The following is a 108,680-nucleotide window of genomic DNA, read 5'->3' on the forward strand; positions in this document are numbered from 1 at the left end:
TCGTGTGGAAAACCCTCATCGAGGTGGTCATGCTGCCGCTAACCACCATCGTCATCAAGTGGGTTAAATCCCGCGAAGACTACGTTCCCAGCAACTAACCCACAAATACTCAGCCCTAGAAACCCAGCCCTAGAAACCCAGGGCTGGAACTGCAGCTTCCTGGTGAAAAGGGCGGCGTCGGCAAGCGCGAGAAAAGCCGAACAGGAGGTCTGCAGTTCCAGCCCTGGGTATTTGCGGAAAAGAGACGGCGGGCGCAGGGAGGTAGCTTACTTGCCGGCGTAGTAGCGGCCCATGAACTCGTCGCGGTAGGCCTCGTAGTAGCCGCCGTCGATGGAGGCGCGGATGTTGTCCACCAAGCGGATCATGAAGGTAAGGTTGTGCATGGTGCACAGCGTGCCGGCCAGGAATTCGTTGGCCTTGAGCAGGTGGTGGATGTACGCGCGGGAATAGTTCTCCGAGACGTAGCCGCCGAACTCCTCGTCGATGCCCGTGAAGTCGCGCTTGAAGCGCGCACCCTTGAGGTTCAAGCGGCCATCGAGCGTGTACACGCCGCCGCGGCGGCCCAGGCGGGTCGGCGCAACGCAGTCGAAGGTGTCGGCACCAGCCTCGATCGCGGTAAACAAATCATCGGGCTCGGAAATGCCCAGCAGGTGACGCGGTTTATCCTCAGGAAGCTCGTCGCAGACCCAGCCCACGATGGTGCCCAGGTTCTCCTTCTCCAGCGCGCCGCCGATACCAAAGCCGCCGAAACCGCGCTTGCCGTCCGCCTCGGCAGCCTGGGAAAGCTCCACCAGACCGCGGGTGGCTTGGCGGCGCAGGTCCTCGTACTGCGCGCCCTGGACGACGCCCCATAGGGACTGGCGCGGCTTCTGCGGGCCACGCTCCTCGGTCAGGCGGTGGTGCTCGTCGAGGCAGCGCTGCGCCCAGCGGTGCGTTCGCGCGACGGATTCCTCCTGATAGGCACGGCTATCGATGAGGGTGGTCAGCTCATCAAAGGCGAACATGATGTCAGCACCCAAACCATGCTGAATCTGCATGGAGACCTCCGGGGTAAAGCGGTGCTTCGAGCCATCGATAACAGACTTAAAGTCCACGCCATCCTCGTCGACCTGCGCCATACGCTCCTTCTTGGCCGCGCGGATGTCCTTTTCGGTCAGGTTGGCCGTGTCCATGGCCAGGACCTTCTTGAATCCCACGCCAAGCGACATCACCTGGAATCCGCCGGAGTCCGTGTAGGTGGGGCCATGCCAGTTTTCAAAGGTCGCGACGCCGCCAGCCTCATCCACGATGTCGTGGCCCGGCTGCAGATAAAGGTGATAAGCGTTGGACAAGATAGCCTGCGCGCCCGTCTGGCGGATCTGCTCCGGGGTCAGGGTCTTAACCGTGGCCTTGGTGGCCACGGGGATAAAGGCTGGGGTCTGAATATCCCCGTGCGGTGTATGAATGGTGCCGCTGCGACCATGCTTGCCAGGACCAGCCTGGTCGAGGCGCGTGCGCACGTCGAAGCTCAGGTCAGTCTCTAGCTTGGGTGCAGGAAAAGGCGGCTGTTGCTCGATCATAGAGGCTAGTTTACGTGTTGCGTCGTATCCGCAGATGCGCCGCCATGCTCACGCTCCCACTCTTCTTCCAGAGCTGTGCCTTCGATGTCGAGGGAAGGCATGACCTTATCCATCCACTTTGGCAGCCACCAGGTCGCGCGGCCCAATAGGAACATCGTGGCGGGGACGAGGGACATGCGCACAAGGAAGGCGTCGAAAAGCACGCCTGCGGCAAGGGCGAAACCGAAGATCTGGATAAACGGCAGCGGCTGGTTAATAAACGCCACGAAGACCGAAATCATAATGATGGCTGCGGCCGTGACCACACGCGCGCCTTCGGTAAAGCCCGCGATGGTGGCCTCATCCACGGCGTTGTACTTGGTGCCATTGCCGCGTGGATAACGCGCGATGTGCTCGCGCATGCGGGTAACCAGGAAGACCTGATAATCCATGGCCAAGCCGAAAGTCACGCCGATCAGGAAGATAGGCATGAAGGAAATCAGCGGACCAGGCGCCGGAACCAGGCCGAAGAGGCCGTCCTGCCACACCAGAACCGTAAGGCCGAAGGCCGCGCCCACTGAGAGCAGGAAGCCCAAGCCAGCCACCACGGGGACCAAGACCGAGCGGAAGACTAGGAAGAGCAACAGGATGGCCAAGCCCACCACGATGGCGAGGTAAGGCAGCATGGCAGCCTCCAAGCGCTCAGTAATATCCAGCTGCACGGCGGTCAGGCCAGTCATGCCGATTTCCGCGCCGGTGACCTCGCCCAAGCGCTCGTTCTCTGCACGCAGAGCCGACGCCGTGCCGACGGTCGTGGGATCCGTCGGGCCTGTGGTCGGTGCGACCATGATCTGTGCCGCGGTCTGATCAGAGTTGAGGCCAACGATCTGTGCGTGCTTCACGCCGCCGACCTGGTTAAGTTGCTGGGTCGCGTACATGAAGGAGGCGAAAGTTGCCTTCTTTTGTTGGTCTTCGCCTTCTTGACCCTGGATCAGCGGCTGGAGGGCTGGCGCATCCGGGTTGGCTTCCTCACCGTTGACGATGACCAGGAATGGACCATTGACGCCTGCGCCGAAGCCTTCGGCCAGCAGGTCCGCGGACTTGCGCTGGGTGGTATCCGGATTCGAGCTGGTATCCGCCGGCAGCGCGAGCTCCATGTCCAACACCGGGGCGCTCAACGCGCCAAGACCCAACACGACCACGGCCATGACCAGGCCCGGGGCCTTCTGCACCGCACGCACCCAGCGGTTGCCCATGGTGGCGCCCTTACGGCGATTGCCCTTCCTATTCGGGTTGCCGGCGATGCCGGGGATTCGACCGGCAAAGGCTTTATCGCCGGCCAGGCCAAGCAGCGCCGGCACCAGGGTCAGCGCGACGAGCACCGCCATGAACACGGTGCCCGCGGCAGCCAAGCCCATGGCGGTGAGGAAGCCAATCTTGGCCACGATGAGGGCGAAGAGCGCCACGAAGACCGTGGCGCCGGCGAAGACCACGGAGGAACCTGCCGTGCCCACCGCCATGCCGGCGGCTTCGGGCCCATCCATCCGCGAGCGCTCCTGGCGGTAGCGCGACATGATAAACAGCGCATAGTCGATGCCCACGGCCAGGCCAATCATGATGGCCAGGACCGGGGTCAAGTTATTGAGCTCAATCCAGTGCGTGGCAATCATGACGCCGAGCGCGCCCAGGCCCACGCCCACGACGGCCGAGATCAGCGGCATGCCCGCCGAAACCAAGGAGCCGAAGGTAAAGATAAGGACGAGGAAGGCCACGCCCAGGCCGATGATCTCCGAGGTGGAGTTGACCTTAATCTCATCGCCAAAGCCCGCGCCGCCAGCCTCGACCGTTAGCCCCTTCTCGCGGCCCAGCTCCATCGCCGCGGTGACGACGTCCTTGTCTTCTTGCTCAACGGTGTAGGAGCTTTCCGCATCGAAGTTGAAGGTGGTATAGGCGATGGTCTCGTCCTCATTAACCATCGCGAGGTTATCCGCATCCTTGCGAGCGGTCTCTTCCGGCAGGCCCATCGAGGTGAATTGTTCGATAACTTGCTGCTGCAAAGCCGGCGATACGTCGAGCGGGTTGCCCCAGCGTTGCTGGTCCTTGATGCCGAGCTCGTTGGTGATCTGATCGACCACCTGCTGCATCGCTTCCTTATTTTGCGGGTCAGAAAGCTTCTGCCCCTCGGGTGCTTGGAAAACCAGGTTCACAGAAGGCGCGCTGGCCAGGTTGCCGCTTTCCGGGAAAAGCTCGGCGGCGCGGTGGGTAGCGTCAATCGCCGGCGTGCCCTTGATGGAGTACTCCGAAGTCATGGGCTTCATCAAGGCAATCGTGGCGCCCACAGCGGCCACAAAGATCACAAGCCACGCGATGATCACTTTCCACCTGTTGAGGAAGGACCAGCGCCCAAGACGGTACAAGAGTTTTGCCACAGGAGTTACCTTCTGTCTCGTTGATTAACTTCGCCCAGTCTAGCGGCCAGCCGCTGGCAGCTAAAACAAGAAAAGCCGTGGAGCAATTACTTGCCCCACGGCTTTCGCTATGGCGGTGGCGGCGGGATTTGAACCCGCGGTTGGGGGTTACCCAACATTCGCTTTCGAGGCGAACACCTTCGGCCGCTCGGACACGCCACCGTGGTCTAGGTTACGTGTTGAAGCGCGCGGCACAAAATCCCGCCGGATTTACTTGTCCTTCAGGCCGCCAATAACCTCGTTGGCCTTGTCCTTTACGCCCTCGACAGCGTCAGAGACTTTGTCCTTAGCCTGGGAAGTAACCTGGTCTGCCTTGCCCTCGTTAGCAAGATCCTCGTTGTCGGTTGCGTTTCCCGCAGCTTCCTTTGCCTTACCTACTAGGTCGTCCTTCTTGTTTTCGAAATCACCCATGTTATTTCTCCTTTTTGTTTGCGGTGACCCCATCCTACGCAATGTCAGCGCAGCTCGCCGAAGAAGCCGGTGAGCAGTCCGGCGCATTCTTCCTCGCAAACTCCGGCGCGCACTTCGGGCACGTGCAGGGCACCGGGGGCACGCAGGACATCGACAAGCGAGCCACACGCGCCCGTCTTCGGTTCGAAAGCACCAAAGACCACGGAAGCCACGCGGGCCCCCTGGATAGCCCCGGCACACATCGCGCACGGCTCAAGGGTGACCACAAGTTCGCAGCCTTCTAAGCGCCAGCCATCGCCATGCTTGGCGACGGCCGCGCGAATCGCCTCCACTTCCGCATGTGCGGTGGGATCGCCGCGCTGCTCCCGGCGGTTGACGCCGGTGGAAAGCTCGTTGCCGGCGGCGTCGTAAAGCACCGCTCCTACCGGGATGTCTCCCGCGGGTGTCTGGCGTGCCACCTCGAGCGCGCGGCGCATGCGCGCCTCGGCGCTGGCCAAGCCTTGGGATTTAAGCAATGATCTCTTCGAGCTCGTCACCGAAGCCTAAATCGCCCGCGATGCGCAGGAGCATATCGGAGGGCCAATCTTCGTCATTGTCGATGATGTAGCCCAACTGATCTTCACTGAGCCCAAGATCAGCAAAGATATCGAAGTCGCCGTCGCCATAAGGATCTGGATCCTCGTCGTCGTCATCGATTTCGGGGAAGTCAAGGTCGCGCAGCTCTAAGAAGTCTGCGGCAAAATCATCCTCGTCGGCATATGTGGCGTCAGAGATCAGCATGCGCACATCTCCCGGCACTGGGCGTACGACAACGAAGTATTCATCCTCTACGCACAGCAGCGCGAAGGCCGCGCCCTCGGAGCGCAGCGCGCGCACCGCGCTGATGGAGGTGTTGATGTCCTCGAAGTCGTCATTAAACTCCCGAACCACCCATTGCCCCTCATTGCGGGCAACGGTAACTGCGAAGGAGATGTTGTCATCACTCATACCTCGTGAGATTAGTCGTGTTGTGCCAGAATTGTCACCGTGAGTTCTCAAGACGTTCAACGACCCGTATGCATCATCGGCCTAGGCCTTATTGGCGGTTCCCTGCTGCGCGATCTCGTGGCAAGCAAACACGCAGTATATGGCTATAATCACTCGACTTCCGGTGCCCGCAGCGCCATCAAAGCGGGCTATGACGTCACCGATGACCTGCAGGCAATTTTGACCCGCGCGGAGGCAGACAATGCACTAATCGTCATCGCTACCCCGATGAAAGCGGTCGCTTCGGTCTTGGACGAGATTCAACAGCACGCGCCGAACTGTGGCATCACGGACGTAGTTTCCGTGAAGACTGAGGTGCGTGATCTCTTCTTGGAGCGCGGCATGGAATCGCGCTACGTGGGCGGCCACCCGATGGCCGGCACTCAAAACTCAGGCTGGGACCACTCGCAGACCAAGCTCTTTAAGCGTGCAGCATGGGCAATTACCTATGACTACGCCGCCGAGTGCGAGGCCCGCGGGGAGCGCATCCCGAAGAAGTGGATTGAGACCTTCTCCGATGTGGTGCGTATGACGCAGATGGTGCACGCCGAGGCCGTCCCCGTGCGCGTGGCAAATCACGATGCCGCGGTGGCGCGCATTTCTCACCTGCCGCACGTCTTCGCTGAAACCCTCGCTGTGGTGGGCGACAACGGCGGCATCCTCGCGCAATCACTGGCCTCGAGCTCTTTCAAGGACGGCACCCGCGTGGCCGGTACCACCCCGGAGCTGGTGCGGCAGATGTGCGAGCCCAACGCACCCGCGCTTGTCGACGCCCTCGATGAAGCACTGCAGCTCCTGCAGGCCGCGCGCGACTCTCTCGCCGCTGAGCAGCCCTCTGTTGCTGAACTCGCGGAGAATGGCTTCCGCGCCCGCACCCGCATTGAGGCACGCTCCGGCGCCCGCAAGGAATCGGTCTCCCCGGTCAAGATTTCCTCGCGGCCGGTACTGCGCCTGCACCCGGGTGGCCCGAACTGGGTGGCGCAGCTGCGTCAGTCGGAGTCTTTGGGCGGGCGAATCGAGATTTTCTAGCCCCGTCTAGTCTTCTAGGCCCGTCTAGGCGCCCCGCCCCGTCTAGTCACGGAACGTATCGTCGCGCCGCTTGCGGGACTTCGATTCATCCCTGCTCACCGCAAGGATGGGAAGTCCCAGAAGGCCCAGCGCGAGCCCAATCGGGAAAAGCACCAGCATTCCCGAGGCAACCCACAGCACCACGCCGAGGATTGCGCCCGCTACCAAGCAGGGCACGAGTTTGTTGTTATTCACGCTCACCTTTCTAGTTCCCGTGGCGAAGGCAAACTTTTTACTGGTCATGAAGCTAAGCACCTAAAAATGAGGTCTCGTAAAGCGGTTCCGGTCTCATCGTACGCCGCGGCCTCTCTCGCAGCAGCTTCCGCGCCTCGCGAGCCCTTCGCACGGCACCAGGTTCTCTGCACGGCCCCTGCGGCTGCAAATCGCAAATGGTGAGGTCGACCCGCAACGGAAGTGGCTGGTGTTAACGCCCGTGACTGGGCCGGTGCGGCACATCGCAGGCTTCCTTTTGTTTTGATGTTGATGTCAACGCCGCAGATACTGCTGCGTCGTCCCCATAGACTGGGGGCTATGGATAGAAATTTGCGGTTGCTCCTTGCCCGAGTAGAACGAGCCTGCGTAATACGAAATGAAATGTGGCAAGCTGCCGCCGAACATATAAAATCCAATCCGATCGAGCGCCGGATCGAACAGCACGGACAACAGCACACCGTCTATCTGCATGCACCCTGCCCATTCCCAGACAATCTCTCCGTGATGTTTGGTGAATGGCTGTATCTCTTGCGCTCGGCCCTCGACGGGCTGATGTACGAGCTCGTCGTTCACGACACCCAGCTCGATCCTCCGCGCAACGCTCGGCGCATCTACTACCCGATCAACGCCACCGCTGATGATTTCGCTCAAAAGGCCAATACCAAGGGCCTGCGGGAGAGGACGCGCCTTGCAATCGAAGCCACGCAGCCCTACCACTCGACGGGAGGGCACACCGGCAGCGCACTCTGGTAGATCCATGAGTTGGCACGCATCGACCGACATCGGCGCGGACATACCCTTACTTGGCGCATCGTTGACATGGACTTTTATTTTTCGTCCGGCCTGATCGACCGGCACAGCGTGCGAATATGTGACCAATTCTCGGCTATCATCCGAGACGATAAGGAACTGGAAATCGTCAGCTTCTGCACCAAAGGCCTCACCAATTCCCAATCGAACGACGGCGTAGACATCCGTTGGAGAGTCGAGTTCGATGTACCCGAATGGTTGGACAAAATTCCCACTAGCTATGCCCAATAGGGCATGGACGGTCGGATGGCGAACGCAGAGCTCGTTGTCGGTAAAACCATCGAGTATTTCGATGAATTCATCTAGGGCTCCTGAACTCTCTTGTAGGTAGTCCGGACCAAGTTCTCTTGCCATAAATTCAGGCCGTTGCCGAGAATACATAGATGCAGCGTCGACGTATCTCATGTTTCCTCCTTTCTGTGTTGTTGCCCGTGCCCCTTCCCCTGGGCGCGGGCATTACTTGCCGACGACCCGGCGCGCCTAGGCAGCGGTGGACTCTCGTGTGCGGCGCGGACGAAGCTCGTCTTCGGAAACGATGAATGTTTCTTCGAAGAGCACTAGAACCTTGTCAAGAATCGCGCCAATTAATATCGGCCCGGCTTCTGCTTTGTCATTGAGCTGCCGGCTAATCGTCGATGGGTTGCAGTCGAGTTTCTTGGCAAGCTCCACCTTGTTTCCTTCGGCTTGCACGGCCACCTCGAGCCATTCTTTGCGAACTCGAACCGTGTGAATGGAAGTCATACAACCCCCTTGTTTGCTGTTTCACAGACCTGATTTGCTCTTGCGCAAACCAAATTGCAACGTTATTTGCATGTGCGCAAGTTTGTTTTTCTTGCCCCAACGGGTTGTACGTTTGCGTATGCGCAAATATGCTGTTGGTGTGAGCGAAACACGTTGGTGGAAATACATCGCCCCCGTCATCGGAAATATGACAATGCGCGATGCCGCACAAAAAGCTGGGTTCAATCAGAGTGCTTTTACACGCTGGAAGAACGGAGCGAAAGCTGACCCCGAGTTTGTTGTGAAATTTGCGCGAGCATTCGATCTAAACGTTCTACAAGCCCTCGTCGAAGCCGAGCTAATCTCACAGAACGAAGCCGATCTCCGCGAGGTTCACATCGGCGGTGTAAACCTCACCGATGCATCACCCCGCCAGCTCGCGGAAGAATTCCTACGCCGAATGAATGATGCAGAAAGCCAACTGCTCGAAAGCACCGATGCTGCGCCCAGGGCGTCGGTAAGCTCATTGCACGATCGGGACCAGCTCGTCGAGCGCATCAATGCCGGCCTAGAGCCAGTGGCCGCTCAAGAAACCACCGAACCCCTCGAAGAAAACCAGCCTTAACCTAAGGAGTTCCCCATGAGCTTTATTGAAGATCGTCTACATGCGCTGCTCGATGAGCAGGGCGTCGAGCTGGTAGAAACCGGCAGGCTCGACGCTCGATATAGCGCATGCGCCATCGCCCATGAGCTTGGCCACGCAGCCCACGGTGACAGCTGCTCGTCGCCACGCGCCGAACGCCTCGCCGATGAGTGGGCCGCGCAGCGCCTCGTTGATGGCGACCGCATTGAGAAGATCGCGGCCGATTGCGACGGCGCCCCCTCAGCCATCGCCGCGGAGCTCGGCGCCACGCCACACCTGCTCGAGGTGTGGATGCGGCTGCTCGAAGCCGGGCGCGTGATGACCATGAGCTGTGCTATCTACTAACTTCTCTTATCTCCAGAAAGGAAACCCATGACCTCGCACCGCCTCCTCATCACCACCGCACTGCTAACCGCATCGCTACTTACTGCTTGCGGAACAACCGATTCCTATGAGCAAACTCTCTCTGACTCCGCCGTAGAACAGGAAAGCAGCACCGGAGAGCTCCACAAGATGGGCGAAGCAATCGACGCTCCTGGTGCAACTGTCACCCTGCAAAAGGTCACCGAGTCTGATTCTCTTGAGGTCTACGCCGACAACTACAAGCGCGGCACAATGCCAAACGAGATTCTTACCCCCGAGAACCAGGGCGCGAAGTACATATCCGTTGAGACCACGGTGAAAAACACCAGCAAGAAATCGATGGACCTTACCTGTGGTTTCGGCTTACAGGCCACTCTCTTCAACAAAGACGAGCAGGCATACGACCCAATTGATTCGCTTTACCGCGTGCTGGATAATCCCGAATGCAATGAGAGCCTGAACCCTGGCTTTGAAAAGACAATGACCTGGGTATATGAAGTTCCATCCGATATGAAACCGTATGCCTTCGGCTTTGCCGAGCCCCAAGAGAACTACGGAAACCTCACCTACGTAGACGTTTCTGGCAGCTAAAAATAATAAATCCCTCCCTCTCGACGAGTTTGGCGACCCGCGAAAGGAAGGGCCCCAACGACAGCACCGATCTCGACATAACCCTTCGCCTCGCCCAGTCTGGCGGGACGACCAACTGAAACGGAGAATCGCTTGAACAAGAACATCGTCTCCCTCGACGCTCGCCGGAGCGAGAAAGAGCGCGTTTACGTCGAAGTAATAGGAGAGGTCGCCAATGACACCGGCACACGGCCATTTCTCTGCTCAGCCTCGGACGGCAACGAGTACTGGTGCAAGCGCTTCAACAATGACCATGGTATCGAATCCACTATAAACGAAGTCGCAGCCAGCGTCATCGGAAGGCGAATCGACGCGCATATCCGACCATGGAAGATTATCTATGTCCCAGACTCCCTTGTCGGGAAATACATCGGCAGCTCGACGCAAGGGTACCGTCTCCCAGCGCTTCCGCTTTTTGGCTCGCTCAATCTCCACACCGGATTCCTACACCAAGACCCACAAACAATTCCTTTCGTGACAGATGACGCGAACTTCAACCACGTCCCTAAGCTGGTCGCGCTCTGGGCACTATGCAACGTCCAGCAGGATCTCCAATTTCTCAGCGACTCGGCCGACGACCACTCCTTATGGTCCATTGATCACGGATTCTGGTTCGACTCACACCCCAGGCCATGGCAGTTCGCGCCACTTGAAACACTGGTCGGACGAACCCCCATCCCACTCATCCGAGAAGCAATGCCAACATCAGGATGGGACAAGGCTATCGAGTCCCTCAATCGCCTGGACAACTCATTGAAAAAGGAGATTTCCAACGAAATGCCCATAGAATGGAGAATCGACAAAGCCAACACGGACAAGCTCGTTGACTATGTGCTGTCGAGGAAGGACTACACACGCGGGCTACTCGAAGACCTCAAGCAAAAGACAAAGGAACGCTGAGCATCATGCGCTATGACTACTGGACGATTAGAGTCGTTCCGCGCCCGATGGGGATCACCACCATCGGTGTCGGGGTCGTCGTTGTCGATCCACGGACGGGCAAGGCCGCGTACGAGTTCCGCGACGATAGCAAGGCTTTCCCCGACCGCAGCGATGCAGACGTTGCACGAGTGGCGATCCGCCAACTCAAGAGGGAACTCCGGAGCTATGACAGCCGCAAGACTCCTCTCGAAATCGATGGTGCACATACAGTGTCGTCATATCTCAACTTCGCGAGCCATCACTGGCTTAACTTCCTACGCATCGACCCAGTGAAATCAATGGATGCGCCCACCATCGACTATGCCGTCAACAGGCTCTTCCGAGTACTGGTAGGCGAACCCACGTCAAGCAACCGAGGAGTGACCGTAACCCAGCTCAAGAGAGCCGTCCAAGACACCTATCGTTCAATCCCGCTGCTCGACGAGGCCACCCGAATCAGCCCAGATGCCAAGGTTGCCCGCCACGATCTGGAGCTCAACCTTGCTGTCGTCGACGACGAACACGTCCTGGAGCTCAACCAAGCATTCAATTTTCAATCGACAGGCAGCGAATCCACCCTCACCCACATCGAGGCGTGGACACTCAAGCTCGACAAATTACGGACTACCGGCGGGATCCTTGAAACTGCTCAAGGTTCCATCGAACTTAGCGAAAGCGTTCCCATAGCCGCCTTCGTCCAACCTCCCCATTCCGAAGCCCAACGCATCAACTTCAAGAAGTTCCGAACCTTCTGCAGCGACCTGGGCGTTGAAATCCTCAATCAAAACGAAGCCAAGCCCCACGCACAGAAACTAGCGGGACAACTTGCATCATAAAAAATCCCCTTCCCCCATCTGTCGCCAAACTATCCGGAGGAAGAGGATCCAATCACCAGGTGAACTCCGCCCCGCGGGGTTTCGTTCGCCCTGGCAAGGAAGAAGTCTACCAATGGCACCCCGCGATCTCTGGTTTAAGACGGAGAAGTTCACGGACCCGGTGACGGGTAAGAAAGTCACGAAGAAAACGCCCACGAAGCGTAACGGCGTGGGCAAGCGCTAGATCGTCCAATATCTCGACCTCGAGGGGGCGCGCACATCCGAGACGTTCGCGACCCTCGAGGAGGCGGAGCTCTTCGAAGCCCCAGTCAAAGTGAAGAAGGGCGACGGGACGCTCATCGCCGCGAGTAAGAAAGACGTCACGCTGGCCGAGATATGGCAACCGTGGCTCGACTCCAAACGCAACATCTCCGAGAAGTCCTACAAGGACTACATCTCCAAGTGAAATACCCATATCGAGCCGGTGTGGGGATAGAAGGAGGTTAGCGAGATACAGGAGCACCAGGTAGTCGCTTGGGTAGCCGGCCCTTCGACCATGAAAGGCGTGCCGGAGGGCGGCGCCCCGAAGCCCTTGGGAGGCTCGAGCCGGAAGAAGGTCGCCGACATGATGAAGAGCCTGCTCGACCGCGCGGTAAAGCTCAAAGTAATTAACTCCAACCCGCTCGACGGCATGCCCAAGCCCCACATCGACAAAGCGGAGCGTCGCTACCTCACCATCGAAGAGCAGGACTCGCTCCTGTGGGCCGCCAAGGAGCCAGCCGTCCACTTGCTCCTGGAGGTGCTCCTGCACACGGGCCTGCGACCGGGCGAGGCCAAAGGCCTCAAGGTGAAGGACCTCGACGTCACGCGCAAGCGGCTGATGATTCGCCGCGACGTAGACGACCTGGGCCACATCGACACAACAAAGACCGAGCAGCACCGCGACGTCCCCATCTCCCAGTTGATGACGCTTACCCTTGCCGAGCACGCCGAGGGAAAGCCCGGAGACGCGTGGCTCCTGCCGGACGAGTACGGCCACGTCTGGACGGTGGCTAGGTGGCGCTCCATCTGGGCCACCCTGCTCCTACGCGCAGGCCTCGACGGGGACCTCAAAACCTACGAGCTACGCCACACAGCCGTCTCCATGGCCATCGCGGGCGGCGCGACCCTCTACGAGGCCCAGCTCATGTGTGGCCACGCCGACCCGGCCACGACCGTGCGCTACTACGGCCACCTCTGGCACGAGAACCTCGACCGCGTCCCGGAGGCCATCGAGAAGCACATCCAGGCCGAGCGAGCACGCATCGCGTCGAAGCAAGCCCGGCGCGCCCAGGGGGATAAGGACAAGGGAGTGCGGCATCTGCGCCTAGTCCAGTAGGCGTTGGGACGAGCAAGGCCCCACCATCCATACCCGTGGATGGTGGGGCCTTCCCCTAACTCTCTCAAAAGGTGCCCGAATGCGTGGAACGATTCTCCCCATGAAGAAGCGGGCACGTTTCATTTTAGCGAGAGGTGCGGACATGATTATCAGCGAGCGCCAAAATGTTTAGAACGCCGTTATAAAGCACACACGAGTGCGTTTTTGAACGGCGTTTTTACGTCCTTGGGGGCGGAAGCGTGTTTGCAATCCGTTTGCAGGGTGTTTGCAGCGCGTTTGCACCCACCCTGGTTTACCTGGGGTTACTTGGGACTACTTTGGGGGCGTGAAAACACGAAAGAACCCGCTGGCCAATCGGTGTTTTAACCGTTTAACCAGCGGGTTTGTGCTGTGCGCCCGGAGGGATTCGAACCCCCAACCTTCTGATCCGTAGTCAGATGCTCTATCCGTTGAGCTACGGGCGCTAACCACTACTGCGTTTGATTGCTGTGCAATCTCTCGCTGCAACGTGGATTAACTATAGTGCCGTTCTTTAAAGGCGGCAAATCGCCAGGCCAACACACGTTTTTACGCGTTGTTAACCTGTCGATAACTGCACTTAAACACCAGCCTTTAAAGCACCAGCCCAAAGACCGGCACGGCCAGCAGGTAGACCGTGAGAGTAATAAGCACGCAGCCAATGAGGTTGAGGCCGACGCCGCCCTTGATCATGTCGCCAATCTTCACGTAACCCGAACCGTATGCGATGGCATTCGGCGGGGTTGCCACCGGCAGCATGAACGCGCAGGTTGCCGCGAGCGCCACTGGAATGGTCAGCAGCAGAATGTTGATCTCGCCGCCCTCGGTCAAGCCAATGCCAACCGCTACGCCGCCCATGATGGGCAGGAAGGTCGCCGCCGTTGCGGTGTTGGAGGTGATCTCGGTCAGGAAAAGAACCAGCAGCGCAACTGCTGCGATGAGCAGCACCGTGGGCAGGCCGCCGAGTCCCTTAGCCATCTCGCCGATCCACAGAGATAGGCCCGAGTTGTTAAACATCGCGGACAGAGACAGGCCGCCACCAAAGAGAAGCAGGACGTCCCACGGCATCTCATTCGCGGTCTTCCAGTCCAGCAGGCGCACGCCGGTCTTGGCGTCGGCAGGGATAGCGAATAGCAGCAGGCCGGCAGCAATACCGACGATGGCATCGTCGTAGTTGGAGTCCTCGCCAACCAAGAAAGGAACGGCCACCCAGGCGATAGCTGCGCCTAGGAAGATGATGCCGGTGAGAATCTGCGGAGCAGTCCACGGACCAAGAGCCGCGATTTCCTTGTCGATGAGCTCCTTACCACCAGGAATACGGTCCATCTCCGGCTTGAAGATGGTCACCAACAACAGCCATGCGATAAACAGGAAGATAACTGCCAGCGGCATTCCCACGATCATCCACTTGCCAAAGCCGAGGACGATGTCGTGAGATTCCTTCATATATCCGGCCAACAGAGCGTTCGGCGGAGTACCGATCAGCGTGCCCAGGGAGCCAATGGACGCGGAATACGCAATGCCCAGCATCAGCGCCGTTGCAAACTTCTTCTGCTTGGCCATGCCGCCCACGGTGTCTGCGGTCAGTGCCAGCACGGAGGTACCGATAGGCAGCATGACTACCGCGGTCGCCGTATTTGAGACCCACATGGACAAAAAGCCGGTTGCCAGCATAAAGCCCAGCACAATGCGCTTTGGCGAGGTGCCAACCACCTTCACCACCGCCAGGGCCATGCGGCGGTGCAAGTTCCAACGCTGCAACGCGAGCGCAATGAGGAAGCCGCCCATAAACAAGAAGATCGTCGCCGAAGCATAAGGCGAGCCAACTTCCTTAATGGTGCCCACGCCGGCCAGCGGAAAGATAACCAAAGGCAAAAGCGCCGTAGCTGCCAGCGGAATTGCTTCGGTCATCCACCACACGCCCATCAGGATGGTCACCGCCGCAACCGCGCGAATCGCGCCATAAGTATAGGTTTCCTCCGGGTCCGCGCCCGAGGATTGCAGCACGGTATCCACCGCATTCGACGGAAAAATAAACCACACCAGGGCGGCCAGCGCCAAGCCTAGGAACACGCCTATAAGCATGCGGCGCCATTCGCGCTTGTCGACGCCGTGATCTTCTTCGCCTTCTACGTGTGCTGTTGATTCATGTGTTTGCGGGGTCGTCATTCAGTTCTCCTTGCCAAACCTTCTAGCACGCGGGGATAAGCAAAATGTGAACCATGCAATACCCACGTTTGCGAACACCATACAACTTTGAACCAAAGAAAAAATCGGTTTTTAAACGCGGTTACCCCCACCAAGGCCCACCAGAGCCAGCACTGCCAGCAACATCACGGCCACGGCTAGGCCCGCCAGCGCCGCGGCACCGGGGAGGGCGCCGCCGGTGTGAAGGGCGGCGTCGTAAAGCGCGTTACGGCGGCGCACCCGCCAACCCAGCCAAGCGCAGGCACCCGCGCCGCCCACGAAGGCGATGAGCTCCGCAATGTTCCACGGCAGCTCACTGCGCAAAACCACCAGAACCACCAGCACGAACGCCAAAAGGCTGCGCTGCCACGACAGCCGGGTGCGCTCCGGCTGCAGCCCTGGGTCATACATTTATGCCCCCGCGCCCACGAGCTGACCTACCAGGATCAGCACGCCAATAAGCAGCACCACCAACACGAGCAGAGGCATCGCGACATTCGGCGGCAGGGGCTTTTGTTCACGCATCGCGCTTTCCGACGCCGCCCAATGCGTCCACGCCACCGCCGGCAAGACGATGGCGACCACCAGCATGATCACGGAGATGATGAGGGTCAGCGTGCCGTGAATCGGGAGGTCGAAAGCCTGCAGTGCAACGCCGCCTGCGATGAAAGCGAGCGAGGTACGAATCCATGCCAAGAACGTGCGCTCGTTGGCCATGCTGAAACGCGGATCGGGCTCTGTGCCCTTTTCATAGACAAAGCGTGGGAACCGGCCATTAGATTTATCCATTGCGTCTTATACTTCCTTAACGCACTGCCTCTTGCCACCCGGCAGGGCGCTGCGCCTTAGGCAGCTTTTGCACCACCGCGGCATAGGATTCCTGGACGAGCTCCCGAACTAACTTGGGGTTTATTGAATCCCCGGGATACACGGTGTACCAGTGCCGCTTATTCATGTGATACGCAGGGCCGATGTCGGCATAACCAGCCTGCAAAGCGGTGACATCCTCCGGCGGAGCTTTGAGAATGATGGCTTTCTTTCCACCGAAGGGCTTATTCGCAGGCATGGTGGTGGCCAGCATGAACCACTTTCCGCGCACCCGCCAGGCTCGCCAGCCTTCGACGAAGGGATAGGACTCGGCGTCAATGAGTTCTGCTGCAGCATCGCTCGCAATAGAAATAAGCTCTTTTTCGTTCATACGCCGACCTAAAATCCATCGAATTGAAAACGACAATTCCCCAGCTTAATGCGTAGGACTATCGGACGTCCAAGGCGTGGGCTAAGGTGACTGCTACAGACCTAAGCTAAGCAAAAATAAAGGGCCAGTCATGAACAAGATTTTCTTTCTGCTCGCCGTGGTTTTGTTAATCGCGGCTATCTACATGTTCTTTAAATCGCGCCAAGCCAAGGCGGCTAGCACGCAGGAGACGGGCGATACCTTCTCCAAGGATTACTTCGCCGAGGCCAAAGGCCAAAACGAGTTCAATCCAGAAAATCTTGGTCCGGGTGCAATCATCCGTTACGGCGCCACCGACTACGTCGTCCGCGGCACCCTGACCTTAAATGAGGGCCCTTATTACTGGTACGAGTACCTGCTCGACGGTGGAGATAACTCCTCCTGGCTGGGAGTCGAGGTCGATGAAGGCCAGCTCAATCTCACCTGGTGGACCTCCCGCAAGGGCGCCGGCGCCACGCCAGATCGCGGCACCGTGGAATTCGAGGGAGTTACATATAGTGAGGACGAGCGCGGCCATGCGCGCTACACCTCCACCGGCACCACCGGCCTGCCAGAGTCCGGCGAGATGCGCTACGTAGATTATTCCGCGGGTGAAAAGCTGCTGGGCTTTGAGGGCTGGGCCAACAATGACAGCTGGGAGGTATCCACCGGCCGCACCATGCTGCCGGGTGAGTTCACCGTGTACCCAGCTCCGAAGGCATAGGCCGCAGTGGAGGTTCTAGATTGCCCCAGCGCGGACGTCAGTGCCGCTGACTTGGGGCTGCGCTTAAACGGCCCGCGCCCGCAGGCGTTAAGCACGACCATGCTTCACGGTTCCGACAGCCTGCGGCTTGAGCTGGATATCATCGGCGCTTCGCATACTGCCAGCGTTTATCGCGGCAAGACGCTACTCTTCCGCGAGGAGATCTCCTGCCACTGTGAGGGTCCGCTGCCGCAGACCTACGGTGAGATGACGGGCTACGAGCTGAAGACGGACGTCGCCAAGCATTGCGCGGATGGCTTCGCCGCAGAATTTCAACGGGTATCGGGCACGGATTGGCTCTCGGCGCAATTTCCCGGGCAGGGCGAATACCACGTCACCGCCCTCAAGGGCACCGCACTCGAAGACTGCGCAGGCTTCGAGTGGGAAACGGTGCATATGTACCCTGCAGAAGAAATAATCGTGAAGACTACAAGTAGGTGGATTCCATGAACTATGACAAAGGCTGGAAATGGTCACTGGTCTTCGCCGTACTATTCGCAGTAATTGGCGGTCTGACTTCACCCGGCGTTACTGGCGCTCCCATCAGGTCAGGCACCTGTCAAGCAAACAATGTTCAGGCAGAGGCCAACCGCCTTGCAGCAGAGCACAAGCCGAAGGCGCGCCAATTCGATCCCGCAACGGGCACGGAGTACCTGCGCTACCGCAAGCAGATTGTCAAGGTCGAGCCCACTGGCCCGCAGAACTGTTCAGTGCGCGTGGAAAATCTCGATCACTTCCACGACGGCACCTATATCTTCTTAGGTCCCGGTTTTAGTCCCTCCTCCCCTTCCCGTTCTTCCGGCGGCTCCTCCGGGTCTTCCGGCGGCGTGAAATAGAAAGGCTTTAGTTCATGCTCGATTCAATCCTGGCCACCTTTGCTTATTTCGGTGTTGCAGCGGTACTGCTACTTGCCGGCTTCGTAGTTCTGGATCTGCTCACCCCGGGCAAGCTTTACCGCGCTGTCTTCGTTGATCATCACGTCAACGCTGCGGTCATCGCTTCCGCCCAGCAGATTGCCCTGGGAGCGGTGCTGGTTACCGCCATCGTGCACTCTTTTGACCTGCTAGAAACCGCTGTCTACGGCCTAGTCGGCATCGTGCTGCAGGCACTAGCGTTGGTCATTTTGGAGGCGCTTATCCCCGGCCGTTTCCGGGATCTGGTGGAAGATACCAAGCCCCGCGCGGGCACCTTTTGCGCGAGCGTCATCCTCATCGTCATCGGCGCAATTAATGCCGCATGTCTGACCTAAACGCTTCCCCCACCGCAGATTCCCTGGTCCGCTCTCGCGCCTGGCGGGTAGCTCTGCTTATCTCCGTCTGTATCTGCGCAGCTTCGGGCTTGGTCTACGAGCTGGCCTTGCTGACGCTGTCCACGAGCCTCAACGGCGGCGGCATCGTAGAGACCTCACTGATCGTGGCAGGCTACGTCGCCTCCTTGGGCCTGGGCGCGTTGATAGCCAAGCCATTCTTGTCGTGGCCGGCGAGTTCTTTCCTCATCGTCGAAACCTTGCTCGGCCTGTGCGGCGGCGTGAGCGCCGTGGTGCTCTACATGGTCTTCGCGCTTGTGGGCCAGTCCACCCTCATTTTGGTCGTAGCGACGCTGCTCATTGGCATTTTGGTGGGTATGGAAGTGCCACTGCTTATGACGCTGATTCAGCGCGGGCGTACCTCGAATGCTGAGGATTCCGGCTCGGTGGTGGCCAACCTCAACTTCGCGGATTACGTCGGCGGCCTGCTGGGCGGTTTGGCATGGCCATTTATCTTGCTGCCGTGGCTGGGCATGATTCGTGGCACCGCTGCGGCCGGCTTGGTCAACCTCATCGCCGCACTCGTGGTTGCGCTGCTTCTACTGCGCACGGTGCTCTCCGGCAAGCAGCTTCTAATGCATGTCCTCGCGCTGCTGGGCGCTATCGCCTTGCTGCTCACTCTCATCATCCGCAGCGAATCCATAGTGGTAACCGCCCGGCAATCGCTCTACGATGATCCTGTCATTTACGCCCATACCTCGGATTACCAGGACATCGTGGTGACCAAACGCGGCAAGGATTCGCGCCTCTATCTCAACGGCGGCCTGCAATATTCCTCCCGCGATGAGTATCGCTACACCGAGTCCCTGGTCTATCCCGTGCTGCCTGCCGAGCCGGGCGGGCGAGTGCTCGTCATTGGCGGCGGCGATGGCTTAGCCGCGCGCGAGCTTCTCAAGATGGACTTTAAAGTCACCCAGGTCGAGCTCGATCCCGAGGTGGTGAACGTGGCCAACACGGTCCTGCGCGAGAACAACGGGGGCGCCATGGAAGATCCACGCGTGCGGATCCTCAACGAGGACGCGTTTACCTGGTTGCGATCGGGTGGTGATCACACGCTTTACGACGCCGTCCTCATCGATCTACCCGACCCCGACTCCGCCGCCATGGCCCGCCTTTACTCGGAAGAGTTCTACTCCATGGCGCACAAGATGCTCGCTCCCGGCGGCAAGATGGTCGTGCAGGCAACCAGTGCCTTTAGTACTCCCGATGTGTTCTGGCGTATCGATTCCACACTGCGTTCCGCCGGCTGCCCCACCGTGCCTTATCACGTGCACGTGCCCACCTTTGGTGACTGGGGCTTTGTGGCCTGCGCGGAGGAAATCTCCGTGCCCAACTACGCTCCCCCGCTGCGCTACCTCGATGATGCGACTCTTGAGGCCGCGCAATCATTCGGCTTAGATAACCAGCCGCGCAACCTGCCGGCCTCCACGCTCGATCATCCTTATGTGGTCGATGACCTGCGCCGCGGATACCGCCAGGCAGGGGACTAAGAATACTAAGACCCAGCCTCGGAGAACTTCTCCAAGGCGACGGGGCTGCCGGCAATCACGATAAGATCCGTCGGGTTCAATTTCTGGCCTTTCTCAACAGGCATCCAGTGGCCATAGTCCTTGCGCACTGAGACCAGCTGCACGCGATGTTTTTCCCACGTTTTCTGCGGATCTAGTGGGGTTTGAACCAAGTGCGCGGGCGGGGTGAGCTTGGTAACGCCATAGTCCTCAGCGATTTCGGCGAAATCTTCGAACTTGCCGCCGAGCAAGTGTGCAATGCGGCGACCAGTGTCGCGTTCTGGGCGGATGACGTGGTGTACGCCCAGCTGCAGCAGGATGCGTGCATGCGCGTCGGAGTCCGCCTTCGCCCAAATGTCCTTTACGCCGAGTTCTACCAAATTTGAGGCGGTCAAAATGGAGTCCTCTAGGTGCGAGCCGATGGCCAGCACCACGCGGTCCACCTCGTCGATGCCCAGCTGGTGCAAGACCTCGGCGTCGGTTGTATCAGCTTGTACTGCCTCGGTGAGAACCGGCGAATAATCACGCACGAACTTCTCGCAATTGTCGATGCCGAGCACCTCAACGCCATGATCCATAAGTTCACATGCCAGGGAAAAACCGAAGCGCCCCAAGCCGATGACCACCACTGCGGGGATGTCGATGGATTGATTTTCGCGGCGCAGCGCGCCGAAGATGTTAGCCAATGAACGGCCTTTCTACTGGGTAGCGATAGTGACGAGTTACCGTGCGCGCGGCCAAAGCGGCCACCAACGTGGTCGGCCCAACGCGGCCAAGGTACATGATGAAGCACAAAATAATCTGGGAAGGCGCGGTCAGGCTGGCCGTAATTCCTGTGGACAGACCAACGGTGGCGAAAGCCGAGAGCACCTCGAAGGCGATCTGATCGGTGGAGAATTGCGGGTTCAAAACCACCAGGCTTCCAACTCCGAACATCACCACCGCCGCACCGGCCACAGTCAGGGCGAGCGCCTGGCGCGTAATCGAATACGGCAAACGGCGCTTACCGATGGTGGTGTCCTCACGGCCCAGGAACTCCGCCGCCATCGCCGCAACGAGCACGCAGGTGGTGGTCACCTTCACGCCGCCGGCCGTACCGGCGGAGCCGCCGCCGATGAACATCAAGATGTCCGAGGCCATCAAGGTAATGGAATGTACATGCCCGTAGTCGATGGCATTAAAGCCCGCTGTACGCGGCGAAGCACTCATGAAGAAGCTATTGAGCAGCTTGGTGCCAAACGGCATATCTGCCAGCACGCCGGACCACTCGGCCACCAAGAAAAACGTCATGCCGCCGAAGAGCAAAATGGCAGTTCCCACCAGCGTCATCCGCGCGGTAATGGACATGTGGTGCACGCGCGGCGCACGCCCTCGCAGGGCGAGCTTGATCCGGCCGCGGATACGGCGCACTATCTCCGCCAACATGGGATAGCCTAAGCCACCCACGATGAGCGCAAAGGCCACCGGCAGCAGAATCCACGCATCGGTATTAAAACCAATCATATTGTCCGAGTACGTACTAAAACCCGCGTTGTTAAATGCCGAAATCGCGTGGAAGACACCCTCCCACATCGCACGCAGCACCGGGACGCCATGCGCGAAATGCAGGCGTAGGGCCAAGAGGACAGCAACTGCAGCCTCACAAACGAGGGTGACGAGAAAGGTAAGCAAGAGGGTACGGCGAATGCCGCCGGCTACGGGGCGGCCCTCGGCGGCCGTCGAGCGCCGCGCCTTCAAGCTGATGCGTCCGGTTAAAAGCATGCCGGACAAGGAAGCAAGCGACATGATTCCCAAGCCGCCGAGCTGGATGAGGGTGATAATTACCACTTGGCCGAAGGGAGTCCAGTACGTGCCGGTGTCTTCCACGATGAGACCAGTCAGAGAGACAGCGGAAGTCGCTGTAAAGAAAGCGTGTAAAGGAGGAGTCCACTGCGTGCCTTCGGTAGAAAATGGCAGCATCAGCAGGAATGCCCCCAGCATGATGAGCAGAAAAAAGCCCAAAGCTGTCACGCGTGCAGGGCCAAAGATGCGGCTTCGGTTCTGCAAAGATCTTCGTTTCACAAATAGGGATGATAGACCTGTTAGGACGATTTACCATTTTTATAAGTGACTAATTTTTCTTGAAGGCTCGGCGCATCGCGGGTACACAGGGGACATGAGTACTTTTGCACTTGAGAACCCAAACACTGGCGTCTCCGAGGAGACCTTCGACCGCATCAATGACTCTGACCGTGACGCGATCCTGGACCGCTCCACGGAAGCCTTCAAGAGCTGGTCCCGCACCTCAATCGAGGAGCGTGCAGCCATCCTCTTCCGCACTGCAGAACTCTATGAAGAAAATGCAGACAAGCTAGCCGAGCACATCGGCCGTGAGATGGGTAAGCTCACGCGCTGGGCAAAGGGCGAGATTCAAATCGTCGCTGACATCTACCGCTGGTACGCCGAGCACGCTCACGAGCTGCTCGCGCCCGAGTACTTGGCGGCCCAGGGCGCGCAAAAGACTGTTGTTCAAAAGGAGCCGCTCGGCCCGCTGCTGGGCGTTATGCCATGGAACTTCCCGTACTACCAGGTTGCCCGCTTCGCGGCGCCGAACCTTTTGCTGGGTAACACCATCGTGCTCAAGCACGCTTCCATCTGCCCGCTGTCTTCCCAGGCCTGCCAGGATCTCCTGGAAGAGGCAGGTCTGCCGAAGGACGCTTTCATCAACATCTACGCTTCCGGCTCCCAGATGGATGCCTTCGTGGCGGACAAGCGCATCAAGGGCGTTTCCCTCACCGGCTCTGAAGCAGCCGGCGCTGCGGTGGCAAAGACCGCGGGTGAGAACTACAAGAAGTCCGTGCTGGAGCTCGGCGGCAACGACCCATTCATCATCATCGATGACAAGAAGCTCGAGTGGACCCTCGATCAGTTCGTACCTATCCGCATGTACAACACCGGTCAGGCCTGCAACGCCCCAAAGCGCCTGATTGTGTTGGAGGATTTCTACGATCGCACCCTCGATTACCTGGTGGAGAAGATCGGCAACCTCAAGGTCGGCCCATACGACGACGAGAATGCCGACATCGGCCCACTGTCCTCCATCGGTGCCCGCGACGAAATCATCGAGCGCCTCGACAAGGCTGTTGCCGATGGCACCGCCACCGTCCGTGTGGGTGGCAAGAAGGTAGACCGCGACGGCGCCTACATGGAGCCAACGCTGCTTAGCGACGTCGATTCTTCCGCCGAGATCGCCTGCAACGAGATCTTCGGCCCAGTCGCAGTCATCTACAAGGCAAAGGACATCGACGAGGCCATCGCGATTGCCAACAACTCTGACTATGGCCTCTCCAGTTCCGTGTGGGGTTCCGACCTCGACAAGGCCTTCGAAGTGGCGCAGCAGCTTAACGACGGCATGACCTTCGTCAACGAAGCTTCCGTCACCGCTGCCGGCCTCCCGTTCGGCGGCATTAACCGCTCCGGCTACGGCCGCGAGCTCGAGCGCTGGGGCGTGGGCGAGTTCGTCAACGAGCACCTCTACCGCGTCAGCGGCCAGGACGACGCGGGCCTCTCCCCGGCGATGTAAGTACACGAGCCCGCTCTTCCGGAGCCGCACCCCCGTCCTGCCAGATCATCACTGGTGGGGCGGGGCTTCGTCTTTTACTGTGTCCACACATGGTGAGGTCACCATCTAGCAGCAACCACGGTGCAGCACACGGACGCCCCTAAGACCGATAAAGAGTCCAAGCGCAGCATTCACACAAAACATGCAAACGCTCCCGGAGGCCGTGCGGTTGAACTAGCCTGCGGGAGCGTTTGAAGGTTTTAGAAGCTTTTACTTCTGCAGACCTTCAGCGATTGCCTCGAAGATGCCGCCGAGGATTTCGAGAACGGTGGATGCGATTTCCATGATGGAGTCCTAACTGTAAAAGGGTCATTAACAAGTGGATTTGGGCTGTGCCTGAATCCAGTTAGGACCATACTTCCGTTAGCGTAGGTTAGCTAGCCCTAACCGCGCTTGGACCACCGGAAATGGCCCAAATTTAGCTTTATATTCAGGCGAAATATACTTTAGTATCCTCCTTCGCGCGTGCCCAATGCACGAGGTTTTAATTGAGCTCAATGATGGTACAAATAAAGTGTGCATAAATAAGAGTTTTAACTATGAAAGTAGATACCTATGGCTATTTTCCAGGTCGGCGATCCAGCATCGATGAGCACCGCTGACACCGATAGCCGCATTGCGACGTTGATCGTTGATGACGATCCCCTCGTACGCTCATCGCTGAAGACCTACTTCTCATACACTGCCGACATTCACGTCGTCGCCGAGGCCAGCACCGGCGTCGAAGCCCTTTCGCTTCTCGACCAAATCGACATCGATGTCATCATCGCCGATATTCACATGCCCGAGATGGACGGAATAACGCTCTTGCGCGAGGCCAAAAAGCGGCCCGCCCCACCAGCATTCGTAGCAATCACCGCTTTAGACACTGACAAAACAATGATCGAGGTCTTAACCAACGGAGGGGCCGGCTACGTTGTAAAAAGCAGCAAGCCGGCCACAATGTATGCCGCTGTGCGCGAGGCGGTAAACGGTGGCACAGCCGTATCACCGCACGCGCTAACCCGCCTGGTTGACTACCTTCCCCAATCCGATTCCCATGCAGAGGGCGATAACGACAAAGAATCCAGCGTTATCGAGTTCAATGAGAAGTACGCCTTACTCACCGATACTGAGAAGCAAATCTTGAGCTACATCTGCGAAGGGCGCTCAAACGCAGAGATTGCCAAGTCGATGCACTACGCACAATCGACCGTTAAGAAGCAGGTTTCCCATCTCATGTCCGTCTTCGCGGTGAGCTCCAGGCTCAGCTTGGCAATAACCGCACTGCCCCACATCGGGGTCTAAGTAAAAAGTCTCGAGACAGCGGGTAAACGATGTCTCGAGACTTCTCAAGTGGCGGAGACGAGAGGATTTGAACCTCCGGACCTGCGCAAGCAAGTCAACTCCTTAGCAGGGAGCCCCATTCGGCCGCTCTGGCACGTCTCCAGCGATTCGCAATGAATCTTCGCTTACTTTACCCGAGCCCCTCCACGCGCGCCAAACAGCCCCCTCACTACCGTCTAACTGCTTAAGTTATAACGGCGATTAAGCGCCGCATGCAGCTTCAATGCCACATACAAAGCGGCACAGCGCCAGCCATCTTCGAGGGCAGCCGAGCCCAGAATCTCACGGACGCGGTCTAGGCGATAATGCAAAGTAGCACGGTGAATATACAGCGCGGCGGCTGTGTCATTGACGTTGCGGGAATGCTCGAAATAACAAAGCAGACTTTCCCAGTAGCTTTTGCGCTCGGCGTCTAAAAGCAGTGCGGCATCGGGGCTCAGCGCACGCACGGTAGCCGGACTCAGATCCCATCCCAACAGCGCGCGCCAGGCGCCAGCCGCAGCCCAGTCCATCGCAGGTTGCCCGGTTAGCCGCGCAACGTCGGCCATGAAACGAGCCCGACGCGCAGTGGGCGCACTGCCCCGCGCACCAATTTGCGTCCCCGCCGTGAGGGCCGCGGAAGCAACCTCCTCAATCAGCGTTTTCGTGTCTTGTTCGTCGCGCGGGGATTCCACGATGATGAGCGAATCATGCAAGTCCAGGGCCAGAAACGGACGCCGCCGCAGCGGACGGGCGAGCTCCATCGTCAGCTGAACTAAATCACCGTCTACGTCAATACGGTGAATGAGCACTTCCCCATCACGCGGCAAAAGGTCGCGCTCGCGGGCTATAGCCAGCGCACTTTCATCACCCGCAACGATGTCACGGGTTAAGTCGCCAAGCTGCTGCGCACGGGTGGCCAGATAAGCATCGCGCTCGTCTACCAACTTGGTCAGCGTGCTCAGTTGCGGGGAAACGGAGGCAAGAGCGGCGTCGGAAAGCGCGTGCTCATCAATAATCCACACGTGCCCTACCAGGTCAGGGCCGTGGCGCAACGGAATAACCACGCGCGGGAGCATGTCATATTCCGCATTCGCCGGCAGGCGCACCGGGGCAGAAGATTCCTGAATGCCATAACTGAGCATCCACGGGATCGGCTCCGGCGGCGGGGTACGCTCCAGAATCGAGGCCACGCGGTGACTATCCACGGCGCCCAACTGCGCGCTTGCCGCAATCACGTTGATAGAAGGAGTGGTTACCTCCACGGAGCATTGCAACTGCCGCGCGATGTCATCGGCTAGCTCTTGAATCCGTGCCAGGTTCGGCGCCGTCAGTTTCGACATATGTCAAAGATAGTTCTCTATTTTGACTAATGACAACAAAAATGTGACCTACGATAATCGGAAAAGCACGTTTTATCGTTAACAAAAGAAAGGACTCGCAATGCAGACGACTGTCGGCGAATTCATCCTTGATCGCTTGAAGGCCATCGGCATCACCGAAATCATCGGTGTCCCGGGCGATTTCAACTTGAGCTTCCTCGAGCAGATCGACGAAGACAAGGACATCCGTTTCGTCGGCGCCTGCAACGAGCTGAACGCGGCCTATGCCGCTGATGGCTACGCCCGCCAGCGCGGCGTCGGCTGTCTGCTCACCACCTACGGCGTGGGCGAGCTTTCTGCGCTCAACGGCATCGCGGGTGCTCGCGCAGAGCACGTTCCGATGGTCTCCATCGCTGGCGCTCCGCCGCAGTACGCCACCGAGTTCGGTTGGAACCTGCACCACTCGCTTGCCGACGGCGACTTTGCCAACATGCTCGACGCCATCGCACCGTTTACCGAGGTAGCCACCCGCGTTTCCCCGATGAACGTGGTCGAGGAATTCGACCGCGCCCTGCACACCTGCCTGCGCGAGAAGCGCCCGGTGCACATCCAAATCCCTTCCGATATCACGCACCTGACCATCGAGGTCCCGGATACCCCGTTCAGCACCGAGCTGGCTACCTCCGACCAGGAGCGCCTCAACGCCGCCGCCGATCGCGTGATCGAGGCGCTGGCTGCTGCCAAGGATCCCATCTTCCTGATCGACCAAGACACCGATCGCCACGGTTTTACCGAGAAGTTCCGCGCCATCATCGACAAGGCCCAGCTGCCGTACTCCCAGCTTTCTTCCGGCAAGGCCATCCTGTCCGAGCGCGACCCGCTGTTCATCGGCACCTACAACGGCGCCGCTTCCGCCCCGGGCGTGCAGGAGCGCATCGAAAACTCCGACTTCCTGGTCACCACCAACCCACGCTTCATCGAGGTCAACTCCGGTTCCTTCACCCACAATCTGGATAAGGCGCACGTTTTCAACTTCGGCGATCAGCATCTCAATGCTGACGGCGAGTACTTCGTGGGTATCAATACGCTTGAGCTTCTCGACGTCCTCGTCGAGCGCATCCCAGCCAAGGAAGCCGCCGCGGGCGAGAAGTTTGAGCTGCCGACCTTCGAACCAGACGAGTCAGCGCCGCTGACCCAGGAGCGCATCTGGAACCAGATGGTTCACTTCCTCAAGGAAGACGACGTGGTCATCGCCGAGGCGGGTACTTCCAACATCGGCCTGGGCCCGCTGCGTATGCCGGAGGGCGTGCAGTACATCAACTCCACTATCTGGGGCTCCATCGGCTTTACCCTGCCTGCCGTGCTGGGCTCCCAACTGGCTAACCCGGAGCGCCGCCACGTGCTCTTCATTGGCGATGGTTCCTTCCAGCTGACCGCTCAGGAGCTTTCTACCATCCTGCGCCAGGAGCTCAAGCCAATCATCGTTCTGGTCAACAACGATGGCTACACCATTGAGCGCTACATCCTGGGCATGGAGCAGGAGTACAACGCCATCCAGAACTGGAGCTACAACGAGCTGCCGAAGGTCTTCAAGGCAGATACCACCATGGAGTCCTACGCAGCGAAGACCGAGGGCGAGCTGGCTAAGGCGCTCGCGGACATTTCTGAGCACCCGGAGCGCGGCGCCTTCCTTGAGGTCCAGCTCGACGCTTTTGATGCGCCGAAGGGACTGCAGGCATTCGGCCCGCTCACGGCGGAGTTTGACTACGGCCCTCGCGGTCCGCGCAACCCGGAAACCTCTTCCCAGGGCTAAGGTGGTTGCCATGATTCGATCCGATCTTTCCTCCCTGCCTGTCTATGTTCCCGGTGCCCGCAACGAGACTGCTTTGAAGCTGTCTTCCAATGAAGCCACCCAGCCTCCGCTTCCGGAGGCGCTCAAGGCCATGGAGGCCGCGGCTGGCGACGCCAATCGTTACCCCGACATGGGCGTCGTCGAGCTGCGCACTGCACTCGCAGAGCACCTTGGCCTGACGCTCGATGAGGTGGCCGTGGGAACGGGTTCTTCTGCCATCTGCCAGCAACTGGTACAAATCACCTGCCAGCCTGGCGATGAAGTGGTTTTCCCGTGGCGTTCCTTCGAGGCCTACCCGATCTTCGCCCACGTGGTTGGCGCGACGCCGGTTCCGGTCCCGCTGAACGAGGAGCACCGCGTGGACTTGCCGGCGATGGCCAAGGCCGTGACAGAAAAGACCAAGGTTATCTTCGTGTGCAATCCGAATAACCCCACCGGTTCGATTATCACTCGCGAAGAATTCGACGAGTTCCTAGCGGCCGTGCCGGATGACATCATCGTGGCATTGGACGAGGCTTACATCGAGTACAACCGCAACGACTCCCTGCCGCTGGCCACCGAGTACGTCAAGACGCACCGCAACGTCGTGGGCCTGCGCACTTTCTCCAAGGCCTACGGCCTAGCCGGAGTGCGCGTGGGATATGCCTTCGGCGACAAAGAGATCATTGAGGCGTTGAACAAGGTAGCCATCCCGTTCTCCGTGAACACGGTGGCTCAGGTAGGCGCCCTACATTCGCTGGCAGCGCAGGATTCCCTGCGTGAGCGCACCGATGAGACGGTTCGCCAGCGCGAGCGCGTCACCGAATACTTTGCCAAGTTCGGCGTCCCTGCTTCCGAGACCAACCACATCTGGTTCCCGGCAGCAAACATCACCGAGCTGGGCACCCCACAAGAAGTCGCTGCCAAGCTCGCTGAAAACGGCGTGCTGGTCCGAGCCTTCGACGAGGGCGTGCGCATCTCCATCACCACCGCCGAGGAGACCGATGTACTCCTCAAGGCGTGGGAGGCTGCTTTCGGCGCCTAAAACGACAACGCGGGTAAAAGATCACCAAAAAGGGGTTGCTACCAAGGCGGCAACCCCCTTTTTTTAGAATAAGCATCATGTTGCTGCGTGCGTTGTTGACGCCTATTCCTCGTCGTATTCGTAAGGCATCTTGTGCTTATCCGGATGCGGAACAACCATAAGCGCCATCAGTAGGCCAGCTCGGTCTTTTTCAAGGATGAATCGGCTCAATGCTGCTGCGTCCACGTCCCGAGGCAGTGGATTGCCACCAAAATTTGTTCCAATTTCACTTGATGAAGGGCTTGCAGCGTCATATATAACAAGGTCATCAAAGCTCATGACTTTTTCAATGACATCCTGAAGCTGCTCACTAGTCAATGCGTCGTCATCGTAGCCGGTATCTTGGACGACGTAGACGAGATTGACCCAATCATCATCGGCTTTAAACCAATCAATGACAGCGTCGTAGACTTCATCGGCAGTGAGAATCTTGCGCGGTTTATCGGGCAACATGGACTTTATAATTTTCGGCTCCCGAAGACACTTCAAACGGGACTCATTGATGAATGAAACACGTAAACTTAGCGTTCTTCATTTCACTATCTGTGCTAAGCGTGTTTTTCCCCTTCGCTTCTCTTTTTCACAGGTATAGCAACCGAAAGAGCGATGCCTAGCAAGGCTATGGGAACCCCAAGATTGGTAAGCTTATTTTCCCAATATAGGCCCGCTACGCACAACAAAACCCCTGCAATGAGAACGACAAGGGTAAAAACTTTAAGCAATTTCATTTCCGCATCGTCCTTACAATTTTCGTCATCAACTGAACTTAAGAATCGCCCTTTAGACTAACAATTCTTTTCCCACCAATGAGTCCTGTTTCTAAATCGGATACTTTCGTATACTCTTCTCGGATTTTGTGGTTTGACTAGATCATGTAGGTGAAAATGGGCGTGTTCCATTAGCCAGCATTGTGGAACTCGTCTATCAACCAGAAAGGTTCACTTCCATGAAATCTTTGCGCAATCCAGGAGTCCTCTTGTCGACTGTGATGCTCGGTCTTGCAATTGGCGCAACACCATTGGCACAGGCAGACACTGCTCCCGCTACTGAAGCAACGCATAATCAAACAACGAAAGCATCCACATCGAAATTGCCAGTGGAAGAGTCCGATAAAACCTATGTCGAATACCGATCTGAAGCAGATCGTGAAGCTTTCGAGAAGCTCGGCCAATATATCAAGTATGACGAAAAAGGACTCGCCACTGCGGTTATCCCCGCGGATGTTCGCTCAGCAAATAAAGACGGCGCTACCAGGATCGATGAATTTATTCAACAGAATAATTCAGCCGTCGACCCGGCTGGACACCCTACTTTTACCACATACGGAAATGAAACAAAGGTGTCCCACTGGGGGCCAGTCGTAAAAGTTTATCTGAGTCACAATGTGGTTTCTAAAGCTACTAAAATTTTCACTGCCGGAGGCGCCGCTGGCGCGGTGACAAAAGAAATCATTGCAGAAGGACTCGCAGCTTCAGTTGCTGGATGGGTTGCAGTAGGACTAGGGGCCCTTGTTGCAGCAGGAGCTTTATGCGACTGGAATGACCAGGGAATCATCCTTTGGCAAAATCCTGTCCCAGGAATGAACCCCCCTTATGTTTGCACACCACAGAAGTAAGTAAACTGCTCCCCCTAGTTGTACTGAAACAGACACCCTCACAATGCAATACCGGAATCAGCTCCTTGAAGTGCTAAACGCCTAGGAACAGACCAGACCAACTTTGTTGGAGGCTAGTTGATACTCGGCAGAGTTTGTTGTCGGACGTAAATGCCCTGAGGGCCGATACAGGACACTAGACCAGCAGCCCTACCCGCCTGCAAAAGGCGGCAACACGTCAACACGCGTCGCACCCGTGAGGGTGGCGGCGCGTTCGGCGTTTTTGCCATCCACCAGGAAGGTGCAGCGGTCTAGCACCTCGCCCAAGTTCATGCCGGCCTCGGTGGTGCCACTGTGCTCTGCGGCCACGGTGTCCAGCAGCTCGCCTAGCGTTGCAGGAGCTGCAATCTGTTCGTGGCTTACACCTGCCGCTGCGCGGGCGGCGGCGAAATAGTGAATTTCAACCATGTCTGCCACTATGCCAGTTTTTGCATTGAAAGTGCCGTTAAAATTGGGGAGGTTAACCAGACACATAAGGAGAGGCACGCCAGCATGCGTAGTTACGAAGAACACCTAGCAGCTATCCGTGGGGCACTACCTGCACCGACGGTGGTGACGCGCTCACTGCTGGAGGTCGATGGCTTGATCCTCGCGCGCACCATCGCCGCGGCTTATGACATGCCGCGCTTTAATAACTCGCAGATGGACGGCTACGCCATCACCACGACGGAAGGCGGCACCTTCACCGTCGGCCAGACGGTAGCTGCCGGTGCTATGCCCAGCGCGGCACAGGATGGCATCGCGACCCCAATCATGACTGGCGCCAAGGTGCCAGAGAACACCGTGACCATCGTCCCGGTGGAGCAATGCGAGCCACCGCAGTTCCCGCGCGAGGGGGAAAAAGTCACCATTCCGGCGGCTCCGGCGGGCCAGTTCATCCGCGAGGCCGGATCCGACATCGCGGCTGGCAAGGTGCTGGTGGAGGAAGGCACGCGGCTGACCCCGGCCATCATCGGCACGTTGGCCTCCCAAGGCATCACTGAAGTCGAGGTCTATGCCCCGGCACGCATCGTGGTCGCCACGGGTGGCGCGGAGATCGGCGGCCAAGGTGCGGCCAGCATCCCCGATGCGAATGCACCGATGATCGCTGCTCTCTGCCGCGAGTACGGCATTGAGGTCGTCGCCTTTGTACGCACCAACGATGACCCAGGCATCCTGCGCTCCGATCTGGAAGGCGTGGTTCGCGTTTACCAGCCCGACGCCATCGTCACCTCCGGCGGCGTATCCCACGGCAAGTTCGAAGTCGTGCGCCAGGTCTTCGAAGAAGACGGCTGGTTCGGCCACGTGGCACAGCAGCCCGGCGGACCGCAGGGACTGTCCAAGCTCGGCAGCGTCCCGGTTATCTGCCTGCCCGGCAACCCCGTCTCCACGCTGGTCAGCTTCCGCATCTACGTAGGCCCCACACTGGGTCGCGCCAGGGCCGCACACACCGCGCAGGTCACCGTTCCAGTCACCGGCTTGGAAGGCCGCGACCAGTTCCGTCGCGGCATCATCGACTATGAAAACGGTATCGCCACGGCCGAGCTCTTCGCCGGCACTGGTTCGCACCTGATTTCGCAGGCCATGAGCGCCAACGCCCTCATCCGCATCCCGGCCGGCGCACAGCTGCAGCCGGGCGATGTCGTTGAGGTCATCCCGTTCTAATGGCGCGACGTGCAGTAGTAGTGGTTGCCTCCACCCGCGTGGCGGCGGGCATCTACGAAGATCGTTCCGGGCCCATCGCGGTGGATTTTCTGCGGCGGATGGGCTTTGATACCCCGGATGCGCTCGTGGTACCCGATGCCGAAATCGCCGAGGCCCTCGATAAGGTCTTCGCCGCCCAGCCCAGCGTCATTTTAACTTCCGGCGGCACGGGCATTTCGCCTGACGACGCCACGGTGGAGGCCGTCTCCGCGCATCTGGCACGGGAGCTGCCGGGGATAGCGCACGCTTTTTACGCGGCGTCGGCAAGCGTGCCCACTGCCGCGCTCTCGCGTACCGTCGCCGGCGTCAACGCGCACACCTTCGCCATGGCGCTGCCCGGTTCCACGGGCGGAGTGAAGGATGGTTGTAAGGTTTTGGAACCTTTGCTGCCGCACATCGTCGATCAATTGGAAGGAAGGCATGAGCACTGATCCCGCCTTTGTTAGCGCCGATACCGGAAAGGTGATCGGGGCGATGATGACGAGCTCGCCCATTGAAAAGCCCGATATTTCCACCCCGGCGATGGGTGCCGTGGTCACCTTCGACGGCATCGTGCGCAACCATGATGGCGGGCGCGGCGGCGTGGAGCTCTTGCGCTATACCGCGCACCCCACTGCCGAATCCGAGATCTCCCGCGTGGCGCAAGAAGTCATCGCCGCGCATCCGAATACCCGCCTGTGGTGCGCACACCGCACCGGTGATCTGCGCGTGGGCGAGGCAGCATTCGTGGTGATCGCTGCCGCGGCCCACCGCGGGGACGCTTTCGCGGCTGCGGAAGAGTGCGCCAACCGCGTGAAGGCAGAGGTGCCGATTTGGAAAGAACAGCGTTACGCGGATGGTTTTAGCAATTGGGTGGGCTTGGAATGAGTAGGCGCTACGCACGCCAAGAGGCCCTGTGGGGTACAGAGGGCCAGGCCAAGCTAGCTAATGCAACGGTGGCGGTCATCGGTGCCGGCGGGCTTGGCTCGCCTGCCCTGCTCTACCTCGCGGGTGCAGGTGTGGGGCGCATCCTACTTTTCGACGACGACGTGGTCTCCCTATCCAATCTGCAACGCCAAGTCATCCACGGGATGGACGATATTGGTGGGCCGAAGACTGCGTCGGCCGCGGAGACGATCCATCAGCTCAACCCGGAGGTACAGGTACTGCAGTACCCGCGCCTAAGCTCCGCCACGGCGCTTGCGCACTTGGCTGAAGCCGACGTTCTCTTGGACGGCACCGATAATTTTGAAGCCCGCTACCTGTGCTCTTGGGCGTGCCACGAGCTGGGTATTCCGCACGTGTGGGCGTCGATTTTGGGATTCGATGCGCAGCTTTCCGTCTTCTGGTCTGGGCACGGTCCGGTCTACGAGGACGTCTTTCCCACGGCACCTGCCCCTGGCTCGGTGCCTTCGTGTTCCCAAGCCGGCGTGCTGGGCCCCGTGGTGGGCACGGTAGGTTCTGCCATGGCATTGGAGGCACTCAAGTACCTCACGGGTACGGGCACGCTGCTGACCGGAAAGATTGGATACTTCGATGCGCTGACCTGCACTTGGGAGTACATTCCGGTGGTTGCCGGCGGCGCAACGCCCACGCAGCCTGCCGACGCCCCCGAAGTACGCACCGTCCCCTCCGGCTACCGCATCATCGATGTGCGCACCGAGGAAGAACGCGCGGAGCATTCCATTCCCGGCTCCGAGCACTTCCTTTTGGACCGCATCCTGGCGGGTGAGAATCCCCGGCTCGGCCACGACGAACCCACCGTGATCCACTGCGCCGGCGGCATCCGCTCCGCCCAAGCCGTAGCCGCACTGCGCGAGCGCGGTTACACGCAGGTCTACTCCCTGCGCGGCGGCATCAACGCATGGCTGGAGCAGAATACCGCGTAGGCGCCCCATATTAAGGACACCGAAGACAGTCCACGGCGTATGTACCTCTGTGTGTATATAGCGTGCCTGAATCACCAGGTTTCTGGCCGCTATTTACATATATCGGTACATGAAACCACGCCTGGCAATGCGAAGGGCGTTTGAAGGAAACAAAAATCTCGAGACACCATCCAAAGGAACGATGTCTCGAGACTTCACACGGCGGAGACGGCGGGATTTGAACCCGCGGTGGTTTGACCCACGCTGGTTTTCAAGACCAGTGCATTCGGCCGCTCTGCCACGTCTCCTTGTCTTGCGACCCACTAAGCCTACTAAACCTAGCGATGCAGATCATATTCGGCCTCGGAGTTTTCGTTAAGCTGGGTGGGCATGAAAGCTATCGTGCAGACCAACCCTGAAGATCCCGGCGCGCTGGAGCTAGGTGCCGTCGAAAAGCCGCTGCTCCACCCCGGAGAAGTTCTAGTAAAGGTCCATGCCGCGGGTGTAAACCGCGCCGACCTCTTGCAAGCGCGCGGACACTATCCGCCACCAGCAGGCGCTTCCGAGACCATCGGCCTAGAGGTGGCCGGTGAAATCGTGGATGCAAATGGCACCGAGTGCAAAGAAGGCACCCAGGTTGGCGCGCTGCTTGCCGGCGGTGGTTACGCCGAATATGTCGCGGTACCAGCGGGCCAGCTGCTGCCCATTCCGAAGGGCTTTTCGCTTACCGATACCGCCTCAGTCATCGAGGTGGCCTGCACCGTATGGTCCAACCTCGCCATGGAAGCGAACCTGCATGCTGGGCAAACCATTCTCATTCATGGAGGTGCGGGCGGCATCGGCTTGTTCGCCATCCAGGTAGCCAAGGCGCTGGGCGCTACTGTTGCGGTGACGGCCGGCTCCGCGGAAAAGCTGAAGACCTGCAAGAGCTACGGCGCAGACATCCTTATTAATTACAAGGAACAAGACTTCGCCGAAGAGCTAAAGAACCAATGCGATGTCATCCTCGACATCATTGGCGCGAAGTATCTCAAACAGAACCTGAAGGCACTGGCTACCGACGGCCACATGGTCACCATCGGCTTGCAAGGCGGCACGAAGGAAGAGCTCAACATGGGCATCGTCCTAGCAAAGCGCCTCACCTTGCAGGGCACGACGCTGCGCTCCCGCAGCATTGAGGACAAAGCCGCAATCGTGGCAGACACCGTCGCCAACGTGTGGCCATGGCTGGAAGATGGCACGGTCAAGCACCATCTCCACGGCACTTACCCGCTGGCCGAGGCCGCCGCTGCGCACGAGGCACTAAACTCCGGCGCCGTCACCGGCAAGTTGGTGCTGACGGTGTCTTAAACGTCTTGTGTCTAAGCTACCGGCTTAGGCCAAAGACGCCACCACGCGCGTGAGGTGTTCAATATCGTGGCGGGTGTTGAACGGGCCCAAGGCCACGGTAACGGCGCCGCCGATTTCGTCGGCGCCCATCTCCGTAAGAAGCGGGGTGCGCAGCGCCAACGTGGTGACCAGGCCGTTGTCGATGAGGCGGCGGTGCACTGTTTCTGCCGGTACGTTCTGCACCGCGAAGGTAAGCCGCGGCAGGCGGTCCTTTGAAGCGCCGGCGGCGGCCTCACCCGTCACGCCCAAGATGTGGACGGCCGGCAAGGTCTCCAAGTAGGCGTACATGTCATTGGTCAGATCGCCCAAGTACTCATTCAACGCCTCCATTGACTTGTGCACGCGCACACGGCGCGAACCAGCTTCACCGCCAGCCAACGCTGCCAAGTGATCAACTAGAGGGCCAACGCCACCGGCCAGGCCGGTAGATACCGGGGTCTCTAGTTTTTCCGCAGAATTAGAAGCCTTCACCGGGCTATGCGCATCGACGCGGCGGAACATCGCTTCATCACGGAATACTAGGGCCGCTAACTGCGGGCCGCCGAGCATTCCGATATCAATGCCGATGATGTCCGCGCCGAGTTCATCAAAGTCCAGGGGACGATAAGGCGCGAGCGCGGAGACGTCGACAAGCGTCCACGCGCGCGAGCGCGAACGAATCTTCTCAATAATCTCCGCCGTGGGTGTTACCGTGCCCAAAAGCTCATGCGCTGCGGAGAAGGAGACCAGGCGTGTCGAGCCGTCGACAAGCTCGGCGTACTGGAAAGCCGGCAGCTCACCCGTGCCCAGATCCGGCTGTGCCCAACGCACTTCCGCATCAAGCTCCGACAACGCGGAGTACAGCGCCGGTGGATCCAACTTGGACAGAACCACCGAAGAATTATGACGCAACATCGGGCGCAGGCTGCGCGCCAAGGTCTGGTACAAAGCCGGCAGCGAAGGGCCTAAGACCACGCGGCTGGCCTTCGAGCCAACAAGATCCGCAATCGCCATGCGCGCGGCGTCGTAATGCGCAGAGCCCTCCAACCGGCCCGGCGCGCTATTCGCGGAGTGCGCGCCCGTGGCATCTTCCTGCGGGGCCACTGCTGGGGACATACGGAACGAGCGAGCCACGCCGGCCGCTACTCGTTCAGAGATCTGCGGCGCAGCATTCGCGTTGAGGTAGGTCCACCCGTCCGATAGGCCAGTGTAAAGACCTCGCACACTGGCGACGTCATACCGTGCTGGCAAGCCTAATGGCATGTATAAAACCTTCCTCTACGCCTTTCATTGGTACCCAAACGCAACGTTTGTAGGGGCCGCTGTGGGGCAGTCGACTCCCTACTCTATACGGCTTTGGGTTTGGTTTCCTAAAAAGGAATTTTTGCAGGTTACAGCCATTCCCCCAGTACAGACGGCGTGTAGATACCCGTTTGTCCAGCACGCGCGCTAGGGTGTTTTGACGTGCAAGATAACAACCAACTGCGCGCCGACATCGCCCGCATGACCTCCACCCCGGAGGAAAGCGCGATACCGGCCTCCCAGTCCATGACCATGAAGGCGGCTTTTGCCGATCTTATCCAAGGCGCCAAACAGCGCGAATTGTGGTTCATGCTGGGCATTCAGGACATCAAGCAACGCTACCGCCGCTCGGTTCTAGGACCTTTCTGGATCACCATCGCCACCGGTGTGATGGCAGCAGCACTGGGCCTTTTGTACTCCATGCTCTTCCAGATCCCAGTCGCGGAGTTCCTGCCTCACGTCACCGTGGGCCTTATCATGTGGAACTTCATCTCGGGCGCAATCAAGGAAGGCTCCACCGTCTTCATTGACAACGAGGGCCTCATCAAACAGCTCCCGGCTCCCCTATCGGTGCACGTCTACCGCCTGGTGTGGCGCCAAACGCTATTCTTGGGCCACAACCTCATCATCTGGTTGCTGCTCATCCTTATCTTCCCACGTCACCTGGGTTGGGAGTTCTTCCTCTTCATCCCGGCACTTGGCCTCCTACTGGTCAACGGCGTGTGGGTAGCAATGTTCTTCGGCATCGTGGCAACCCGCTATCGCGACATTGCGCCACTGCTCGAGGCACTCACGCAGCTGCTGTTCTACGTCACGCCGATTGTCTGGATGACCAACACTTTGAAGGAGCAAGGCGGTGCCGTGGGCAACCGCGCTCGCATCGCAGAGATCAACCCGCTGTATCACTACATGGAGATCGTGCGTGCCCCCATGATCGGTGAGCCCGTCGCGGGCTACCACTGGCTTATCGTCATCGCGTGTACCGTCGTGGGCCTCCTCGTCGCCGGCCTGGCCATGCGCCAATGGCGTTTCCGCGTGAGCTACTGGGTGTAGCGCAAGCTGCACGAAAGGATCTTAAACAATGGTTTCTATCGATACTTATAACGCTTGCGTGGACTTTCCCATCTTTGATGCCAAGTCCCGCTCCTTAAAGAAGGCTGTACTTTCCTCAGCCGGCGGTGCGATTGGCCAAAACTCCGACAAAACCGTCGTGGTTGAGGCCCTCAAAGACATCAACCTTCACCTCCGCGAAGGTGACCGCGTAGGTCTCGTGGGCCACAACGGCGCCGGCAAGTCCACGCTGCTGCGTCTGCTTTCTGGCATCTACGAGCCCACGCGCGGCACTGCCGACGTTCGCGGCCGCGTCGCCCCCGTCTTCGACTTGGGCGTGGGCATGGACCCAGAGGTCTCCGGCTACGACAACATCATCATCCGCGGCCTATTCTTGGGCCAGACCATCAAGCAGATGAAAAACAAGATGGATGAGATCGCCGAGTTCTCTGAACTGGGTGACTACCTCGCCATGCCGCTGCGCACCTACTCCACCGGTATGCGCGTACGCTTGGCGCTCGGCGTGGTTACCTCCATCGAACCGGAAATCCTGCTGCTCGATGAGGGCATCGGCGCAGTCGACGCCGCCTTCATGGCCAAGGCCCGCGTGCGCCTGCAGGAGCTGGTTAAGCGCTCCGGCATCCTCGTTTTTGCTTCCCACTCCAATGACTTCCTGGCCCAGCTGTGCAACACCGCGCTGTGGATTGACCACGGCACCGTCCGCTCTGCCGGCGAGGTCTCTGAGGTCGTGGGCCAATACGAAGGCCCCGAGGTAGGCGAATACGTCAAGGACTTGCGCCGCCGCTTCGACAACGAAGACGACTAAGCCCCAAGCATCTTCTTTAACTCACCGGTTACGCCTTCTACTTCGATGGTGTAGCCGGTGTCGTCGTAAAGCCACTGGCATCAATCCGCACAGCAAACGGCGGCCACATCTGTTCTAACTCCATGTCCAAAACCTATACACGGCGCCACGGGTGGCAGAATAGAGCCCATGACTGCCACCTTGAACGCCGCCGGTTCGACGGCCGCCGTAATCGTCACCCACCAGCGCGTGGAACTGCTTCGCGCCTCATTGGAGCAGGTAGCGCACCAAACCCACCCTGTGCAGTGGATCATCGTGGTGGACAATGGGGCCGAGACCGCAGTCGAGGAATTGGTCAATGAGATTGCCGGCGACCGCGCCGTCTACGTTCCTTCCCAGACAAACCTGGGCGGCGCGGGCGGCTTCGCCTTTGGCTTCCTCACGGCTCTTTCGTTGGGCGCCGACGCCGTGTGGTGCGCCGACGACGATGGCCGCCCCGCCGATAAAAACGTGCTCGCAGAGCTCTACCGCGTGGCAGAAGCCAACGGCTTGCACGAGGTCTCCCCTGCCGTGTGCAACATCAACGAACCAGCCCGTCTGGCCTTCCCGCTGCGCCAGGGCCTCGTGTGGCGCCGCTACATGAGCGAGCTCGAGGGAGACTTCCTGCCAGGCATTGCATCGCTTTTCAACGGCGCGCTGATTTCGGCGGAAGCCATGCAGATAATCGGTGTACCAGATTATCGCCTCTTCATCCGTGGCGATGAGGTGGAATACCACCGCCGCCTAGCAGGCTCGGGCCTCAAGTTCGGCACCGCGCTGACCACCAGCTACCTACACCCGGATGGCTCCGACGAGTTCAAGCCGATTCTTGGCGGCAAGATGCACACCCAGTACCCAGACGGCGAGTTCAAGAGGTTCTTTACCTACCGCAACCGCGGCTATCTGCTCTGGCAGCGCGGCATGCGCAAGCTCCTGCCCCAAGAATTCGCGCGCTTTGGTTGGTTCTTCCTCGTCCAAAAACGCGATCCACAAGGCTTTATAGAGTGGCTTCGCCTGCATAACCAGGGCCGCAAGGAAGACTTCCGCCGCCCCTAACTAATCCTCCACCACGAAGGATTTCCGGGTGCGGCGGAAGATCACCCAGCGCTGCACGAAGAAGTTGATGATGGTGGCCGTGCCCTGCGCAAGGACATACGCCGCGACCAGCGCCAACGTGGATGACCAAGCCAGGTCCTCGTCAAAGAAGTTAAAAGCCCGGCGGTAGATCACCATGTTGACCAAATAAGTCAGGGCGTACGTCGCCGCCACTGCCACAAGGCGGCGTTTGGAGGCTTTGGCGTTGAACGTCCAACGGCGATTGAGCAAGTACGCCACGAGCGTGCCAAAGATAAAGCCAACGGTGCGGGCGCCATCTTTATCAAGCAGCCCCAAGCCCAGCTGCAGAAGCCACGTTAGGCCAGCATCAACGATCGCAGAGATTACGCCCGTAATAACAAACTTGGTTCCCTGCGCCTGCAGGGAATTCGAGCGTGAGAGTTTCTCTGCGCTGGTCACCATTAATCTCCCTTAAAGATGAAGATGCGCTGAATGGCAAAGTTGGTTACTGTAGCCACACCCTGCGCGATGACAAACGCGATGGTGTCTTTGACTGCTCCCTCAAAGCCCATAGAAATCAGCGGCTCGTTGAGCACCCAGTACAGAAAGTTCTGTACCGCAAAGGTCGAGGCATACAACGCCGCCACGGCACCCGCAGTACGGCCGGAGACCTGCGCGCCGAAAGTCCAACGCGCATTGGCAACGTACGCAGCGATGGTGCCAAAGACCCAACCGATTGCCTTTGCCGCAGAACGGTGCAGGCCAAAATGGGTCAGCAACAAAGTAAGCCCGTAGTCAATTGCCGCTGTGAACACGCCCACGAATACGAAACGGAAAAGCTGCGTCGCCAGCGAGGTGCGGCGCACCTCGACGTCGCGGGGCGCCGCGTCAGAAGGATTTTTATCAGTCACGGCTAAAAAGCCTACCTGCGCAGTAGGGCACGGTAAATGTCAAGACGATCCACCGGTGCTAGTGCCTCATCCCCATAGGCGCCCACGCTTGCAAGCACAGAAAGCGAAGCGCTACACAACTCGCGTATTTCTTCGCCTGTTAAGAGCTTGCCTTCATCAGAGACCCAACCCAAGGCATCCATCGTGGACTCTGCCACGGAATTGCTAAGCTCCCGCCCGCCCATGCAGGTCAGCGCTAAGACCATGGACCAAAACGAGTCCTGGCCTTCTGCGGTAACTTCCCGCGGCAAAGAATCTAGGACTGATAAAGGCGCGTTTGAATCACTGCGCTCTAAATCGAGCGCCTGCAGCAGCGGCACGAAATCAAAAAGCTTGCTGCGCTGGATGAGCGCACGCACCGGCGGGGTCACGATGTTGAGCACTTCATCGATGGTCTCTTGGCCAGTTAATTGCGCATTGATGGCAGTAAGATCGAAAGGCTGCGTGAAGGCGCCCGATCCGCCTACACACAATGATTCAGGGGTACCGGAATCGCGCGGGTAAATGTCAACCACAACCAGGCTAAAGTCCCACAACCCCCAGGCATAGTCCAGCTGCACGCCCTCACGCCACAAAAACTCGGAGACTTGATGCTTGGGATCGATGCGGGCCCCGCGGGCTTCATGGTGTTCAAAGAAGTGCCACGGCGAATCTTCATCGGGAAGCCCGAAGCAGACTTCGAGCACGTGGTGGAGTTGCTCAAAGGTAAGGGCGTCAGAAAACCCGATTTGGCGGTGGACTTCGACGTCCGCGCTCACGTTGGAAACCTGGCAGATGACGGTGAGGGGCTCGCGGCGCAGGGTCACGATAGAGTTGTCACGCTTGGCGCGTGCCGTACTCAAATCTGTGACCCCGAGGCTCATGGGCCCCACCATACGCAAAGTTGCGGGTCAAAGTTGTGGAGGTAAGCGCGTGAGGCTACGCCGCGCGCTTGGCGATGTCGCGTGCTTCCAGCTCGCTCACCACAAAAAGCAGGCCCGCGCCGATGGCCCCCAGAGTGGTCCATGGCTTCTGCACACCGCGCTTGCGCAGGGGCTTGACCATGGCCTGCGCAACCTTGACGTTGATGAAACCACCGGCGATGAGAACCAGTACCACGGCAACAAATGCTGCCCAGGCCTTCACGTCCATCTCTTGTTCTTGTGCCTGCACCGGCTGCTGTTCTTCCTGCTCGCGCTGTGCATTGGTCACCGCAACCAGCGCGCCGAAGCCCAGAAACGAGCCGATATAAGCGGCGACGAGTGCCTTCTTATTCTTGATCCAATCTGGATAGGAGGTCATAAGGCCCAAAGCCAGCGATTGCGTTATGCGGCCAGACAGGGTGTCATCGAGTGCGTAGCGGTCGACGCGCTCGGTTTCTTGTGCGGAGTCTTGCTCAGTCATGGGGATTACTTTATGCGGCACTAAGCTAAAGCGCATGTACTCCTCAAAGAAAGAGCACCTAACCCCTGCCCAGCGCGCAGCCCAAGACGAACGCGCTGAAGACGACAAGTACAACGGCCACTTCCTGGCCACCGAGCACACCAATCTCCCGCTCGATGGGTTTATGACGCGCCTGATGGCTGAGGAGCTGCCTATCCTCGATTCCACTTCGCGCCGTCGGGTCTATGAGATTCTGCGTTCCTACAAGGGCCCGGAGATTACCTCCCAGGAGCAGCTCCCAGCAGAAATCCGCGAGCTCATGGATCTGTATTAGATCTGTTTTAGAAGGCCAAATCAACACATTCGGGCACGGCCGATGCCCGAACATGTTCCAAATATCACTAACGTCACACACGTCACGTGTCCGTGTTGGTGAGTAGGCTAGGAACGACATATCACGTCGAGTAAAGAGTAAGAGATGGAACTACATACCACCGAAAAGTCCCTGCACGGCTGGGGCCGCACCGCGCCGACGACTGCCCACGTACTGTCCACCGAAGACGTCGAGGTCATCAAGAAGGCCGTCGCCCAGGTTGCAGAAGATAACTCCGACAAACCAGCACACCTGCGCCGCGGCGTCATCGCCCGCGGCATGGGCCGTTCCTACGGTGACCCTGCCCAAAACGGCGGCGGCCTGGTCATCGACATGCAGCCGCTGAACAAGATCCACTCCATCGATCCGGAAACCGCAATCGTCGACGTAGACGGTGGCGTAACCCTGGATCAGCTGATGAAGGCCGCCCTGCCATACGGCCTGTGGGTCCCGGTTCTGCCAGGCACCCGCCAGGTCACCATCGGCGGCGCAATCGGCCCGGATATCCACGGCAAGAACCACCACTCCGCCGGTTCCTTTGGCAACCACGTCACCTCCATGGAGCTGCTCGTGGCAGACGGCCGCGTACTCCACTTGGAACCTAACGGTTCCAAGGATGATCCAGACGGAGAGCTCTTCTGGGCCACCGTCGGCGGCATGGGCCTGACCGGCATCATCCTGCGCGCGCAGATCCGCATGACCAAGACCGAGACCGCCTACTTCATCGCGGACACTGACCGCACCGAGAACCTGGATGAGACCGTAGCCTTCCACTCGGATGGCTCCGAGCACAACTACACCTACTCCTCTGCTTGGTTCGACGTCATCTCCCCAGAGCCAAAGCTCGGCCGCTCCACCATCTCCCGCGGCAGCCTGGCCACCCTGGCGCAGCTCGAAGAGCTCGCACCAAAGCTGGCGAAGGATCCGCTGAAGTTCAACGCTCCACAGCTGATGACGGTGCCGGATATCTTCCCGAACTTCACCATGAACAAGCTCTCCCTGATGGCCATCGGCGAGGCTTACTACCTCATGGGCGCGCCGGCTCGTAACAAGATCAAGAACCTGACGCAGTTCTACCAGCCGCTAGATCTCATCGGCGAGTGGAACCGCGGCTACGGTTCCAACGGCTTCCTGCAGTACCAGTTCGTGGTACCGACCGAGGCGGTTGAGCCTTTCAAGGAGATCATCCGTGACATGCAAAAGTCCGGCCACTACTCCGCACTGAACGTGTTCAAGCTCTTCGGCCCAGGCAACAAGGCACCACTGTCCTACCCAATGCCGGGCTGGAACGTCTGCGTGGACTTCCCAATCAAGCCAGGCCTCGGCGCCTTCCTTGATGATCTGGACAAGCGCGTCATGGAATTCGGCGGCCGCCTCTACCTGGCCAAGGAATCCCGTACCTCTGCGGAGAACTTCCACAAGATGTACCCGGGCATGGAGGGCTGGCTTGCCACCCGCAACGCCATCGACCCAACCGGCGTCTTCGCATCCGATATGTCCCGCCGCCTCGAGCTGCGCTAAACGTCCGCACCGAACACAACGCAGAAGATCTTTTAAGGAATAACCCACATGCTCAATGCAGTAGGCCAAGCACAACACATCCTTCTCCTTGGCGGCACCTCCGAAATCGGCCTCGGCATCGTCGAGGAATTCTTGGAGCGTGGCCCGGCCAAGGTCACCCTCGCTGCCCGCGCACAGTCCCCGCGCATCGCCGATGCCACCGCCGCTTTGACCTCCCGCGGTGCTGACGTCGAGGTCATCGACTTTGACGCAACTGACTTCGAGGCCCACCCGGACGTCGTCAAGCAGGCATGGAACCGCGGCGACGTCGACGTTGCCATCGTCGCCTTCGGCACCCTGGGTGACCAGGAAGAACTCTGGCAGGACCAGGCCAAGGCCGTCGCTTCCGCACAGACCAACTTCACCGCCCCGGTCTCCCTGGGCGTGCTGTTGGGCCAGAAGTTCAAGGAGCAGGGCCACGGCACCATCGTCGCCATGTCCTCCGTGGCGGGTATGCGCGTGCGCCGCTCCAACTTTGTCTACGGCGCTTCCAAGGCCGGCGTGGATGGCTTCTTCATCAACCTGGGTGAGGCACTGCGCGGCTCCGGCGCCAACGTCCTCGTGGTTCGTCCGGGCCAGGTGCGCACCAAGATGTCCGCAAACGCTGGCGAGGCACCGCTGACCGTCAACGTTGACGATGTTGCCAAGGCCACCGTCAAGGCAATTTTGAACGGCACGCAGTCCATCTACGTGCACCCACTGTTCGAGTACGTCTCCTTGGCCTTCAAGTTCATCCCACAATCCATCTTCCGAAAGCTGCCTTTCTAATTCCAGCAATCCTCCCGAATGTGGGAAACTAGTGTGCATGACTAGCCCAGCAACCATGCACTCCATGCACACTGAACACACCCGTGCCACGGATTACAACGCCGACGAGCTTTCAACTAAGTCGGCTCTGCTGGGCATAGCGGCGGCTGCCCTTGGCGGGGCGGTCGTCGCTCTCCTCGGTTTTTATGCCTTCAAGACGGTCTCCCTGCCAGCTTTTAGTACCTCCATGGTCACCCGTGCACTGTGCACGGTCGGCATTGTTTTGACCCTCTTGCTGGTCGGCGTGCTCTGCGTGAAGTGGATTTATGACACCCACCGTCCTGCTTTCACACGGCCTAAGTGGCGCACGTGGCTGACCTACGCGGCGTGCTATCTCTCGCCTGCCTTGCTAGTGCTTTCTGCCATCGGTCTGCCGCTTTCCGCCTCCAAGCTGTGGCTGGACGGAGTGCAGGTGGACCAGGTCTTCCGCACCCAGTTCCTGACCCGCACCACGGATCAGATGGGCTACGCCGACATGAACTACGAGGGCCTTCCCACCTTCTATCCCATGGGCTGGTTCTGGCTCGGCGGCCGCGTGGCCAACCTTTTGCACATGCCTGGTTGGGAGGTCTTCCAGCCGTGGGCGCTGATTTCTATCTCGATGTGTGGCTGCCTGCTCGTTCCGCTCTGGCAGCGCTTGGTGGGCTCGCTTCCAGTTGCCACCGCAATCGCGCTCGTGACCACCGCCGTCACGCTCACGGTCAACGCTGAGGAGCCTTATTCCGCGGTCATCGCCATGGGCGTTCCGGCAGTAGCTGTGCTGGCTGCCCGCGCCTTCAACGGCTCCTGGCTTTCTACCTTGGGCGTGGCCCTGTACCTGGGTTTCTCCGCCTGCTTCTACACCTTGTTCACCGGCGCCATCGCACTGACCGTGGTCTCGTTGGTTGCTATCGCCACCGCAATCTACGAGCGCTCCCTGCGCCCCCTCATGCACCTGGTGGTCATCGGCGTCGGCTCGCTGGCCATCGCCGCCATTGCCTGGACGCCTTATCTGCTCGCCACCTTCCGCGCAGAGGCGCCACTGGAGTCCGCCGCTCAGCATTACCTGCCGGAGGAAGGAACCCAAATTCCGGTGCCTTTCCTCTCCTTCAGCATCATCGGCGCGCTCTGCCTCATCGGCCTTATCTACATGGCCATGCGCCTGGAAGACGCCGCAGTACGCGCCCTCGTCATCGCCACCTTGGGTACCTACCTCTGGGTCGTGATGTCCATGGTGGTCACCCTGGCCGGCTCCACCCTGCTGGGCTTCCGCCTGGAGAGCATCATCGTGCTGCTTTTCGCCACCGCCGGCGTTCTTTGTCTGGCAGAAATCCGCCTGCTGGGCATTCCCACGTTGTACCCGGCGCGCTTTAGTGAGACCACCAACAAGCGCATCACCGCGGTGTTCGCCATCTTCTTGGTATTCGGCGGAATCTACTACGCGCAGCACATCCCGGAAGCCAACGAGGATGCCCTCGACCACGCTTATACCGATACCGACGGCAACGGCGAGCGCGCCGACCGCTTTGCCAGTGATTCCTCTCAGGACTACCTGAAGATCCGTGAGTTCATCGACTCGCACGGCTACGCGCCGAATGCGACCACGGTCATGACGGACGAGAAGCTGTTTATGGCTTATCACCCATACTGGGGTTTCAACGCCTTTACCAGCCACTACGCCAACCCACTGGGTGAGTTCAGCGCCCGCAACGCGCAGATCGAAGCCTGGGGCAAGGACTCCTGGGAGCAAACGCCGGCCGAGTTCCAGAAGGCGATCGATTCCGCGAAGTGGAATGGTCCCGATGTTGTCATCTTCCGCGGCAGCCTCGAAGAGCCGGGCGATGGCTTCAAGATCCACCTGGCTGAGGATATCTATCCCAATCAGCCCAACGTGCGTTACCGTGCGGTCTTCTTCAACCCAGATGTCTTCGAGGAAGGCTGGGATACCAAGCAGGTTGGCCCATTCGTGGTGGCGGTGCGTTCTCACTAACTCTAGGGGCCGTGCCGTAAACTGATCGCCGTGTCAGTTAGCCTTCCTAGTACCGAAAATACCCGCTTAGCCATAGCGGACGCCCCGCGTTCGCTGCGGCTAACCGCCATTATTGCCGGCCTGATTGGCTTCATTTGTTTTGTAGCGACCCCGCTACTTCCGGTGAACCAAACCCAGTCCTCTTTTGATTGGCCGCAGAATAATTCGCTGCAGTCCATAAACGCCCCGCTGATTTCGGTGGCGCCGGAGGACATCAAGGCCGAGATCCCGCTGAGCGCCGCAGACCAGCTCCATAATGATCAGGACCTGCTCTACGGCACCATCCCGCCGGAATCCACCAAGGCCTCCAACCGCGGCATGTTCGTCCGCGTGAGCGACCAAGGCCTTTCCGTCGTCTCCTTGGACGAGGTGCTGCTTGCCCTTACCCCCAAGGAAGTAGCCGCACTGCCTGACGACGCCGTGCTCAAGATCGACTCCTCCGGCTCCGGCACCACGGTCAGCGTGGATAAGCATTCCGAGACCACGAAGGACGACGTTCGTCCGCAGGTCACCGGCGTCTACACCGAGCTAGAAGATAAGGATGCCGCAAAGCTTGTCGACGAAGGGCTAAACGTCCACGTCGATATCAATTCGCGCTTTACCTCCTCGCCTTCTTTGCTAAAGAAGATTGCGATGTGGCTGGGCGTAGCCATGACCATCCTGAGCCTTATCTGCCTGTGGCGCATTGACCGTCTAGACGGGCGCAAGCTGGGCTTTATGCCTGCCACCTGGAAGCAGATCCGCCCGCTCGACGGCGTGGTTGCTGCCGTCCTCGTCTTCTGGCATATCTTCGGCGCAAATACCTCGGATGACGGCTTCATCCTGACGATGGGCCGCGTTTCCGGTCACGCCTCCTATATGGCGAACTACTACCGCTGGTACGGCGTTCCCGAGGCCCCGTTCGGCTCCCCGTACTACGACCTCGTGGCCTTCTTGTCGGAGATTTCCAGTACGTCAATGTTCGTGCGTCTGCCTGCGCTCATCTCCGCATTCATCGTCTGGTTCATTCTCTCGCGCGAGATTCTGCCGCGCTTTGGTGACCTAGTTAATGGCCGCCGCGTGGCGCACTGGACCGCCGCCTTTATGTTCTTGGCATTCTGGCTGCCATATAACAACGGCATCCGCCCAGAGCCGATCGTGGCTCTCGGTGTCATGGTGACCTGGGCTTCCTTCGAACGCTCTATTGCCGCCCGCCGCCTGCTGCCAGCAGCCGTGGGCACCATCGCCGCAACCTTGACGCTGGGCGCTGGTCCTACCGGACTCTTCGCCGTCGGCGTGTTCTTGGTATCACTGCCGAAGCTATTTGCCTTCATGGCCGAGCGCGCCCCGCACGTGGGCTGGCTCGCCATGATTGCACCTTTCCTCGCTTCCGGCACCGCCATCATGGTCGCAGCCTTTGGTGATCAGACGCTGGCTTCGGTCATGGAGTCCACCCGCGTGCGCTCTGAGGTCGGCCCTTCGCTGCCGTGGTACTCGGAGTACGTGCGCTACACCACGCTCTTCCAGCAGTCCGTGGACGGCTCGATGACCCGCCGCTTCGCCATGTTCACCATGATCTTCTGCTTGGCGCTGATCATCTATGCCTTCATCAAGGATCGCCGCATCGTCGGCGCAGCGGTCGGCCCAACCCAGCGCCTGCTGCTCATCATTGGGCTTAGCACCTTCTTCTTGATGTTCACCCCAACCAAGTGGACCCACCACTTCGGTATCTACGCCGGCGTCGCGGGCGTGATTGCGGCATTGGGCGCGGTTGTCCTCTCCCAGATCGCGATGCGCTCGCCACGCGCGCGCACCTTCGCCCTCGCATCGGTCATCTTCCTGCTGGCTATCTCCATGGCTGGCTGGAATGCCTGGTGGTACGTCTCCTCCTTCGGCATCCCGTGGTGGGATCGCACGGTTCAGCTCAAGGCCATTGAGGCCAACACCGTGCTGCTGTTTATTGGCTTGGTGGTCCTTGCCGTCGGCGTCGTCCAGGCGATGTTCCACAGTTACCGCAAGGCCCAAGCAGAAGAGGAAGGCCGCCTCGAGGAGTTCAAGGCACAGGCCGCCGCCAAAGTTTCGCGCTGGGCAGGCATCATGTCCGCGCCGCTGGCTTTGGCCTGCGCGCTGATTGTGGCCTTCTCGTGTGCATCCTTCGCTAAGGCTTATGCTTCGCAGCAGAATTCCTACTCCGTGGGCAAGGGCAACTTGGCCTCGCTGAAGGGCAACCAGTGCTCGCTTGCCGACGCCACGATGGTAGAGACCAACACCAACGACTCCTTCCTCAGCCCGGTTGAAGGCGAGCTCAAGGACTCGCTGGAGGACCCAAGCGAAGATTCCTTCGGCTTTGGCCCCGATAACATCCCGGAATCCATCGAGCCGGAGAATCTGAACTCGGCGTCGGTTGGCGCAATTGCGAATACCTCAACCGAGAAGGCAGAAAATGCTGACTCTGCCGATGCCGCGCAGTCGGAGGAAAGCAGCGAAAAGTCTGCCAATGAGCAAAGCGGCGGCGTGCGTGGGACCAAGGGCGTAAACGGCTCGACCCGTCACTTGCCTTTCAACCTGGATTACAACAAGGTACCGGTTTTGGGCTCCTACGATGAAAAGCAGCGTTCTACCTCTACCGTAACGACCCAGTGGTACAACCTGCCTGAGGCCAAGGAAAACGCCCCGATTCTGGCTGTTTCTGCGGCGGGCAACATCTACCACCACGATGTCAACGGCATCGAGCAGGACGGCATGGAGCTCAAGCTGGAGTACGCCACCTACAAGGACGGCAAGGCCACCAACAAGGGCGAAGCAGAGCTTTCCGACGTCGGCGCTACCCCGAAGTGGCGCAACCTACGCATCCCGTTGGACAAGCTGCCAGCTGAGGCCAACGTGGTCCGCCTGGTGGCCGTGGATGATTCCACTGACGAGGACGAATGGCTCGCCTTCACTCCGCCGCGCGTGCCGGAGCTTGCGACCATCAACTCGCAGTTCGATTCACAGACCCCGGCGCTGATGGACTGGTCTGTGGCTCTGCAGTTCCCATGCCAGCGCACTTTCGACCACTATGCGGGCGTGACGGAGATTCCGGAATACCGCATCCTGCCGGATGCAGCGGCGCAGACGTCCTTGACTGACTTCCAGTCCTTCTCGGGCGGTGGCGCGATGGCCACGGCTGAGGCAGTCAACTACTCCTACGAGATCCCGAGCTACCTCAACAATGATTGGGCTCGAGACTGGGGCGCAATCGAAAAGTACGAGCTGCGCACCAACTCCAAGGGCGAGGCACCTGCCGAGGCGAACATCGATCATGAGATCGTTTCGCGCTCCGGACTCTGGAAGGAATCTGAGATGAAGATTCGCCCGGAGGGCTCTGAGGAGAAATAACGCTGGGTGCTATCGCACCCAGCGTGAAAAAGCACCCAGCGAGAAGTAGGACCCAGCGAGTACGAGAGAGGGAGGACCAGGTGGTCCTCCCTCTCGTTACTTTATGGCAATCGTCCTAGACAGGTTGCTTGATGCTTTCCCCTTCTTGGGTTTCGCGTGGCTCGGTCTGTTTCGCCTTCTTAGCGCGCTGCACTGCCCAATCCACAAGGAAGAACAGCACCAGGGATGCGCCGAAGAGCGGAGCGATGATGGAATACAGCACCGCGCCCACGACCAGCGCTGGCGAGAGCTTCAGGTGCTGGAGCGAGCGCTTCGGGCGACTAAACCACATCCACAGGCCCATGACGCTGACCGCCAACAGGCCTAGCGCGAGAAGCGCGAGCGCAACCTGGTTGTAGATTCCGAACAAGGTGCCCATATGCAGCTGGATGAGCCATGGGACCGCCTTGGCCATGAGCGGCCAGTCCTTAAAGTCCACGCGGTCCACCACTTCGCCAGTGTGCGGGTCGACAGCGATGGCATCGTAGCTCAGCTTGTAGTCTTGGCGTGCCTCAGTGACGGTCCACGCTGGCGTCTCCGCGGAAGGCGGCGTCATGTCGAGGATGCCGGTCAACCCTGCCGAACGCGCGGCCGCCAACGCGTCTGCGCCGCCCATCACGTTCATGTCCCCCGTCATGTCCATATGGTGATGCTCGGCATGCGGGTCCGCGGCGGCAGTTGCTGCGGGCTTGGGCTGCATCCAGTCCATCTTCTCGCGCAGGGTAGAGATGTTTTCACCAGCAACCAAGGACCAGGTCAGGCCAGTGATGGTGAGGAACACGAAGCCGGGCAGCAGCCACGCGCCGATCTTGGAGTGCAGGGTGAGCATCTTGCCCGCTTTCCGACGCCGCTTGAACCACAGGTAGATGCCCATGATCGCCAGTGCGCCCAGCCATGAGGCGGCGAGCTCGGAGTAGATGCGGCCGGCGTCGCCAAGCCAGAGGCGGCGGTGCCCCTCGGAGAGCCAGCTGCGCAACGGCAACGCGCGAGAGGAACCATACTGCACGAGGTCACCCTTGATTTCGAGCGTGGCGGGGTCCACGAACACTGCGTGGGCGTAGCTGGAGGATTTCAGTGCGTCATCCGCGAAGAGCACGCGGGTGTTCTTCTCGCTGTCGTCGAAGGCCTGCACCTTGCTTACTGCGAGATCCGGATAGACCTTCTGGGCTGCTGCGATCTGCTCATCGAGGCTGTGTGCTTCACCGCTTCCTGACGCCACGATCTCATTCTTGTACACCACCGACTCGATGCTGGGGGCCAAGGCGTAGAAGAACCCGCTCAGCGCTGCAACGATGAGGAACGGCGCTATGAGAACACCGGCTGTCTTGTGTAAGCGCGACATCGCACCATGATTGGAAATACTCATGGGTGAATAGTCGCGACGCTATTAGCAATAGTTCCCGATAAAGTTTTCTTGTGATCCTTTCGAATCGCGGGAACTTTTGCCGGCAGTGGTCAGGTTGCCCTCAATTCGGTTTGGTTTCCCTGGTTGGGTCCCCCTCTAATGGTCCCTTTACGAGTAGCGAAGCCGTGCGGGATGCCCCATTGGGTAGCTTTACCCCCAAGGGGATCCAACCAATGGGACCAAACCGCTAAACGCTAAAACCAGGCGGCTTAGACGGAGCGCAGGAAGTCCGCGGTGTCCATGATGCGCTGGCGGGCCACTGCCGGAGTTGAGATGCGGTGAGTGGAGACGTAATCGGCGGTCTCGGCGGCAGGGATGGTGACTCGCTCGGCGATTTCGTCTTGCACCGCAGTCTGGACGAGTGTGCGCGGGTACTCGTTTGGCAGCTCGTAGCCGGCGCGCAGCTCCTCGGGGAGATTGGAAAGCGCAGCGAAGTCAGGGAAAGTAAGGATGAGTGCATCGGCGGGCGCGAGTGCAGCCAAGGCGCCGCCCGAGGAGTAGCCCCACACGGTCACGGAAGCCGCACCTTGTTCGCAGGCATAAGCGATGGCCTTGTTGACGGATTCCACCATGTCCGCCACGGTGTGCTCAGGCGCTAGCGGGTAGTCCACGTCGATGATGGTGGTGCCGGACAACTGTGCTGCGGCGGCGACTTCGGGGCGCCACTGCATCTCCAGCGCGTTGCCGTCACCGCGCCACCAGCCGCCGGAGTGGAGGGAAACTGCCCACTTGCCATTCGGCGCAGTGGGCTCGAAGATGGCGCCAACCTCATGGTCACGCTGCGTGATTCCATCAGTGAACTTGGTGCCCGGCAGCGCGTGGTCAACCGCCGTGCCCAAGACCATCATGGAAGCCTGCGTGATGCGATCCGGCAAAAGCGCGCAGTAGCGGTCAGCATCCGGCGAGCCGCCGCCAGCCCACGGCGGACGGAAATCCGGCAGTGGGTAGTGGACCTGCATGTAGGAATAGAGCTGTTCCAGCTGCTCTTCCTCGCTCAACTGGCGGTCCTGGCCACCAATCTGCCACTGCTCAATCGAAGTCATGCATTCGAGGTTACCGCTACCATGGCTGCCATGACGAAGGTAGCCAAACTCCACCCCACCGCCGAACTATCCCCCACTAAAGCCGAAATCGCAGCTAAGTACGCCCACATCGACGAGATCATTGGAAGCTACCGCGCAGTAGATCCTGATGACGAAGTTGGCATCGAGGTCCTCCTCGGCCACGATTACGCCGGCAACATCGTCCAATTCCCCGTCACCTACCGCGCCGCCGACAATGCCACCGACAAACCACTGTGCGCCATGGACCACTCCGTGCTCGGAAAGCGCTCGGTAGCCCGCGCCAAAGACGACCCAGTCGCCATCACGCAATGGGTCCATCTTGTACAAAACGAGGAAACCTCCGCCGCATACTCCACCGGCCCACAGCGCTTCCACGCCTATGGCACCGGCGGACTACCTGGCGAAATCGAGTTCTTGCCCACCCTTACCGTCACCCCACCGGAGGCTGGGCAACTACGAGTAGTCGACTCCGAGACCGGAACCGACTACCTCGCGGCGCGTCTTACCAGATTGTGACGCGGTCTTCCTCGGCCAGGTAGAACGGAGAATCCTTCTCTACCTCGAAGGCCTCGTAGAACTCCGCCACATTCGCCGCGATGAGGTTGCAACGGAACTCCGCCGGGGAGTGCGGATCGATGGCCAAGTACTGGGTGGCCATCTCCGGGCGGATTGCGGTGCGCCAAACGCGCGCCCAGGACAGGAAGAGGCGCTGCAGGCCGTTGTACTCGGCGTCGTAAAGCGCAGGAGATGCGTCCTCCACCTCGAAAGGGGCCACTTGGCCAGCGACGTCGAGGCCGTTGTCCGCGCAGTAGTTCTTGTAAGCCACCACTGCGATGCCCAGTCCACCCAGGTCACCGATGTTCTCACCCAGGGTGAAGCTGCCGTTAACGCCCGCGGAATCAGTACCTTCCAGAACGGAAGGCACGCGGCCGTTGAACTGCTCCACCAACTTCGCGGTGAGCTTTTCAAATGCCGTGCGGTCCTCTTCGGTCCACCAGGAGTTCAGGTTGCCCTGGCCATCGTACTGCGAGCCCTGGTCATCGAAACCGTGGCCGATCTCGTGGCCGATGACCGCGCCGATTGCGCCGAAGTTCTCTGCAACGTCGCCGCCTTCAGCAGAAGGCACGAAGAACGGCGCGCGCAGGATGGCGGCTGGGAAAGTGATGTCATTGACCACCGGGTTGTAGAAAGCGTTGACCGTCTGCGGGGTGGAGAACCATTCGTCACGGTCCGCCGGCTTGCCGATCTTGCGCAGCTCGAAGTCGTGTGCCCACGCGTTGCCAGCGCGCACGTTCGCAATCAGGTCCTTGCCCGACGCACTGAAGGAAAGATCGGAGTAGTCGCGCCACTTATCCGGGTAGCCAATCTTGGCCTTGAACTGGGCAAGCTTCTCCAAGGCACGCCCGCGGGTAGCGGGCGTCATCCACTCGAGCTGGGAGATGCGCTCGCGGTAGGCAGCGGTTAAGTAATCAACTAGGGTGTCCATCTCCGCCTTAGATGCCGGCGGGAAGTGCTGGTCTACAAAGACCTTGCCAATCTCCTGGCCCACCAGGGACTCCGCTAGGCCCACGGCGCGCTTCCAGCGGTCACGCTGAGTGGTAGCACCTGAAAGGCGGGTGCCGTAGAACTCGAAGTTCTTCGCGCCGACTTCCTCCGGCAGGTACGGCGCGCGGGAAAGCAGGATGTGCCAGGTGGCCCACAGCTGCCAATCTGCCATGCGGTCCGCGGTGAAAAGCGTCTCGAAGTGCTCGAGGTAGGAAGGCATCATGTTCACAACGCGCTGTGCTTCCAGGCCGCCACCTGAAAGGATGGCGCGTGCCAACTCCGGCAGCTCCTCGAAAGGCATCGGGTTATAAGTCTTCACGGCATCGCGCGTGGAAACGACATCCCAATGACCGGCAGCCAGCTCCTTCTCCAAACCCACGATGCGCGTGGCGGCAACGTCGGCGCCCAAGCCGAACAGGCGGGCAGGATCGAGGAAGCCCAGCATCTGCGCCACGTGCTTTTCATATGCAGCCAGCGTCTCCGCATGCGCTTCCTCGCGGTAATAAGCCTCGTCCGGCAGGCCCAGGCCAGACTGGATGACGTAGGCCACGGCTTCCTCGGAGCCGGAATCCTTTTCCACCCAGAAGGTCACCGGGGCGCCGACTCCCTCGCGCTCGAGTTCGCCGAGGCGCTGCGCCAGCTCTTGAGGGTCGGCTGCGGTGAGGTGGTCGAGGTCGGCGTCGATTGGCGCCATGCCTGCACCATTAACGCCCTCGGTATCAAGGTGCGATGCGTAGAGCGCTCCTGGGCGCCCAGTGTCATTTTTAACAATCTCGTGCACGAGCTCTTCCGCCTCGTCACGCAGGTTGTGGAAGGTGCCATCAACGCCACGATCATCGGGGATGACGTGGGATTGTAGCCAAGGTCCATTGACAAATTGGTAGAGATCTTTCATGCCAGCCACTCTATGTCAATCGCGGTCTATAAGGTGTGGGTTATGCCAACTTATCGTTTTCCTCCTGCGCAGCTGCGCGGGCATTTCTTTCTCGCCGCAGGTGGCGTGCTCTTGGCGCTAGGCTTGCCTGCCATCTTGGCCGCGATTATTCCCACTCCTGGGCCGGAGGCGGAAGAAGTAGTGCTCAGCCCGCCGGGCTTTGACTGGGAAATCCCCGTGCCGGATTTGTACTGCACCCCGAATGCAGACGCGATGGCGATGCAAGCCTGGGACTGCGGCCAGGTGCTGGTCCAGCTCACGGCGCTCGAGGATCTCAGCGACAGCGAGGAGGACACCGCCGCCCGGCGCGCCGTGCGCGGCTACAGCATGGGCGATACTTCCGAGGCGGAAATCTTCCATGAAGGCGATGCACTCGCGCTTTACGACGACCCCTCCGGCACACTTGTCCTCTCCCGCGACGGGGAGGGCGCGGACGCAAAGGTGGATTACATGGTTATCTTGAGCAGCAGCTCACCGGCGCAAACCTTTGCCACAGGCGAGCGCATTTGGCACGCATTCGGCCACGCGAACCTGCCTTGGCACGAGAAAATGGTGGTGGGCTCATGAACAAGCTTTTCCGCAATACCATGTGGGTGATGATTGCCCTTGGCATCCTTGCGCTGCTTTTTAATCTCTTAAGCTTGGGGCTCATCGCACCGACATTGTTGCTTTCCAGCATCGCGATTGGCGCTGTGGTTGCCGCCCTTTTTCTCTTCTTGCTACGGCTTAGCCCCATGTGGCCGGGCGCTGGCCGCCGCTGGGTTCCGCCCGCTTTGCTCTGGGGCGGCGGTACCGCGCTGGGGCTTGTGATGCTTAGCGCTTCCCCGCTTACTGACCTTGCGCTTTCCCTTGGGTGGAAGGCCGCCGCATTATCGTGGACCGGCGCCTATCCGGAGGAGATCTCCAAGGCCACAGGTGTGCTTTTTATTCTGCTTTCCTACCGAGAGCTCAACCGACCTTGGCATGGCTGGATAGTCGGCGCCTGCGTGGGCCTTGGATTCGAGATGGTAGAAAACGTCATGTACAGCATCATGGGCGGTATCGTTCATCCGCTCAATGACTGGTCAGGCATGCTGCAAATGTGGGGCCTGCGCCTAGTGGCAGGCCCTGGCCTGCACGTGTTACTCACCGCCATGGCCGGCTGGGGCATCGGCTGGGCTATCTTTGCGGCGAAAAAGTCGCGCGGTTGGCGCTTAGGCGTTCTCTGCGGATTTTTGGCATGCTCCTTTAGTTTCCACTTCTGCTGGAACTACATGCATGACAACGAGATCTTCACGATCATCCAATACATCGTCGTGGCTTTGGTGCTCTACCCGTTAAGCATCTTCCTCATCCTGCGCGGCAACAAGCTGGCCAAGCAGGATGACACCTATTACGTCACCCCAACCGCTTGAGGTCCGCGGCGTCTAGCCCGTGGCGGCGCATGTCCACGCGAGCACCCGAGTGGCTGATTTCCTCTTCCTCCCAATAGGGGATGGAAAGCTCCGGCGCATGGGAAGAGCCGTCAGCGCGGACCACGCGCCACCAGGGCAAGCCAGGGACCTTCTTCATCACCCAGCCCACGTAGCGGGCATGGCAGCCCGCCGCTTTAGCCACTTCCCCGTAGGTAGAGACGTTGCCGGCCGGAATGCGCCGAACGACCTCCGCTACTTCCTCTACCCTGTTTTTCATCTAAAAGTCGAGGTTGAGCACGTCATCTGACTCGCGCGGCTCTTCCTCCGGCGCGTCCTCGACCTCGGCCAGAGTGACCGTAGCGCCGGTGGAATCAGCCAGCAGGCACAGGCGCCCGAAAGGCGAATCCCACGGCTCGCGGATTACCTCACCGCCAAGCTCTACTGCCTTGGCAGCAGCCGCCTCGAGATCACGCACGCCGAGGTAGGTCTGCCAGAAGCTTGGCACCTGCGGCGGGAACTGGCCTTCGGCGTTCCAGAAGCCGGCGAAAGGCGCGCCATCTTCCTCCGCTGTGGCATAAGCATCGCCGCCACGGACCTCCCAGTTAAACAGCTCGCCGTAGAAGTCCAAGGCCTGCTGGTAGCTGGTAGTGGCAGTCAGTTCGTGCCAGACCGGCGTGCCCGGTTCGCCGCCGGCCACGAACTGGTCCGCGCCCGCCGGTTGAATGAGGCCAAACATGCCACCTGCGACGTCGACAAGCAGCGCCATATGGCCCAGCTGCACCTGCGTTGCCGGCGCCAACACCCGGCCGCCAAGCTGCTCCGCACGCGCACAATCGCCGTCGATGTCCTTGCTTAAAAAGTAGGTCACCCACGTATCCGGTATGGAAGCCTGCTCTGGCTGCGGAATGAAGCCGGCAATCGGCAGGCCCTGCACGCGGCCCACGCGGTACTCGTTACCGGAATCTACTTCCCAGCCCAGCACCTGCTCGTAGAAGTTCACGGACTTGCGTGGCTCGGAGGTGGTCAGGTCGATCCAGTAGGGCATGCCTACTTCTGCTTCGAAAGCGGGCATTACATGTTCCTCCACTTCTCCGGATCAAAGTCATCGTCTGCTGTGGCCTCATCGAAGTAATCGTCCTCGTCCTCATCTGCTGCGGCCACGCGGGCACTGGTGCCAGCGATGCTCACCTCGTCGCCGGGGTGCAGGGTGGCGCCGCGCTGGGTCACCACTTCCCCATTGACCTGAACCTCGCCTTGCGCGATGAGCTCCTTTGCTTCACCGCCCGTGGCAACGAGGGAGGCCAGCTTGATGAACTGGCCGAGCTTAATGGAATCGCCCTTGATTGAGACTTCTAACATGCGGCATAGCTTACCGAGAAGGCACCTTGCCGGGATACTCAACCTTGAAGAAGTCCAAAATGGAGTTGGTTGCCCAATCGTGCGGGACAAGCCCGCTGCGATCCGTTACGCCACCGTTCCAGGTGTGCGTGCCGCCTTTAATTTTGTAATTCACGGTGGGCACCGCGCAGGAACCCCACGTAAAGCGGGTGACTGCGTCTTCCCGGTGCTCGGCGGGGAAAGGATCGCAGGCATTGTCCTCGGCGATTTCCGCCATGGTCTCCTCCACACCGCGGTAGTGGCCACCGTGGGCGGTGCCGCCTCCGTAATTAATAACGACGTCGGCAGTGCCGTGCACCGCAAAATAAGGGGTGGGCTTTCCTTCACAGTTTTCATCCACGGCGTCGTAGTTCGCCGCGGAAACCGTGGCGGCGCCGTCCAACTGCCGGTTGCAGGCTAGGGCGCGCACGAAACCGCCGCCATTGGAAAAGCCTGCGGCAAAGACGCGGCCATCGGTGTTGTAATTCTGTTTAACCCAGGCCAAGGTGTCATCGACCAAAGCGAAGTCTTCCCCCAAGGAAGTCTGCGCATAAGGTGCAGGCGCCCAAGCCTCCCCAATACCCGCCGGAAAAAGCGTGATGGCGTTGGCCTCATAGAGCTCAGTGTCCTGGAAGATGGTCGCGGGATCGCTGTTATATCCATGAAAGACCATGACCACCGGCGCGGGCTGCGCTGCGTCATAGTTATCGGGTACGTGCGCGATGAAGCTTCTGCCGCTGGGCAGCTCGATCGTGCGATAGTGGCCGGTCTGCGTTGCGCCTTGGGAAGGAAGCTCGGCCTTTTCCGAGGCCGTTTCCATGTCCGCGGGATAATCATAAGGGCCGTGCCCCGGCTCATCGACGTGCGAACACGCGCTCAAGCCTAGGCTAAGCGCTATTAAAAGATACTTGCGCACCTATCTAGAGAGCGCGCAGCTTTACTGCTGTGCCGGTGGCGGTGACCATCAGCATGTCGTTGGCCTGGCCCATAGGCGAGTAATCAAAGCTGATGCCCACGACGGCGTCGGCGCCCAGCTCCTGGCCGCGGTTCCACAGCTCGTTAAGCGCTGCCTCGCGGGCCTTGACTGCCTCTTCCTCATAGCCAGCGGAGCGGCCGCCAGTGAAGCTGCGGAAGGAAGCGCCTAAGTCCTTGAGGAAGTTAATACCAGTCACCGTCTCACCCGCAATGACGCGAATGTACTCGGTGATTTCGTGACCATCGACGTTGTTGGTAGTGGTGAAAATCATAAGCCCTAGACTACCTGCGTTCTGGGGGAAGATCAGCGACGCTGAAGTACACGCCCGGTGTGCCGTCGGCGCGGGTGAACTCGACCTTCAAGTCGTCTTTCTTGCCAAAGCCCACGAGGTGGCGGGCCACAACGTGCTCGACGGACTCGATGCTTTCTGAGTCTGCCTCGACGTTGAGGAGGAGGATGTTGGGCTCAACAGCAAGGTCGAGGGTGCCGCGGGTGTTTTTGCGCTCGAAGACGCAGCGGCCGGTTTCGGTTTCTGGGTCCCAGTGGGCGTCAATCTTGGCAGAGAAATGCGATGCCAGCTGCTTGCCGTAGCGTGTCGGGCGATCGGTTGAAACGCGTGCGGTGGAATTGCTCATGCCGGACACTGTACGCGATTTAGGTTTACCTAACCAGCGCGAGGATTCCCTCATAAATCATCACGCAGCCCAAGGCGCCGAAGATAAGGCCCGAGCCGATATCCAGATAGGCCGAATACTTCGTGAGGAAACGCGCCGCCGCGCGGACGATGAGCGCGAAGGTAGAAAACCACACCACGGAGACCACAGTCAGGATGATGGCGATGAACACGGTCCATTCAAGCCCCATGTCAGGGCGAATGAACTGGGCAAAGACGGCGCCGAAGAAGACAAGCGCCTTCGGGTTGGAAAGGTTGGTGAGCAGGCCCAGCTTGTAGGCGCGGCCAGCGGTGATGTCCTCGACGTCGCCAGTGCTCACTGCCTGCTCGATGTGCTCCTCGTCGAAGCTTCCCGCTCTTTCCGCCGAGTCCTGTGAAGTACTGCGGGCAAAGTTAAGGGCAGAGCGCCGTTGCGCCAGGCCCGAGCGGATGGAGCCATAGGCCATCCAGAGAAGGAAGCCGCCGCCCACCAGCTGCAGCAAGCCAAGCAGACTGGGGCGAGCGGCGATAAGAGCAGATAGTCCTGCCAGGGAGGCGGTGAGCCAGACGACGATGCCGGTGCAGATGCCCAGCGCACACATGATTCCGGCACGCATGGACCGCGGGGCGACGCGGATGACCTGCACTACATCAGGGCCGGGAGCGACGATCATCGCCACCCACACTCCTAGCAGCGAAACTAATGCAGCTAAAGTCATCCGACCCTTCTCTTGGCTCTTCTAGTAAGCACCCTTTACGGCCTGCTTGTGATCGCGCACTGCCTCGCCTGGGGCGTACAGCGGCATTTCCTCGCCAGCCTTGTACCAGGTTACGTCGTTAAGCGGTGCCAAAGGCTTCTTTCCGGCAATCAGATCGGCGGCCTTCTCGCCCACCATCATCGTTGGCGAGTAGATGTTGCCGTTGGTCACGGACGGGAAGACGCCAGCATCAGCGATGTAGAGGCCCTCAATGCCCCAGACCTGCATGGTTTCTGGGTCCACAACCGCCATAGGGTCATCCTTGGAGCCCATCTTGGTGGTGCACGACGGGTGCAGTGCGGTCTCACCGTCGTTACGTACCCATTCGAGGATCTCCTCGTCGGTCTGCACGTCAGGGCCCGGGCTGAACTCGCGGGCGCCCACCTCAGCCATGGCTTCGGTGTCCAGCAGAGAACGCGCAACGCGCACTGCCTCGACCCACTCGCGGCGATCCTGGTCGGTCTTCAGGTAGTTGAAGAGAATCTCCGGCTTTTCGTGGATATCGGCGCTCTTGATGCGGACATGGCCCTTGGTATCGGAGAACATCGGGCCAACGTGCCACTGGAAGCCGTGCTTGACGTCGGCCTTCTGACCGTCGTAGCGCACTGCCATCGGCAGGAAGTGGAACATCAGGTTCGGGTATTCCTCGTTCTCGTTGGAACGAACGAATCCGCCACCCTCGAAGTGGGAGGTTGCGACCGGGCCCTTCTTGGTGAGAATCCACTGCAGGCCCATAAATGGCCAGCGCCACTTGTCCAGGTAAGGCTGGGAAGAAGCGGTGGACTTGGTGGTCTCGTACTGGATGTAGACCTCGAGGTGATCCTGCAGGTTCTCGCCGACGCCCGGCAGGTGCTTGACGACGTCGATTCCGTGCTTGCGCAGCAGTTCCTCATCACCGACACCGGAGACCTGCAGCAGCTGCGGGGTGTTGATGGCGCCAGCGGAAAGGACGATCTTGTCAGCGAATACGCGGTGAACGCCGCCCTTCCACTCGTATTCCACGCCGATGGCCTTCTGGCCTTCGAAGAGGACCTTGGTGGTAAACGCGCGAGTACGAACCTCGAGGTTCTCGCGGTCTAGGTTCGGATGTAGGTATGCACGCGCGGCGGACCAACGCTTGCCGTGCTTGATGTTGCGGTCGAAAGGAGCAAAGCCTTCCTGGCGGTAACCGTTAACGTCGTTGGTCAGGTGGTAGCCGGCCTGCTGCACGGACTTGAACAGGGCCTGGAAGAGCTCGCTGGTTGCAGGACCGCGGGAAAGGTAGAGCGGGCCGTCGTGGCCGCGGCGCGGATCGTTATCTTCTGCCGCGGCGGCGTTTTCCATGCGGTTGAAATAAGGCAGGCAGTGCGCGAAGTCCCAGTTTTCCATGCCCGGGTTCTTGGCCCACTTCTCGTAGTCCATGGGGTTGCCACGCTGGTAAATCATGCCGTTGACGGAAGAAGAGCCACCCAGCAGCTTGCCACGGGCGTGGTAGATGCGGCGGCCATTCATCTCTGGCTCCGGCTCGGATTCGTACATCCAGTCGTAGTTCTTTGCACCAATCGGGAAAGAGAATGCGGAAGGCATGTGGACGAAGAGATCCCACAGGGAATCGTTGCGTCCGGCCTCAAGGACCAGCACACGAGTGTTCTTGTCTTCGGTCAGGCGTTCGGCGATGACGGAGCCTGCGGAGCCACCGCCAACGACGACTACGTCGCTTACTTCATCGGTGACCTTCTTAGCGGAACGCTTCTTGGTCAGCTTGTCCATAAAACCCATAAATCCCCTTCTTTCTGTGAAATATTTCACACGTCAAGATTGTCCCACCGGAAGTGAAAACATTGTAATTTATACAAAAGTCTGTATTTATTCACATCGCCTCATGTGCGGGCACTACCTTCAGAGTACACATCCTTCTAGAAGTTTGCCCATCTTAATGTATATTTACCTTGTCCGGATGGATGTCTCTGGAGATGAAATCCGAAGTCTTTGCACATAGGTTGCCCGAATATGATTCATTTCACTCACCTTTCTCTCCCTGCGATCTTGTGAGCATTTTGGGGCACCCGTGCGAAAGATTCGGCCCAAACCAACCAACATTAGGAGAAGTAGATGGCTAACTTTGACCCTCACGATCCTGAGGAGTCTCACACTTCAAGTAAAGTCCCCCAAGAAGGGGGTAAAAACACCTCTCTCGCAACCCCATCTGGAGAGCCCAAGAAGCGCAGCCCACGCTACCAAGTTCGTGCCCTCGTCGGCAGCTACAAGGCTGAAACCGGCGATGCCGTAGGCGCGGATCAGGTCCCTGCTCCCAAGACAAACTGGCCGGTATTTATCATCTCCGGCGTCCTCATTATTGCCATGGCGCTCTATGCCGGGCTCGGCCGCGATTCCGCGGCGGAAACCCTCGCCAGCGTCACCGGCTGGATCGGCCACAACCTCGGCTGGTTCTATGTCCTCACCGCCACCATCGCCGTGGTCTTCGTGCTCTATATTGCCTTTTCCAATGCCGGCAATATCCGCCTCGGCCCGGACCACTCGCGGCCGAAATTCAACACCTTCTCTTGGGCGTCCATGCTCTTTGCCGCCGGCATCGGCGTGGACCTCATGTTCTTCGCTGTCGCAGAACCCGTGACCATGTACGTCACCCCACCGGTCGGGGAAGGCGAAAACATGGAGGCCGCCAAGGAGGCCGTGGTGTGGGCGATGTTCCACTACGGCATCACCGGTTGGGCGCTTTATGCACTGATGGGCATGGCCTTCGGTTACTTCGCCTACCGCCTCAATATGCCGCTGGCTATCCGCTCCGCGCTGTATCCGCTCATCGGCAAGCGCGTACACGGCCCAGTTGGTGATGCAGTCGATATCGCTGCCATGCTGGGCACCGTCTTCGGTGTGACCGCCTCCCTGGGCATCGGTGTGGTGCAGCTGTCCTACGGCTTCCACCTCATCTTCGGCATCGAGCAGGGCCTTGGTCTGCAGTCCGCTCTCATCATTATTGCGGTGGCCATTGCCACACTGTCGGCTGTATCCGGTGTGGATAAGGGCATTCGCTTCCTCTCCGAGCTGAACGTCTATTTGGCCATCGCGCTGATGGTCTACGTCGTGGTCTTTGGCAAGACCGCCTACCTCTTCGATGCCATCGTGACCAATATCGGTGACTACGTCTCGAAGTTCCCATCCTGGACCATGGAGACCTTCGCCTTCGCCGAAGACCAAGCCAACGTAGACACTTGGATGCAGTCCTGGACCCTCTTCTTCTGGGCATGGTGGATTGCCTGGGCTACCTTCGTCGGCCTGTTCCTCGCCCGTATTTCCCGCGGCCGCACCCTGCGGCAGTTCATCTTCGGCGTGCTGACCTTCCCCTTCCTGTTCATCCTGATGTGGATGTCCTTCTTCGGCAACACCGCTTTGGACATGGTTCGTTCCGGCGAATACCCCGACTTTGCCGAAGCCGCAATCAATACACCGGAGCAAGGCTTCTACGACATGCTGGCCGAGTTCCCCGGCGCATCCATCGTCATCTTCTTGACCACGTTCATCGGTCTGCTGCTCTACATCACCTCAGCCGACTCTGGTGCGCTGGTGATGTCCAACTTCACCTCGAAGATTACGGATAGCCGCCAGGACGGCCCGAAGTGGATGCGCATCTTCTGGTCCGTCACCGTGGGCGCACTAACCCTGGCGCTTTTGCAGATCGATGGCATCACCACAGTCCAGTCCGCCACCGTGGTCATGGGCCTGCCTTTCGCCTTCGTGGTCTACCTCATTATGTTCTCCCTGTGGAAGTCCCTGCGCCTAGAAAACGTGCAGCGCGAAGCCCGCACCACCGCTATGCACGGAGTGATTTCCTCCCGTACCGAGCGCGAACCGGCCAATGCCGACCTCTGGAAGAACCGCCTCGACCGGGCCAATACCTTCCCCTCTAAGCAGGAGATGGATACCTATTTGCGCGAAACCGCCACCTACGCCCTCCAGCAGGTGGCAACGCACATGCGTACCCGCGGCTACGACGCCATCTTGCTCACCAGTGAGCTTCCCGACGTCGAACTGCCCCAACTCGACCTAGAAGTAAAGCTGCACAATGAGCGCATGTTCCGCTACCAGCTTTTCCCGGTAGCGGCCGAGCGCCCCGATTTCAGCGCGGGCGAAGGCGACGAGTACTACCGCCTCGAGGTCTACGATATGACCGGTTCGCTGGGCTATGACGTCTACGGCTATTCCGAGAACCAAATCATCAATAACGTGCTGGACCTCTACGAGCGCCACCTGGCCTTCCTCTACATGCAGCAGACCCAGCCGGGTGACTCCGATGTCTCTGATGGCGCCGAGCCCGAGCGCACCTGGCGCGAAGATAGCTAAGCTGGCCACTACAACTACCTCTATGAGAGAAAGGTTGCTTTTCACTTGAGCACCCAGAACACTTTGTTCGACCCCACCCAGACCGACCTGCTGAAGGGCGTGCATGCTGATGGCGCCCCGAAGTCCCTGTTCATCAACGGTAAGTGGGAAGCCGCCCAAAGCGGCGACACCCGCACCATCATTTGCCCGGCCGATGGTTCCACCGTCGGTTTAGTCTCCGAGGCATCCGACGAGGACACCGAGCGCGCCATCAAGGTTGCCCGTGAAAGCTTTGATAACGGCGAGTGGGCTAATACCCCGGCCGCCGAGCGCGGCAAGCTGGTCATCCGCGTGGCCGATTTCATCCGCGAGCACAAGGAACTTTTCGCTTCCGCCGAGTCCGCTGATACCGGCAAGCGCTATGAGGAGTCCTTGGGCGATATGGATGACATCGCCAACGCCTTTGAGTACTTCGGCACCCTGGCCCAGCACCAGGCCGGCCGCGTAGTCGACCCGCAGGATCCCAACCTGCGATCGCGCATCGACGCCGAGCCCGTTGGCGTCTGCGGACTGATTACCCCGTGGAACTACCCGCTTCTGCAGGTCTCCTGGAAGGTCGGCCCGGCCCTGGCCGCCGGCAATACCTTCGTCCTCAAGCAGGCGGAACTCACTCCGCACACCGCGATGCTGCTCATGGCCGCCCTCAAGGAATGCGGATTGCCAGACGGTGTGGGCAACCTCATCACCGGCGCCGGTGCCAACTGCGGCAACCCACTGTCCCAGCATCCTGACGTCGATATGGTCTCCTTCACCGGCGGCCTGGTCACCGGCAAGATCATCGCAAAGAACGCTGCGGAGACCGTCAAGCGCACCGCGCTGGAGCTCGGTGGCAAGAACCCGAACGTCATCTTCGCCGACGCGGACTTCGACGTCGCTGTAGATAACGCCCTCAACGGCGCTTTCTTCCACTCCGGCCAGGTCTGCTCCGCGGGTTCCCGCATCATCGTGGAAGAATCCCTGCACGATAAGTTCATCGAGGCACTGGTGGCGCGCACCAACAACATCAAGATCGGCGGTCCGACCGACGATAAGGCGGAGACCGGCCCGCTCATCTCCGCCGATCACCGCGAGAAGGTCGCCGCTTACGTGGACAAGGCCCGCGAGCAGGGCGCCAAGATCCTCACCGGCGGCCGTGCCGCTACCAGTGAGGACACCAATGGCCAGCACGGTACCGGCAACACGGACCTGGGCAAGGGCGTGTACTACCTGCCGACCATCATCGATGGCGCCACCAAGGACATGGAGTGTGTCCACGACGAGGCCTTCGGCCCTACCGTGACCATCGAGACCTTCACCACCGAGGAGGAGGCCATCGCCATCGCGAATGACACCGAGTACGGCCTGGCTGGCGCCGTCTACACTTCCGACGCCGGCCGCGCCGAGCGCGTTGCCCGCGCCCTGCGCCATGGCACCATCTGGATCAACGACTTCCACCCGTACCTGCCGCAGGCAGAGTGGGGCGGCTTCAAGCAGTCCGGCAATGGCCGCGAGCTTGGCCCCACCGGCTTGGCCGAGTACCAGGAGCACAAGCACGTGTACCAGAACCTGGCCCCTGCGGCTTGGGACCAGTTCGGTTTGCAGTAATTAACTCTGCGTGCGTGGCTTGATGGTCATCGTGTCGATGTTGACGTGCGCTGGAAGCGAAGCCACCCAGCGCACCGTCGAGCACGCAGGCTTCCCGCGAGATAGTGACCGCGGAAGGATCGGTTTCTAGCTCGCGATGGAATCCTCAAGCTCAGCCAGCATGTTGTCAACGAGGCCAATCTTGAAGTCAGCTGGCGCGAAGGCGCCCTCGTTCATGTCGGTGATGAGGTTGACCTCTACCTGAGTGCGCAGCTGCTTCATGGAGAAGTTAGCCACTGCCAGGCGCCATGCCTCAACTGCGCGAATGCCGCCGGAGAAGCTGTACCCCACGAAAGCGATGGACTTGTTTACCCACTCGGCGCCCAAGGAATCGAAGGCGTTCTTGAACGGACCCGGCACGGAGTGGTTGTACTCAGGGGTGACAAAGACGTAGCCATCGCAAGAATCGATGGCATCGGACCAAGCCTGAACGTTGGCGTCGTCATAGCTCTTGTTCGCCGCCATCGGGATGACGGAGGTGGTCATGATCGGAACGTTGAATGCCTTGAGATCAATTACTTCGTATTCAACGCCGGTGTTGCGGCCTTTAGCCAAGTCACCAACCCAGTTTGCGATTGCCTCGCCTGCACGATCGTCGCGAGTAGAGCCGAGAACGATGCCAATCTTTGCCATGGGAATAACCCTCTTTCGTTTTGTTGATTAGTCAACAAGAAAGACTAGCACGCGCGTCAACTTGGCGAATAGTGATATTGATTCGCCCTTCCCGCAGACCACATCCTTCTGGCAACGTTGCGTCATTAACCCGCACCACACCGTGATAGGCCAGCCGCTTCGGTCCGCCAAAGACAATCAGATCCCCTGAACCAAGCAGAACGTCATCCCAGGGCTTATTGCGGTTTTCCGTATTGCCCATCCGAAACAGCGCTTCATCACCAATGGATAGAGAAATTACCGGCGCCAAGGATTCCTCAAAATCGTCGACGTGCATGCCCATCCCCGAGCCCGGTGGATAGTAATTCACCAACGCCATCTCAGGAACAAAGCTCTCAGCCCATGGCGCTAACTCGGGCGCGACCTCGGCAGCCGCGCGCAGTGCCGGAGACGCCAGCTCCCGCAACGATTCCAGCATCGGCGGCACTCGAGTCCCCTCAATATTGTCCACGTAACGATAGGTCTCGTAATGCCAGAACCTGCCCAAATGCAGCTGATGCACGCTCATCTGCCCCGACTTCAAACGTGGGCGATACATCGCCATCGGCGTGCCCGCATAAGCCCGCGCCACCTCACGAACAGCAGAAACCAACGCTTCTTGGCTGCTCACGGACAACCATCCTGGCAGATGCGCCACGCCCGGCGCGACCTGGACGGCGGGGCGAGAGACGTCGAAAAGCATGGCCCAAGAGTACATGTCCGTCCGCAGCACACAAGACGTCCCTTTCACGCGACTAGACTAAATCCCCATGAACCTCGAGCAATTCGGCACCTGGGAAAAAATGTCCGGCGGGCACTGGCACCTGCCGGGGCAGACGGAACAAGTACGCGCGGAGCACGCCCGTACTTTCCGCTTGATCAAGCAGTTCAACGAGTTAGGTAGCACCGATCAAGACAAAGCACGGGAAATTCTGCGGGAGCTGCTTCCGGAGGAATCCCATGTGCCGGGCTGGTTCGGGCCGGCCAACGTGGAGTTCGGTTGCAACCTCATCATAGGTGAGCATGTCTTCATCAATTTTAATGCCACCATCTTGGCCCAGGCCAAGGTCACGCTGGGGGATCGCGTGATGATTGGGCCCAATTGCTCCTTTATCACCGTGAGCCATCCGGTCAATGACCACGAGATGCGCGAGGGAGGTTGGGAGATTGCCAAACCGATCACCGTGGGCCGCAACACCTGGTTCGGAGCCAACGTCACCGTCATGCCCGGTGTCACCATTGGCGAGGATTGCGTCATTGGTGCGGGCACGCTCGTCACCCGCGATATCCCGAATAAGTCGCTGGTACTGGGCACTCCCGGCCGCGTGGTGCGCAAGCTCAATGGAGACAACCTCGAGCGCGAAGATCTCGAAGGCCCAGTGGAAGGCTTCGGGCTGACGTAGATGTTCGATCTCGCACGCATCGGCGCGGGCCTGCCCGTTGCCGAAACCATCGATAGCCTGCCCAAGACCGGAAACATAGTGGTGCAGGCCCCGCCTGGCACCGGCAAGACCACGCTAGTTCCGCCGGCCTTGGCAAACATGGATGGCAAAGTCATCGTCACTGCCCCACGCCGCGTCGCAGTCCGCGCGGCAGCCAACCGCCTCCAAGCGCTGTCCGGCCAGCAGATCGGCTACGCGGTGCGCGGTGATTCCCGCAAAGGTCAGGACGTAGAGTTCGTCACCCCGGGCGTGCTGCTGCGCCGCCTCCTTAAAGATCCCGAGCTCACCGGCGTTGCCGCAGTAGCCATCGACGAGGTTCACGAACGCCAGCTCGACACGGACTTGGTCCTTGGCATGTGTCTCGAATTGGCGCAGCTGCGCGACGATTTCCGCGTCGTCGCCATGTCCGCGACCGTTGATGCGCAGCGTTTCTCGCAGCTTATGGACGCCCCGGTTCATGTCACCGAGGCGGTCACTCATCCCCTCGATATTCACTATCGCCCAGCGCCTGGACGTGCTTCCGGCGACCGCGATTTTTATGCTCACGTAGCCCGCCAAGCCATGGGGCATACAGGTTCCACACTGGTCTTTGTCCCCGGCGTGCGCGAGGTGGAGCTGGTCTGCAAGATGCTGCCGGAGGCCTATCCGCTCCACGGTAGGCAGAGCACGGCTGAGCAGGATGCTGCGTTGTACACGGATGCCGATCGCATCGTTGTCGCGACATCCATCGCGGAATCCTCCCTGACGGTGCCCGGCGTGCGCACCGTGGTCGACGCTGGTCTCTCGCGCACCCCGCGCCGCGACGCCCAGCGCGGAATGTCCGGTCTGGTTACCGTATCCACCTCCAAGTCGAGCGCGGATCAGCGCGCCGGACGTGCAGGCCGTGAGGCCCCGGGTACCGTCATCCGCTGCTATTCCCAAGAGGATTACCAGCACTTTGCCCCGCACATCACCCCGGAGATCTTGAGCGCCGACCTCACTCAAGCCGCGCTATTCCTGGATTGCTGGGGCGCCGGTCCGGATTTCCCGTTGCTGGATCAGCCACCTGCACGCGCGCTTGCCGACGCCCACCGTACCCTCACCGCGATTGGCGCCACCCCGGAGCTCGCGACCATGCCTACCGACCCACGCCTCGGGGCTGCACTTTTGAAATACGGCTCCCAAGCTGCCCCAGCCGTGGCGGCGCTGAGCGATTCCCCGCGCGGGGATATCACCCGCATCGCTCCGGCCAAACGCGAGGTCCAGCGCCTCGCGCGCCTCGTGCCGGATAAGGGCAGCGTCGATCCCAGCCGCGTTGTGGCCGCCGCATTCCCCGATCAGGTGGCAAAGAGAATGGGCGATGACTACCTTCTGGCCAGCGGTACCCGCGCCCGATTATTAGAGGACAATGGTGCCGCATGGCTGGCCGTAGCGGAAGTGTCTCTTTCTAACGCTGGCAACGCCATCATCCGCGCCTTTACCCGCATCGACGAAGAGGCAGCGCTTGCAGCCATCGGCACCACTGAAGAAGTAACTGCGACCTTAAAGGATGGGAAAATCCGCGGGCGCAAAGTAACCCGCGCCGGCGCGATCGAGCTAAGTTCTACCCCCATCAAGGTCACCGGTGCCGCCGCCGAAGAAGCCCTTGCTGCCGGCATCCGCGAGCAGGGCCTAGGTCTTTTCTCTTTCAGCGAGAAAGCCCAGATCCTGCGCGATCGCCTTCGTCACCTCTACCGCAACTACGGCGCGCCTTGGCCAGACGTGGAGCAGGCGGATCCTGCCGAGTGGCTCGGCCCCGAGCTGCACCAGATTGCAGAAGGCACGCCTGCCTCCGCTATCGACGTCTACCCTGCTCTACAGCGACTTCTGCCCTGGCCGGAGGCAAGCAAGCTCGACGAACTCGCACCTGAGCGCCTACCCGTTCCTTCCGGCAGGGATGCAAAGATCGACTGGAGTGGCGAGCGTCCCGTGGTCTCCATCAAGCTGCAAGAGTGCTTTGGCTTGGCCGAATCCCCCGTATATTGCGGCCACCGCGTGCAATTCCACCTGCTCTCGCCTGCCGGCCGGCCGCTTGCCGTCACCGATGATCTGGCCAGCTTCTGGGCCGGGCCCTACCAGGGCGTGCGCGCCGATATGCGCGGGCGCTACCCCAAGCACCCGTGGCCCGAGGACCCGTGGACCGCACCTGCCACCGCCAAGACTAAGAAGCGGATGTAGGCCCCCACTGCTGGATGCCCAGGTAGATGCTCATCACCACCACGAGGGTAAGCAGAGCATAACGAATCAGCTTGGTGCCGCCGCCTAGGACCGTGCGGGCACCGAGCTGCGCGCCAATGACGTTAGCCACGGCCAAGACTAGGGCCAGCGCCCAAATGACGTGCCCTCCCAAGATGAACACGCAGAGCGCGCCGACGTTCGTGCAGGTGTTGACCACCTTCGCCATCGCCGCTGACTTGAGGAAGTTCTGGGAGAAGATGCCCGTAAACGCCATGATGAGAAACATGCCGGTGCCGGGGCCAAAGATGCCGTCATAGAAAGCGATGCAGGCCACCGCTGCCAACGCAGCCCACGTGCGCCATCCGCCACGGATGCCTTCGCTTTCATTCGTGCCAAAGCTGGGGCGAAAGGCCACGAAGGCACCGGCGCAGACCATCAACACGATAATCAGCGGGCGCATCACGTCCTTATCAATCATCGCCGCAGCGCCCGCGCCGATGCCGGAGCACACCAGCGCTACCAGGCTTAAGCGGACAAGCTCCCCCGCCGGTGGCCGAACCTTGCGCACCATCGTCACTGCAGCCGAGGCCGTGCCCGAGACTGCCGCAACTTTATTCGTGGCCAGCGCCGTCGCCGGCGCCAGTTGCGGTGCCACCGCCATGATGAGCGGAATTAATACGAGTCCCCCGCCGCCAATGACGGCATCGATCCATCCCGCTACCGCAGCTCCTGACGTCAAAATTGCCCAACCGCTAAATCCCAGGTCCAACAACTCCATGCGTGTTATTAAACTCGACGCTATGTCTGTTCGTGCACAGTGGGCCATCATTGCGCCAGGGTCTGTGGCCCTCGGCGCGCTTTTTACTTACCTGCACGTGCCCGCCGCCTGGATCCTGGCAGCCATCGTGGTCTCCGGCGCGATGGCGCTTATCACCGGGCAAGAACTCACCGTCAACAAGCACTTCTACGCCGTGGCCCGCGGCTTCATCGGCATCATGGCGGCCATCCCCCTCACGCTGGTACCGGCCTCGCTACTTCTTGGCTTTCTTCCCGCCGCCATCACGATGTCCCTCATCACCGTCGTCGTCGGCATGGCAGGCGGAATGTTGCTGCACCGCTCGCAGCCCAAAGAGATCTCCTGGGAGACCGGCATTTTATCCATGCTGCCCGGCGGCGCCTCCCTTATGCCGGCGCTTGCCAGCGAGCTCGGCGCCGACTACCGCTATGTGGCGCTGACCCAATACCTCCGCCTGCTCGCGGTTTCGGTCTCCCTGCCTTTTATGGTCAGCTTCATGACCACTGAATCCGGTGGCACGGATGCATCCGTCCACGTCGATAGCGCCTGGTGGGTCATTGCGCTGACCGTAGCTATTGCGATCCTCGGCGAGCGCCTAGGCAAGCTCGCGCACCTGCCCGCCTCAGCCGTCTTGGGCCCGCTCATCCTCACCGTCATCGTCGCGCAATTCCTGCCCGCCGGGCACACACTGGAGCCGCACTCCATCTTCAAGATCATGGCATTCATGTCCATCGGTTGGGTCTGCGGCGGCGGGCTGTCCATCCCCGCGCTGCGTTCCTTTGCCAAGCAGCTCCCGGCCACAATCGCCTTCATCATTATCGTCATCGGCGTCTGCGCGCTTACCGCCTGGCCGCTGACGGCCTGGCTGGATATCTCCTATTTCGAGGCCTACCTCGCCACCTCGCCCGGCGCTCTCGAGACAGTTCTTGCGCTATCTTCCGAAGGCGGCGCGGGACCTGCAGTGGTCGCGGTGCAGATCGTCCGCCTCATCATCGTGCTCGTTATCGCAGGCTATTTGCCCCAAATTTTGCGCCTTATAACCAAAAAGTAAGTGACCATCAAGCGCTCCGCTGCTATCAAATGGCTAAGACTGAAAACTCAGGCTTTAGTTCAAGATGGTCTGCCGCAGAATCGACATAGGAACAGATCCTAGCGCCAAGGCCTCGGAGTGGAAGTCCCGTACGCTCATTCCCTGCTCCACGGCCTCCTGCCTGGTCTGCTGCCATAGGCGCTCGCCCAAGGCATAGGAAGGCGCCTGCCCCGGCCAGCCCAGGTAGCGGTTGACCTCAAAGTTGAGGTTCGCGTCATCCATCGCGGTGTTTTCGCGCATGAAGGTCTTCACGTGGGCCTTATCCCACTTGCCAGAGTTGCTGCAGTCCGGCAGCTTCTTGCCCAAGTGCAATCCGATGTCCACCACAACGCGGGCGGCGCGGAAACGCTGGGCGTCGAGAAGCCCCATGCGGAATCCCGGATCCTCCATATAACCCAGCTCCGCCATGAGCGCCTCAGCGTAAAGCGCCCAGCCTTCGCCGTGGCCCGAGTTCCAGGTCACCGCACGGCGCCACAGGTTGAGATCATCTTGGACCAGCGCAGAACCCAGCTGCAGATGATGGCCCGGCACGCCCTCGTGGTGAACCGTGGTCAGCTCTTGCCAGGTGTGGAAACGCTCCTGGCCAGCCGGAACTGACCACCACATGCGGCCGGGACGCGAGAAATCATCTGAAGGCGGGGTATAAAAGATGCCGCCTGTACCGGCAGGATCGATGCAGCATTCGATATCGCGGATCTGCTCCGGAATGTCGAACTCGGTGCCATCCAAATCCTTGATGACTTTCTCCGCCGTGCCCTGCATCCATTCCACGAGCGCATCGGTGCCCTCCAGCACGTAGCGCTCCTCTTGGTTGAGGTTGCGCATCGCGGCCTTCACGGTGCACTCAGAGCCATACAACTCGTGCGCGATCTTTTCTTGCTCAGCGCGGATTTCTTGGACACGCTCCAGGCCCCACTCGTAGGCCTCATCAAGATCGACGGTATCGCCGACGAAAAGCTTGGAAAACCGCTCATAGCGGTCGCGGCCCACCGCATCCTCGGTGGAAGCCTGCGGCTGTAGTTCATTGGAGAGCCAATCAGCGAACTGCCCAAAAGCGCTCTTTGCCGCCTCGACCTCAGTACCCTCGACGCCAAGGCCCTCCAGCATGGAACCGGCGTCGGCAAGCCGCTCACACTGGACGAAGACTTCGTTGATCTGGCGATGCGGCGGAATCAGGCCATGTGCCGCCGACTCCTGCAAGGAATCCTTGTATCCGCTTAGTGCGCCACCGACCTTGGACAGGCGCGAGCGAATGGCATCAAGCTGCTCAGGGGTATCCTGCGGCATCAGCAGCAAAGTATCGCGAATGGTCTGCACCGGGGAGGCGATGTTGTTGAGGTTGCGCATATCCTCGCCGTGGTGGTGCAAGTCCAGCTCCAGGCAAAGGCGATCGCGCAAGACGGCTGCGGTCACATAATCCACATCGTCGAAGTCATCTTCGTCATCGGACTCGTCAGTGGTGTCATCCAGAGCATCGACGTCAGCGACCATGTCACGGGTGCGGTCAGCAATAGCCGCGTAGTACTCCGGCGAGAAATCCTGCAGCTCGCCTTCGAATCCCGGGATGCCCCACGCCGTTGCTTCGGTAGGGCTTAGCTCCGCAAGATCGTGCACAAAGTTATCGCAGGCCGCGTCCAAGAGGGAAGGATGGCGGCTCTGGTTTGGCTCTGAACTCATGAGGGTGAAGTCTATCCTTTACCTGGAGCCTAGGGCCAACCTAGGCGCCAAACGTTGTCAGCTTGTTAGCTACTTGTTATCCCACTTCATCCCGGGATTAGTCCAACCCGCAAAGGCATCCAGAACCTGCGCTGGCGTTGGCTCAAGCACGATCGCATCCACAAAGCGGCGCTGCACGAAGCCCGCCTCTGACATGCCCGCGTACATGTCCACGAAAGGACGCCAGAATCCGGCGACGTCCACCAAGCCAACGGGGCCGTCGACGTGGCCTAGTTGCTGCATGGTCAGCACCTCCGCGAGCTCTTCGAGGGTGCCCACGCCGCCCGGCAGACACACGTAGCCATCTGCCAAGTCCTCCATGCGGGTCTTGCGCTGCGCCATGGTCTCCACCACTTCAAGTGAGGTCAGGCCAGGATGTGAAAGCTCTAAGTCCACCAGCTGCTCGGGAATCACGCCGGTAACCGTTCCACCTCCTGCCAGACATGCATCCGCTACCACGCCCATGAGCCCCACGTTACCGCCGCCGTAGACCAAGTTGATTCCACGATCTGCCAGCTGCCCGCCCAGCTGACGGGCTGCTTCGATATATGCTTCCGAGTTACCGGTGGCCGAGCCGCAATAAACCGCAATTGAATCCATGGACACCACACTATAGAAAGAAGTCCTTAGACAATGTTGTCTAATCTTGCGAATACCTGCTAGACAATACGGTCTAGAAAATCTATACTTCTAATTATGCTCAAACCTGGCCCCGTGTTCACTCGCCCGCGCACCCCAGCGGCTAAGTGCCTTCACCTCGTGCGTTTAAGCCCCATCATCACGCGCATTGAGCTCGTCGAGACAACAGGACTTTCCCAGCCCACCATCACCCGCGCCACCGCAGCACTGCTCCAAGCGGGCCTCATCCAGGAAAGAAACGATCTCACCCGTTCCCGCGGCCGCGGGCGCCCCACGGTTCCGCTCGAAGTTGCCGAAAACGACTGGATCCTGGCCGGAATCGCCGTGGGTACCTCGCAGACCCACATCGGCTTCTACGACACGCTCGGGCGCACCATCCGCGAAGATGACGTACCTACCCCCGTCGCGCAGCTGAGCGAGGAGGACTTCATCGAGCACATCATGGCCGGCGTTCATCGTCTAAGCGCAGGCCTCGACCGCAAACTGGTCTCCGTGGGCATTACCACCTCCGGCACTGTCGACGCCGCGGGCCGCGTCACCGCCGCAAACCTGGGCTGGGTCGACGTCGACATCGCAGAGCGCCTGCGCTATCAGTTCAGCGTGCCCGTTGTGGTTTCCTCCGCCGTGCCCGCAATCTTGGGCTCCGAAACCCAAGCCGCGGAACTTGGAAATACCGATCCGGTTCTAGTGCTTTTTGCGGATGACTCGATCGGCGCCGCGCTTTCCACTGGCGACGAAGTCTCCCAGATCATCCCCCTGCCTTCCATCGCAGAGGTGCCCCACCCAGAGGAAACCTTAACTACCGCCGCCGTGCAGAAAAAGCTAGACAACGTCGATACCTCCGCGCACCGCGAAATCCTCGATGAACGCGCTCGCCATCTAGGCCTTGTCGCGGCACAACTCATCAAGGAACATGAGCCCACCACCGTTGTGCTCGCCGGTGGAGCATTCCTTGATGACCCTGCTGCGCCGAAACGTTTCGCGGCAGTCGTACGAGAAAAAGCCGGAAAGTCCGCCCAGCTACGTCTCATCCCCTCGCATCAGGAGATCGTGGGGGCGATTACCCGCGCAATTGCGCTCGATCCCCTGCTGCGCGTGCCGCTCGAGCTAAAGGCTTAGCCGCGGGAGGAAAGCTCTGCGTCGATGCGCAGGAGGCCAGAGCCATCGTTGCCCACGAGCTTGATCTGGTCGACGATCTCGCTGACGGTGGACTCCTCCTCGATCTGCTCCTCCAGGAACCAGTTGATCATGGAGCGGGAATCCAGATCGCCGGCCGCATCAGCGGTGCGCGCGATCTCGCGAATCTGCTCAGAGACCTTCTGCTCGTGCGCGAAAGCCGCCTCGAAAGCATCCAGCGGGGTAGCTGCCTTGATGGAAGGAACTGAGATGTCAGAAAGCTCAACGCGGTAGCCGCGGTCCAGCAGGTGCTGCGCGAACTTCTGCGCGTGCGCGCGCTCCTCTTCTGCCTGCGCGTAGAACCAGTCGCGCATACCTGGGAAGGAGAGGTTATCCATCTCGTATGCCAGCTGGGTGTAAATAAGAGCAGCGCCGTGCTCGTTGTTGACCTGATTGTTCAGGAGGGTTTGCAGCTTCTCGTCCATGTCAGGAACCTTTCTCTAAGACACCCCGGAAAGTACAATTGCCTATCAAACCGGGGCGATTCATTAAGTGCAACACCAACAATACAGATTTATTTCCGTCGCGCTAGGAAGGTTTGCTTTAGCAAACATGCCGGTCAAGGCAACTTTTTGGGTTGGATCTCCTAACTTTGCTCAGGATATCCACCACTGCATTCCCCCTTAGGACAACCGCGACACAACCAAGCCACGCTTGACGACGCCGCCCTTGCCTAGAACAGCTTCGGCAGTTTCAGGCCCGGAATCGCACCAGAGAAGGCAGCACCGACTGCAGCCAGAATCGCAACAATCGCGGCTACAATGCCGCCGATTGCACCCGCGGAAGAACCCGCGTCAGGCTTTGGATCTGGTTTCGACTCTGGCTTCGGCTCTGGCTTCACTTCTGGCTCAGCAGCCGCCTTGCCATAGGTGACAGTGAGGTCAGTGTTTCCGTCCTCTAGCGGTCCTGGCTTGTAGGTGCCCAGCATCACGTCGCTGCCAACCTGGGTGATGGACGTCTGTGCACCTTTGGTGGTGTAGGTCTTCTCTGCTGCCGGAACAATTGCCTCGCTCAACTTAAAAGTGGAGATTTTTGCGTCATCCAGGTTGGTCTCAAGTGCCTCCTTGCTGCTTGGCCCCTTGGTGCCGGTGGCCTTCACGTCCGCCGTGATGGTGGCATCAGTGCCGGAAACCACTACCTTGATGTCGCTGAACGTCATATCGAGACCAAAGCTGCCATTTGGGCCCAGGCCCGGGTGCGCTTGGAAGTGCAGCGAGCCATTAGTGTCGATGGTTCCGTTACCCTTTGCGTCAACCTTGGATGCGGAAGCATTCACTGGAAGCTTGAAAGTTTTGCCAGCGAGGACGGCACCATCAGTGGCCTCAATCTTACCTTTCGCAAAAGGCTTTTGTACGTAGGAAATGAAGGACTCCTTGATGGGCCAGTTGAGCTCACCGGAAGCGAGGGCAGGAATTTGGGCAGCGGTAGCAGTAGGTACCGCGAGAGCACCGGCCACGAGAGTGGTGGCGGTGAGTACAGAGATTGGCTTCATTTAGTTCTCCGAATCAGAAAGAGTGTAGATGAGAGTATGCAAACTGAGCTTTGCTATACCTAACAGAGGTTAGGCAAGGCTAAGCTTAAAGTCAAGACCTGTTTTAGTGTCGCCGATCTAACTCAGCAAAGATGCCCGAATTAAACGCAAAGGCCGCCTGGGCCTCAGAGATAAGCGCCGCCCGCTCTGCTTCTGCCAATCGCATCTCATCAATACGCTGTCGGTAACCATTGCGGTAAGGAGGAATCTTCCCGATCGCGGTGAAGTCGTAGAAGTTAAGCGCATCCGGATCAATCCCATACAGTGCACCCAACCGCGCCGCAATAACCTGGCCGCCGGAAATGTCACCGAGGTAGCGCACATAGTGATGCGCCACAACCTCAACTGCATGCTCAGGTGTAGCCAACTGCTCAAGGCGGGCCACATAAGCCGCGGTAGCCGGCAAGATGCGAACCTTATCACGCCAATCCCCTCCCAGCTGCTGAGTCAGATCGACCTCGAGAGCATCGCGGCGCTCCAAACGCGGATCGGCCACAGCGCCCGCGGTGGCCGTTTCCGCCACAGCACGCACTGTTCGCTCCAATGTCTCATACACAAACCACAGCTGACCGGTCAGATCGGCGACAGCTTTGGCATCTAGCTCTCCCGCCATGAGCCGCTGCATAAAGCTCGATCCCTCCGCCGCCTCGTGGGCACGCGCAGTCTCCTCGCGCAAAGCCAGCGATAACGGTCGATCCAGCGCAATGGTCATAAATTCTCCTTAGAAAAGTAATGCTTACCTAACTTACCGAAACCAACTTAAAGTTAGGGTTACCTAAAAATCAATATTTAAGGAGAAAATCAACCAAAAGAACTACCTGTCTAACTTGCCGCTCAGACGCTCCAAGCGCTGCAAGCTCGCACCATCCAAGCCCCGGAATTCCACCTCGACCCCGCGGTCGGCATACTTTTCCTGCACCGAATCCAGCGTCGCCACCGTGGAGGCATCCCAAATTTCGGCGCCATTTAGGTCAATAACCACGTGCTCTTCCGGCAACGTGTAGTCGAAGGCATAAACCAGATCGTTCGAGGAAGCGAAGAAAAGCTGCCCACGCACAAAGTAGGTGTTTCCTTCCAAGTCCACCGACACGAAATGCGCCACGCGGCGAGCAAAAGCCACCGACGCCGCCAGCACGCCGGCGACCACACCCACTGCCAAGTTGTGGGTAAGCAAGGTGCCCACCACGGTTACCAGCATGACCACTGTTTCCGAAAGCGGCATAAGCCGCAGCGTGCGCGGGTTAATCGAATGCCAATCCACGGTCGTACCAGCGACAATAATCATCACCGCTACCAACGCCGCCATAGGAATGCGGCCGACGGTCTCCCCCAAGACCACGACGAGGATGAGCAGGAAGACGCCGACGAGGACCGTCGACAAGCGCGTGCGTGCCTGCGCGCCCTTCACATTGATCATGGTCTGGCCAATCATCGCGCACACACCCATTCCACCAATCAGTGCGGACAAGATGTTTCCCACGCCTTGGCCTAAGGACTCGCGCGTCTTATCGGAGTGCGTGTCCGTAATGTCGTCGACGAGCTTCGCCGTCAGCAGCGATTCCATCAGTCCCACCAGAGCCACGCCAACCACGTAAGGAGCGATGAGCTCGAGCGTCTCCAGATTCAGCGGCACGTTCGGAATAAACAATCCCGGCAGGCTCGTAGGCAGCTCACCTTGGTCGGCCACGTCCGGGACCTTCCACCCGAAAGCAATAGCCAACACCGTGACCACCAGGATGGTCACCAAAGGCGCAGGGATCACCGTGGTCAGCCGCGGCAGCACCAGCATGATCACCAGCCCCATTGCCACCAGCACGTATACCATCCACGGCACATGCTTAAGATGCGGCAGCTGCGCGGTAAACATCATGATGCCCAAAGCGTTGACGAATCCGGTCATCACCGAGCGCGGGATGAAACGCATAAGCTTGGCGACGCCCAGCATCGCCAAGATGATCTGCAAGATGCCGGCCAGCATGATGGTGGCCACCACATAGTCAAGGCCGTGACTGTGCGACAACGGCGCAATAACCAAGGCCACCGCGCCCGCCGCCGCAGAAACCATCGCGGGGCGTCCGCCGGTGAACGCGATGGAGATTGCCATGATCACCGAGGCAAACAAACCCACGCGCGGATCGAGCCCCGCCAAGATGGAAAAACTGAGAACCTCAGGAATCAGCGCCAGCGCTACCGCGAGGCCGCCGAAGACCTCCATACGAAAGCGCGCTGGCGAAGAAAATGCATATTTAAAACTGCCGAGAACAGAAGTAGGTGCGGGTTGTTGAGACACCGCACATACTCTAGCGGCCCCTAGGCCCCTTCCCTAAAAGAACCGTCAACAGTGATAACAGGCAGAACCGACCACGCAAAATTGATCCAGGCATCTGTCTTCTTCCACGAGAAATCCGGCTCAAAGATGGTCGTGGGCTTGGTGTAAATAACGGCTGACTTCACCTCAGCGGCCGTTTCCGCCAGCAGGTTGACCACGAGATCGAGGGTCTTTCCAGAATCGGCCACGTCATCGACCACCAGAACCTTCTTGCCCTGCAAGGATTCGATATCCAGCTGCGGGTTAAGCAGAACTGGCTCGGGCAAGGTCGCACCGATGTCGGTGTAGAACTCCACGTTGATTGCGCCCATTTCTTTGACGCCGATTGCATAGCCGATGGCGCCTGCTGGGATGAGGCCGCCGCGGGCCACGCCCACGATGAGATCAGGGAACCACCCAGAATCAATGACTTGTTGGGAGAGCGCTCGACTTGCCTCGCCGAATGTTTCCCACGTGAGGTTCTCGCGTTCTGAGTTAAACCATTCTGGGACGCTCATGCGGCTTACCTGCTCCTTCGACCGACGAATCTTTTCGTATAGTCTATCGGAAAGGAACCTCGCCCAAAGTTCTTCTGAGCTTTCTTGTGTGCAAACGGGAGGGATTTCCTGCTAGCTGCTCCACTGCGCGCACCGCGCACATCACGTGCGCTTCCTTAGAGTTCGAGTAAAAGGCCTGCGCTTGTGCAGGCAGCTTGGGGACGGCATGCAAAGGCAAATCGGAGACGGACAGGAGCGTGCCATAAGGAACGCGGTAGCGGTAACCGTTTCCCGCCAGCGTGCAGGACTCCATATCCACCGCCACAGCGGTGGAGTGCTGTAGCCACTCCCACAGGTCGCGGGAGGTGCGCCATTCCCAGTTGCGGTCGTCGGTCGAGAGCACCGTGCCGGTACGCATCAAAGGATTATCGTCACCGTAGACCTCCCGCACGGAGGCCTCCAGCATGCGCTGCACTTCAGGTATAGCGGGAATCGGATTCCCCGCGCCCACCTTGCGGTCGAGAATGTGGTCCTCGCGCTGATAGGCATTACCCAGGATGAGGTCGCCGATACGCATGCGGCCGTCCAGTCCAGCGCAGTGCCCGATCATGATCCACGCCTCGGGGCGCAGGACAGCAAGGCAGTCCGTGATTGTCTTGGCGTTGGATGGGCCAACGCCAATGTTGATCATCGTGATTCCGTCCCCGCTGGCCGTGATGAGGTCAAAACGTGGCATCTGATAGCGGGAGGTTAGGGTGAGCTCGCCGACGTCGAGAAGCACGGCGTCATTCGAGTGGATCGTCTCCCCAGTAGGCAACACCAGCGCCGTGTAGCGGGAATCCTCTTTGGTGAGCTCGCGCAGGCCGAACTTCACAAACTCCGTGGTGTGCATGGCGTAGTTGGTGAACAGGATGTACTTCTGCACCGTGTCGACCTCGATGCCGGTGTAGTGCTCGATGCGCGCGCACGCGATGTCAAAGCGCTGCGGGCCAAAGTGGAAAAGCGGCTTTTCCTTGCCGTGGAAGGCCTTCCACTCTCCGTCGATGATGGCATCGTTGACCTCGTCCAGAGTGGGGCGCGGTATCTCACCGCGGTTCTCGGGCACTGGACCGGCGTCACGGATGTACTCCGGTGGGATGAGCTCATTCGACTGGCCTACGTAAATGTCACAGGGATAGTTCTCTGTCAGCCTTGATAGCTGCTCCGTGAGGTAATCACGCAGGAGCTGAGGTTTGGAAATGACGGCAGAAAAGCGGCCAGCCTGGTCCACGTATCCAAAGGGTTCGGAACGGTCGATGGGCTGCCATTCGCGCACGTGCACAGTGATTTTGGGATAGACCACGTGCCTATAACGATCGAAATCCCCCGTCGCGAGGGATTTACGCGCGACGGAGCACGAGCTGTCATAGAGCTCGATGAGACGGCATACTGCCTCTTCAACAAAGTGGGCATGCTGCAGGTCAGTCATGCCAGCGAGTGTAATTCGGGTACACCATTTCGGCAGCTTCAACGGTGCCGGGAAACCGTCGAGGGACCGCTAGACTGCCCCAAGGCTATTGAATTAACGAGGGCCCGCCAGCTGCGCACTGGCGGGCCCTCTCCCCATGACTAATCTTCGGCACCTGGTAAAGAAGTGGAGCGCATCTTCCCAAGTAACCGCCCGTGATTAGGCAAGCCTTAGTTTATAAAACTTTTGGATGATGGTCAAGCGTTTTCCAAAATTTTTAAACTGCTTCATAAAACTGCCCATGACGTGCATAAATGGATCAAGGGTACAATTTTGACACATGGCACCAGATCCGATCGTTGAATTGCGAAACTCAATCTCCGCGCAACTCGGGAGGTTTTGGCGCCCCAGTGAAGACTCACCGCGCTATGGAATCGCAACCCCTGCAACCGCAATCGCGTTGCGCGAGGACGTCTCCCAAGAAATCGCCTCGCGCCTCCACGCACGCCCCGACTCCACGCCCGGAGAAAAGATCCTAGAAGCGGACACCGCAGCCACCCTCCCCCTCGGCGCACGCATCAAACCCCGCGGCATCTTCGAGGACGATTGGTCCGCCCGCCCAACGCCGGAGCGGCCCTGGCCAGTAATCCTCATTCACGGCACCTGCGACACTAAAGGCATCTGGCAGCTGCTCGGCACCCAACTCCGCGAGGACGGATGGGCAGTTTTTGCCCCTGACTACGGCAACCGAGCAACCCAGCCCATCCCTGAGTCTTCTCAACAACTGGGCTCCTACATTGATGCAGTCCTCAACGTTACCGGCGTAGAAAAAGCTATCCTCGTCGGTCACTCTCAGGGTGGGCTGTTAGCCCGTTACTGGATGCGCATCGATGGCGGCGCCGAAAAGGTCCGCCATCTCATCTGCCTAAGCTCCCCCAACCACGGCACGACGCAGGGCGGAATCGTCAGCCGACTTGTGCGCAGCGGACGCCAAGAAGCGGTGATGCGCTCCATCATTGATGGTTGGTTCGGACCAGCCGGCATGCAGCAAATCGTCGGAAGTAAGATCCTCCTCGATACAAACGTCGACGGCGACCTCGAGCCCGGCGTGACCTACACGTGCATCGCCACGAAGAACGACGCCGTGGTGGTTCCTCCCGAGACGTGCTTCCTAGACGGCAGCAAGGTCAAGGACGGCACCGTGCGCAACATCTACGTTCAGGACTTCGACAAACGCGCCGTCGTCATGCACGAGGACATGCCACTGGACAAGCGTGTGCACGCCATCGTACGCACGCTCCTTAAGCTCATTAACTAGATGCTCGGCAGCGCTGGCATTGCGGGAAGTAGCCCCGATTTCATGATCGCATGACCGATGATGGCAAACATTCCACCGAGCGCGGTCAAACCCAAGATGTAATTCCATGCTTCAGCGAAGCTGGAGGTCTGTTGCGGTGCTGGTTCCGCACAGGTTTGGGTGGGGTCGCATGTTTGCTCGGCGCTCGCCTGCGGTGCCAAGAGAAGGGAGCTGGAGAGCGTAACAACAAGGGCTAGTTTTCGCATGATTTTTCCTTAGACAAAGTGTTGAGATTTGAGTATTGATCGATTTAAATGTTGGACAATTTGTATGTGGAGATAAGTGAGTCGATGCCCGTGGGCGGACAGCGCTGCGGCAACACGCACAGCCGGCCATCGATCTCAGCTACCGTGATGTCCCATCCATAAACCTCGGACAAGGCCGCATCGGCGTAGACCTCCGGCACGGTTCCGTGGGCCACCACCTTCCCGTCCGCCATGCACACGATGTGATCGCAATACGCGGCAGCAGCGTTGAGGTCATGCAGCACCACAAGGACTGCAATTCCGCCTTGCTTAGCCAGTGCTTGGGCCAAGGAAAGTACCTGCTCCTGATGGTGGATATCCAGGGCAGCGGTGGGTTCATCGAGCAAGATAACCGGGGTTTGCTGCGCGAGCACACGGGCCAAAGCAACCCGTGCCCGCTCACCGCCCGACAGCGTAACGACGTCACGGCCGGCCAGATGCGCGACGTCGGCAGCAGCTAAGGCCGCGGCGACGATCTCTTCATCCTCAGCCTCAGATGAAGTGCCCGCCCACGGACTTCGGCCCATCGCAACCACGTCGCGCACTAAGAACTCGAAGGACACTCCAACATCCTGCAGCATCACTGCCCGCAGACGGGCCAGTTCGTTTGGGGAAAGCCCCGTGGGGTCAAGCCCAGCCAGCTGTACGCTTCCGGAGTATTCAAGGTCTCCCGCGACCGCGGCCAATACCGTCGATTTGCCGGCGCCATTCGGCCCGATGAGACCCGTAACCTCGCCAGGTTGCGCGTCGAAAGAAACGGCGTCGACAAGCTTGCGGTGCCCAATTTCAACAGTAAGTCCCCGCACCGAAATCATGAGTGCATCCCCTTTCGCATCATCCGCCGCAACAACACAAAGAAACAGGGGCCACCCACTAGCGCGGTGAAGATTCCGATGGGCAAGTCCGCAAAGGGAATCAGCGTACGTGCAGCAACGTCGGCAAACCCGATGAGTACCGCGCCAGCAAGAGCCGAGGCTGGTAACAAGATTTTGTTCGCAGGCCCCACGATGGTGCGCAACAGGTGCGGCACGATGAGTCCCACGAAACCGATGAGGCCAGCAAAGGACACTGCGCCCGCGGTCAGCACCGCAGAAGCAACGATCGCGGCGATACGCAACCTTTGGACGTTGATGCCGATATGCCCCGCCGCGCGTTCGCCCAAGGCTAAGGCGTCGAGCTGCTCACCCAAGCGGAAAGCCACGAACGCTCCTAATGCAGCCACTGGCAGCACCACCCAGACGTGCTTCCACTGCGCGCCGTTGAGGGATCCCATTTGCCAGAAAATGATCTGCTCCCGGTTGGCGGTGGGCGCCAGATAAACCATGAAGGAGATGACCGCATTGCACACTGCGTTAATAGCGATGCCGGTCAGGATCAGGTTGACAACGGCCACGCGTCCGCCATGGCGAGCGAGTTGATAGATCAACGCGGTAACGGCAAGTGCCGTGAGAAAAGCTGCGGCAGGCACGATGAAGGTGCCCAGCAAGGAGACGTTGAAGACGATGACCACGGCAGCGCCCACGCCAGCGCCGGAGGTCACGCCGATGATGGAGGGCTCTGCCAAGGGGTTGGCAAAGACGGCCTGCATCAAGGTGCCAGCCACGCCAAGCGACGCCCCGACCAAAAAGCCCAGTGCGATTCGTGGAAGGCGAATCTCCCACACCACATTGGCGGACAAGGCCTCTTGGTGCGGACCGCCGGCAAGGATTGGAAACAGATCCTGCACAGGCACGTAGTACTGGCCCAACACGATGGAGACCAGCGCAGCGGCACACAGCAGCACCGCCAGGACGATGAAGACCCACGTTCTTTTGCGCTGGCGCTTCTCAAAAACGTCAGGCTGTGCGTTCAGCGTTGTATTAAGCGTCTGGAGCATAAACTGCCTTCGCCAATTTGATGAGCGTCTGCCCCGTCATCGGCCCGAAAGCCAAGGATTGCCCATCCGGGATGGTGACGATTCTCTGCTTCTTTCCGGCAGTGGTCTGTGCGACACCTGGGCGCTGCATGAGGCCGTCGATTCCGCCGGTCGACTCCAAGCCGTTGGTCATCATGATGATCACCTCGGGGTCGATCTTGGCCAAGGCCTCGGCGTTTGCTGGTTCGGCGTAGGACAGATGGTTTTCGGTTCCGAGATCCACGCCACCGACTCCCTCGATGAGGTCGCGGGCGCCCGTGCCCTCTCCCATGATGAAGAAGACACCACCGTTGCCACGCGCGTAGAGGAATGCCATGCGCATGGGCTCGTCTGGCACCAGCTCGGCGATGGCGGCCTTCGCCTCATCGATTTCCTTAATTGACCTCTCCCCCAGCTCCTTTGCTTCTTCGGGCAGGCCGACGACCCCGCCAAGCTTCGCAATGTCCTCGCCAACCGAATCGATGGTGCGCTGCGGTTCCATGACCACAGTGGTCACGCCAGCGGCGCGAATCTGATCGATTGCGTCGCGCGGCCCGATGGAGTGATCGACAATCACCAGCGTGGGCTCGAGCGAGAGAACAGCCTCAACATTGATATTGTGTCCGCCTTCGGTAACCACCGGCAGATCCTGTAGGTTGGGTTCGGTTGAGGAAACAGTGCGACCGACGATGTTGTCCGCTAGGCCTAAGCCAGTCAGCGATTTGGTGTAGGTGCCATAGATGTCGAGAGCCAAGATGCGCGAGACGTCATTGACGGTCACATCGTTGCCGTCAGCGTCCGTGAGTTCTACTGGCAGCTGCGGTTCCACGGAATCCGCCACTGGTTCGATGTCTTTGAAGTCGCTGACGTTACTTAGTCCGGTAAAGGAACGAGGGTCGCTCACGCTATCTGCTGCGGGCAGTTCACTCGTTAGGTCCTCATACCCGCCTTGGACGCCACACGCGCCGAGAGTCAGCGCGCACACCAGCGTCAGAAAAATAGAGGAGAACTTTTTCATGTTTTAGGTCTTTTCTCTTTTTAAGCTGGTTAAGCCGGGTTCTGCATGACCAAGCGGCTAGTAGAGCCGCCCGCGATCACGAGTCCGGCGATGAGCAGCAGCAGGTAGGTGCGGGAGTCGCCCCACTCAAAGCCCTTGTCCTGCGCTGCGGCAGACTTGATCTTGAAGTTGCCAGATCCGTCCTGGTAGCCCTGCGACTCGCCGCCTGTCAGCGATGCTGCGTCTGCGTTCTTGCCTGCCGCGCCAGCACCAGTAGATCCGGATTTAGATCCGCCGGAGGTGCCCGCGGCGCCAGAGCCACCGCCTGTGACGGCAGCGCAATCTGCGCTGCCTCCTAGGTCTGCACTGATGGAGAGCGGATCCAGCTGTGTGCCTGGCTCATAGAAACCAGCAAAAGCCTCGGAGCCGGTCTCGCTCAGGGCCACGCTCGCCTCACCTTGTAGGGAGTTTTCTCCCACGTCGAGGGAGCTGAAGCTGAGATCACCGATTACGGTTCGGCCAAAGTCCTTCTTTTCGCCTTCCATGTTGGAAGAGCTGACGTCACCAATCAGCTGCCCGGAGTTGCCGTTGAAGGTGACCGCGAGATTGGAGATATTAAGATCGAGTTTGCCGTGGTGACCGCTAAAGTGCATCGAGCCGGAGTACTGAATGCTGCCTGCGTTCCCGTTTACAGCGCCGGAGTTGCCGTTAAAGGTGAAGCGCTCATTTTCGTAACCCACTGCGTTAAGGTCCCAGCGGCCCTGCGCAATCGAGCCAGTGATGTAGGACTGGAAGGACTTCTTTACACCCCATGCAGCGCTAGCTTGGGTAACGCCAGTGGCCTCGCACTTCTCGTCCCCGTTGCCAGCGCTTCCTGCAGCCGCAGCTCCTGCAGCCTGCGTTCCCGTTTCGGCCTTGGTTCCTGCGGACTGGCTTCCGTTTCCGGAAGCTGTAGACGCACCCGTACTCTTGGTGTCACCACCTTTTTGCGCTGCGCTGTGCGATGCCCCGTTGGAGCCGCCTGCCGCAGTACCACCGGAATTACCAGCGGAATCGCCATAAAAGGACTTGAGCTGGCTCAAGAATTTCTCGGTGTTACCCATGAACGTGGTGATGCCATTCATGGTGTCGTTAGTCTCGGACAGGATTGCCATGGCCTCTTTGTTGAAGCCGGTAAATTTACCAGTGATCGACGTTGGGACATCGCCGGTGCCTTTGCCTGCCGCGCAACTACCATCAAGGCCCACGGTTCCCGAGGAAGGATCCAAGGCTTCGCCGGGCTCGTAGAAGCCGGTGAAGAGGCGATTTCCGCCCTGCGTCAAAGTGGTGGAGCCGGTGAGGTTGACCGAGCCGCTCTCGGGTTTGACCGGATTCTGCAGGTCAATAATCGCAATGACTTCATTGTCACCCCGGATTTCCTGGCCTCGGGCCATGGCGGATCTATCGAGCTCGTAAGAGACGTAGTCCACCGAGATCTCTGCGCGGTTTCCCGAGGCGTGGACTTGGAAGTCGGACAAGTTCATGTCAAGGACGCCGTTGTGCCCCTTGAAACTGAGGTTTCCGTTGAAGGGGATCACCACCGAGTCCCCTTCCACACTGGCCTTTGTCGGCGTGAAGGTAAACGCACCCTGACCGCGTTCATCACCTGTGAAACCAATGCCATTTGCGCCCCACGAACCATGTGCAATGTTGCCTTTGATGTAGTTGCGGAATGATTGCTTAATTCCCCAGTTCCAGGTGCAGTTTTCTGCCGCATGGGCTGTTTGGGGTGTCAGCGCAGCGGCCGGACCTGCAACCAAGAACGCGGAGGCAAGGCATGCAAGAAGGGTTCTTTTCATGAGAGTGAGTCACCTTAACGAAGAGATTTAGATAGGCTAGGCTTACTTAATGCATGTTATACTTACCTAACTTAAAAGGCAGGCGTCAACCGTGTACCCCTCTTTGACCACAGAAAACACCCCCTCCGTGGACGCTTTCCGCAACATTTACCCCGATGTAGATCCAGCAGTCGGCCTACCGCTCACGGTAGGCGAACGCATCGCCATCGCCGTGGCCGTAGCCACTCTCGTATTCGGCGGAGCAACCGGGAACCTCATCGTTGGGGCCGCTGGGCTCGCATTTGTCCTTTTCTGCGCCGTGGCTCAAACGCACAAACCGCAGCGCCGCATCCGCGCGGAAGCACGCGGGCGCTTCCCCAACCTCAATTGGTATGAAAACACCACCGTGGCATCCGGCTACGTCATCCCCTCCCTGTGGTTGTTGATCATCGCGGGCACGCTGGCGGCGTGGTGGTTCACGCCGGTCAAGTACTTACTTCACGTAGGTGTACTCAGTGCACTCGTTGCGGCACTCATCATTTGGTTTATGCCGGGACTGAACCCTATATGGACAGCTCGTCGAGCAGCTCGTCAAAAGCCGGACCAACCTGCGTCCGCCACAGCGTATCCACACGATTATCCCCACGCCCCGGACCACCGTTAATCACGGATACCCGCTTACCCGCTTTCTTGGCGTCGAGCACAAAACGGAAACCGCTCATCACGGCCAGCGAGGAGCCCACCACCAGCAGGGAGCGCGATCCAGCCAGAATCTCATAGGCCGCATCCTTCTTCGCGGCCGGAACCGGTTCCCCAAAGTAGACCACGTCCGGCTTGAGGAGCAGTGAGCCGCACACAACGCAGGGCGGCATCACAAACTCATCGACGGCCTCCTGCGAAAGCGCCACGTCACCGTCCGGGTTGACCTGGTCCTCGCTGACCCCCCAGCGCGCTAAAAAGCCCGGGTTGAGGGTCTCCGCGCGGACGTCGAAAAGCTCGCGCTCTTCCACGTTCCCGCAGTTCAGGCAAACCACGTGCTTCATGTCACCGTGCAAGGCAACGACATTTTTCTGCCCCGCCTCCTTGTGGAGGCCATCGACGTTCTGCGTGACAAGCCCACTGAGCAGCCCGGCGCGCTCGAGCTCCACCAAGGCGTAGTGCGTGCGATTCGGGCGCGCAGCATCCATCACGCGCCAGCCCACAAAGGCACGCGCCCAGTAGCGGTGCGAGGCCGCGGGATCGTACCGAAACTCCTGGTAAGTCATGGGTCGATGCCCGCTCAACGAACCTTTCGGGCCGCGATAATCCGGCACGCCCGACTCCGTGGACACCCCCGCCCCCGTGAGCACCATGACGCCACCTGCACGCAGTTGCTTGGCGACGTCGCTAAGCGCAAGCCCTGGCTCGTCGGTTCCGCGGTCTCCGTGACGACGCGCTCAATAGAACGCAACGCGGGCTTGTGGGCTAATTCAACGGCGGGATCCATGCCTCCAATTTAGGACAACTCGGGCCAAGCTAGGGAAGCGTCTCCACGTAGAGCCAATCCGAATCCAACTCTCCGTGGCGCGAACACTTCGTGCTCCATCCATCGGGTCGGACCTGCGCTACCATGCGGCGGCCACAGATCTGGCAAAAACGCGGCACGTCCAAGCCGGCGGCCGCCGCTGGATGCAGGTGCGCGTCTTTAAACGGCTCGCCGGTATTCGGATGGAAGATTGGCTCCTCCCCTGCCAATACGGCAGCAGCCAACTCATCCATTACAGAGCCTTGATCGGAAGATCGATGCGGCCCAGCATGTCGACGTCCTTTTCAATCTGACGGCCAAGCGTGGTCAGGTAGTTGCCCGCAATGATCGCGTTGATGCCGCCGAGCAGACCCTTCTCCGTGCCGTCGTCGCCAAGCGAAAGCTCGCGGCCGCCTGCAAAGCGCAAGGTCACAGCCGGCATCGCCAAGCGGAAAGCGGCAACGGCGCGCAGCGCTTCACCCAGCGGAACCAGCGGGTAATCCGCGAATGGGGTGCCGGGGCGCGGGTCGAGGAAGTTCATCGGAACCTCGCATGGGTTTAGCTGCGCAAGCTGGTACGCGAACTCGGCGCGATCCTCCAGGGACTCGCCCATACCGATGATGCCGCCGGAGCATACTTCCATGCCCACCGCGCGCACGTTCTCCAGGGTCTCCTTGCGTTCATCCCAGGTATGCGTAGTCACCACGTTGGGGAAGAAGGAACGAGAGGTCTCCAAATTGTGGTTATAGCGCTGGGCACCCATGTCCTTCAGGCGCTGCGCCTGTTCGCGAGTCAGTGTGCCAAGGGAACAAGAAATCTCGATATCGACTTCATCCAAAATCGCCGGGATTGCCTCCGCGACCTGGGAAAGCAGGTTCTCATCCGGCGATTTTACAGCGGCAACGATGCAAAACTCCGTCGCACCAGTCTTGGCGGTCTTCTTGGCGGCCTCCACCAACTCCGGAATGTTCAGGCGGGCCGCACGCACCGGGGACTCAAAAAGACCGGACTGCGAGCAGAAATGGCAATCCTCCGGGCAACCACCGGTCTTAATCGAGATGATTCCCTCCACGGAAACATCCGGGCCACACCACTTCAGGCGAGTCTGGTGCGCAATGTCTGCAATTTCCTCGAGCTGCTTATCCGGAACCTGCAGCACTTCCAGCAATTCTTCTTGGCTGAGACCAATTCCCTGGCCTAGGGCTTTATCACGGGCGATATCGATAATGCTCATGGAGAGCAGCGTACTTGAACGGCGTTCAATTTTTGCTAAAAGCACCCAATTTTATCGCACCGACTACCCTCAAACGCATGACGCTTTACGACGACACCCTGGAACTACTGCAAGAACTCATCCGCAATGCCTGCGTCAATGACCTCACGCCGGACTCCGGCAACGAGGTGCGCAACGCCGACACCTTGGAGAAGTTCTTTGCAGGCACCGACGTCTCCATCGCGCGTTATGAATCCCACCCCTCGCGAGTAAGCATCGTTGTCACCGTCCCAGGCGATCCAGAAAAGGAGCCGCTTACCCTCATGGGACACACGGATGTGGTTCCCGTTGACGAGCCAAAGTGGACTAAGCCGCCTTTCGACGCCCTCATTGAAGACGGCAAGCTCTACGGCCGCGGCGCCGTCGACATGCTCTTTATCACCGCCTCCATGGCGGCGGTCACCCGCAAGATTGCCCAGGAGGGCAACCCGGGCGGCACCCTTGCATTCGTAGGCATGGCCGACGAAGAAGCCCGCGGCGGGCTCGGCGTGAAGTTCATGTCGGAGCAGCACCCGGATGCGTTTTCGTGGAAGAACTGCCTGTCCGAGACCGGCGGCAGCCACCTACCCGACGCGGTGGGCTTTAATGTGGGCGAAAAGGGCGCCGGCCAGCGCCGCATCCACGTGCATGGCGACGCCGGCCACGGATCCACGCCCTATGGCAAGGACTTTGCAATTTTGAAAATCGGCGAGGTCGCACGCCGCATCGCCGCTGCTGAACCGCCGGTTGCTTCGAATGAGCTCTGGGAGGGATTCGTCAAGACCTTCAAGTTCGATCCAGAAACAGAGGCGGCACTAATTGCAGGTACCGGCGATTACTCGAAGTTCGGCGATCTTGCCGCCTACGCTCACGCGTTTAGCCACACCACCATCGCCGAGACCGTCCTGCGTGCTGGCGGCGCAATCAACGTGCTGCCTTCCCACGCCTACCTGGAGATGGATATCCGCCCCTTCCCAGGCCAGACCCAGGATGAGCTCGATGACTTCCTGCGCGAGGCACTAGGAGATCTTGCTGACGAGGTAGAAATCGAGCACCTGATTACGGAAGACGCCACGCAATCTTCCACCGATACGAAGCTCTGGCACGCGATTGAGGCAACCTCCAAAGAGTTCTTCCCCGATAAAGATGTGGTTCCAGTCCATGCCACGGGTGGTTCCGATCTGCGTTTCGCGCGCCGTATGGGCGGCAACGCCTATGGCTTTGCCATGCATGCCGAAGCCCGCGATATGGCGAGCGCCAACTCCCAGCTACACAGCCACGACGAGCACCTTTATCTCGAGGATTTGGAGCTTACAGTGCGCGCTTATGACTCACTTGTAACGCGGTTCCTTTCTTCCGAAAAGTAAGGCACTACCTGGGAAAAGTCGGCGTCGGCAAGCCGTGTCCGGGGCATGTTTTAAAGTGTTATTCGTAAGTTAGTTCGAAACACTTTAGCAGTGAGGAACCTCTTGCTATGAAAGTGCCCTACCACTCTCACACCAACCCCGAAGACGAAATAGCCCAAGCCGCCGCACAAATCCGGCATGCAGAGCTGCGCTTCTGGCGCGAGCATCTGCCGGAATTCGATAACGAAATTGAGCTCGCGGTGCAGAGAATGTTTTCTGCCACCGGCGTTAGCCCTACGCGCATATCCAAAATTTTCATGGCTTTAGATCGCCTCGAATCCATGCCAGAACTACATGCTCTCCAAGAGCGCTACCTCCACCTAGATTTAGATCGGCTTATCGCCATCAACGAGTCCTTAGACAAGCTTGGGGAGCCACTTGCCGGCGCCCTTGCACGCATCGACGCAGGCATCACCAAGTACCTCACTCCAAAGCGTGCGAACCAAGTCCCGCCCACGCAAGCAAATATCAAGCGCAAACTCAATGAGCTCATTAGCACCGAAGATGACACGATTGCCCTGCAAGATACGCGCCGCCGTGGTCGATACAGCACCGACCCATTCTCCGTAACGCTGGAAGCAGATCCAGAAACCATCGCGAGCGTCGACCAGGCGGTACGCGCCTTCGCCGAGGCCGAGCGGATTCCACTCGCCCAGGCCATGACGCGCCTCATCCTCGGCGAGGCCCAACCAAAGGTCATCCTGCACACCTACCAAGCAACTGACATCCCCGGCGCGCCAACCTTCATCCAAGGCCACGGTTGGTCCCGTACTCCCGTTTCCCCTTCGGAGGTCCACGAGGTCGACCCATACGCCGAAAGCAAGAACTACATCACTCCGGCGAACATTCGAAAGTATGTTGAGGGCCGCGACGGCACCTGCCGCTACCCGGGCTGCAACCATCCGGCCCATAAGTGCCAGACGGACCACCGCATCAACTTCGCCGACGGTGGCCCAACAACCCCCGCAAACCTTGCTTGCTTGTGCCAACACCACCACAACATCAAGACGGATGGCACAGCGTTCTACATCATGGACCCATACACTGGGGATATCTTCTGGCTCTTCGAAGATGGGACGTGGAAATCCACCGAGCCTACCGGGCCCATCGCTGAGAAGAACTGGGCGCAGACTTTCGCGCAGGCCATCGCAAGTAGGCGTCGCCGGGCCCATGAGCAGGCCGTTGCTTTAAAGGAGGAGATAAAGAGCTAGTCACAACCATGACCCGCACACCGCTTTGATTGCTGCCGCGGGGCCTATCTTTAGCCTGCTCAGCGGTATCATCTGCTCGCTGCTACAACCGAGACGCCTGGTGTGGATCTGGTTCAGCTTTGCTTCCATCATGGAAGGCGTGTGTTATTTCGTCATCACGCCCGCTGGCGCTGGTGACACAGCAACGGTTGTGGATGCACTCGGTTGGCCCGCATGGGTGCAATTAGTCATGTGCGCGGTGGGTGTGGCAGGCATGTTCGCCACCGCTTGGCACTTTGCGCCCTACATCAAGCGCTTTGCCGGCGATGATCGCAAAGCCCAGTGGGCAATGGCATTCTGGCCGTGGCTCATTGGTGCCGCAGCGATGTGCGCGCTGCAGCTACTTTATGTTGCTGTCAGTGACGTATCGCTGAGTATCGGCGAAAAAATCCTCGTCGGCATTTCCGATTTCGGCGTGCTCACCTTCGCCCCGATGGGTTTCATCTTCCGCGGCCGGTGGAGCGAGGTTGAACAAGAACCGCTGCGAACAAACCTCATTGGTGGAATCATCGTGCTTGTTGCCTTGATTACAGTGAATATTTGGATCTCTACTTAAAACAAAAATTCCATTTATAATTTTTGCATGAAAAAGATCTCTTTTATTCTTATCGCCGCACTTCTTTCTGGTTGCTCCCAGCAAGAACCCGCAGCACCAAAGCCGCCAGTTTCCGCCCACGATCACATTCTCGCTGCAGAAGATGCGCCAGAAGGATACGAGTATTCAAACATCAACGAGCTAATGAGCACCGAAGACCAAGCTCTCACCGAGGACCTCGTCTCCAGCGACTCCGAAAAGACCACGACCCCCGAGCAATGCGCACCGCTTGCCACCTCAGCGATGGATTTCATCGCCAAGATTTACAAGAATCCGGATACATTCTCCGCCGCCGATTTCAGCGCCGGGGACGTAAATGCCACGGTCTCTCTCAGCACGAACCCAGAGACGCTCCCCTTCCCCGCTGACCTCGCGGAGTGCGCTTCCTTTTCCAATGACGTCAGCGGAATCGTCAGCGATTACTCCACTACACCGCTCGACATGCAAATCGAAGGCGCCGAAAACCTGCAGGCCGCAAAGGTAACCATCGAAAGCGCCGGGAATCCACTAGTCGGCGAGCCCGGGGAGAGCGAATTCGTGGCGCACGCGCTTGTCGACGGCGCCGTCGTCAGCGTCAGCTCGCACGATGAACAAGCACTCCGCCAGCTCATGGAAAAGCAAGTAAATAAGGTGGCAAACCGCTAAGACAACGGCGAGAATTCATCCAAGGAAAAAACGGATTCCACCGGCACTCCAAAATACTGCGCAATACGCAAAGCAAGATGCAACGACGGTGCAGACTCGCCGCGCTCTAGGTAACCAATCGTCTGATAGTGAATGCCTAGGGCCTCGGCGAGTTCACGTCGGCTGATTCGCCGGTCAGTACGCATCACAGCGATGCGGTTGTGAACTATGTCTTCAGTCATTTCTAAATTCCGATTTGGGCCCGAGTCTTGGATTGGATATTGGCGAGGGAGCCAAAAGTCTCTTTGCGGAAGCTATAGCGTAGCAAGGCAATAACAACTATAAATCCAACGATGATCCAAGTAAGAAGAACCCCCACAGCTAGCACAGGTGTGAATTCTCCGCCGTACTCCCACTGCGCAGGATTATCCGAGATCCGCCGCGATAGGTGTCCGGACCAGTAGAAGGGCAGGATGAGCTGCGGAATCTGTATCCAGCGAGGAACGTCAGCCAAGGAGATAAAGCTGCCGCTGGTAGAAAACAGCGCTATGACGATGGCATAACCGACAAGCTGTGAATATGTCCCACGCATGAACGCACCAAGCACCAGCCCTAAAGGTGCTGCGGCTAGATTCGAGAGCAAAGCGATGCCCAGCATGGGAACAATACGACCCCATGAAATTTCTAGGTTCGGCAAGATAAAAAGTGCGGCAAAGAGCAGTACTGCCTGCATGATGAATACGACGCTTACACAAGAGATTGTCTTGCCGATTGCCCACACCCACGAGCCATTAGGCAACATTCGCGCGCGCACTAAGGCGCCGCCTAATCTGTCGCTATAGAACTCGGCAGCAATCTGCATTATCACGAACGTCGAAAAGCTGCCGACCAAACCGGCGAGAATTACCGACGAAGTCGAAGTTTGCTCAATCATCTCCTGCGAGCTTTGGCGAACCATCACCACGATAAACAGAACGGGCGCGAACACCATGAACGCTCCGACGCCTACAAGCTGCGGCCGAATGTCACTTGCCGCCTGGCGGAGGGCTGCTTTGAAGATTTTCATTACTGTTCCCCATTCTTTTTCACGATGGAAAGGTAGGCATCCTCTAGCGTCGGACGCGTCACGGTTAATTCAGAGATGGAATCGAGTGGCAGCCCCTGCAGAAACTTCTCTGGCGTTTCCGTGGAATGAACGTTGCGCACCCCATCTGCAACCCACGAGACCTCCGCAGTTCCCAAATGCGCTGACCGCAGCTGCATAGGGCTGCCGTTTGCTAGGACTTTTCCCTCACCCAAGATGATGATTCTGCTGGCGAGCTTTTCTGCTTCTGCAAGGTCATGGGTGGTCATAAGGACCGTGGTGGAACGATCCACGTGGTCCATAATCACGTCGTGCATTTGTGTCTTCGAGACCGGATCGAGCCCCGTCGTGGGCTCATCTAGGAGTAACAACTCAGGCCCACCGATGAGCGCTGCCGCAAAATCTAGGCGACGCCGCTCGCCACCGGACAGGCTCGAAATCTTCTGATTTTCCTTATCCCCTAAAGACACCAACTCAAGCGCCTGCTCAACCCCCATTGCTGCCGGTGAGTGGGTTTCATGGATGCCCGCAACCCATGCCAACTGGTCTTTAACGCGCCACTTGGGGTGGTCGGACCAATTCTGCTGAACCAAACCCACACGAGACCAGAACCCGGCCTTTACCCTGCGAGGGTCCTGCCCGAAAACACGAACCCTGCCAGCAGTTGGAGTCAATGTGCCCACAATGTTTTCCAGCAGCGTGGTCTTTCCCACACCGTTTGGGCCAAGCAAGCACACCACCTCGCCGGGGTCAACATGCAAGTCCACTCCGCCCAGAACTTTCTTCGCACCATAGGAGAAAGCCAGGCCGTCGATTTCAATTACTCGAGTCATTACACTCCCTTCGGTTCAATCCTCACTAAAGCAGATAGCACATGTACTACATATTGGAAGGGGGTTACTTCATGTCCTGATAAGCTCGTCTCCATGCCAACACAAGAAATTCACGTAAGCGCTGTCATTTTCCACAACTCAGAAGGCCATGTCCTTTGCGTGCGAAAGAAAAACACCACCGCGTTTCAGTTTCCGGGTGGTAAACCAGACCCCGACGAAACGCCCCTCCAAGCTGCAGTGCGCGAGGTAGGAGAGGAAATTGGCGTCACGCTTGATGGTGCCCTACTTAGCCCACGCGGCACCTTCCGCGCAGCCGCCGCCAACGAGGAAAATCATGAGGTCATTGCAGATGTCTTCAGCTATCCATCCCCTGTCATCCCAAACATTGCAGCGGAGATTGCCGAGTACGCATGGGTAGATTTGGCCGAACCTCACGTTGAACTCGCACCGCTTCTGAAAACCCCTGCACTACGCGAGAAGCATTGTTAGATTGCGGTCATGAGCAGCACAGAGCGATATGTTGAAGATGCTGTCCTTGGCCGAGTAAACCTTCCACTTACTGCACTTTCATGGCACAATGGCCTGCATGAGCAAAGTACGTAAGTCCGCACTGTTGACTGCAGCCACCGCAATCACCGTTTCCCTTGCCACCCCAGCCGCCTCCGCCGACATGGTGGATGACTACCTCGCGAAGGTTCCTGCGGGCCAGATCTCCTGCGATCAGGCAAGCCGCTATTACACCAACGCTTCCGACTACAACTCCAAGAAGTCCCAGGCGCTCGCCGCTGCTAATTTCCACCCGCGTGGTGGCGAAATCCGCGATGCCATCGCGCGCGCGGATGAGGCAATCGCGCGTTGTGGTCTAAATGGTGGCGCTCCGGCCCCGGCCCCGGCTCCAGCTCCAAAACCAGCCCCAGCTCCAAAACCAGCACCTGCCTCAGCAAACGTGATTTCGGTTGGTGTGGTTCCGGGTCAGCCTACGGTTGATGTGCCGGTTGGCCCGCAGGTCTTCCGCATTCCGGACATCAACAAGATCATCCAGGATCTCTTCTCCCAGGCACAGTCCCAGGTTTCGCAGCTTTCTTCCTTCTAGGAGGGCAGAAAGTACTCGTCCGCGTGCAGCGCACATGATGGCCTGCTCATCGCGGGGCATAGGACCCGAACCACTCGCAGCAGGTAGCGCATTTGTTTGCCACGACGTCGACAAGCGAGTGCCCCATGAATCATTAGCGGGTAAGACCCCACATAACCTGATCGAGCGCGCAAGAATCGTGCGGCAGATCTGGATGCGCTGCTGGGGCCTCACAGACGTCGCCCAAGCTGACGTTTTCAACGTCGGCGCCTGGTACCGCAGTAAGCTTCGAGGTTTCGTTCGGCGTGACGGTGGTATCCGCCGGGCTATAGATCGAGGTGTACTTAACCCCCGGCGCGGTATCGGGCAGTTTGTTCATTTTCTCAATAAAGTCCGAGCCCTGCAGCTGCTGAATGCCGGCCGTAGTGCCCAAGAAGGCAGCCAGCTTCGGCATAACCTTGGCAATATCACTCAACGCAGGTCCCATACCGCTCAGCGTAGTGCCGTGATAGTTGCCACCGATTGCGACAACACGGGAGACCTCCTCTGGGGAACCGTAGAGCTGCGTGAAAGTCTTGGTGTGCAGCCCGCCCTGGGAATGGCCCACGAGGTTGACCTTGTCAGAGCCAGTAGCGGACCGAACATACTCGATTTGCTCTGCAATCTCGCGAGCAGAAGCATCAAGATCCCCAATCGCCTTCATGGCCGGGATAGCATTCTGCAACGTGACATCGTCCGCGCCGTAGTCGAATGCCCACACGCACATGTTTTGCTCCTGCAGCCGCGGAATCAGATCCGTCCAGGCCGAGGAATTATCGCTGGTGCCATGAATGAGAACCACTGGCTCAACATCAGAAACGCAGCTCGGATCGTTGATGCCATAGCTCTCTGGCACTGAGGTCTCAAAAGTGGCAGCTTGAGCAGGTGCGATGGACACGGTAGCGGCTAGAAAAGAAGCCGTGAGGAAGGTGGTAATTCGACGCATGCCCCACAGAATAGACCCTGCTCACGGATTTTATTCAAGATAGGGTAGCCGGGTGTGTACGTTCGGACAATACTCAAAGTGTCAGAAACTCGAGGCACCACCAGCGCCGGAGAACCCCGAGCTAAAGTTGCTGCTCACGTTGGGTGAAGAAGCTACGGAAGCGCTGTTCCATGAGCTGATCGCCATAAAGGGTACGAATCCGTGATAACCCACTCCCGGATAGAAGGAAGACTCGTCAATACGCGGGCGCGCCGCCATTTCATCCGCTTCGTTTTCCTTTTGTAACTGCGTTTGGATCTGCCCAAAGAGCGTGGCTGCGCGCTCCACTAGCTCGAGGTAACGATCCATAAATTCAGGCGCGGCCGCATCGATCTCCTCGGAAACGGCAATCAGTCGGGATGCTTCTTCCGCGACCCCGCCCGTGGATTCCGTGCGCGCCTCAATCAGGTCCTTGCGTAGCTCATAGAGTTCCTTGCGGCGCGCGTTAACGTCAGCATGCTCGACGGCATACAGACGGTCGATGTTGTGTTCTGCGGTATCTACGCGGTCACAAATGGATTTCGCTTCCTCGATTCCACTCGCCGCCTGTTCGAATTCCTCGTCGGAAGACTGCTCGTTCAGGCTGGCAAAAGGGCTAACTTTATCGTCGAGATTGAGGAACTCGTCGCGCAATTGCTCCCATTCCTCGCGCATCCGGGCGTCGACAAGCGCTGATTGCAAAGAGTGCGCACGCACGTCGATGGCATTCAAGCGTTGAGCGATATCCCCATAAGCCCGTGAAACGTATTTCCAATCCTCACGGGCGGTCGCAATACGCTGCGCTTTCCGACGCCGCGTAGCGCCCACCGCAGCCACGATTCCTCCGGCAGCCGCACCTGCGCCGAAACCACCAAAGCCAATACCGAGACCGCGGTTAGCCTTAGCATCGGAATAAAGCTCCTCACTGACCTTGTCTGCATCGGCAGCATAGTCAGCGCCAGCGAAAAGACCTGCCGGGATATTTCCTGCCTTCACGCCCGGTTTGATCTCTTCGATTGCGTCTTCCAAATGACCATCTTCTAGTTCCAGGGACAGGTCCTTCCCCACATCGTTGCCCGCGAAGATGAAAGCCTGACGTGGATCGAGGCCCACGCCAACGAAGAGCTGGCCATCGGTGAAATGGTCATCGCCAATGAGGTCTGGGTGATTATCGCGTAGATACTCTTCGACGGAATCTTCTACCTCGTCCTTGTTCTTTTTGAAGACAAGGTAGTTCAGCTGCTTGACCGGAGCCGCGAAGTGGATTCGCTCAACGTCACGACGCATGCGTGCTTCGTCATCGGGGTTTAAGACATCTTCGGGATCCATGATCTCGACCCTGACGTCTGCGGACCGCTCGACGGAATAATCTGCTTGCTCCGGAGATTCCACAAGCGTAGCAGCGCCGAAAGCAGTGCCGCCGCCAACCAAAAGCGCTGCTGCTGCAGATGCCGCCAGAATCTTTTTCATTCCAATCTCCATTCTCGCTTGGTGCGCAGCCATGCCAGGACTGCCTTGACGCGGCGGTTTTCGTCTTCGGGGCTGAACCCGAGCTTCGTGAAAACATTCGCCACGTGCTTGCTTACTGCACCGGCAGTGAGCACGAGCTTGCCTTCGATCTCGCGATTGCTGGCGCCTTGTGCCATCAAGGCTAGTACCTCGCGTTCTCGGGGCGTTAGCTTATCGACGCCCATCTTCCGGGAGGAGAGCAAAGTGCTCACGACTTCCGGATCTACCACGGTGCCACCTGCAGAGACCGTATCCAGTGCATGGATGAACTCATCCACATCGGCGATTCTTTCCTTGAGAAGATAGCCGAATCCGCCGTGTTCGATGAGCCCGTCCAGGTAGCTGGCGGCGACGTATTGGCTCAACACCACGACGGGCTGCTCGGGCGTACGTTTGCGAATCTCATTGACTGCTCGCAGGCCGTCGTCCTGCAAAAGCGGCGGCATCCTGACGTCGGTGACAATGATGTCGAATCCTTCTGCCGCAGCACGCAATTGATCAGCATCTTCGACCGTGGTGACCTCATGGCCCAAGGAACGCAGGAGTTGTTCGATTGCCGCACGCAGCAGGGCGGAGTCTTCAGCAAGCAAAATTTTCATGGCAGTTTCATCCTTAACCGTGCGCCCTGATCAGTGTCTTCTAGTTTCACGCTTCCGCCCAGGGCTATGGCGCGCTCTTCCAGGCCGGCGATGCCGGTTCCCTCGCCTGCGGTTAACCCGTGCCCGTTATCGGTGATGGAAATCTTTATCCCTTCTCGGTAGTCCAGCTTCACAGTTGCTGCGGTGGCCTCACCGTGCTTTACGGCGTTGGTTAGTCCCTCTGCCACGCAGTGATATGCCAACAAGGCGCTGGTTTCATCAAGGGAGCGTTCTTCGCCTTTGCATTCGAGGGTGGTCTCCAGCCCGGAATGGACGAGGAGTTCTTCGAGAGCCGCAATCAGGCCATTATCGAAGAGGACCTGCGGTGCGATGCCACGGACCGTGTCGCGCAAGGCAGAGAGAGCAAGGCTGGCGTTGTGGTCGGCGGCGTCGAGAGCCGCGGTGTCTCCCCTTTTCGCCGCGGCTAGGTTGAGCTTGAGCGCGGTGAGGTACTGCTGCGGGCCGTCGTGTAGCTCCCGTTCGATGCGGCGGCGCTCGCCGGAGAAGGCGTCGATAAGCGTGGCTCGCGCATCGCTCTCCAACGCCAGGCGAGTGGTGCTCACGGAAAGAAAGGTCAAAAACTTCGCGCCAAAGATAAGGACCAGCAAGCACAGGCAGCCAAACGTCCAGCTCACCACGATAGCCAGGGCTCGATTTTCAATGACGAGGCTACCGATGTTGAACCTATCCGTGAAGAAAGGAGCGATGAAGAATACCACCGTCATAACCCCCACGAACAGCCACAACGCCATGCTCAAAATCGAGAGCAAAAGCTGAATCAGAAGGTGATAGAACTGCTGCCAATCAAACCAGCGATGTGGGGTGCGGTAGCGAATCTTCACGCCCAACCACCGTGCGCCGCCGCGGGTAATGACGGCCATGAGGGACGCAACGAGCGGAATCCACGGCAGCATGACAACGGAAACCACAGCAGCGGGAATACACAGCAGCGCTAGCACTAGATTCCACGCCACGGATTTGAAAGTTGCCATAGAGTACAACCCTAATCCGCACTTCGGACACACGCAGTGGAGCTAGCTCCCCTAAATTTCTGGGAGTCTCCCCCATCGGAATACTGCGCCTTTCAACGTGAAATCGAAAGCATGACACTCATCGCAAAAAATCTCACGAAGAAATACGGCAAGAATCTAGTGCTAGACCACCTCTCGCTGCGCATTGAACCGGGCGAGTTCGTGGCCATCATGGGCCCTTCCGGAAGCGGCAAGTCAACGCTCCTCGGCCTGCTTTCTGGCCTCGACAAACCTACAACCGGCAAGGTCAATGCACCGGGGCGCAAGCACCGCGCTTTCGTGTTCCAAGACTATAACCTCCTGGAATCGCTTAACGCCCAGCAGAACGCGGAGCTTACGGCGAAGTTCTCCGGCCGTAAATGCAGCCCGGCGAAGCTGCACCAGACCTTTGAGAGCTTGGGCATCGGCGGGCTGGAAAAGCGCTTACCGGCACAGCTTTCGGGCGGACAGCAACAACGCGTCGCGGTGGCGCGAGCATTGCTTGCCGACGCCCCCTTCATCTTCGCCGACGAGCCCACCGGTGCGTTGGACGACGACACGGCGGACGTGGTCATGGATCATCTCGTCCGCGTACCCAGCACGGTGGTAATGGTCACCCACTCGCACGCGGCCGCCGCGAAGGCCGATCGCATCTACAAGCTGGAGGAACACCATGTCCGTATGGCTTAAGGATCTACACAGCAATTGGCCTTCCTGGCTGGCGGTGGCGCTGACGTGTTTTATCTCCGGAATGGGATTCTCGCTCGCCGTAGCGCTTATTAACGCAACCGGTGATGACACAACTTCTCTGGGCGGAACCATCCTCGGGCTGGCTATCTGCTCCAATATTCTCGTCATTTTCTCGCAGATGAAGCTCATCATCGACGAGCACATCCACATCTACCGCAGCTGGCGCATGGTGGGCATGCCCAATTGGCTCATCTTTGTACTCGTGCTGGGTCAGATTGCGGCGGTCTCTACATGCGGTGCGGTTCCTGGCGCCTGTTGCGCTACATTTCTCACGGACTTCGCACTCGATGCTTTCCACCGCGACAACATTCGAGTGGACGGTATCTCCGTGACGATGGGCGGTGTTGTGCTTGCTAGTGCGGTGTGCGTACTTGCCGCAGTACTCGGTGGATTCTTGTCATTGCGGCGTATCTACCGTTCAGGGATGCCACGGTGGACAGCTGCCAAGTGTGCGCTCGCTTTAATCCTTGGTGCCGGGATCTTGTTTGCCTGCACCTTGATCGAAGATCCTATAGATACAATGTCCGCTTGCCTCGGCCTTATCCCCTTGTTCGCATTCCTGGTTCCATGGATGTTGCCACTGCTTATGCAGTGGACCCGACCTCTCGGCATCGCTGGCGCGAACGTGCGCGTACGCAGCAACTTCACCGCACCACATATCATGCCGTGGATCTTGTTCGGCGGCCTCATCATCGCCGTGGGCTCAGGTCTCCGCGCCATGTTGAGCATGGAGGAGGAGTTTACGATGTCGCCGTGGCAGGTGTTCGTAGTGGTACTCGGGCCGACGATCGCGCCGAGCGTGATGGCGGCGTTTACTACTTCGCTGTTAATGCGCAAGCGGATCGCTCACGACGCAGGGGCGCTAACTTTGGCGGGTGCTGCCAGGAACAGCATTTTCCGGGTACAAATCGGTGAAGCCTTCGCGCTGACAGCAACCACGACGGGATTACTGTCCGCGCTCACGCTCTTCATCGTCTTGCTCATGAACCACGGGATGACAGGAGAATACGCGCTCACCGGCTTCTGGTGGCAGGCGTTAATAATGCAAGCCGGTGTGATGTTTATGGGTCTTTCCGGCTTCAAATGCGGGTTGGCCACAAACTTTAGGGACGCAGCTGCACGTTTCCGCCCGTAAAGGACTTGTACTGCTCAATGTCTCCGCCAACTGGGACTAATTGACCATCTTCAACATCTAGGCGCACGCGTGCGGTTTCGGTAATTCCCTCTGCGGTAGAACGGCCGCGATGGCCCACGGTGAGCTCAATTTCATCGTCTCCCACCATGGAAACTTCTTCCACGGAAGCGGCGGTAATACCGTGGCCGCCGACCAATTCGCCCTCGGACCAAATGAGGATTCCGTCTGCGATTGATGCACCCGTTCCGGCAGGACCGTTTTCGTCACCTAAGGCACCATCCAGTACGGCGTAGCTAAGCTCCGCGCACGGATCATAGGCGCCGTCACTGACCGTGTAGTGGAACTTAAAATTATCTTTATCCGTGTTGAGGACGCCCTTTGCGCCGTTGGCGAACCGCTTCTGCAAATCCGAGCCGCCGTCCGCGCACTTTTCCTCTTCATCCTCTTTATTTTCCGCAGTTACCGTTTCGGTCACTACCGGCTGCGGATCTGCTTGCTGCTGGGTCGTATCTGTGGACTCAGTTTGCTCGGTGGACTCAGTTTGTTGTTCGGCGGTCGCACGGAAGACCGGCTTCGAAGATTCGCTTTCGGATTCCGATGAACAACCGGCAACGCTCAACGCAACTACAGCTACAGCACTCGAAACAGCAACGAATTTCCTCATGATTTCAAGATACTTGACTGCTTGCTAGAGAAGTTCCGATAGCCAAGGAAAGAAAGAACAGCGCGGGAGCTACACCCGGCCTTGAACGTTGTTCAATTACAGTCTTAAAAGAGATTATTGCTGTGGTAGAGATAATTCCATGCCTTTTTTGAACAGTGTTCAAGTCGCTGCGATCGACTCCACCCATATCTGGCACCCCTATGCCGCGCCCGGCGCGCCAGCCTTGCAGGTATTGCGCACCGATGGTGCCTATTTAGAACTCGCAAATGGCCAACGCGTCATCGACGGCATGAGCTCCTGGTGGGCGGCATGCCACGGCCATTCGCACCCGCGGCTGGTGGCGGCGGCGAAGGATCAGATCGATAGGTTCAGCCACGTCATGTTCGGCGGGCTCACTCACGAACCGGCGGCGCGGCTTACCGCAAACCTCCTGGAGTTGACCAAGCACCAGTACGCGCAGGTCTTCTACTCCGATTCCGGATCCGTCGCGGTGGAAGTGGCGGTAAAGATGGCGCTGCAGTGTTCGCCACCCGGCCGCACCAAGCTTTTGACCTGGCGCTCGGGCTATCACGGCGATACCTTCACTGCGATGAGCGTATGTGATCCGGAAGGCGGCATGCACTCTATGTGGAAGGGCATCCTTGCCGAGCAGATCTTTGCCCCAGCTCCGCCCACGGAAGGCGCCTCGTCTAAGCAGCGGGCGGAATACTTGCATAAGTTCGAGTCCTTTATCACCGAAGAAGTCGCCACGGTCATCATCGAACCCGGCGTGCAGGGCGCAGGCGGAATGCGCTTCCACGACCTAGAGCTAGTCGCAGGCGTGCGGGAGCTATGCGATAAGCACGGAATCTTGCTCATCGCGGATGAAATCGCCACCGGGTTTGGTCGCGCAGGTGAGCTCTTCATGACGCAGGCGGCAGGAATCACGCCCGACATCATGTGCGTGGGCAAGGCGCTAACGGGTGGGTTTGTCTCGTTGGCAGCAACCCTGGCCACGCAAAAGGTGGCGAAGACGATGCAGCCACGCGCATTGATGCATGGGCCGACGTTCATGGCCAATCCCCTGACCTGCGCGGTGGCAGCCGAGTCCACCGCCATGATTGCGGAAGGCACCTGGCGCGCGGACGTCGCACGCATTGAGCAAGGTTTACGCGCAGGGCTTAGCGACGCCCCCGGCATCACCCGCGTGCGCGGCGCCATCGGCGTACTGGAAATGGCCCATGACGTGGACATGGAAGCGACCACCGCGGCGGCCCTTGAAGAAGGCGTATGGCTGCGCCCATTCGGCAGGCTCATCTACACAATGCCGCCATATATCTGTACCGATGAGGAAGTAGCGCGCATTTGCCGCGCCGTCGTTGCCGCCGGGGAGGTCGCATGATCTATTGCATCACCGGAACCAATACGGATGTGGGAAAGACCATTGCCACAGCGGCCCTGGCCGCGCAGTACCAAGCGGCGGGCAAGCATGTGGTGGTGGCGAAACCGCTGCAAACAGGAGATACGAGCGATTGCGCCACGGTCACACGTCTTACCGGCGTGGAATCCCGGCAATTCAAGCACTATCCGGAGCCTCTAGCGCCGAACCTTTCTGCCCGGCGCGCGGGATTAGCGCAGGCCGAAAAAGAGGAGGTGCTGGCGTGGATTCGCAGCATCGATGCAGACGTCGTACTCGTGGAGGGCGCGGGCGGCCTGCTGGTTCGGCTCGCGGATAGCTTCACGCTTGCCGACGTCGCCCGTGACCTCGGCGCCGAGCTTTTCATAGTCACTAGCTTGATGTTAGGCAGCCTCAACGCCGCTGAGCTCACCGTGGAAGCTGCCCGCGCCCGCGGCATTCGCGTCAAAGGGCTGGTTGGCGGCATGCTGCCACAAGAGCCGGACCTCGCCACTCGCCTCAACATCGCGGAGCTTCCCAAGGTCACCGGCGTGCCACTGCTCGGCTGTATTCCTACCGGCGCAGGCTCGTTAAGCAAGGAGGAATTCTGCGCCCAAGCAGCGCAGTGGGATCTCTTAGGTGGTCTCTAGATTGGCCCACGCAACCGGAAAGGGTCTTTCATGACTCGGCCTCCTCATCCCCTGGAACAATCTTGCCGTCTATGGCACTCAAGATGCAGCCAGCCAAAATGTAACCACTCGCCTGCATATGGGTGGCCCAGTTGCCTCCGCCTCCGGCCACAACCAAAAAGAGCATGAAACCCACAGCAATGAGACAATAAACAATGAATCGGCCATGCGCACCGAGCCGATATCTCCGCGCAGAAATGACGTTGATGACCCAGCTGAGCCCTAGGAGAATTGCATAGACTAGCCCTCCGGCCAACGCACCCGGAACCATGTACAGCATTCGTTATCCCTTCCAGCAATCATCTGCGGGGCCTTGGAAGCACTTTCTAAAAGGTAAAACGAAAAGTCTTGAGACTTCACAAGCGTGTGCAGGTCACAAATGCAGGTCAACATACCTTTCTGAAGATTTCTTCCCGGCCACACTAACAAAATCTCCCAAGGATTATTACCCCCTTGCCCCCCATTAAAAAATCCTAGTTTAACTGCAAAACATCAGGCCTAGATGCCGTTGAGACGAGACACCGTGACCAGTGGGCTACTTTTAACCGTCGTTAACACGATAGCCCGACGGAACAAAAACACTCGACAAGGCCTTGTCGGCAAGAAACACACGTACTTTCTATGTTGCGACACAACCTAGGTAGGTTTACAATCTAGGTTGTGTCCATGCATAGATCTTTCCCAAGCCACTGGTTACGAGCCGTACTACCTCTCGCAGTCATGCATGTCTTAGCTAAAGAGGCGACTTATGGCTACGAGATAGCTGCGTCACTCAAGGAGTCAGGGTTTGGCGACATTAAAGGTGGCACTCTTTATCCGCTACTTGCGCGATTAGAGCGAGATGAATTGGTTTCACCACAATGGCGCGCAGGGGAATCAGGACCAGGTCGGAAATATTACGAACTAACCGAACAGGGAAGAGCGCAACTAGACGAACAAACACAGCAGTGGCGCGAGTTTTCACAGATCGTCACAGCTCATTTTGCACACAACAAGGAGAAGCCGGCATGACACAATACGCAACCGAAAAAAGCTTAGCGCCTGACATCGATCCACGTTGGGCGGAAGAATTTATCCTCACCGCACGTCTCGAAGAAATTCCAGGAGACGTCATCGGAGATACGTTAGGCGAAGTAAACGATCACTGCCGTTCGGCCAATGAAAGCGCACTTGAAGCCTTCGGCCCTGCACGAGACTACGTAGAACAGATCGCAGCCGACGTGAAAAAAGTTAAAAGCCCAAGCATTTTAATACTTTTAGGGCCTGCTTTTTTACAAATCGTAGGCGTGGTTTTGTGCCTGCAAGGAGTCTACGGCCTTGCCTCAGGAACGTCGCATCCCCTCGATTGGGCGACAATAGCAGTCTTTGGGATTGTAGGAGTACTACTGCTGTGTGCTGAAAAGCCTTTAGCATTCGTACTGCGACTGATAGTCCAAAAGCCAGTACTCGGCGCCGCTACCTTCGGATTACTTGCCCTGCTGTGCTGTGTACTGTTTTCTATTCCAATGTGGTGGTCAACCCCCGCCGTACCGATTCACAGCTCGATTGTGCTGTGCATTGGAATCGCTGCCATACTAATTGGAACCATTCTTGAAATCGGATTCGATAGTTTCGGAGGCTTTGACGATCCCCTCATCGTGGCCGGGCAGAAAGATAAGACGCCCGAAAAGAAGTCAAAACTCTCATGGCTATCCAGCGGGTACGCCATTATTTGCGCGATTATTGGCTCGATAATCATCATGATATTTGCCTAATTTCTGAGTTAGGCATCCGCTGAGAGTGTCTGATGGTTTGTGTGTGGGATTCCATCCCGCATAAGGAGATAAGCCAGAATGACTACTGTGGCACGACGAGACCCGGCTGATAAGGCCAAGATTGACGCGATTGAGAAGAAGCTTCTTGCTAACCCTGAAATCGCGAAGCTAATTGACGAACTAGGCACGTTGAAACCAAGCCCCACACACAAACAACTTGA

Annotated in this window: 115 protein-coding genes, 4 tRNA genes and 1 pseudogene (1 of these 120 only partly in view); 55 read left to right on the forward strand and 65 right to left on the reverse strand. The window is 59.1% G+C overall.

Features of this window, described 5'->3' with window-relative positions; genetic code table 11:
- Positions 1 to 98, forward strand: the 3' end of a protein-coding gene (locus tag HMPREF2888_RS04015; protein WP_061920064.1) for a queuosine precursor transporter. 601 nt of this gene lie to the left of the window's left edge; the window shows 98 of its 699 coding nt (coding positions 602-699); the start codon falls outside the window, past its left edge; it ends in the stop codon at positions 96 to 98.
- A 168-nt stretch (positions 99 to 266) separates the two neighbouring features.
- Here HMPREF2888_RS04015 and tgt read toward each other — a convergent pair whose 3' ends face one another.
- From tgt to HMPREF2888_RS04045, 6 genes are all read right to left on the reverse strand, one after another.
- A complete protein-coding gene (gene tgt / locus HMPREF2888_RS04020; protein WP_061920062.1) occupies positions 267 to 1,559 on the reverse strand; it encodes a tRNA guanosine(34) transglycosylase Tgt in 1,293 nt (430 codons plus the stop codon).
- Between the two features lie 5 nt (positions 1,560 to 1,564).
- The gene (locus HMPREF2888_RS04025) at positions 1,565 to 3,967 is read right to left on the reverse strand and encodes an MMPL family transporter (protein ID WP_061920060.1); all 2,403 of its coding nucleotides are present in this window, start codon (positions 3,965 to 3,967) and stop codon (positions 1,565 to 1,567) included.
- A 110-nt stretch (positions 3,968 to 4,077) separates the two neighbouring features.
- A tRNA-Ser gene (locus HMPREF2888_RS04030) sits at positions 4,078 to 4,168 on the reverse strand.
- A 48-nt stretch (positions 4,169 to 4,216) separates the two neighbouring features.
- Complete coding sequence (locus HMPREF2888_RS04035; protein ID WP_061920058.1) at positions 4,217 to 4,417, reverse strand: CsbD family protein; 201 nt, start codon at positions 4,415 to 4,417, stop codon at positions 4,217 to 4,219.
- Positions 4,418 to 4,461: 44 nt separating this feature from the next.
- Positions 4,462 to 4,893 carry a nucleoside deaminase gene (locus tag HMPREF2888_RS04040; RefSeq protein WP_046645837.1) on the reverse strand — a complete coding sequence of 144 codons (432 nt, stop codon included), beginning with the start codon at positions 4,891 to 4,893 and terminating at the stop codon, positions 4,462 to 4,464.
- Positions 4,894 to 4,924: 31 nt separating this feature from the next.
- Positions 4,925 to 5,404 carry a tRNA adenosine deaminase-associated protein gene (locus HMPREF2888_RS04045; protein WP_062042667.1) on the reverse strand — a complete coding sequence of 160 codons (480 nt, stop codon included), beginning with the start codon at positions 5,402 to 5,404 and terminating at the stop codon, positions 4,925 to 4,927.
- Between the two features lie 39 nt (positions 5,405 to 5,443).
- Between HMPREF2888_RS04045 and HMPREF2888_RS04050 the strand changes: the two genes are divergently transcribed.
- Entirely contained in the window at positions 5,444 to 6,472 is a 1,029-nt protein-coding gene (locus HMPREF2888_RS04050) for a prephenate dehydrogenase (protein ID WP_062042670.1), read from the forward strand.
- Between the two features lie 42 nt (positions 6,473 to 6,514).
- On the opposite strand, the gene HMPREF2888_RS04055 is transcribed toward HMPREF2888_RS04050, so the two are convergent.
- The 3 genes from HMPREF2888_RS04055 to HMPREF2888_RS04065 all read right to left on the reverse strand — a co-directional run bounded on the left by HMPREF2888_RS04055 (position 6,515) and on the right by HMPREF2888_RS04065 (position 8,275).
- Positions 6,515 to 6,706: a hypothetical protein gene (locus HMPREF2888_RS04055; protein WP_235590976.1), complete on the reverse strand. Its 192-nt coding sequence runs from the start codon at positions 6,704 to 6,706 to the stop codon at positions 6,515 to 6,517.
- 291 nt (positions 6,707 to 6,997) lie between these two features.
- Complete coding sequence (locus HMPREF2888_RS04060; protein ID WP_070518303.1) at positions 6,998 to 7,939, reverse strand: hypothetical protein; 942 nt, start codon at positions 7,937 to 7,939, stop codon at positions 6,998 to 7,000.
- Positions 7,940 to 8,014: 75 nt separating this feature from the next.
- Positions 8,015 to 8,275: a hypothetical protein gene (locus HMPREF2888_RS04065; RefSeq protein WP_062042680.1), complete on the reverse strand. Its 261-nt coding sequence runs from the start codon at positions 8,273 to 8,275 to the stop codon at positions 8,015 to 8,017.
- Between the two features lie 139 nt (positions 8,276 to 8,414).
- Here HMPREF2888_RS04065 and HMPREF2888_RS04070 point away from each other — a divergent pair, with 139 nt between their 5' ends.
- The 7 genes from HMPREF2888_RS04070 (at position 8,415) to HMPREF2888_RS04095 (ending at position 13,004) form a co-directional block, all read left to right on the forward strand.
- On the forward strand, positions 8,415 to 8,879 hold the full coding sequence (locus HMPREF2888_RS04070) for a helix-turn-helix domain-containing protein (protein WP_141744819.1): 465 nt from the start codon (positions 8,415 to 8,417) through the stop codon (positions 8,877 to 8,879).
- 15 nt (positions 8,880 to 8,894) lie between these two features.
- Positions 8,895 to 9,242: an ImmA/IrrE family metallo-endopeptidase gene (locus HMPREF2888_RS04075; RefSeq protein ID WP_062042685.1), complete on the forward strand. Its 348-nt coding sequence runs from the start codon at positions 8,895 to 8,897 to the stop codon at positions 9,240 to 9,242.
- 27 nt (positions 9,243 to 9,269) lie between these two features.
- Positions 9,270 to 9,851 carry a DUF4352 domain-containing protein gene (locus HMPREF2888_RS04080; protein ID WP_062042688.1) on the forward strand — a complete coding sequence of 194 codons (582 nt, stop codon included), beginning with the start codon at positions 9,270 to 9,272 and terminating at the stop codon, positions 9,849 to 9,851.
- Positions 9,852 to 9,983: 132 nt separating this feature from the next.
- On the forward strand, positions 9,984 to 10,790 hold the full coding sequence (locus tag HMPREF2888_RS04085; RefSeq protein ID WP_070518307.1) for a HipA family kinase: 807 nt from the start codon (positions 9,984 to 9,986) through the stop codon (positions 10,788 to 10,790).
- A 5-nt stretch (positions 10,791 to 10,795) separates the two neighbouring features.
- The gene (locus HMPREF2888_RS04090; RefSeq protein ID WP_062042694.1) at positions 10,796 to 11,647 is read left to right on the forward strand and encodes a DUF3037 domain-containing protein; all 852 of its coding nucleotides are present in this window, start codon (positions 10,796 to 10,798) and stop codon (positions 11,645 to 11,647) included.
- A gap of 313 nt (positions 11,648 to 11,960) precedes the next feature.
- Complete coding sequence (locus HMPREF2888_RS13180) at positions 11,961 to 12,092, forward strand: hypothetical protein (RefSeq protein WP_256365587.1); 132 nt, start codon at positions 11,961 to 11,963, stop codon at positions 12,090 to 12,092.
- A gap of 159 nt (positions 12,093 to 12,251) precedes the next feature.
- On the forward strand, positions 12,252 to 13,004 hold the full coding sequence (locus HMPREF2888_RS04095) for a tyrosine-type recombinase/integrase (RefSeq protein ID WP_235597002.1): 753 nt from the start codon (positions 12,252 to 12,254) through the stop codon (positions 13,002 to 13,004).
- A gap of 391 nt (positions 13,005 to 13,395) precedes the next feature.
- Here the strand turns inward: HMPREF2888_RS04095 and HMPREF2888_RS04100 are convergent.
- The 5 genes from HMPREF2888_RS04100 to HMPREF2888_RS04120 all read right to left on the reverse strand — a co-directional run bounded on the left by HMPREF2888_RS04100 (position 13,396) and on the right by HMPREF2888_RS04120 (position 16,407).
- Positions 13,396 to 13,468 (reverse strand) — tRNA-Arg (locus HMPREF2888_RS04100).
- A 148-nt stretch (positions 13,469 to 13,616) separates the two neighbouring features.
- Complete coding sequence (locus HMPREF2888_RS04105; protein ID WP_062042699.1) at positions 13,617 to 15,191, reverse strand: SLC13 family permease; 1,575 nt, start codon at positions 15,189 to 15,191, stop codon at positions 13,617 to 13,619.
- A gap of 111 nt (positions 15,192 to 15,302) precedes the next feature.
- Positions 15,303 to 15,620: a DUF202 domain-containing protein gene (locus tag HMPREF2888_RS04110; RefSeq protein ID WP_062042702.1), complete on the reverse strand. Its 318-nt coding sequence runs from the start codon at positions 15,618 to 15,620 to the stop codon at positions 15,303 to 15,305.
- The gene (locus HMPREF2888_RS04115) at positions 15,621 to 15,998 is read right to left on the reverse strand and encodes a YidH family protein (protein ID WP_062042705.1); all 378 of its coding nucleotides are present in this window, start codon (positions 15,996 to 15,998) and stop codon (positions 15,621 to 15,623) included. It abuts the gene before it with no gap.
- Between the two features lie 16 nt (positions 15,999 to 16,014).
- Entirely contained in the window at positions 16,015 to 16,407 is a 393-nt protein-coding gene (locus tag HMPREF2888_RS04120) for an MmcQ/YjbR family DNA-binding protein (RefSeq protein WP_062042708.1), read from the reverse strand.
- A 130-nt stretch (positions 16,408 to 16,537) separates the two neighbouring features.
- Between HMPREF2888_RS04120 and HMPREF2888_RS04125 the strand changes: the two genes are divergently transcribed.
- Genes HMPREF2888_RS04125 through HMPREF2888_RS04145 form a run of 5 tightly spaced genes read left to right on the forward strand, consistent with a single transcriptional unit; the run spans position 16,538 to position 19,984 of the window.
- Positions 16,538 to 17,149, forward strand: a complete 612-nt coding sequence (locus tag HMPREF2888_RS04125) for a DUF4178 domain-containing protein (protein WP_062042711.1) — start codon at positions 16,538 to 16,540, stop codon at positions 17,147 to 17,149.
- Between the two features lie 6 nt (positions 17,150 to 17,155).
- Positions 17,156 to 17,638, forward strand: coding sequence for a DUF2617 family protein (locus HMPREF2888_RS04130; RefSeq protein WP_062042714.1), 483 nt, complete (start codon positions 17,156 to 17,158; stop codon positions 17,636 to 17,638).
- Positions 17,635 to 18,024 carry a DUF4247 domain-containing protein gene (locus HMPREF2888_RS04135; RefSeq protein ID WP_061920038.1) on the forward strand — a complete coding sequence of 130 codons (390 nt, stop codon included), beginning with the start codon at positions 17,635 to 17,637 and terminating at the stop codon, positions 18,022 to 18,024. Before HMPREF2888_RS04130 ends, HMPREF2888_RS04135 begins: the two co-directional genes overlap by 4 nt.
- Positions 18,025 to 18,038: 14 nt before the next feature.
- Complete coding sequence (locus HMPREF2888_RS04140; protein WP_061920035.1) at positions 18,039 to 18,437, forward strand: DUF350 domain-containing protein; 399 nt, start codon at positions 18,039 to 18,041, stop codon at positions 18,435 to 18,437.
- On the forward strand, positions 18,425 to 19,984 hold the full coding sequence (locus HMPREF2888_RS04145; protein WP_062042722.1) for a polyamine aminopropyltransferase: 1,560 nt from the start codon (positions 18,425 to 18,427) through the stop codon (positions 19,982 to 19,984). The genes HMPREF2888_RS04140 and HMPREF2888_RS04145 overlap by 13 nt, the downstream gene beginning before the upstream one ends.
- A 5-nt stretch (positions 19,985 to 19,989) precedes the next feature.
- Here HMPREF2888_RS04145 and HMPREF2888_RS04150 read toward each other — a convergent pair whose 3' ends face one another.
- Both HMPREF2888_RS04150 and HMPREF2888_RS04155 read right to left on the reverse strand, forming a co-directional pair.
- Positions 19,990 to 20,688, reverse strand: coding sequence for a potassium channel family protein (locus tag HMPREF2888_RS04150; RefSeq protein ID WP_201054665.1), 699 nt, complete (start codon positions 20,686 to 20,688; stop codon positions 19,990 to 19,992).
- Positions 20,681 to 21,982, reverse strand: a complete 1,302-nt coding sequence (locus HMPREF2888_RS04155; RefSeq protein WP_235597100.1) for a TrkH family potassium uptake protein — start codon at positions 21,980 to 21,982, stop codon at positions 20,681 to 20,683. Before HMPREF2888_RS04155 ends, HMPREF2888_RS04150 begins: the two co-directional genes overlap by 8 nt.
- 175 nt (positions 21,983 to 22,157) lie before the next feature.
- Between HMPREF2888_RS04155 and HMPREF2888_RS04160 the strand changes: the two genes are divergently transcribed.
- Together HMPREF2888_RS04160 and HMPREF2888_RS04165 are read left to right on the forward strand one after the other, a co-directional pair.
- Positions 22,158 to 23,564: an NAD-dependent succinate-semialdehyde dehydrogenase gene (locus HMPREF2888_RS04160; RefSeq protein WP_070518309.1), complete on the forward strand. Its 1,407-nt coding sequence runs from the start codon at positions 22,158 to 22,160 to the stop codon at positions 23,562 to 23,564.
- Between the two features lie 594 nt (positions 23,565 to 24,158).
- Positions 24,159 to 24,890 (forward strand): response regulator, encoded by a 732-nt coding sequence (locus HMPREF2888_RS04165; RefSeq protein ID WP_246815033.1) that lies wholly within the window; start codon positions 24,159 to 24,161, stop codon positions 24,888 to 24,890.
- Positions 24,891 to 24,939: 49 nt separating this feature from the next.
- Here the strand turns inward: HMPREF2888_RS04165 and HMPREF2888_RS04170 are convergent.
- Both HMPREF2888_RS04170 and HMPREF2888_RS04175 read right to left on the reverse strand, forming a co-directional pair.
- Positions 24,940 to 25,031, reverse strand: a tRNA-Ser gene (locus HMPREF2888_RS04170).
- Between the two features lie 74 nt (positions 25,032 to 25,105).
- The gene (locus HMPREF2888_RS04175) at positions 25,106 to 26,251 is read right to left on the reverse strand and encodes a PucR family transcriptional regulator (RefSeq protein ID WP_070518310.1); all 1,146 of its coding nucleotides are present in this window, start codon (positions 26,249 to 26,251) and stop codon (positions 25,106 to 25,108) included.
- A gap of 100 nt (positions 26,252 to 26,351) precedes the next feature.
- Here HMPREF2888_RS04175 and HMPREF2888_RS04180 point away from each other — a divergent pair, with 100 nt between their 5' ends.
- Together HMPREF2888_RS04180 and hisC are read left to right on the forward strand one after the other, a co-directional pair.
- Positions 26,352 to 28,043, forward strand: coding sequence for an alpha-keto acid decarboxylase family protein (locus tag HMPREF2888_RS04180; protein WP_070518311.1), 1,692 nt, complete (start codon positions 26,352 to 26,354; stop codon positions 28,041 to 28,043).
- A gap of 10 nt (positions 28,044 to 28,053) precedes the next feature.
- Positions 28,054 to 29,106 carry a histidinol-phosphate transaminase gene (gene hisC, locus HMPREF2888_RS04185; RefSeq protein ID WP_070518313.1) on the forward strand — a complete coding sequence of 351 codons (1,053 nt, stop codon included), beginning with the start codon at positions 28,054 to 28,056 and terminating at the stop codon, positions 29,104 to 29,106.
- Positions 29,107 to 29,208: 102 nt separating this feature from the next.
- Here the strand turns inward: hisC and HMPREF2888_RS04190 are convergent, their stop codons facing one another.
- Both HMPREF2888_RS04190 and HMPREF2888_RS04195 read right to left on the reverse strand, forming a co-directional pair.
- A complete protein-coding gene (locus HMPREF2888_RS04190; RefSeq protein WP_062042731.1) occupies positions 29,209 to 29,598 on the reverse strand; it encodes a hypothetical protein in 390 nt (129 codons plus the stop codon).
- Between the two features lie 95 nt (positions 29,599 to 29,693).
- Positions 29,694 to 29,873, reverse strand: coding sequence for a hypothetical protein (locus tag HMPREF2888_RS04195; protein ID WP_061920021.1), 180 nt, complete (start codon positions 29,871 to 29,873; stop codon positions 29,694 to 29,696).
- A gap of 218 nt (positions 29,874 to 30,091) precedes the next feature.
- Here HMPREF2888_RS04195 and HMPREF2888_RS04200 point away from each other — a divergent pair, with 218 nt between their 5' ends.
- A complete protein-coding gene (locus tag HMPREF2888_RS04200) occupies positions 30,092 to 30,760 on the forward strand; it encodes a hypothetical protein (RefSeq protein WP_141744820.1) in 669 nt (222 codons plus the stop codon).
- A gap of 189 nt (positions 30,761 to 30,949) precedes the next feature.
- Here HMPREF2888_RS04200 and HMPREF2888_RS04205 read toward each other — a convergent pair whose 3' ends face one another.
- Positions 30,950 to 31,207, reverse strand: a complete 258-nt coding sequence (locus HMPREF2888_RS04205) for a MoaD/ThiS family protein (protein ID WP_070518435.1) — start codon at positions 31,205 to 31,207, stop codon at positions 30,950 to 30,952.
- An 84-nt stretch (positions 31,208 to 31,291) separates the two neighbouring features.
- On the opposite strand from HMPREF2888_RS04205, the gene HMPREF2888_RS04210 reads away from it, so the two are divergent.
- From HMPREF2888_RS04210 to HMPREF2888_RS04225, 4 genes are read left to right on the forward strand one after another with little or no spacing between them, the layout of a single operon-like run.
- Positions 31,292 to 32,443, forward strand: a complete 1,152-nt coding sequence (locus HMPREF2888_RS04210) for a molybdopterin molybdotransferase MoeA (RefSeq protein ID WP_070518315.1) — start codon at positions 31,292 to 31,294, stop codon at positions 32,441 to 32,443.
- A complete protein-coding gene (locus HMPREF2888_RS04215; protein ID WP_070518317.1) occupies positions 32,443 to 32,913 on the forward strand; it encodes a MogA/MoaB family molybdenum cofactor biosynthesis protein in 471 nt (156 codons plus the stop codon). Before HMPREF2888_RS04210 ends, HMPREF2888_RS04215 begins: the two co-directional genes overlap by 1 nt.
- Positions 32,903 to 33,349: a molybdenum cofactor biosynthesis protein MoaE gene (locus HMPREF2888_RS04220; protein WP_070497511.1), complete on the forward strand. Its 447-nt coding sequence runs from the start codon at positions 32,903 to 32,905 to the stop codon at positions 33,347 to 33,349. Before HMPREF2888_RS04215 ends, HMPREF2888_RS04220 begins: the two co-directional genes overlap by 11 nt.
- A complete protein-coding gene (locus HMPREF2888_RS04225; protein WP_070518318.1) occupies positions 33,346 to 34,350 on the forward strand; it encodes a ThiF family adenylyltransferase in 1,005 nt (334 codons plus the stop codon). The genes HMPREF2888_RS04220 and HMPREF2888_RS04225 overlap by 4 nt, the downstream gene beginning before the upstream one ends.
- A 202-nt stretch (positions 34,351 to 34,552) precedes the next feature.
- Here the strand turns inward: HMPREF2888_RS04225 and HMPREF2888_RS04230 are convergent.
- Positions 34,553 to 34,637, reverse strand: a tRNA-Ser gene (locus HMPREF2888_RS04230).
- Between the two features lie 82 nt (positions 34,638 to 34,719).
- Here HMPREF2888_RS04230 and HMPREF2888_RS04235 point away from each other — a divergent pair.
- Positions 34,720 to 35,679: an NAD(P)H-quinone oxidoreductase gene (locus HMPREF2888_RS04235; protein WP_070518320.1), complete on the forward strand. Its 960-nt coding sequence runs from the start codon at positions 34,720 to 34,722 to the stop codon at positions 35,677 to 35,679.
- 24 nt (positions 35,680 to 35,703) lie between these two features.
- Here HMPREF2888_RS04235 and HMPREF2888_RS04240 read toward each other — a convergent pair whose 3' ends face one another.
- On the reverse strand, positions 35,704 to 36,960 hold the full coding sequence (locus HMPREF2888_RS04240; protein ID WP_062036274.1) for an aminotransferase class V-fold PLP-dependent enzyme: 1,257 nt from the start codon (positions 36,958 to 36,960) through the stop codon (positions 35,704 to 35,706).
- 240 nt (positions 36,961 to 37,200) lie between these two features.
- On the opposite strand from HMPREF2888_RS04240, the gene HMPREF2888_RS04245 reads away from it, so the two are divergent.
- The 3 genes from HMPREF2888_RS04245 (at position 37,201) to HMPREF2888_RS04255 (ending at position 39,949) form a co-directional block, all read left to right on the forward strand.
- On the forward strand, positions 37,201 to 38,052 hold the full coding sequence (locus tag HMPREF2888_RS04245; protein WP_070518436.1) for a galactan export ABC transporter permease subunit Wzm/RfbD: 852 nt from the start codon (positions 37,201 to 37,203) through the stop codon (positions 38,050 to 38,052).
- Positions 38,053 to 38,080: 28 nt separating this feature from the next.
- Complete coding sequence (locus tag HMPREF2888_RS04250; RefSeq protein WP_061920004.1) at positions 38,081 to 38,875, forward strand: galactan export ABC transporter ATP-binding subunit Wzt/RfbE; 795 nt, start codon at positions 38,081 to 38,083, stop codon at positions 38,873 to 38,875.
- Positions 38,876 to 39,043: 168 nt separating this feature from the next.
- Positions 39,044 to 39,949 carry a galactofuranosyltransferase GlfT1 gene (locus HMPREF2888_RS04255; protein ID WP_062042741.1) on the forward strand — a complete coding sequence of 302 codons (906 nt, stop codon included), beginning with the start codon at positions 39,044 to 39,046 and terminating at the stop codon, positions 39,947 to 39,949.
- Here the strand turns inward: HMPREF2888_RS04255 and HMPREF2888_RS04260 are convergent, their stop codons facing one another.
- The 4 genes from HMPREF2888_RS04260 to HMPREF2888_RS04275 all read right to left on the reverse strand — a co-directional run bounded on the left by HMPREF2888_RS04260 (position 39,950) and on the right by HMPREF2888_RS04275 (position 42,282).
- Positions 39,950 to 40,411, reverse strand: a complete 462-nt coding sequence (locus HMPREF2888_RS04260) for a GtrA family protein (protein ID WP_061920000.1) — start codon at positions 40,409 to 40,411, stop codon at positions 39,950 to 39,952.
- Positions 40,411 to 40,800, reverse strand: a complete 390-nt coding sequence (locus tag HMPREF2888_RS04265; protein WP_061920154.1) for a GtrA family protein — start codon at positions 40,798 to 40,800, stop codon at positions 40,411 to 40,413. The genes HMPREF2888_RS04260 and HMPREF2888_RS04265 overlap by 1 nt, the downstream gene beginning before the upstream one ends.
- Before the next feature lie 71 nt (positions 40,801 to 40,871).
- Positions 40,872 to 41,762, reverse strand: a complete 891-nt coding sequence (locus tag HMPREF2888_RS04270) for a plasmid pRiA4b ORF-3 family protein (RefSeq protein WP_061919998.1) — start codon at positions 41,760 to 41,762, stop codon at positions 40,872 to 40,874.
- A gap of 55 nt (positions 41,763 to 41,817) precedes the next feature.
- A complete protein-coding gene (locus tag HMPREF2888_RS04275; RefSeq protein WP_061919995.1) occupies positions 41,818 to 42,282 on the reverse strand; it encodes a hypothetical protein in 465 nt (154 codons plus the stop codon).
- Between the two features lie 34 nt (positions 42,283 to 42,316).
- Between HMPREF2888_RS04275 and HMPREF2888_RS04280 the strand changes: the two genes are divergently transcribed.
- From HMPREF2888_RS04280 to HMPREF2888_RS04300, 5 genes are all read left to right on the forward strand, one after another.
- Entirely contained in the window at positions 42,317 to 42,595 is a 279-nt protein-coding gene (locus tag HMPREF2888_RS04280; protein ID WP_061919993.1) for a hypothetical protein, read from the forward strand.
- A gap of 144 nt (positions 42,596 to 42,739) precedes the next feature.
- The gene (locus HMPREF2888_RS04285) at positions 42,740 to 44,155 is read left to right on the forward strand and encodes a decaprenylphosphoryl-beta-D-ribose oxidase (RefSeq protein ID WP_061919991.1); all 1,416 of its coding nucleotides are present in this window, start codon (positions 42,740 to 42,742) and stop codon (positions 44,153 to 44,155) included.
- Between the two features lie 48 nt (positions 44,156 to 44,203).
- Complete coding sequence (locus HMPREF2888_RS04290) at positions 44,204 to 44,962, forward strand: decaprenylphospho-beta-D-erythro-pentofuranosid-2-ulose 2-reductase (RefSeq protein ID WP_061919989.1); 759 nt, start codon at positions 44,204 to 44,206, stop codon at positions 44,960 to 44,962.
- A gap of 37 nt (positions 44,963 to 44,999) precedes the next feature.
- Complete coding sequence (locus HMPREF2888_RS04295) at positions 45,000 to 46,970, forward strand: galactan 5-O-arabinofuranosyltransferase (protein ID WP_070518321.1); 1,971 nt, start codon at positions 45,000 to 45,002, stop codon at positions 46,968 to 46,970.
- A 30-nt stretch (positions 46,971 to 47,000) separates the two neighbouring features.
- Positions 47,001 to 50,366, forward strand: a complete 3,366-nt coding sequence (locus HMPREF2888_RS04300) for an arabinosyltransferase domain-containing protein (RefSeq protein WP_210385667.1) — start codon at positions 47,001 to 47,003, stop codon at positions 50,364 to 50,366.
- Between the two features lie 115 nt (positions 50,367 to 50,481).
- Here the strand turns inward: HMPREF2888_RS04300 and HMPREF2888_RS04305 are convergent, their stop codons facing one another.
- Together HMPREF2888_RS04305 and HMPREF2888_RS04310 are read right to left on the reverse strand one after the other, a co-directional pair.
- Complete coding sequence (locus HMPREF2888_RS04305; protein ID WP_246815034.1) at positions 50,482 to 51,771, reverse strand: PepSY-associated TM helix domain-containing protein; 1,290 nt, start codon at positions 51,769 to 51,771, stop codon at positions 50,482 to 50,484.
- A 248-nt stretch (positions 51,772 to 52,019) separates the two neighbouring features.
- Complete coding sequence (locus HMPREF2888_RS04310; protein WP_070518325.1) at positions 52,020 to 52,853, reverse strand: alpha/beta hydrolase; 834 nt, start codon at positions 52,851 to 52,853, stop codon at positions 52,020 to 52,022.
- Between the two features lie 30 nt (positions 52,854 to 52,883).
- Here HMPREF2888_RS04310 and HMPREF2888_RS04315 point away from each other — a divergent pair, with 30 nt between their 5' ends.
- Positions 52,884 to 53,390, forward strand: coding sequence for a CG0192 family protein (locus HMPREF2888_RS04315; RefSeq protein WP_141744821.1), 507 nt, complete (start codon positions 52,884 to 52,886; stop codon positions 53,388 to 53,390).
- Here the strand turns inward: HMPREF2888_RS04315 and HMPREF2888_RS04320 are convergent.
- Positions 53,377 to 55,314 (reverse strand): M13 family metallopeptidase, encoded by a 1,938-nt coding sequence (locus HMPREF2888_RS04320; protein ID WP_070518327.1) that lies wholly within the window; start codon positions 55,312 to 55,314, stop codon positions 53,377 to 53,379. The two genes, HMPREF2888_RS04315 and HMPREF2888_RS04320, sit on opposite strands and share 14 nt — an antisense overlap.
- 42 nt (positions 55,315 to 55,356) lie before the next feature.
- Between HMPREF2888_RS04320 and HMPREF2888_RS04325 the strand changes: the two genes are divergently transcribed.
- Both HMPREF2888_RS04325 and HMPREF2888_RS04330 read left to right on the forward strand, forming a co-directional pair.
- Entirely contained in the window at positions 55,357 to 55,920 is a 564-nt protein-coding gene (locus HMPREF2888_RS04325; RefSeq protein WP_070455683.1) for a hypothetical protein, read from the forward strand.
- Positions 55,917 to 56,747 (forward strand): PrsW family intramembrane metalloprotease, encoded by an 831-nt coding sequence (locus tag HMPREF2888_RS04330; protein ID WP_070455684.1) that lies wholly within the window; start codon positions 55,917 to 55,919, stop codon positions 56,745 to 56,747. The genes HMPREF2888_RS04325 and HMPREF2888_RS04330 overlap by 4 nt, the downstream gene beginning before the upstream one ends.
- Here the strand turns inward: HMPREF2888_RS04330 and HMPREF2888_RS04335 are convergent.
- From HMPREF2888_RS04335 to betA, 8 genes are read right to left on the reverse strand one after another with little or no spacing between them, the layout of a single operon-like run.
- Positions 56,731 to 57,024, reverse strand: coding sequence for an MGMT family protein (locus tag HMPREF2888_RS04335; protein WP_070518328.1), 294 nt, complete (start codon positions 57,022 to 57,024; stop codon positions 56,731 to 56,733). The genes HMPREF2888_RS04330 and HMPREF2888_RS04335 overlap by 17 nt on opposite strands.
- A complete protein-coding gene (locus HMPREF2888_RS04340) occupies positions 57,025 to 57,819 on the reverse strand; it encodes a VOC family protein (RefSeq protein WP_070518329.1) in 795 nt (264 codons plus the stop codon). It abuts the gene before it with no gap.
- Positions 57,819 to 58,106 carry an RNA-binding S4 domain-containing protein gene (locus HMPREF2888_RS04345; RefSeq protein ID WP_070518330.1) on the reverse strand — a complete coding sequence of 96 codons (288 nt, stop codon included), beginning with the start codon at positions 58,104 to 58,106 and terminating at the stop codon, positions 57,819 to 57,821. The genes HMPREF2888_RS04340 and HMPREF2888_RS04345 overlap by 1 nt, the downstream gene beginning before the upstream one ends.
- Positions 58,107 to 58,116: 10 nt before the next feature.
- Positions 58,117 to 59,004 carry a CE1 family esterase gene (locus HMPREF2888_RS04350; RefSeq protein WP_141744822.1) on the reverse strand — a complete coding sequence of 296 codons (888 nt, stop codon included), beginning with the start codon at positions 59,002 to 59,004 and terminating at the stop codon, positions 58,117 to 58,119.
- A 40-nt stretch (positions 59,005 to 59,044) separates the two neighbouring features.
- A complete protein-coding gene (locus tag HMPREF2888_RS04355) occupies positions 59,045 to 59,371 on the reverse strand; it encodes a YbjQ family protein (protein WP_062036309.1) in 327 nt (108 codons plus the stop codon).
- 10 nt (positions 59,372 to 59,381) lie between these two features.
- Entirely contained in the window at positions 59,382 to 59,735 is a 354-nt protein-coding gene (locus HMPREF2888_RS04360) for a DUF2218 domain-containing protein (RefSeq protein ID WP_070518333.1), read from the reverse strand.
- Between the two features lie 25 nt (positions 59,736 to 59,760).
- Positions 59,761 to 60,471 (reverse strand): LysE family translocator, encoded by a 711-nt coding sequence (locus HMPREF2888_RS04365; RefSeq protein ID WP_070518335.1) that lies wholly within the window; start codon positions 60,469 to 60,471, stop codon positions 59,761 to 59,763.
- A 21-nt stretch (positions 60,472 to 60,492) separates the two neighbouring features.
- Complete coding sequence (gene betA / locus HMPREF2888_RS04370; protein ID WP_070518336.1) at positions 60,493 to 62,268, reverse strand: choline dehydrogenase; 1,776 nt, start codon at positions 62,266 to 62,268, stop codon at positions 60,493 to 60,495.
- Positions 62,269 to 62,601: 333 nt separating this feature from the next.
- Between betA and betT the strand changes: the two genes are divergently transcribed.
- Positions 62,602 to 64,851, forward strand: a complete 2,250-nt coding sequence (betT, locus tag HMPREF2888_RS04375) for a choline BCCT transporter BetT (RefSeq protein ID WP_062036318.1) — start codon at positions 62,602 to 62,604, stop codon at positions 64,849 to 64,851.
- Between the two features lie 45 nt (positions 64,852 to 64,896).
- Positions 64,897 to 66,474, forward strand: coding sequence for an aldehyde dehydrogenase family protein (locus HMPREF2888_RS04380; protein ID WP_070518337.1), 1,578 nt, complete (start codon positions 64,897 to 64,899; stop codon positions 66,472 to 66,474).
- Between the two features lie 126 nt (positions 66,475 to 66,600).
- On the opposite strand, the gene HMPREF2888_RS04385 is transcribed toward HMPREF2888_RS04380, so the two are convergent.
- Together HMPREF2888_RS04385 and HMPREF2888_RS04390 are read right to left on the reverse strand one after the other, a co-directional pair.
- On the reverse strand, positions 66,601 to 67,146 hold the full coding sequence (locus tag HMPREF2888_RS04385) for an NADPH-dependent FMN reductase (RefSeq protein ID WP_061919953.1): 546 nt from the start codon (positions 67,144 to 67,146) through the stop codon (positions 66,601 to 66,603).
- 31 nt (positions 67,147 to 67,177) lie between these two features.
- The gene (locus HMPREF2888_RS04390; RefSeq protein ID WP_062039233.1) at positions 67,178 to 67,867 is read right to left on the reverse strand and encodes an alpha-ketoglutarate-dependent dioxygenase AlkB family protein; all 690 of its coding nucleotides are present in this window, start codon (positions 67,865 to 67,867) and stop codon (positions 67,178 to 67,180) included.
- A 67-nt stretch (positions 67,868 to 67,934) separates the two neighbouring features.
- On the opposite strand from HMPREF2888_RS04390, the gene HMPREF2888_RS04395 reads away from it, so the two are divergent.
- Together HMPREF2888_RS04395 and HMPREF2888_RS04400 are read left to right on the forward strand one after the other, a co-directional pair.
- The gene (locus tag HMPREF2888_RS04395) at positions 67,935 to 68,567 is read left to right on the forward strand and encodes a sugar O-acetyltransferase (RefSeq protein ID WP_070518339.1); all 633 of its coding nucleotides are present in this window, start codon (positions 67,935 to 67,937) and stop codon (positions 68,565 to 68,567) included.
- Positions 68,568 to 70,802, forward strand: coding sequence for an ATP-dependent RNA helicase (locus HMPREF2888_RS04400; RefSeq protein WP_062036324.1), 2,235 nt, complete (start codon positions 68,568 to 68,570; stop codon positions 70,800 to 70,802).
- Here HMPREF2888_RS04400 and HMPREF2888_RS04405 read toward each other — a convergent pair.
- Positions 70,786 to 71,580, reverse strand: a complete 795-nt coding sequence (locus tag HMPREF2888_RS04405) for a TSUP family transporter (RefSeq protein ID WP_083296611.1) — start codon at positions 71,578 to 71,580, stop codon at positions 70,786 to 70,788. The two genes, HMPREF2888_RS04400 and HMPREF2888_RS04405, sit on opposite strands and share 17 nt — an antisense overlap.
- A gap of 22 nt (positions 71,581 to 71,602) precedes the next feature.
- Here HMPREF2888_RS04405 and HMPREF2888_RS04410 point away from each other — a divergent pair, with 22 nt between their 5' ends.
- Entirely contained in the window at positions 71,603 to 72,649 is a 1,047-nt protein-coding gene (locus tag HMPREF2888_RS04410; protein WP_246815035.1) for an AbrB family transcriptional regulator, read from the forward strand.
- 54 nt (positions 72,650 to 72,703) lie between these two features.
- Here the strand turns inward: HMPREF2888_RS04410 and HMPREF2888_RS04415 are convergent, their stop codons facing one another.
- Positions 72,704 to 74,365: a DUF885 domain-containing protein gene (locus tag HMPREF2888_RS04415; protein ID WP_070518342.1), complete on the reverse strand. Its 1,662-nt coding sequence runs from the start codon at positions 74,363 to 74,365 to the stop codon at positions 72,704 to 72,706.
- Between the two features lie 69 nt (positions 74,366 to 74,434).
- On the reverse strand, positions 74,435 to 75,004 hold the full coding sequence (locus tag HMPREF2888_RS04420; RefSeq protein WP_062039239.1) for an LOG family protein: 570 nt from the start codon (positions 75,002 to 75,004) through the stop codon (positions 74,435 to 74,437).
- Positions 75,005 to 75,100: 96 nt separating this feature from the next.
- Between HMPREF2888_RS04420 and HMPREF2888_RS04425 the strand changes: the two genes are divergently transcribed.
- Positions 75,101 to 76,162: an ROK family protein gene (locus HMPREF2888_RS04425; protein ID WP_070518343.1), complete on the forward strand. Its 1,062-nt coding sequence runs from the start codon at positions 75,101 to 75,103 to the stop codon at positions 76,160 to 76,162.
- On the opposite strand, the gene HMPREF2888_RS04430 is transcribed toward HMPREF2888_RS04425, so the two are convergent.
- The 6 genes from HMPREF2888_RS04430 to amn all read right to left on the reverse strand — a co-directional run bounded on the left by HMPREF2888_RS04430 (position 76,159) and on the right by amn (position 82,023).
- Positions 76,159 to 76,644 (reverse strand): ferritin, encoded by a 486-nt coding sequence (locus HMPREF2888_RS04430; RefSeq protein WP_070433350.1) that lies wholly within the window; start codon positions 76,642 to 76,644, stop codon positions 76,159 to 76,161. The two genes, HMPREF2888_RS04425 and HMPREF2888_RS04430, sit on opposite strands and share 4 nt — an antisense overlap.
- 248 nt (positions 76,645 to 76,892) lie before the next feature.
- Positions 76,893 to 77,711 (reverse strand): HtaA domain-containing protein, encoded by an 819-nt coding sequence (locus tag HMPREF2888_RS04435; protein WP_070433349.1) that lies wholly within the window; start codon positions 77,709 to 77,711, stop codon positions 76,893 to 76,895.
- Between the two features lie 103 nt (positions 77,712 to 77,814).
- Entirely contained in the window at positions 77,815 to 78,462 is a 648-nt protein-coding gene (locus HMPREF2888_RS04440; RefSeq protein WP_061919937.1) for a biliverdin-producing heme oxygenase, read from the reverse strand.
- A gap of 102 nt (positions 78,463 to 78,564) precedes the next feature.
- Positions 78,565 to 79,965 (reverse strand): SulP family inorganic anion transporter, encoded by a 1,401-nt coding sequence (locus HMPREF2888_RS04445; RefSeq protein ID WP_070518345.1) that lies wholly within the window; start codon positions 79,963 to 79,965, stop codon positions 78,565 to 78,567.
- Between the two features lie 95 nt (positions 79,966 to 80,060).
- Positions 80,061 to 80,576, reverse strand: a complete 516-nt coding sequence (locus HMPREF2888_RS04450; RefSeq protein ID WP_061919934.1) for a phosphoribosyltransferase — start codon at positions 80,574 to 80,576, stop codon at positions 80,061 to 80,063.
- A gap of 43 nt (positions 80,577 to 80,619) precedes the next feature.
- Positions 80,620 to 82,023, reverse strand: a complete 1,404-nt coding sequence (gene amn, locus HMPREF2888_RS04455; RefSeq protein WP_070518346.1) for an AMP nucleosidase — start codon at positions 82,021 to 82,023, stop codon at positions 80,620 to 80,622.
- Between the two features lie 319 nt (positions 82,024 to 82,342).
- Between amn and HMPREF2888_RS04460 the strand changes: the two genes are divergently transcribed.
- Positions 82,343 to 83,320: an esterase/lipase family protein gene (locus tag HMPREF2888_RS04460; protein ID WP_083296613.1), complete on the forward strand. Its 978-nt coding sequence runs from the start codon at positions 82,343 to 82,345 to the stop codon at positions 83,318 to 83,320.
- Here HMPREF2888_RS04460 and HMPREF2888_RS04465 read toward each other — a convergent pair.
- From HMPREF2888_RS04465 to HMPREF2888_RS04485, 5 genes are read right to left on the reverse strand one after another with little or no spacing between them, the layout of a single operon-like run.
- Positions 83,317 to 83,565, reverse strand: coding sequence for a hypothetical protein (locus tag HMPREF2888_RS04465; RefSeq protein ID WP_070455706.1), 249 nt, complete (start codon positions 83,563 to 83,565; stop codon positions 83,317 to 83,319). The genes HMPREF2888_RS04460 and HMPREF2888_RS04465 overlap by 4 nt on opposite strands.
- A gap of 44 nt (positions 83,566 to 83,609) precedes the next feature.
- Positions 83,610 to 84,419 (reverse strand): heme ABC transporter ATP-binding protein, encoded by an 810-nt coding sequence (locus HMPREF2888_RS04470; RefSeq protein ID WP_070518347.1) that lies wholly within the window; start codon positions 84,417 to 84,419, stop codon positions 83,610 to 83,612.
- Positions 84,416 to 85,480, reverse strand: a complete 1,065-nt coding sequence (locus tag HMPREF2888_RS04475) for a FecCD family ABC transporter permease (RefSeq protein ID WP_061919926.1) — start codon at positions 85,478 to 85,480, stop codon at positions 84,416 to 84,418. Before HMPREF2888_RS04475 ends, HMPREF2888_RS04470 begins: the two co-directional genes overlap by 4 nt.
- Positions 85,464 to 86,516, reverse strand: a complete 1,053-nt coding sequence (locus tag HMPREF2888_RS04480; protein ID WP_070433344.1) for a heme/hemin ABC transporter substrate-binding protein — start codon at positions 86,514 to 86,516, stop codon at positions 85,464 to 85,466. Before HMPREF2888_RS04480 ends, HMPREF2888_RS04475 begins: the two co-directional genes overlap by 17 nt.
- 29 nt (positions 86,517 to 86,545) lie before the next feature.
- Entirely contained in the window at positions 86,546 to 88,333 is a 1,788-nt protein-coding gene (locus HMPREF2888_RS04485; protein WP_070455709.1) for an HtaA domain-containing protein, read from the reverse strand.
- Between the two features lie 91 nt (positions 88,334 to 88,424).
- Between HMPREF2888_RS04485 and HMPREF2888_RS12715 the strand changes: the two genes are divergently transcribed.
- On the forward strand, positions 88,425 to 88,976 hold the full coding sequence (locus HMPREF2888_RS12715) for a hypothetical protein (RefSeq protein ID WP_141740995.1): 552 nt from the start codon (positions 88,425 to 88,427) through the stop codon (positions 88,974 to 88,976).
- Here the strand turns inward: HMPREF2888_RS12715 and HMPREF2888_RS04490 are convergent.
- The 3 genes and pseudogenes from HMPREF2888_RS04490 to bioB all read right to left on the reverse strand — a co-directional run bounded on the left by HMPREF2888_RS04490 (position 88,876) and on the right by bioB (position 91,050).
- A pseudogene (locus tag HMPREF2888_RS04490) lies at positions 88,876 to 89,798 on the reverse strand (Sir2 family NAD-dependent protein deacetylase). The gene HMPREF2888_RS12715 and the pseudogene HMPREF2888_RS04490 sit on opposite strands and share 101 nt — an antisense overlap.
- 29 nt (positions 89,799 to 89,827) lie before the next feature.
- The gene (locus tag HMPREF2888_RS04495) at positions 89,828 to 90,070 is read right to left on the reverse strand and encodes a biotin synthase auxiliary protein BsaP (RefSeq protein WP_061919918.1); all 243 of its coding nucleotides are present in this window, start codon (positions 90,068 to 90,070) and stop codon (positions 89,828 to 89,830) included.
- On the reverse strand, positions 90,070 to 91,050 hold the full coding sequence (gene bioB, locus HMPREF2888_RS04500; RefSeq protein WP_070518349.1) for a biotin synthase BioB: 981 nt from the start codon (positions 91,048 to 91,050) through the stop codon (positions 90,070 to 90,072). The genes HMPREF2888_RS04495 and bioB overlap by 1 nt, the downstream gene beginning before the upstream one ends.
- A gap of 77 nt (positions 91,051 to 91,127) precedes the next feature.
- Between bioB and HMPREF2888_RS04505 the strand changes: the two genes are divergently transcribed.
- The 4 genes from HMPREF2888_RS04505 (at position 91,128) to HMPREF2888_RS04520 (ending at position 94,964) form a co-directional block, all read left to right on the forward strand.
- Positions 91,128 to 92,435 carry a M20/M25/M40 family metallo-hydrolase gene (locus HMPREF2888_RS04505; protein WP_070518350.1) on the forward strand — a complete coding sequence of 436 codons (1,308 nt, stop codon included), beginning with the start codon at positions 91,128 to 91,130 and terminating at the stop codon, positions 92,433 to 92,435.
- A gap of 107 nt (positions 92,436 to 92,542) precedes the next feature.
- A complete protein-coding gene (locus HMPREF2888_RS04510) occupies positions 92,543 to 93,685 on the forward strand; it encodes an HNH endonuclease signature motif containing protein (protein WP_070518351.1) in 1,143 nt (380 codons plus the stop codon).
- Positions 93,686 to 93,824: 139 nt separating this feature from the next.
- Positions 93,825 to 94,280, forward strand: coding sequence for a hypothetical protein (locus tag HMPREF2888_RS04515; protein ID WP_141744823.1), 456 nt, complete (start codon positions 93,825 to 93,827; stop codon positions 94,278 to 94,280).
- A gap of 27 nt (positions 94,281 to 94,307) precedes the next feature.
- Entirely contained in the window at positions 94,308 to 94,964 is a 657-nt protein-coding gene (locus HMPREF2888_RS04520; protein ID WP_049151475.1) for a YdgH/BhsA/McbA family protein, read from the forward strand.
- Here HMPREF2888_RS04520 and HMPREF2888_RS04525 read toward each other — a convergent pair.
- From HMPREF2888_RS04525 to HMPREF2888_RS04535, 3 genes are read right to left on the reverse strand one after another with little or no spacing between them, the layout of a single operon-like run.
- Positions 94,961 to 95,185, reverse strand: coding sequence for a helix-turn-helix transcriptional regulator (locus HMPREF2888_RS04525; RefSeq protein WP_049151474.1), 225 nt, complete (start codon positions 95,183 to 95,185; stop codon positions 94,961 to 94,963). The two genes, HMPREF2888_RS04520 and HMPREF2888_RS04525, sit on opposite strands and share 4 nt — an antisense overlap.
- A gap of 2 nt (positions 95,186 to 95,187) precedes the next feature.
- The gene (locus tag HMPREF2888_RS04530) at positions 95,188 to 96,009 is read right to left on the reverse strand and encodes an ABC transporter permease (RefSeq protein WP_070518354.1); all 822 of its coding nucleotides are present in this window, start codon (positions 96,007 to 96,009) and stop codon (positions 95,188 to 95,190) included.
- On the reverse strand, positions 96,009 to 96,860 hold the full coding sequence (locus tag HMPREF2888_RS04535; protein WP_070518356.1) for an ABC transporter ATP-binding protein: 852 nt from the start codon (positions 96,858 to 96,860) through the stop codon (positions 96,009 to 96,011). Before HMPREF2888_RS04535 ends, HMPREF2888_RS04530 begins: the two co-directional genes overlap by 1 nt.
- 93 nt (positions 96,861 to 96,953) lie before the next feature.
- Between HMPREF2888_RS04535 and HMPREF2888_RS04540 the strand changes: the two genes are divergently transcribed.
- Positions 96,954 to 97,349: an NUDIX hydrolase gene (locus tag HMPREF2888_RS04540; RefSeq protein WP_049151471.1), complete on the forward strand. Its 396-nt coding sequence runs from the start codon at positions 96,954 to 96,956 to the stop codon at positions 97,347 to 97,349.
- Positions 97,350 to 97,437: 88 nt separating this feature from the next.
- The gene (locus tag HMPREF2888_RS04545; protein WP_070518358.1) at positions 97,438 to 97,953 is read left to right on the forward strand and encodes a hypothetical protein; all 516 of its coding nucleotides are present in this window, start codon (positions 97,438 to 97,440) and stop codon (positions 97,951 to 97,953) included.
- A gap of 133 nt (positions 97,954 to 98,086) precedes the next feature.
- Here HMPREF2888_RS04545 and HMPREF2888_RS04550 read toward each other — a convergent pair whose 3' ends face one another.
- From HMPREF2888_RS04550 to HMPREF2888_RS04565, 4 genes are all read right to left on the reverse strand, one after another.
- Entirely contained in the window at positions 98,087 to 98,917 is an 831-nt protein-coding gene (locus HMPREF2888_RS04550) for an alpha/beta hydrolase (RefSeq protein ID WP_061925679.1), read from the reverse strand.
- An 81-nt stretch (positions 98,918 to 98,998) separates the two neighbouring features.
- Positions 98,999 to 100,405, reverse strand: a complete 1,407-nt coding sequence (locus tag HMPREF2888_RS04555; RefSeq protein ID WP_168163251.1) for a DUF5129 domain-containing protein — start codon at positions 100,403 to 100,405, stop codon at positions 98,999 to 99,001.
- On the reverse strand, positions 100,402 to 101,043 hold the full coding sequence (locus HMPREF2888_RS04560; RefSeq protein ID WP_070420212.1) for a response regulator transcription factor: 642 nt from the start codon (positions 101,041 to 101,043) through the stop codon (positions 100,402 to 100,404). Before HMPREF2888_RS04560 ends, HMPREF2888_RS04555 begins: the two co-directional genes overlap by 4 nt.
- On the reverse strand, positions 101,040 to 102,074 hold the full coding sequence (locus tag HMPREF2888_RS04565; protein WP_070420213.1) for a sensor histidine kinase: 1,035 nt from the start codon (positions 102,072 to 102,074) through the stop codon (positions 101,040 to 101,042). Before HMPREF2888_RS04565 ends, HMPREF2888_RS04560 begins: the two co-directional genes overlap by 4 nt.
- A gap of 111 nt (positions 102,075 to 102,185) precedes the next feature.
- On the opposite strand from HMPREF2888_RS04565, the gene HMPREF2888_RS04570 reads away from it, so the two are divergent.
- Both HMPREF2888_RS04570 and HMPREF2888_RS04575 read left to right on the forward strand, forming a co-directional pair.
- Entirely contained in the window at positions 102,186 to 102,782 is a 597-nt protein-coding gene (locus tag HMPREF2888_RS04570; protein WP_005530582.1) for an ATP-binding cassette domain-containing protein, read from the forward strand.
- A complete protein-coding gene (locus HMPREF2888_RS04575) occupies positions 102,766 to 103,977 on the forward strand; it encodes an FtsX-like permease family protein (protein ID WP_070518362.1) in 1,212 nt (403 codons plus the stop codon). Before HMPREF2888_RS04570 ends, HMPREF2888_RS04575 begins: the two co-directional genes overlap by 17 nt.
- Here the strand turns inward: HMPREF2888_RS04575 and HMPREF2888_RS04580 are convergent.
- Positions 103,946 to 104,641 (reverse strand): hypothetical protein, encoded by a 696-nt coding sequence (locus HMPREF2888_RS04580; RefSeq protein WP_070518365.1) that lies wholly within the window; start codon positions 104,639 to 104,641, stop codon positions 103,946 to 103,948. The two genes, HMPREF2888_RS04575 and HMPREF2888_RS04580, sit on opposite strands and share 32 nt — an antisense overlap.
- Positions 104,642 to 104,780: 139 nt before the next feature.
- Between HMPREF2888_RS04580 and HMPREF2888_RS04585 the strand changes: the two genes are divergently transcribed.
- From HMPREF2888_RS04585 to HMPREF2888_RS04600, 4 genes are all read left to right on the forward strand, one after another.
- Positions 104,781 to 106,022, forward strand: coding sequence for an adenosylmethionine--8-amino-7-oxononanoate transaminase (locus tag HMPREF2888_RS04585; protein WP_070518367.1), 1,242 nt, complete (start codon positions 104,781 to 104,783; stop codon positions 106,020 to 106,022).
- Positions 106,019 to 106,666, forward strand: a complete 648-nt coding sequence (gene bioD, locus HMPREF2888_RS04590; RefSeq protein ID WP_070518368.1) for a dethiobiotin synthase — start codon at positions 106,019 to 106,021, stop codon at positions 106,664 to 106,666. Before HMPREF2888_RS04585 ends, bioD begins: the two co-directional genes overlap by 4 nt.
- A gap of 705 nt (positions 106,667 to 107,371) precedes the next feature.
- Positions 107,372 to 107,716 (forward strand): PadR family transcriptional regulator, encoded by a 345-nt coding sequence (locus tag HMPREF2888_RS12420; RefSeq protein WP_082778677.1) that lies wholly within the window; start codon positions 107,372 to 107,374, stop codon positions 107,714 to 107,716.
- A complete protein-coding gene (locus tag HMPREF2888_RS04600) occupies positions 107,713 to 108,459 on the forward strand; it encodes a hypothetical protein (protein WP_061925661.1) in 747 nt (248 codons plus the stop codon). Before HMPREF2888_RS12420 ends, HMPREF2888_RS04600 begins: the two co-directional genes overlap by 4 nt.
- The last annotated feature ends 221 nt before the right edge of the window (positions 108,460 to 108,680 follow it).

Origin of the sequence: Corynebacterium sp. HMSC077D03 (assembly GCF_001808545.1) — a bacterium.
GTDB lineage: Bacteria > Actinomycetota > Actinomycetes > Mycobacteriales > Mycobacteriaceae > Corynebacterium > Corynebacterium simulans.

Coding starts and splice junctions, on each gene's coding strand:
- tgt (WP_061920062.1), bottom strand. CDS start 1,559: ATGATCGAGCAACAGCCGCCTTTTCCTGCACCCAAGCTAGAGACTGAC.
- HMPREF2888_RS04035 (WP_061920058.1), bottom strand. CDS start 4,417: ATGGGTGATTTCGAAAACAAGAAGGACGACCTAGTAGGTAAGGCAAAG.
- HMPREF2888_RS04040 (WP_046645837.1), bottom strand. CDS start 4,893: ATGCGCCGCGCGCTCGAGGTGGCACGCCAGACACCCGCGGGAGACATC.
- HMPREF2888_RS04045 (WP_062042667.1), bottom strand. CDS start 5,404: ATGAGTGATGACAACATCTCCTTCGCAGTTACCGTTGCCCGCAATGAG.
- HMPREF2888_RS04060 (WP_070518303.1), bottom strand. CDS start 7,939: ATGAGATACGTCGACGCTGCATCTATGTATTCTCGGCAACGGCCTGAA.
- HMPREF2888_RS04065 (WP_062042680.1), bottom strand. CDS start 8,275: ATGACTTCCATTCACACGGTTCGAGTTCGCAAAGAATGGCTCGAGGTG.
- HMPREF2888_RS04075 (WP_062042685.1), top strand. CDS start 8,895: ATGAGCTTTATTGAAGATCGTCTACATGCGCTGCTCGATGAGCAGGGC.
- HMPREF2888_RS04080 (WP_062042688.1), top strand. CDS start 9,270: ATGACCTCGCACCGCCTCCTCATCACCACCGCACTGCTAACCGCATCG.
- HMPREF2888_RS04090 (WP_062042694.1), top strand. CDS start 10,796: ATGCGCTATGACTACTGGACGATTAGAGTCGTTCCGCGCCCGATGGGG.
- HMPREF2888_RS04095 (WP_235597002.1), top strand. CDS start 12,252: ATGATGAAGAGCCTGCTCGACCGCGCGGTAAAGCTCAAAGTAATTAAC.
- HMPREF2888_RS04105 (WP_062042699.1), bottom strand. CDS start 15,191: ATGACGACCCCGCAAACACATGAATCAACAGCACACGTAGAAGGCGAA.
- HMPREF2888_RS04110 (WP_062042702.1), bottom strand. CDS start 15,620: ATGTATGACCCAGGGCTGCAGCCGGAGCGCACCCGGCTGTCGTGGCAG.
- HMPREF2888_RS04115 (WP_062042705.1), bottom strand. CDS start 15,998: ATGGATAAATCTAATGGCCGGTTCCCACGCTTTGTCTATGAAAAGGGC.
- HMPREF2888_RS04120 (WP_062042708.1), bottom strand. CDS start 16,407: ATGAACGAAAAAGAGCTTATTTCTATTGCGAGCGATGCTGCAGCAGAA.
- HMPREF2888_RS04125 (WP_062042711.1), top strand. CDS start 16,538: ATGAACAAGATTTTCTTTCTGCTCGCCGTGGTTTTGTTAATCGCGGCT.
- HMPREF2888_RS04135 (WP_061920038.1), top strand. CDS start 17,635: ATGAACTATGACAAAGGCTGGAAATGGTCACTGGTCTTCGCCGTACTA.
- HMPREF2888_RS04140 (WP_061920035.1), top strand. CDS start 18,039: ATGCTCGATTCAATCCTGGCCACCTTTGCTTATTTCGGTGTTGCAGCG.
- HMPREF2888_RS04145 (WP_062042722.1), top strand. CDS start 18,425: ATGTCTGACCTAAACGCTTCCCCCACCGCAGATTCCCTGGTCCGCTCT.
- HMPREF2888_RS04155 (WP_235597100.1), bottom strand. CDS start 21,982: ATGCTGGGGGCATTCCTGCTGATGCTGCCATTTTCTACCGAAGGCACG.
- HMPREF2888_RS04160 (WP_070518309.1), top strand. CDS start 22,158: ATGAGTACTTTTGCACTTGAGAACCCAAACACTGGCGTCTCCGAGGAG.
- HMPREF2888_RS04165 (WP_246815033.1), top strand. CDS start 24,159: ATGGCTATTTTCCAGGTCGGCGATCCAGCATCGATGAGCACCGCTGAC.
- HMPREF2888_RS04175 (WP_070518310.1), bottom strand. CDS start 26,251: ATGTCGAAACTGACGGCGCCGAACCTGGCACGGATTCAAGAGCTAGCC.
- HMPREF2888_RS04180 (WP_070518311.1), top strand. CDS start 26,352: ATGCAGACGACTGTCGGCGAATTCATCCTTGATCGCTTGAAGGCCATC.
- hisC (WP_070518313.1), top strand. CDS start 28,054: ATGATTCGATCCGATCTTTCCTCCCTGCCTGTCTATGTTCCCGGTGCC.
- HMPREF2888_RS04190 (WP_062042731.1), bottom strand. CDS start 29,598: ATGTTGCCCGATAAACCGCGCAAGATTCTCACTGCCGATGAAGTCTAC.
- HMPREF2888_RS04195 (WP_061920021.1), bottom strand. CDS start 29,873: ATGAAATTGCTTAAAGTTTTTACCCTTGTCGTTCTCATTGCAGGGGTT.
- HMPREF2888_RS04200 (WP_141744820.1), top strand. CDS start 30,092: ATGAAATCTTTGCGCAATCCAGGAGTCCTCTTGTCGACTGTGATGCTC.
- HMPREF2888_RS04205 (WP_070518435.1), bottom strand. CDS start 31,207: ATGGTTGAAATTCACTATTTCGCCGCCGCCCGCGCAGCGGCAGGTGTA.
- HMPREF2888_RS04210 (WP_070518315.1), top strand. CDS start 31,292: ATGCGTAGTTACGAAGAACACCTAGCAGCTATCCGTGGGGCACTACCT.
- HMPREF2888_RS04215 (WP_070518317.1), top strand. CDS start 32,443: ATGGCGCGACGTGCAGTAGTAGTGGTTGCCTCCACCCGCGTGGCGGCG.
- HMPREF2888_RS04220 (WP_070497511.1), top strand. CDS start 32,903: ATGAGCACTGATCCCGCCTTTGTTAGCGCCGATACCGGAAAGGTGATC.
- HMPREF2888_RS04225 (WP_070518318.1), top strand. CDS start 33,346: ATGAGTAGGCGCTACGCACGCCAAGAGGCCCTGTGGGGTACAGAGGGC.
- HMPREF2888_RS04235 (WP_070518320.1), top strand. CDS start 34,720: ATGAAAGCTATCGTGCAGACCAACCCTGAAGATCCCGGCGCGCTGGAG.
- HMPREF2888_RS04240 (WP_062036274.1), bottom strand. CDS start 36,960: ATGCCATTAGGCTTGCCAGCACGGTATGACGTCGCCAGTGTGCGAGGT.
- HMPREF2888_RS04245 (WP_070518436.1), top strand. CDS start 37,201: ATGACCTCCACCCCGGAGGAAAGCGCGATACCGGCCTCCCAGTCCATG.
- HMPREF2888_RS04250 (WP_061920004.1), top strand. CDS start 38,081: ATGGTTTCTATCGATACTTATAACGCTTGCGTGGACTTTCCCATCTTT.
- HMPREF2888_RS04255 (WP_062042741.1), top strand. CDS start 39,044: ATGACTGCCACCTTGAACGCCGCCGGTTCGACGGCCGCCGTAATCGTC.
- HMPREF2888_RS04260 (WP_061920000.1), bottom strand. CDS start 40,411: ATGGTGACCAGCGCAGAGAAACTCTCACGCTCGAATTCCCTGCAGGCG.
- HMPREF2888_RS04270 (WP_061919998.1), bottom strand. CDS start 41,762: ATGAGCCTCGGGGTCACAGATTTGAGTACGGCACGCGCCAAGCGTGAC.
- HMPREF2888_RS04275 (WP_061919995.1), bottom strand. CDS start 42,282: ATGACTGAGCAAGACTCCGCACAAGAAACCGAGCGCGTCGACCGCTAC.
- HMPREF2888_RS04280 (WP_061919993.1), top strand. CDS start 42,317: ATGTACTCCTCAAAGAAAGAGCACCTAACCCCTGCCCAGCGCGCAGCC.
- HMPREF2888_RS04285 (WP_061919991.1), top strand. CDS start 42,740: ATGGAACTACATACCACCGAAAAGTCCCTGCACGGCTGGGGCCGCACC.
- HMPREF2888_RS04290 (WP_061919989.1), top strand. CDS start 44,204: ATGCTCAATGCAGTAGGCCAAGCACAACACATCCTTCTCCTTGGCGGC.
- HMPREF2888_RS04295 (WP_070518321.1), top strand. CDS start 45,000: ATGACTAGCCCAGCAACCATGCACTCCATGCACACTGAACACACCCGT.
- HMPREF2888_RS04305 (WP_246815034.1), bottom strand. CDS start 51,771: ATGAGTATTTCCAATCATGGTGCGATGTCGCGCTTACACAAGACAGCC.
- HMPREF2888_RS04310 (WP_070518325.1), bottom strand. CDS start 52,853: ATGACTTCGATTGAGCAGTGGCAGATTGGTGGCCAGGACCGCCAGTTG.
- HMPREF2888_RS04315 (WP_141744821.1), top strand. CDS start 52,884: ATGACGAAGGTAGCCAAACTCCACCCCACCGCCGAACTATCCCCCACT.
- HMPREF2888_RS04320 (WP_070518327.1), bottom strand. CDS start 55,314: ATGAAAGATCTCTACCAATTTGTCAATGGACCTTGGCTACAATCCCAC.
- HMPREF2888_RS04325 (WP_070455683.1), top strand. CDS start 55,357: ATGCCAACTTATCGTTTTCCTCCTGCGCAGCTGCGCGGGCATTTCTTT.
- HMPREF2888_RS04330 (WP_070455684.1), top strand. CDS start 55,917: ATGAACAAGCTTTTCCGCAATACCATGTGGGTGATGATTGCCCTTGGC.
- HMPREF2888_RS04335 (WP_070518328.1), bottom strand. CDS start 57,024: ATGAAAAACAGGGTAGAGGAAGTAGCGGAGGTCGTTCGGCGCATTCCG.
- HMPREF2888_RS04340 (WP_070518329.1), bottom strand. CDS start 57,819: ATGCCCGCTTTCGAAGCAGAAGTAGGCATGCCCTACTGGATCGACCTG.
- HMPREF2888_RS04345 (WP_070518330.1), bottom strand. CDS start 58,106: ATGTTAGAAGTCTCAATCAAGGGCGATTCCATTAAGCTCGGCCAGTTC.
- HMPREF2888_RS04355 (WP_062036309.1), bottom strand. CDS start 59,371: ATGATTTTCACCACTACCAACAACGTCGATGGTCACGAAATCACCGAG.
- HMPREF2888_RS04360 (WP_070518333.1), bottom strand. CDS start 59,735: ATGAGCAATTCCACCGCACGCGTTTCAACCGATCGCCCGACACGCTAC.
- HMPREF2888_RS04365 (WP_070518335.1), bottom strand. CDS start 60,471: ATGACTTTAGCTGCATTAGTTTCGCTGCTAGGAGTGTGGGTGGCGATG.
- betA (WP_070518336.1), bottom strand. CDS start 62,268: ATGGGTTTTATGGACAAGCTGACCAAGAAGCGTTCCGCTAAGAAGGTC.
- betT (WP_062036318.1), top strand. CDS start 62,602: ATGGCTAACTTTGACCCTCACGATCCTGAGGAGTCTCACACTTCAAGT.
- HMPREF2888_RS04385 (WP_061919953.1), bottom strand. CDS start 67,146: ATGGCAAAGATTGGCATCGTTCTCGGCTCTACTCGCGACGATCGTGCA.
- HMPREF2888_RS04390 (WP_062039233.1), bottom strand. CDS start 67,867: ATGCTTTTCGACGTCTCTCGCCCCGCCGTCCAGGTCGCGCCGGGCGTG.
- HMPREF2888_RS04395 (WP_070518339.1), top strand. CDS start 67,935: ATGAACCTCGAGCAATTCGGCACCTGGGAAAAAATGTCCGGCGGGCAC.
- HMPREF2888_RS04400 (WP_062036324.1), top strand. CDS start 68,568: ATGTTCGATCTCGCACGCATCGGCGCGGGCCTGCCCGTTGCCGAAACC.
- HMPREF2888_RS04405 (WP_083296611.1), bottom strand. CDS start 71,580: ATGGAGTTGTTGGACCTGGGATTTAGCGGTTGGGCAATTTTGACGTCA.
- HMPREF2888_RS04410 (WP_246815035.1), top strand. CDS start 71,603: ATGTCTGTTCGTGCACAGTGGGCCATCATTGCGCCAGGGTCTGTGGCC.
- HMPREF2888_RS04415 (WP_070518342.1), bottom strand. CDS start 74,365: ATGAGTTCAGAGCCAAACCAGAGCCGCCATCCTTCCCTCTTGGACGCG.
- HMPREF2888_RS04420 (WP_062039239.1), bottom strand. CDS start 75,004: ATGGATTCAATTGCGGTTTATTGCGGCTCGGCCACCGGTAACTCGGAA.
- HMPREF2888_RS04425 (WP_070518343.1), top strand. CDS start 75,101: ATGCTCAAACCTGGCCCCGTGTTCACTCGCCCGCGCACCCCAGCGGCT.
- HMPREF2888_RS04430 (WP_070433350.1), bottom strand. CDS start 76,644: ATGGACGAGAAGCTGCAAACCCTCCTGAACAATCAGGTCAACAACGAG.
- HMPREF2888_RS04435 (WP_070433349.1), bottom strand. CDS start 77,711: ATGAAGCCAATCTCTGTACTCACCGCCACCACTCTCGTGGCCGGTGCT.
- HMPREF2888_RS04440 (WP_061919937.1), bottom strand. CDS start 78,462: ATGACCATTGCGCTGGATCGACCGTTATCGCTGGCTTTGCGCGAGGAG.
- HMPREF2888_RS04445 (WP_070518345.1), bottom strand. CDS start 79,965: ATGGAGGTCTTCGGCGGCCTCGCGGTAGCGCTGGCGCTGATTCCTGAG.
- HMPREF2888_RS04450 (WP_061919934.1), bottom strand. CDS start 80,576: ATGAGCGTCCCAGAATGGTTTAACTCAGAACGCGAGAACCTCACGTGG.
- amn (WP_070518346.1), bottom strand. CDS start 82,023: ATGACTGACCTGCAGCATGCCCACTTTGTTGAAGAGGCAGTATGCCGT.
- HMPREF2888_RS04460 (WP_083296613.1), top strand. CDS start 82,343: ATGGCACCAGATCCGATCGTTGAATTGCGAAACTCAATCTCCGCGCAA.
- HMPREF2888_RS04465 (WP_070455706.1), bottom strand. CDS start 83,565: ATGCGAAAACTAGCCCTTGTTGTTACGCTCTCCAGCTCCCTTCTCTTG.
- HMPREF2888_RS04470 (WP_070518347.1), bottom strand. CDS start 84,419: ATGATTTCGGTGCGGGGACTTACTGTTGAAATTGGGCACCGCAAGCTT.
- HMPREF2888_RS04475 (WP_061919926.1), bottom strand. CDS start 85,480: ATGCTCCAGACGCTTAATACAACGCTGAACGCACAGCCTGACGTTTTT.
- HMPREF2888_RS04480 (WP_070433344.1), bottom strand. CDS start 86,516: ATGAAAAAGTTCTCCTCTATTTTTCTGACGCTGGTGTGCGCGCTGACT.
- HMPREF2888_RS04485 (WP_070455709.1), bottom strand. CDS start 88,333: ATGAAAAGAACCCTTCTTGCATGCCTTGCCTCCGCGTTCTTGGTTGCA.
- HMPREF2888_RS04495 (WP_061919918.1), bottom strand. CDS start 90,070: ATGGATGAGTTGGCTGCTGCCGTATTGGCAGGGGAGGAGCCAATCTTC.
- bioB (WP_070518349.1), bottom strand. CDS start 91,050: ATGAGCATTATCGATATCGCCCGTGATAAAGCCCTAGGCCAGGGAATT.
- HMPREF2888_RS04505 (WP_070518350.1), top strand. CDS start 91,128: ATGACGCTTTACGACGACACCCTGGAACTACTGCAAGAACTCATCCGC.
- HMPREF2888_RS04510 (WP_070518351.1), top strand. CDS start 92,543: ATGAAAGTGCCCTACCACTCTCACACCAACCCCGAAGACGAAATAGCC.
- HMPREF2888_RS04520 (WP_049151475.1), top strand. CDS start 94,308: ATGAAAAAGATCTCTTTTATTCTTATCGCCGCACTTCTTTCTGGTTGC.
- HMPREF2888_RS04525 (WP_049151474.1), bottom strand. CDS start 95,185: ATGACTGAAGACATAGTTCACAACCGCATCGCTGTGATGCGTACTGAC.
- HMPREF2888_RS04530 (WP_070518354.1), bottom strand. CDS start 96,009: ATGAAAATCTTCAAAGCAGCCCTCCGCCAGGCGGCAAGTGACATTCGG.
- HMPREF2888_RS04535 (WP_070518356.1), bottom strand. CDS start 96,860: ATGACTCGAGTAATTGAAATCGACGGCCTGGCTTTCTCCTATGGTGCG.
- HMPREF2888_RS04540 (WP_049151471.1), top strand. CDS start 96,954: ATGCCAACACAAGAAATTCACGTAAGCGCTGTCATTTTCCACAACTCA.
- HMPREF2888_RS04545 (WP_070518358.1), top strand. CDS start 97,438: ATGGCCTGCATGAGCAAAGTACGTAAGTCCGCACTGTTGACTGCAGCC.
- HMPREF2888_RS04550 (WP_061925679.1), bottom strand. CDS start 98,917: ATGCGTCGAATTACCACCTTCCTCACGGCTTCTTTTCTAGCCGCTACC.
- HMPREF2888_RS04555 (WP_168163251.1), bottom strand. CDS start 100,405: ATGAAAAAGATTCTGGCGGCATCTGCAGCAGCAGCGCTTTTGGTTGGC.
- HMPREF2888_RS04560 (WP_070420212.1), bottom strand. CDS start 101,043: ATGAAAATTTTGCTTGCTGAAGACTCCGCCCTGCTGCGTGCGGCAATC.
- HMPREF2888_RS04565 (WP_070420213.1), bottom strand. CDS start 102,074: ATGGCAACTTTCAAATCCGTGGCGTGGAATCTAGTGCTAGCGCTGCTG.
- HMPREF2888_RS04570 (WP_005530582.1), top strand. CDS start 102,186: ATGACACTCATCGCAAAAAATCTCACGAAGAAATACGGCAAGAATCTA.
- HMPREF2888_RS04575 (WP_070518362.1), top strand. CDS start 102,766: ATGTCCGTATGGCTTAAGGATCTACACAGCAATTGGCCTTCCTGGCTG.
- HMPREF2888_RS04580 (WP_070518365.1), bottom strand. CDS start 104,641: ATGAGGAAATTCGTTGCTGTTTCGAGTGCTGTAGCTGTAGTTGCGTTG.
- HMPREF2888_RS04585 (WP_070518367.1), top strand. CDS start 104,781: ATGCCTTTTTTGAACAGTGTTCAAGTCGCTGCGATCGACTCCACCCAT.
- bioD (WP_070518368.1), top strand. CDS start 106,019: ATGATCTATTGCATCACCGGAACCAATACGGATGTGGGAAAGACCATT.
- HMPREF2888_RS12420 (WP_082778677.1), top strand. CDS start 107,372: ATGCATAGATCTTTCCCAAGCCACTGGTTACGAGCCGTACTACCTCTC.
- HMPREF2888_RS04600 (WP_061925661.1), top strand. CDS start 107,713: ATGACACAATACGCAACCGAAAAAAGCTTAGCGCCTGACATCGATCCA.